Source organism: Cellulophaga sp. RHA19 (assembly GCF_002813425.1).
GTDB lineage: Bacteria > Bacteroidota > Bacteroidia > Flavobacteriales > Flavobacteriaceae > Cellulophaga.
On record NZ_PHUL01000001.1, the window covers coordinates 2,287,580 to 2,402,922 of the forward strand.

The following is a 115,343-nucleotide window of genomic DNA, read 5'->3' on the forward strand; positions in this document are numbered from 1 at the left end:
CCCCAAGATTCTTTTTGCAAGTCGCCTCCAAAAATAGCACTTATAGTATCTGTAAAAGGTATAGTAACAGACCCAAAACTTATGCTAATGCAAAAACATATTACAAGTAAAACAAGTAATAATATAAATGCTAATGTGTATTTTTTTTGATGCAACACTATTGTAGAGGTTTAAAAAATGTAGTCTTATATTCTGGTAAAACGTCTGGATGAAAAATAGAAATTAGGTCTTTTAAAACCAAGTCTGGCCTGTTAGGAGCAAGCTCAAAAAACAAGACACCGCCAGTTTCTCCTTTAACTAAAGTAATAGTATATATTTTTTTATTTTTATATGCATCAAACTGAGTATAATGCGCACTAGATTCTGCTACTTGTTTGTAACTAGAGTTGCTAGATGGTGATATCCAAAAATCGGCTTTGCCAGCTTTGTCAAAAACACTTTCTATACTTAAACCAACACCGCCAGTTTCTTGCAAATCACTCCACAAATAATTAGCGTTTGCATCTTTTAAAAACTGAGCCATCCAGCTTTTTCCACCAGCCACGTGCCATAAATCTTTATACAAGCCACCAGTTAAAACACTTGGCCTGTTAGTTGCCTTTTTTGCTAATGCTTTGGCATCATTATAGTTGGTTTCAATAGTTTTAAAAATTGAATCGGCTTTAGCCTCTGCATTAAAAAACGGAGCAAAAAACTTAATCCATTCTGCTTTACCAAGCGGAGTTTCCTCTGTCCAATCGCCATTAAAAACAACAGGAATATTAGAGCGTTGCAAAGTACTGTATGTTTTATTGTTGTTATCTATGCCAAAACCAACAACAACATCTGGATTTAATGCAATAACCATTTCTGTGTTTAAAGATTGATTAACGCCTAATTCTTCAATTTCTCCCTCTTTAATTAATGTTCTGGCAGCAGTAGAAGAGATATAATCTGTGTTAGGAAAACCAACTAATTTATCTAAAACACCAAGAGACTCTAATGCCGGTATGTGTGTTGTAGATGTTACAACTAGCTTCTGTACAGGAACAGTTACAATAGCGTCATAATCATCTTTATTCAAGGTAATTGTGGCTGCTTTATCTTTAGGAATTAAGGCGTATGTAAAAGCAGATTCTGCTTTTGGCCAAGGAGAGGTAATTTTTAAAATAGTAATACCATTTGCCTGCTTTTCTATGCTAAAACCTTTTGCGTAACTAAGGTTTGCTTTAGTTGGTTTTGCTGTAGTTGTAGGCAATGGTTGTTGTGTTTTTTCTTTGCAAGAAGCAAGTATTAAAAAACAACTAAAAAGGGCAATTTTTAAAATTTTCATCGATAGCGAATTAAAGTCCAAAAGTAGTGTAATTTAAATTTGAATAAAAAAATTGAGTAAAAAGGATTACTTTTGCGCCGAATTTTGGTTCTACTATATAGCGTAGTAAGATTAAAAGGGAATTTGGTGCAAATCCAAAACTGTTCCCGCAACTGTAAGCTTAGTTTACCAAGGGTAAATGCTTTTTGTAACTACAGATCCACTGTCTTGTATTTTATTAAGATGGGAAGGAGAGCAAAAAGACGCAAGTCAGGAGACCTGCCATATTCAAAACAACTAATGTTAAACTTTCGGGATAAAAGTTTACGTATGGGTACAGACATACGCAGAAATTAATATAATTTCTACTCCCGTTTTTATTAATGAAACACAAAAATGAACAAAAAAATTATTGGTTTATGTGCGGCTGTATTGGCTAGTGCAACTGTTGTGGCACAACAGGAACAAGAAGAACAAAAGGTTCAAAAATTAGATGAAGTTGTAGTAAGTGATTCTCGTTTTGAATTGAAAAGAGAAAACTCTGGTAAAACAGTGATTAAAATTACAGCGGAAGAGCTAAAAAGAAATCAAGGTAAAACGGTAGCAGAAATTATAAACGCAAAAAGTGGATTTTCTATTGCAGGTAGTACAAGTAGGCAAGGTACTGTTTTAGGTGTATTTGCGCGTGGTGGTAGAGGAAGACAAGTATTGGTTATTGTAGATGGTGTTAGGGTGTCAGACCCATCTTCAGTAGGGCAAGAGTACGATTTAAGATTACTTACCGCAGCAAATATAGAGTCTATAGAAATTATTAAAGGAGCGGCAAGTACACTTTACGGAACAAATGCAGCAACCGCAGTAATTAATATTACTACTAAAAAAGCAGCTAAAGATGCTATTTCGGGTAATTTTCAGGCAAGTGTTGGTACAAACCAAACAGCAGTAGATCAAAATTTTGATGTTAATGATTTTGCCAATAGTGCGCGTATAAGTGGTACTTTAGATAAGTTTACATATAAAGTTGGTTTTTCTAACAGATATTCTGATGGGTTATCTGCTATAGTTACTCCAGAGAATGAAAAAGATGATTTCTCTAACTACAGCACAGATGTAAATTTAGGATATGCTTTTTCTGATAAATTTTCTGTGAATGTTTATGGTAACCAAACAAAAAATAGTGGTGAGTATGATGAGTCTTTTGGAATGTTAGATGCTCCTTATTCTTTTGTTAGTGATCAAAAAAGAGCAGGCTTATCATCAACTTATAAATATAATAAAGGTTCTGTTGTTGTTAATGGTGCTTACAGTGAGTACAGCTCAGAAAACAAATCTGCTTTTCCTAGTGCTTATGAAGGCAAAAACATAGTAGTAGACGTATACAACAAGTACAATTTTAATGATGCTTTTTATACTGTTTTAGGATTAAATTATATTAATGATGAAACTGAATATGCAGAAGTACAAGATTTTTCTATTGTAGATCCATACGCTAATGTTGTATATGTATCAGATTTTGGATTAAACTTAAATGTTGGTGCTCGTTTAAATAACCATTCTGAGTATGGTTCTAATTTTGTTTACAACGTTAACCCATCTTATGTTATTAAAAACACAAATGGTTATGTTAAACTGATGGGTTCTTATGCAACATCTTACATTACACCAAGCTTAAACCAGTTATTTGGTAACTTTGGAGCTAATCCAGATTTAGATCCAGAAGAAGACCGTACAATTGAGGGTGGTTTAGAATATGCAGTAAATGACAAATTAAGAGTTAGTGCTTTATATTTTAATAGAAAAGAAGAAAATTTTGTTTTTTACGGAGCAACAGGTTATGACAATGCAGAAAATACAATTGAAGCAAAAGGGGTAGAAGTAGAGTTAGATTATACACCAGTTAACGCTTTAAATATTGGAGCAAATTATACATTTACAGAAAGAGAAGGTGATGCAGGTATACGTTTACCAAAACATAAAGTAAATGCTTTTGCAAACTACAATTTTTCAGACCGTACAAACGCATCTTTAAATTACACAATGGTAGGTAATAGATCAGATTCTGATTTTGCAACTTTCCCAGCTACAAATGTAAACCTACACGCTTACACGCTTTTAGATTTATACATCTCGCATACACTTATAAATAACAAATTAACTGTATTTGCTAATGCAAGTAACTTGTTAAATGAAGAGTATACAGAAATATTAGGTTTTACAACAAAAGGAGCTAACGTAAGGTTAGGGTTAAACCTTACTTTATAAATTAGATGTAATACAATATAAAAAAGGCTCACTATTTAGTGAGCCTTTTTGTTTTTAATACCGAGTTATTGAAGCTAAACTATTTACTAGTAGGCTTAATATCATTTGGCATTATATACATTTCTGAACTAAACTTAGGGTATGTAACACCTTTTGTAACTTTAGCTGCGTTTGTATCTTTTTGTAAATCAAATTTACCAGCTGTACCAAGCATATCATCTAAAGCAGCACGTAGTAAAGCTTCTGTGGTATCACCAAAAGGTTTTATGTTTTTGTAATATTGGTATTCTTTAATTTCTACATCAGGTACAAAACCATCTCCATAATCGTTATATCCTTCTTTATTAAAAATTTGAAAAACAATTGGCTGCATTCCAATAGTATGCTTACTACTTCTGTTGTTTGTATCTGTGTACGGTTCTGTGTTAGAGTTACCAGGAGCATCTACAACTGTAATAGAGCCTTCATTTTTACCAGTGGTTTTTTCACCAATAACTTTCACATCTACGTACGGTCTTAACCCGTTTATAATCATTTCACTGGCAGATGCTGTTCTTCCTGTAGCAATTACATAAAGTTTGCTAATACCAGTTAACCTATTCATATCTGTTGCCCCTGTGTATGCGCCAGTAGTTTTATCATATAAAAAAACATCTTCAAAAAATGGATACGTGCTACTATTGGCTGCGTCTCTTTTTGCATTGTACTTTAACTCTGCAAAAATTTCACCATTAACAGTATTTGTTTCCGCAGTAGCCTCACCGTAAATCATACTAGCTAATAGTGCAGATGTCAATACAGAACCACCACCATTGTATCTAAAATCTAAAATAAGTTCATTAACGCCAGCAGCTTTTAATTCTCCAAAAGCATCGTTTAATTCTCCGTTGTAAGATCCTTTAAATCCTTCATAAACAATATATCCAATTTTACGTCCGCCCTCTTCTATAACACTAGTATGGTGTACAGGGTTTATAGATAAGGTTGCAGATGTAATTGATTTTTCTTCAGTTGGTGTTATTACGTCAGTCTCAGAAACAGTAGCTAAACCTAAAGTTACACTTTCTTGAGTGTACAGTTTATTTACATTAGTAATAGATTGACTTGTTAATTTGCCTTCTTCATTAATAGTTAAATCTCCACCATCAAATGTAGAAATGATATCTCCTCTCTTTAATCCTGCAGCCTCAGCAGGTGAACCAGCCGCAACAGATCCAATAACTTGTACTACTTTATTAGTTGTACCAACTCTTACTAAAGGCCCCCTAGTAATACCGTAAGTAGTACTAATACCATTAAAACTAGCTAATTGAGTATCTACATCCTCTATAAACCAAGAGAAATCATCTTTTTCATCGTATTTTAAAGCCTTAAATAAATCTTCAGGAGTGCTGTAGTTATTTAAATATGTGTAAAAAGCATCTTGGTCGTCATCTTTAGTGTCTGCTAAAGCGGTAACATCTGGTTGCCAATAGTACCAGTGGTTTAATCCTTTCCAGATAAACTCGTTTATTTCATTATTTAAAGTTATTGCTTTTGGTGTTTCTCCTCCGTCATCATCATTTTTATCACAAGATGTTAAAAATAAAAACAACCCAGATAATAGAATTACTGTTTTTTTCATAATAGTTATTTATTTAGTGTAAGAACATAGCTAGTCGCAACTATTGTTCCATAATTTTACACATATATTAAGTATATGTTACATACGTTATATATAGTGTGTCGGTTTACAATGCTGTAAATTACTGACATCTTTTACAAAAAAAAATTTTTTTGTAACAAAAATCATTCTATGTCGTCTTGCTTATATAAACCTAGTAATAGTGTTTGTAACAACAACCAAACTAAAAAATGAAACAATCAGAATTTCTAAATGTAGTATTACCTTTTAAAGATAAGCTCTTTAGGTTAGCTAAGAGATTGCTTGTTTCTACAGAGGAAGCAGAAGATGCCACCCAAGAAATACTATTAAAATTATGGTCTAAAAACGACCGAATGAAAGAGTATTCTAATGTAGAGGCCTTTGCTATGACAATGACAAAAAACTTTTGTCTAGACCGTTTAAAGTCTAAACAAGCAAGTAATTTAAAGTTGGTACATAGTAATTATACAGATAGTAATTCTTCTTTACAACGCCAAGTAGAAGCGCAAGATAGTGTTAATTGGGTAGAGAAAATAATGGAGAGTTTGCCAGAGCAGCAAAAAATGGCACTGCAGTTAAGAGATGTAGAGCAGTACAGTTTTGACGAAATTGGAAAATTACTAGAAATGACACCAGCAGCAGTTAGAGTTGCATTGTCAAGAGCAAGAAAAACAGTGAGACAAAAATTAATGGAAAAACATAATTATGGAATTGCATAATATTGAAAAATTATTAGAAAAGTATTTTGAGGCTACCACAACGGTTGCCGAGGAAGAAGCAATTAAAGCCTATTTTTTAAAGGGTGATGTTGCTCCGCATTTACAAGAGTACACAGCAATGTTTACTTATTTTTCTAACGCCAAAGAAGAAACTTTTACCAAGCAGGTACCATTAAAACCTAGAAAAAGAAATTATAAATGGTTATCCGTAGCAGCAGTAGCAGTTTTAGCATTAGGCATATATTTTGGTAATGATTACCGTGAGCAAAAAGAAGCTGAATACGTTTTACAAGAAACTGAAAAAGCATTTAGCCTTATAGCTCAAAACTTAAACAAAGGCACCGAAAAACTGGTTTACCTTAACAAATTTGAAGAAGCAACAAACAAGATTTACAAAACAAATTAAAAATTAAATTATGAAAAAATTATTAATTATAGCAGTACTAACTGCACTACCATTTACAGGGTTTTCACAGTCAATTTTTGACAAGTTCGAAGATTTAGATAACGTATCATCTGTTATTGTAAATAAAAGTATGTTTAATCTATTAACAAAGATAGATGTAGACGTAGATGATAAAGATACCCAAGACTTTATTGACATAGGAAAAAGTATAAGTAGCTTAAAAGTTTTTATTACAGAAGATAAAGCTATTGGAGCAGATATGCTTACCACAATGAAATCTTACTTAAAAACAGCATCTTTAGAGGAGCTAATGCGTGTAAAAGATAAAGACGCTAATATTAAGTTTTATATTAAAAGTGGTAAAGATGAAGATCATGTAAGCGAACTTTTAATGTTTGTAAGTGATGTAAAAGGTGCTAAAATAGATAATCGTAAAATAGAAACCGTTCTAGTATCTATTACAGGAGATATAGATTTAAACAAAATAGGTTCATTAACAAGTAAAATGGGCTTACCAGAACAATTAAACGAAGTTAAAAAGTAATAACATTTACAATCATCAAGGCTATTTTTTTAGCCTTGATGATTTACACAACTAAATAACAATCAATATGAAAAATAGTATAAAATATATAGCAGCAGCATTAACCTTGTTGGTTACATTAGGCTCTTGTTCTTCTAGTCAAAGCTTACAAGAATATTATGTAGATAGTAATGAAAACGAAAACTTTATTTCTTTTGATATTCCTACAAGTATATTAAATATCGCATCGGCAGATTTATCTCCAGAAGAGAAAAAAGCAGTAGAGTCTATTAAAAAAGTAAATGTTTTAGCTTTTAATAAAACTACAGATAATGTAGCGTCATATAAAGTAGAGAAAACAAAAGTAAACTCAATTTTATCTAATAAAAAATACACTCAGTTAATGAAAATTAACTCTAAAATGGCAAAAGGTGTAGTTAAGTTTACAGGAGAAGAAGATGCTATAGACGAGGTAATTGTTTATGGGTATAAAGACGATAAAGGTTTTGCCTTAATACGTGTAGTAGGAGATAATATGAATCCTGCTTATTTAGGTAAATTTATTAGTGCTATGGAAAAGTCTAATGTAGATGAAGGAGCATTTAAAGACCTAGGTAAGTTGCTTAAAAGTTAATATTAGTACCTTTTTATTTTGTTACAAACCCTGTTTAACATTGTTAAGCAGGGTTTTTTATTAAAAAAAGCATTTATGTTAGTAATTGTTAATCTAGATTTATTTTTATGTTAGATACATTTTATATCTTGTACCCAACATTAACTATTTAAACATTAACAATTATGGAGAATCCAGAAAAATGGATGAATTTAGCAATCGAGAAAGTAATGGATTATGGCCCAAAAATTATAATGGCTATAATTATTTATCTTGTTGGTTCGTGGCTTATTAAGAAGCTAGTAGGTGTAGTTAGAAAAGTAATGTCTAAAGGCAATTACGATGAATCTTTGCAAAAGTTTTTACTAAACCTAGTAAGCTGGGGATTAAAAATCTTTTTAATCATTACAGTTATTTCTACACTAGGAGTAGAGACTACAAGTTTAGCAGCCGTTATTGCAGCAGCAGGTTTAGCTATTGGTTTAGCATTACAAGGCTCTTTAGGTAATTTTGCAGGAGGCGTTTTAATAATGATTTTTAAGCCTTACAAAATTGGAGACTTAGTAGAGGCGCAAGGCGTATTAGGTTCTGTAAAAGAGATTGAAATTTTTACAACTAAATTAATTACACCACAAAACAAATTAGCAATAGTACCAAATGGTGCAATGGCTAACGGTAACATTATTAATTATACTGCAGAAGGTAAAATGAGAGTAGATACTACTGTTGGTATTGGTTACGGTGAAGATATGAAAAAAGCAAAACAAGTGCTTTTAGAAATGTTACAAGCTAACCCTAAAGTATTAAAAGACCCAGCACCATCTGTAAATGTAGAGGAATTAGCAGATAGCTCTGTAAACCTAGCAGTGCGTCCTTTTTGTAAGCCAGAGGATTACTGGGATGTATATTTTGCAACTATTGAAGGCTCTAAAATAGCGTTAGATAATGCTAAAATTGAAATTCCTTACCCACACGAAGTACAAATTAACAAATAAGACAATTTGTTTTTTAATATATAAAGACCGCTATATGCGGTCTTTTTTTTGTTTAAATTTAAAAGAACAAAAACAGTAGATAATGTTATCAACAATTAATAGTAATCGTTAATAATAAGTTAATATTAGAGCACTTTTTTTGGTTTTATTTAGTAGTAGTTTTACGGGGAATAAACCTATATAAAAAATGATGAAAAATTACCTTAAAGTATTCGTTTCCATTGGAATGCTACTTTTGACAGCCTTAGGCTACTGTCAAGTGCCAGCCTATTACAACGGAACAGATGTTACCCAAACAGGTGGTAACTTAAAAACCGACTTATCAAACTTAGTTACAACAACACAAAATACTGTACTAAGTTACACACCAGGCGTGTGGGAAGCTTTAAAACAAACAGACTTAGATCCGGCAAACTCTAATAATGTATTGTTAGTTTATGGTTATAATGATGCAGATGGTAACACAACTACAGACCGTACTAGAAGTAAAAACAGAAATGGTGGTGGTGTTGGCGATTGGAACAGAGAACACGTTTTTCCAAAATCATTAGGAAATCCTAATCTAGGAACATCGGGTCCGGGATCAGATGCTCACCATTTAAGATCATCAGACGTGCAGTTTAATTCATTACGTAATAACCACCCATTTGGTGCTGGTAGTGGTAATGCAGGTTTAATGAGCGGTAACAATTGGTATCCAGGAGATGAGTGGAAAGGTGATGTTGCTAGAATGATATTGTATATGTACATACGTTACGGCAACCAATGTTTACCAACAGCAGTAGGTACAGGTGCAACTACGTATAGTGCAGATGTTCCAGATATTTTTTTAGAGTGGAATGCACAAGATCCGGTTTCTCAAGTTGAAATTAACAGAAATGTATTGTTAGAAGGAATACAAGGAAATAGAAACCCTTTTATAGATAATCCTGCTTTTGCAACTGCTATTTGGGGAGGACCACAAGCAGAAAACAGATTTAACAATACAAGTTCAGATACAGAAGCTCCAACTGCACCTTTAAATTTGGTTGCAGCAAACACAACAGAAACAGAGACACTATTAAGTTGGGATGCTGCTACAGATAATGTAGGTGTTACAGCGTATCAAATTTTTAATGGAACTACTTTAGCAGGTGTTGTTAGCGGTACATCATACCAAGTAACAAACTTAACTGCAGAAACTACGTATACTTTTACTATAAAAGCGTTAGACGCAGCAGGTAACATATCTGTAAATAGTAATACGGCTTCTGTTACAACTTTAGAGGGTACAGTGGTTACACCACCAACAGGAGATTATATTGTTTTTCAAGGATATGAGAGCACTGCTACAGATAACTGGAACTATACAGCATCACCAAATAATTGCAATGATGGTGGTAGTGATGTTTGGGATGTGGTTACAAGTGTAGGATCAATAAGCACACCAAGTACAGGTGCTAATTTTTTTGGAATTAGAGATTTAGAAGGTAATTGTGGTACAGCAGATGGCGGTACATTAACTTTTGATACTGTAGATGTTTCTGCTTTTACAGACGTGAGTTTATCATTTGCAGTAAATGTTGTTGGTTATGATGTTACTAATGGCGATACAATTAGCTATGAAATTTTTCACGATGGTACATCTCAAGGGGTACAAGTTGTAACAGTTGGTAGTCCGTATAGCACTACAGGTTGGGAGCAAATTACAGCTTTAGTTCCTAATACGGTTTCTTCAGTAAGTTTGCAGTTATTTGTAAAACAAAACGGAGGAAGTGATTATGCAGGTTTTGATGATGTTCGTTTGGAAGGAACTTCTTCTACACCAGTAACTCCATCAATCTTAATAAATGAAATAGATGCAGACACACCAGGTACAGATACACAAGAATTTGTAGAGTTGTTTGATGGTGGAACAGGAAATACTTCTTTAGATGGCCTTGTTATGGTTCTTTATAATGGCTCTAACAACTTAAGTTATGCAGCTTATGATTTGGATGGATACGCTACAGACGCTAATGGTTATTTTGTTATAGGAAATGTAGATGTGCCAAACGTAAGTTTAGTTATACCAAGTAACGGATTACAAAATGGTGCAGATGCAGTTGTAATATATACTGGTGATGCTTCAGATTTTTCAAACGGATCTGAAATCTCAACAGATAATATAGTTGATGCTGTTGTGTATGATACTAACGATAGTGACGATGCAGAATTGTTAGTATTGTTAAACGCTGGTGAAGCTCAGGTAAATGAGGGCGGAGCAGGAGATAAAGACAATCATTCTTCTCAACGTATATTAAACGGAGCAGGAGGAGCACAAAACACTTCTACTTTTGCACAAGAAGCACCAACACCAGGAGCTGCAAACGGAGAGGTTGTAGTTGTACCACCAGCAGAGGCATCAATATTAATAAATGAGTTAGATGCAGATACAGCAGGTATAGATACACAAGAGTTTGTAGAACTGTTTGATGGTGGAGCAGGAAATACTGCTTTAGATGGTAAAGTGTTGGTTTTTTATAATGGATCTAACAACCAGAGTTACGCAGCTTATGATTTAGACGGATACACAACTAATGCAAACGGATATTTTGTAGTTGGTAACGTAGATGTGCCAAATGTAAATATTGTAATACCAAGTAACGGATTACAAAACGGTGCAGATGCTGTTGCTTTATATACTGGTGATGCTACAGATTTTCCAAACAATTCAGAAATAAGTACAGCAAACCTTTTAGATGCTTTAGTGTATGATACTAACGATAGTGACGATGCAGAATTGTTGGTATTGTTAAACGCAGGTGAGGCACAAATAAATGAAGATGGCTCTGGTGATAAAGATGCACATTCTTTACAACGTTACACTAATGGTTCTGGAGTTGCATTAAGCACTGCTACTTATGTACAGGCTTTACCAACACCAGGAACATCTAACACAAATGCTACTGAGCCAATTACCTTAGTTATTAATGAGGTAGACGCAGATACCGCAGGTACAGATACACAAGAGTTTGTAGAGTTGTTTGACGGTGGTAAGGGTAATACAGCTTTAGATGGTTTTGTTTTAGTACACTACAACGGTTCTAACAACCAGAGTTATGCGGCTTATGATTTAGATGGATACGCAACTAATGCAGAAGGTTATTTTGTAATGGGTAATGTAGATGTGCCAAATGTAAGCTTAGTTATACCTAGTAATGGTTTGCAAAATGGTGCAGATGCAGTTGCTTTATATGCAGGTAATGCATCAGACTTTAGTAATGCGACTGTAACCACAAATGGTTTAATAGATGCCTTGGTGTATGATACTAACGATAATGATGCTACAGAATTATTAGTTCTTTTAAACCCAGGTGAAGCTCAAATTAACGAAGATGAATTAGGAAATAAAGACGGACATTCATCACAACGTTTCCCAAACGGACAAGGCGGAGCAAGAAACACAACAACGTATACACAAGCTATACCGTCTCCAGGTACAGAAAACGGAGCTGTTATACCACCACCAGCAGTTATTAGTATTGCAGAGGCAAGAAATGTAGCAGACGGAGAAGTGGTTACTGTAACAGGAGTGTTAACGGTTGCAGATGCTTTTGCTGGTTCTGCTTATATACAAGATACAACAGGAGCAATTGCTATTTTTGATGAGTTGGTACACGGAGATGGTGTTTTTACGGTAGGTGATTCTATTACTGTAACAGGTACAAGATCTGCTTTTAATGATCAATTACAAATAGCAACAGTTACCAATGTAGAAAATAATGGTATACCTACAAATACAATAGAGCCAGTAACTATTACTTTGGTAGAGTTGGCTAATCATCCGGCAGAATTAGTAAAAGTTATTAATCCTACTTTTCCTAAGCCAGGAGATATATTGTTCGGAAATTCTAACTACACTATAACAGATGCATCTGGTAACGGATCTTTAAGAATAGATAACGATGTAGAAGCTATAGTTGGTTTAGGTCAGCCTAATATATGTACAGAAATAACAGGTGTAGTTGGTCGTTTTTATGAAAATTACCAGTTACTACCAAGATCTGCAGAAGATATGCCTTGTGCAGGAGAATATGTGCCACCAACAATTCCTGTACAAATAGGAAAAGACAAAACATTAGATGTTGTAGCTTGGAATATAGAGTGGTTTGGAGATGAAGCAAACTCGCCAGCAGCTGGTAACCCAATGTCTGATGCAATACAGAAAGACAGTACAAAGTCTATAATTAAAAAATTAAACGCAGATATTTATGCTGTAGAAGAAATTGCAGATGAGGTTTTATTTGCTCAAATGGTAAGTGAACTTCCTGGTTATGACTATGTACTTTCACCGGCAGTTTCTAGACCTAACGATTCAGGTGTTAGTCAAAAATTAGGATTTATTTACAATACGTCAACTGTAAATGTAGTAGACACAAAAGTATTATTACAAACTATTCATCCATTATACAATGGTGGAGATGATTCTGCTTTGGTAAATTATCCAAGTACAACAGACCGTTTTTATGCTAGTGGGCGTTTACCATTTTTAATGACAGCAGATGTAACCATTAATGGTACTATAGAGCAAATAAATGTGGTAGCATTGCACGCAAGGGCTAACAGTGGTACAGATGCACAAGGTAGATATGATATGCGTAAGTATGATGTTGAGGTATTAAAAGATACTTTAGATGTACAATATGCAGATAAAAAACTTATTTTATTAGGTGATTATAATGATGATGTAGATACAACAGTTGCAGATATTACAACAACTACAACATCTAGTTTTAATGCTTATGCAACAGATGAGGTTAATTATAATATAGTTTCAAAAACATTAAGTAATCAGGATTTTAGATCGTATGTTTTTAGAGAAAATATGATAGATCATATTACTATTACAAACGAGTTAAATGACAACTATATAGCAGAATCTGTACGTGTACATTATGAGTTTTATGATAGTGATTACCCAAACACAGTATCAGATCACTTTCCGGTATCTGCGCGTTTTCAGTTAAAGGGCCTAGAACTAGTAAGTATATCTACAACAAATGTTACTTGTGGTTCTGCTACAGATGGTACTGCTACAGTAGCTATAGAAGGTGGTGCAAAACCATATTCATATGACTGGAGTAATGGTGACACTACTGAAGTAGCAACAAACTTAGAAGCTGGTACGCACAGTGTAATTGTTACAGATGCTTTAGGAAATGAGGTTACTGAAGAATTTAGTGTTACAGCACCAGAGGCAATAACGGTTTCTGTTTCTGACGACACTAAAGTTTACTTAGGTTTTGACTCTTGTACTACACTAAGTGTTAATAATATTAAAGGTGGTGTAGCTCCTTACAGTTACGAATGGAGTAACGGAGAAACAACACAAGACATAAAAGCGTGTCCTGAGGCTACAACAACATATATTGTAACTGTTACAGATGCTAATGGATGTTCTGCTACTGCAGATGTTACAGTAGAAGTAGAAGATGTAAGGTGTGGTAATGCGTACAGGCCAGGAGTTGAGGTTTGCTACAGAGGAAAATCGTACTGTATGTCTAAATGGGCAGCAGCAGTTTTTATAAAGTATTATGGAGCAACCCTAGGTGCTTGTGATGCAGTAGAGCAGGTGTCTATTACAAATTTAAGATTGTATCCAAATCCGTTCAGAAACTATTTAAATATTCAATTAAATAGTAATATAGAAACTAGAGCAGACTTTGTTATCTATAACTTTTATGGTAGAAAAGTCTTTAGTTCACAAGAAAAGCTTAGAGCAGGAAAATCTAACTTAACGTACAACTTAAGTTATTTAAGACGCGGAAAATACTTTTTAAAAGTAAGAGTAAATGGTATAACGCAAAAAGCAAGGTTGCTTATTAAGCGTTAAGCAAATAGTTAAGAAATATAAAAACCCATCAATTTAAATATTGATGGGTTTTTGCTTTATATAAGTTATTAAATAAGCGGCTATTAAATACCAGTATAGTTACTTGGTGTAATAGCTTTTAATTCAGTTTTAATAGCATCAGAAACTTCTAAAGTATCTATAAAGTTAGCTATAGATTTCTGATTAATTTTTTCGTTTGTCCTAGTTAAACCTTTTAATGCTTCATAAGGGTTAGGGTAAGCCTCACGACGTAAAATAGTTTGTATAGCCTCTGCAACTACAGCCCAATTGTTTTCTAAATCTTGCTCAAACTTTTCTTTGTTTAACAATAATTTATTTAATCCTTTTAGAGTAGAACCAAAAGCAATTATAGTGTGTGCAAAAGGTACACCAGCGTTTCTAAGTACAGTACTGTCTGTTAAATCTCTTTGTAATCTAGAGATAGGTAATTTGGCAGATAAGTGCTCAAAAATGGCGTTAGCTATACCTAAGTTTCCTTCAGAGTTTTCAAAATCTATAGGGTTAACTTTGTGTGGCATGGCAGAAGAACCAACTTCACCAGCTTTAATTTTTTGTTTAAAGTAATCCATAGACACATATGTCCAAAAATCTCTGTCTAAATCTATAATAATAGTATTTATACGCTTAAGCGTATCAAACAAAGCCGCCATATGGTCATAATGCTCTATTTGTGTAGTTGGGAAAGAGTGTTGTAAGTCTAACTTTTCTTGTACAAACTGTTGTCCAAATGCTCTCCAATCAATATTAGGGTAGGCAACTTTATGTGCATTAAAATTACCAGTAGCACCACCAAATTTAGCCGCACTTGGTACATCATTTAATAAATTAAATTGTTCTTTTAAACGAACCACAAAAACCTCTATTTCTTTTCCTAAACGAGTTGGAGAAGCTGGCTGTCCGTGGGTTCTTGCAAGCATAGAAACCTCTGCCCATTCTGTAACTAATTCTTCTAATTTTTCTACAACATCAAAATACATAGGAACGTAAACCTCGTTCATTGCCTCTTTTATAGAAAGCGGTATAGCAGTGTTGTTAATGTCTTGCGATGTTAAACCAAAGTGTATAAACTCTTTGTATTCTTCTAAACCTAACTTGTCAAATTCTTTTTTAATAAAGTACTCAACAGCCTTTACATCATGGTTGGTAACCTTTTCTATTTCTTTAATAGCTTGTGCATCTTCAGTAGAAAAGTTTTTGTAAATAGAACGTAAGTTTTCAAACAAAGCAGTATCAAAAGATTCTAATTGCGGTAACGGAATTTCGCATAAAGCAATAAAATATTCAATTTCTACTCTAACTCTGTATTTTATCAATGCTTCTTCAGAGAAAAAAGGACCTAGAGCATCAACTTTGTTTCTGTATCTTCCGTCTATAGGAGAAATAGCATTTAATTGGTTTAAAGACATCTGTTTTTGTATTGATTTTTTAAAAGCAGCAAAGGTAATTAAAAGTTGACTTATATGCCTATTAGTTAAGCTGTTTTATGTATCAGTTTTAAAACCAAAATAACATCAAACTAAAAAAGGGATTATTTAATTTTTGCCAACGTTAAACGGGCTCTAGCTTTGTATGCTGCAGTTCCTGTATTGTAATTTTTTTCTAATACACTACGTAAATCTGGGTGTATCCAGGCATACTTTTTTCCTAGTAGAAATAGGCTTGTCATTGAGTAGGCTTGTGTAGCAACTTTATGGTCGCCAATTAACCAGTCAAAACAAGCAGAAGTAATTAGTTCTAGATGTTTAGTTTTGAGTGTTTGTTGAATGGAGTTTTCTTTTTTTGAGAAATATTGTAACATCAAAATTTCACAAATTTTAGCACAAGGTCTAATACTAGATTCTAATTTTAAAGATTTTAATCCGTTTAAAAATGTAGTAATTACCGGAAAAATAATGCTATTATTCTCTTTAAAAGCAAACTCTAATACCCAGGCAGCTTTACAAGAAATAGGATCGTTTACGTTTAAAACAATACTAAGTAAATCTGTAACCAAACTAGGCTCTTTTAAAATAACACCAGAAATTTGTTGTCTTTTTTCTCTAGAGTGATTTACACTACTTTTTAACCACAAATATAATTCTGTTTTAGTCACAAAAAATTGTATTTTGCTTGTTATAAATTTTAGATTGATGAAATTACTAAAAAAAATATTACTTGCCTTACTAGTTATTTTAATTGCAATGCAATTTTACAGACCAGAAAAAAATAGCTCAGAAACAGATTTAAAAACTGCCTTTTTAACAGAAACAAACCCGTCTAAAGAAGTACAAAAAATACTAGCAACTAGTTGTTATGACTGTCATAGTAACACCACAGCATATCCTTGGTATAATAATATTGCGCCAGTTTCTTATTGGTTGTCAGACCACGTAAAAGACGGTAAAAAACATTTAAATTTCTCTGAATGGGAAAATTACTCCATAAAGAAAAAAGACCATAAACTTGATGAGGTATTAGAAACTGTAGAGAGCGGAGAAATGCCTTTAAAAGAGTATACTTGGACGCATACCGAAGCTAATTTAACAGAAGCACAAAAACAAGCTTTAATTAATTGGGTTAAAAATACTAGAGCTCTGTATCAATTAAAGTTGAAACAAGAGTAGGTAAGCCATTAACGGCAGTTTTATTTATAATTGTAAGGCTGTCAAAATCACTCTGTTTAATACTTGGGTTGGGATCTATAAAATAAATAGGAGTACCATTATTTGCATAATGTAATAAACTAGCAGCCGGATATACTTGCATAGACGTACCAATTATAATAAGTATGTCTGCGGTTTTTGTTATTTCTGCTGCTTTTTGTAATAAAGGAACCTCTTCTCCAAACCAAACAATATGTGGTCTTAATTGCTTGTTTGTTGACGATAAGTTACCTAAAACCAAATCTTTTTTCCATTCTAGTACCTCATTTTCATTTTTTGTGCAACGTACTTTTAATAATTCGCCATGTAAGTGAACCACGTTTTTGTTGCCTGCACGCTCGTGTAAATCATCTACATTTTGGGTAACTACAGTTACATTAAAGTGCTCTTGTAACTTTGTAATAGCTAAATGTGCTTTATTAGGTTTTACGGTTAATAATTGCTTTCTTCTTTGGTTATAAAAATCTAAAACTAACTCAGGATTTGCAGCAAACCCCTGCGGAGAAGCTACTTGCATAACATTGTGGCCTTCCCACAGACCATCAGCATCTCTAAATGTTTTAATACCACTTTCTGCGCTAATTCCGGCTCCAGTAAGTAAAACAATGTTTTTCATTTGTAATAGTTTTTTATAAAATTAAACTTTTCTTTTTATATTGGTCTTTATGACAGACACTAAACTATTAACTTATTTAGAAAACATAATAAGCGAAGAACGTAAAGAACGCTTTTTAGACATTTTAAAAGACAGAACAAATTACATAACAGTAGCTATAGAAGACGTTTTTCAAATGCATAATACCAGTGCAGTTATTAGAAGTTGTGATGCTTTTGGTGTACAAACGGCACATTTAATAGAAAGTAAATACAGTGAGCCTTTAGATAAAAATATAGCTATGGGAGCCCAACAATGGGTTAGCACACCAAGATATAATACTACTACAGAGTGTATAGATACGCTGCGTAAAGATGGCTACAAAATTATAGCAACTTCTCCGCATACAGACTCTCACTTATTAGACGATTTTAAGATTGATGATAAAATTGCTTTGTTTTTTGGTACAGAAAGAAGTGGTTTAAGTCAAGAAGTATTAGACAAGGCAGATGGTTATGTAAAAATACCAATGGTTGGTTTTAGTGAGAGTTTAAATATATCTGTATCTGCTGCCATAATCTTGCAGCATATGACTACCGAGTTAAAAAAAGAGGTTAAAGATTGGGAGCTTACACCAGAAGAAAAAGTAGCAATTAGGTTAGACTGGACAAAAAAATCTATAAAAAGTATAGATGATATTTTAGAACGTTATTATAAAGAAAATACACAGTAAAGCTCTAAAGTATTACCTACAGTAAGTTATGCTATTTTTTTGTATATTTAATTGCCAACCAAACCTTTAGCAAAATGATGATAGCTGTTTATGTACTAGCCGGTTTAGTAACACTTATAATAATTTTAGCAGTAATAGCACCTAAAACATTTAATGTTTATAGGTCTATAGATATACTAAAGCCTAAAGAAGAAGTTTTTAATTATATTTTATTACTAAAAAACCAAGAAATATGGTCTCCTTGGGCTAAAAAAGACCCTAATATGGCACGTAAGTACACAGGCACAGATGGTCAAATTGGTTTTGTGAGTTACTGGAACGGAAATAAAGAAGTAGGAGAAGGTGAACAGGAAATTACCAATATTATTGATGGTGAGCGTATAGAAGGCGAGTTGCGTTTTTTTAAACCATTTAGGACCACCTCTGATTGTTATTTTAATGTCTATAATTTAGAGGACACAAAAACCAAAGTTACTTGGGGTTTTTCAGGTAAAAATGCATTTCCTATAAGTATTGTTATGCTTTTTATAAATATGGATAAAGAAGTAGGTAAAGATTTTGAAGAAGGATTATCTGCTTTAAAAACAAAGTTAGAGAGTTAGTCTATTACTTATTTTTGGCACAATCTTCAAGCTTTTTCATTGTTTTTTTAGCAATTTCTATACTTCTTAAGTGGTAGTATTTTTTTGCTTCAGTTAAAGACTCATCTAAAAGTTTAAGCTCATTTTTTTCATATATAGCTAAGGCTGTAGCATAAGCTTGTTTGCAGTTATCTTTTTCTACCGTCATTGCCATCATAGATTTTTCTACAGGAATTAAAATACTATCTACGGCAGCATAAATTTTAGCATTTTCATTTGCTTTGGTAGTGTTATTAGAGATAGTTTTTTTACTGTAATCTGCTATCTTTTTTATACTAGAATTAATGTTTTCTGTAGCACTTTCTAATATTGCTTTTGCCGCAGATAAAGAGGTAGTGTGGGTAACATCTTTTAGTAAATTTAAGCCTTCAGTAATTTCTTTAGTAGCAGTAGTACACCCACAATCTTTTAATTGTTTGTCTAACTTTTGTAAAGTTTTAATGGCTTTGTAAGTATGAAATTTAACAGTGTTTATATCTTGAGATTTCTCTGCGTCACTTGTTTGTTTTAATGCAAATCCTAAATTAGAATTTACCAAATCACAAGCAGTATTTGTAACAAAAGAAAACAACAATAAAGCTGTTAATAGTAGGAATGTATTTTTTACTTTTCGTCTCATTTTTAAGGTTTTGGGGCACCCTTAAGTACAGATTCAGTTGCAAGATAACACCTAATGTATTGATAACCTTTTATTATCGTTAAAGAGACAAAAAAACCTATTCATGTGTTATAAAGCAGGAAAACATCAATAAAATATAGTATATTCAGTCTCTTAAAATACTAAACCTTACACAAGTGCGCAACGTAGATATAAAAAATTACAAGGTAACAGAAGAGGTAAAACTTTCTAATAAACCTACATTAGAAACCTTTGGAAAATCTGATAAAAAACTAAAGAAAGAGTTAGAAGATATTAGAGAAGAATTAGGCGATTTTCAAGACACATTGTACGCCCACGGTAAATACAGTGTTTTAATTTGCTTACAAGGAATGGATACTGCTGGGAAGGATAGCTTAATTCGTGAAATTTTTAAAGATTTTAATGCCCGTGGTGTTGTGGTGCATAGTTTTAAAGTACCAACAGAATTAGAGCGTAAGCATGACTATTTGTGGAGGCATTACATAGCATTGCCTGCAAAGGGTAAATTTGGGGTTTTTAATAGAACACATTATGAAAATGTTTTGGTAACGCGCGTACACCCAGAGTATATTATGGGAGAGCATATACCAGGTATACATAGTGTAGATGATATTGATGATGCTTTTTGGGCAAAAAGATTTGAGCAAATAAATAATTTTGAAAAGCATATAGCAGAAAACGGGACGTTAATTTATAAGTTTTACTTGCATTTATCTAAAGAAGAACAGCGCCAAAGGTTAATACGTAGGTTAGATTTAAAAGAAAAAAACTGGAAATTTTCACCTGGAGATTTAAAGGAACGTAAACTTTGGGATACCTACCAACATTGTTATGAGGATGCAATAAATAAGACTTCTAAAACACACGCGCCTTGGTATGTTGTACCTGCAGATAATAAAAAAGGAGCTAGAGTAGTTGTGGCATCAATATTATTACAAGAATTAAAAAAGTATAAAGATATTAAGGAGCCAGAATTAGACGATGAAATTAAGGCTAATCTAGAAATGTATAAAACACAATTAGAATCTGAATAGAATGAAAAAGATAACCTTATTATTCCTTTTTGTTTGTACCACAATTTTAGCACAAACAGAAGATGAAAAACAACTAAGATCTATATATGACGCAGCATTAACAGATGGTATGGCTTATAATTGGCTAGATCATTTATCTAATCAAATTGGAGGTCGTTTGTCTGGTTCTGTAGAAGCGCAACAAGCTGTAGATTACACTAAAAAAGAATTAGAAAGCCTAGGTATAGACCGTGTGTATTTACAGCCAGTTATGGTTCCTAAATGGGTGCGTGGTTTGCCAGAGTATGCAAACATACTGTCTGAAGATGGTAGAAGTACAAATGTACCAATTTGTGCCTTAGGAGGTTCTGTTGCAACATCTGCTTTAGGTTTAAAAGCAGATGTGATAGAAGTAAAGGGTATTGAAGAATTACAAGATTTAGGAAAGGATAAAATAGAAGGGAAGATTGTGTTTTTTAATAGACCAATGAACCCAAAGGATATTGTGACTTTTACCGCATATGGAGGTTGCGTAGACCAACGTTATTCTGGAGCAGCAGAGGCAGGTAAGTATGGAGCAGTGGGAGTAATTGTTAGGTCTGTTAACTTACGTTTAGATGATTATCCCCATACAGGTTCTATGAGTTATGGAGATACACCTGTAAAAAACAGAATTCCTGCAGCAGCAATTAGCACCAATGGAGCAGAGCTATTGTCTACAGCCTTAAAACTAAATCCAAAGACAAAGTTCTTTTTTAAGCAAAATTGTAAACAGTATAATGATGTACAATCTTATAATGTTATAGGAGAAATAAAAGGCAGTACTTATCCTAATGAAATTATTGTAGTAGGCGGACATTTAGATTCTTGGGATTTGGGTGATGGTTCTCATGATGATGGTGCAGGAGTGGTACAAAGTATGGATGTACTTCGTTTAATAAAGGCATCTGGTTACAAACCAAAACGTACCATAAGAGCTGTATTGTTTATGAATGAAGAAAATGGTTTGCGAGGAGGTAATAAATATGCAGAAGTAGCTAAAAGTAAAAGAGAAAATCACATTTTTGCTTTAGAAAGTGATGCTGGTGGGTTTTCGCCAAGAGGATTTTCTTTTGACTGTTCCACAGAGAATTATGAGCAGATAAATAGCTGGAGGAACTTATTTAAACCTTATTTAATTCACTTGTTTGAAAAAGGTGGTAGCGGAGCAGATGTTGGTCCGTTAAAAAAAGACAATATTGTTTTAGCAGGTTTGCGCCCAGATTCTCAACGTTATTTTGACCATCACCACGCAGCTAATGATACATTTGAGCACGTAAATAAGAGGGAGTTAGAATTAGGAGCAGCTACAATGACAAGCTTGGTGTATTTGTTTGATAAATACGGTATTGTATCATCAAAAAAGATAAAAGGATAATAACAAATTCTTAAACGTCTGGGCTTTTGTTAACAAAAAACAATGACTATCTTTGCGGCTCATAAAAAATAAGCGATATGCAAGACGGAATTTACGCAAAATTCAATACTACTAAAGGAGAAATTTTAGTAAAATTAACGCACGATAAAACACCAGGTACAGTTGGTAACTTTGTAGCCTTAGCAGAAGGTAACTTAGAGAACTCTGTAAAGCCTCAAGGAACACCATATTATAACGGATTAAAATTTCATAGAGTTATACCAGATTTTATGATACAAGGTGGTTGCCCATTAGGAACAGGTACTGGAGATGCAGGTTATAAGTTTGATGATGAGTTTCACCCAGATTTAACACATTCTGGTCCTGGAGTATTATCTATGGCTAATGCAGGTCCTGGTACAAACGGTAGTCAGTTTTTTATAACTCACATTGCTACACCTTGGTTAGATAACAAACACACAGTTTTTGGAAACGTAGAGAGCGGACAAGATGTTGTAGATGCTATTGCACAAGATGATACTATTGAAAGTTTAGAAATAGTTAGAGTTGGTGCAGAAGCAGAAAAATGGAATGCTGTTGAAGCTTTTAGAACTTTTGAAGGTTCTAGAGAAAAAAGATTAGCTGAAGAAAAAGCTAATGCAGAAGCTGAAATGGAAAAATTAGCAGCAGGTTTTGAGTCAACAGATTCTGGACTACGTTACAAAATTATTCAAACAGGTAGTGGAGCACAAGCAGAAAGTGGTAAAACAGTATCTGTACATTATGAAGGTTCTTTAACTAGTGGTCAAGTTTTTGACTCATCATACAAAAGAAACCAACCAATAGATTTTCAATTAGGAGTAGGACAAGTAATTCCAGGTTGGGATGAAGGTATTGCTTTATTAAAAGTAGGAGACAAAGCGCGTTTTGTTATACCATCTAATTTAGCATACGGTAGTGCAGGAGCAGGCGGAGTTATACCTCCAAATGCATCACTAATTTTTGATGTAGAATTAATGGATGTAAAATAGTTTTAAAAACTACTACGCATAATTTTTTTTAAGGCCTCTCTTTTCTAAAGAGAGGTTTTTTCGTTTATATAAAAAACTACCATTTACACTTACAGTAAGTAAAATAATATTTACAACAATTAGTACAGATAAAATAAGAAAAAAAGTAATCATACTTATATAGGTTAATTTGTTCAAATTAAGGTTTATACTTACATAACAATTATGTTAACAAAAACCCTACCAACTTTCTTCATATAACTTAGGGGGTGTTAATTATATGTACTTCTTTAGGTAGATTCACATTTGTTAAAAGGGTTGCGTAAAAAGTTAATTTAATTGTAATTTTTGCGTAATTTTGCATCTAATTATAAGCAAATTAGGTGTTTAATAAAGTATTTGTTGGTATGAAAAGTAGTACGCTAGAATCATTAAAATATCCAATAGGACATTTTTCGTGTCCTACTGAAATTTCTATTCAGGAAATAAATAAATGGATAACTGTTTTAGAATCTTTTCCAGTTAAGCTTACAAATATTGTATTAAATTTAAATGAAGAACAATTAAATACACCTTACAGACCAAACGGATGGACGGTTATACAATTAGTGCACCATATAGCAGATAGTCATCACAATAGTTATACGCGTTTTAAATGGGCACTTACAGAAGATGCACCTGTTATAAAAGCATATGAAGAAAAAGATTGGGCTAATTTGGTAGATGCTTCTACATCACCAGTAATATTGTCTTTAAATTACATAACTGCACTACACGCAAAATTGGTTTATTTATTAAAAGGGTTAACTGATGATCAACTAAATAGATCTTTTATTCACCCTTATGGCAAAACAAAAGTTACAGTAGCAGAAAATATTGGTAGTTATGCTTGGCATAGCAATCACCACTATGCACATATAAAAAATCTATGTGAAAGAGAGGAATGGTTTTAAGTTACTTCCATTTAATATTACAACCTATACTTGGTTTTTGTTCTGGATTAATAAGCTCTCCTTTGTATAAAGCATCTAAAGCATTTCTTAAGTCTCTTCCGTTTAGTGGTATTCCGTTTCCTGGTCTAGAATCATCTAATTGTCCGCGATACACTAATTTTAAATCAGAATTAAAAAGATAAAAATCTGGAGTACAAGCAGCATCATAAGCTTTTGCTATTTCTTGGCTTTCATCATACAAATAAGGAAAACTGTACTTATTTTCTATAGCAACCTTTGCCATTAGGTTTGGAGCATCTTGCGGGTAGTTTATGACATCGTTACTTGAAATTGCAACAAAATTAAAACCTTTACTTTTATAATCATTAGCAATTTTTACAAGCTCTGGATTTACGTGAATTACAAAAGGGCAATGATTACAAATAAAGGCAATTACAGTGCCTTTTTCTCCTTTACAGCTATCTAAAGCAATAAATGTATCTGTTGTAGTGTCTAAAAGATTAAAATTAGGAGCAACCGTTCCTAAAGCTAACATATTACTTGGTGTACGAGCCATTTTGTTTTATTTAAATGTAGCTGTTAAAATAACTATATTTGAATGGTAAAGGTAAAAATAATAGATATGAAAGAGCAAATTACGTGGTCAGATTTTTCTAAAATTGATATGCGTGTAGGAACTATTATTGATGTTAATGATTTTCCTGAAGCACGTAACCCAGCGTATCAATTAAAAATAGATTTTGGTGAAGAAATTGGTGTTTTAAAAACATCTGCACAAATAACATTGCGTTATACTAAAGAACAGTTGCTAAACAGGCAAATTATGGCAGTTGTAAACTTCCCTAAAAAACAGATAGCTAATTTTATGAGTGAATGTTTAGTTATGGGAGCAGTAGAGGGTAAAGATGTAATATTATTAAGCCCTGATGCTAAAGTGCCAAACGGATTAAAAATAGGATAGTTGCTTAACAAAAAAATCTCGAGTTGTTAGCCCGAGATTTTTATAGTTGATTAGAACTTTTACATCATTTTACCAAAATAAATGGCATTCATTAAAAGTTTGTTAGTGCCAAACCAAAAGGCTCTAAAATTAGTGTTATCTGTAAATAAAATAACTTGTCCTTTACCATAACCACTTGTCTTAAACGGAACACTATTTTTTAGCACAGCTAAATTTTCTTTAGAAATATAACCACTTAATAAGGGGTTGTTAGTGTATTGTATAGGGTTGTTATAACTATTCTTATCTGGAGTAATGTAAATGTTAGTATTCCTAAATAGTGGTAGTTTATCATTTTTATACCCGTAATTTATAGGATGAGAACGGTCTAGCTTTGCTTCAAAAATTGCACCACCGGTTACTTGTGCGCCTCTAAAATCTCTACGTTTATCAAAAGGAATATTTTTGGCTACAATAGCAGAATCCCTTTTAAAATCTATTTTTAAAAGCTCGTTAGAATTTAACCAGTATGCAGCATTTCTGTATCCAATTAAAGTGCCGCCAGCTTTAACCCAATCTTTAATTTTAGCAACAGAACTTTTGTCTAAAGCACTACCATAAACACTAGGTATAATAAGAGCTGTATATCTACTTAAATCTACTCTAGAAAAATAATCTGTATCTAGTTTGGTAATTTTCATATTGTAACGCTGGTCAAACAAATGCCATATTTCTCCTGCATCTGCATAGGTTACACCACTACCAACTAGTAAGCCTACTTGTTGTTTTTTAATAGGATCAAACTCATTACTACCTAAATCTATTCCTTTAGTTAGACCTGTACCCACAGCAGTCACTTTTAAATTGTTTTCTTCTGCTATTTGAAGCATAAACTGTTGCATCTCTGCTTTATTAAGACGTTGGTTTTGTACAGGAACCATAATAGTACCATAATCATAGCTTTTACCCTCTACAGTAAAGGGCTCTTTACCAACTTTTACTCTAAGGCCAGCCTCTAAAATAGTATTTAATGCTCTAGGGCTGTAATACTCATTCCACTCAAATAAATAAGCGTAATTACTATTTCCTGTTAAGCTACCAATTAAAGGCTTAAGTTCTTTTATTTCCTCACCCAAATTACTAAGACTTGTAGTTTCTGTGTAATCTAAATTAAAAGCTAATGGGAATGTCCAGGCAGAAATATCATAAAATAGACTATCTGTAAATGTTGTTCTTTTTTCGAACATTGCATTTATAAGCCTGTAGTTTTTCTGATTCATAGGAACAACATAACTAGCTCCTTTTTTATAGTTTTTACCGTTAAGAACAACATCTGTTTTTAAGTGGTTAAATTTAATGTTATGTCTTTTTAATATGTCTGCTAAGTGCCAAGTTTTAGAGGCGTCTTTATTGTCTCCAAAAATAATAGCTTTTGTTTTACTTTTTGCTGCTTGTGATTTAGCATTTTTATAAAATTGCTGCTGGTACCCTAATATTTTAGAACGCATATTATATGCAGCTTCTATTGTAGATAAAGCTGCTGTAAACTGGTTTCTAATTGTAAAAGGGAAAGTAAGTATACCATTTTCACTTTCTTGTACGTGGCCACGAGAACTACCTTGCTCAAATAAAATACCAATGCTACCGTTAACGTCAGGAAAAGTAGATCCTTTACCATAATAATAGTCATCATAATTTTCTTCAGAATAATATAAAGAACCAATTTTGTCAAAAGCTTTGGCGTGATATGTTCCAATTTCTGCTGTTAGCTCTTGATTTATTTTTGGAGTTAATGGGTGTACTCTTGTAGGTTCTCCTGGTTGAAAAAAGAATGTTGAGTTTGTACCCATTTCATGATGGTCTGTTAAAATATTAGGCAACCATTTATGAAATGTGGTAATCCTTGCTTGACTTTCTGGTAATTGTACAGGTAACCAGTCACGGTTCATATCAAACCAATAGTGATTAGTACGTCCGTTTGGCCAAGTTTCATGATATTCTCTATCATTACCATCTGGATTCAAATTTTTGCTTTTGTTGCTGTTTGCCCAATGTGCAAAACGTTGTATACCGTCTGGGTTAAAAGCCGGATCCATTAGAATAACTAAGTTATTTAGTTGTTCTTCAATTTCTTTGCCTTGTGCAGCTGCTAAATAGTAAGCATATGCTAAACCAGCATTTGCACCACTTGGCTCATTACCATGAATAGAAAAACCTTGGTAAACAACAATAGGTTGGTTGCTGGTATCTGCACTGCTATTTGTATTAGCAATGTGAGCTTGTCTTATGTTTTCTAAATTAGCTTGATTTTTAGCAGAAGTTATAGTTAATAATAATATAGGTCTGCCTTCATAAGTTTCACCTCTATTTTCTATAGTAATACGATCACTAGCCTTTGCTAATGCTTTCATATAAAACTGCAATTTATCATGAGATACGTGCCACTCACCAACTTCATGACCTATAATATCTATTGGTTTAGGAATGTCTGGGTTGTATGTTACGTTTTGTGGCAGGTAATAATTTAAGTCTAGTTTTTCTTGTGCTTGGTTTAGTTGAAACACTAGAAAGGCTAGTAAAAAAAGTCTTTTTTTCATAGGTGAGTTAGTTTTTGAAAATAAAAAAAGCGACCCTTTTAAAGGGTCGCTTAAAGATACATTTTTTTTAGAATTTAAATGTCGTCAAAGCTTACGTTTGTAAAGCTACTTGCTGTTGCAGTTTCTTCAACTACGTTAGAATGTTCTTCTTTTTTAAAATCTTTTTGGTGTCTGTCAGAAATTACTTCCTCGCCTTTTTCTTCAATAATGTAGTCCATCATTTCATTTAAAATCTCTTTAAACGGAGTAAAATCTTCTTTATACAAGTAGATTTTATGTTTTTTATAATGGAAAGACCCATCATCATGTGTAAATTTTTTACTCTCAGTAACCGTTAAATAATAATCTCCAGCCTTAGTACTCCTCACATCAAAAAAATAAGTCCGTCTACCGGCTCTTAATACTTTTGAATAAATCTCTTCCTGATCCATTAGTTCTTTTTCACTCATTGTTATAGTTATCTTGTTAGTGTAATGTTATCATAGTATTCCTCAAAAATGGAAAAAAAATAACTAATTGACAACATTTTTCTAACTTTCTTTCTCAGAGAGTTGACTATTATAAAGAGCTTTGTAATAGCCGTCTATCTCATACAATGAGTTATGAGTTCCTTCTTGAACTACTTTTCCGTGATCTAAAATTATAATTTTGTCTGCATTTTTTGCAGAAGATACTCTATGACTTACTATTAGAGTAGTTTTGTTTTTAGACGCTGTTTTAAGATTGTTTAATATTTTTTCTTCAGTTTCTGTATCTACAGCAGAAAGGCAGTCATCAAAAAGGTAAATTTTAGGATCCTTTAGTAGTGCTCTGGCAATAGATACACGTTGTTTTTGGCCACCACTTAGGGTAATACCTCTTTCACCCAATACAGTGTCGTACTTTTCTTTAAAGTTCATAATATTTTTATGAACAACAGCTTTTTTGGCTACAGCAATTATCTCATCATCTGTAGCATTCTCTTTACCAAATTTAATATTATCTTTTATAGAGTCAGAAAATAAGAATGCATCTTGTGGTACAGCACCAATATTTTGCCTTAAACAATCTAGGTTTACATTTTTAATAGGAGTATCATCTATAAGTATATTACCAGAAGAAACATCGTACAGCCTAGCAATAAGGTCTAATATTGTAGATTTTCCGCTACCTGTTTTACCAATAATAGCTACAGTTTCTCCAGAATTTATAGTAAAAGAAACATTGTTTAAAGCTGTAATATTAGTATCGTCATAAGTAAAACTTACATTTTTAAACTCTATTTTACCATTAATCTCCATAAGATTAGTAACGGTATTTTTAATCTCAGGCTCTTCTTGTAAAAACTCGTTTATACGTTCTTGTGATGCTTCTGCTCTTTGTATTATAGATGTTAACCAACCAACAATAGCAACAGGCCACGTAAGCATATTTACATAAATAATAAATTCAGCAATAAGGCCAATACTTTCTATTTCTCCATTTAAATATTGTTTACCACCAACATAAATAACAATAATATTACTAATACCAATTAGTAAAACCATCAGTGGAAAAAACCAAGCATTTATTTTAACCAAAGACATACTTTTATCTTTGCCCTCATTAGCTAAAGACACAAGTTCTTTATTGGTACGATTTTCTATACCATATGCTTTAATAACAGATATACCAGAGAAAGATTCTTGTGCAAACGTAGAAAGTTTACTTAAAAACTGCTGTACAACTGTACTACGTTTGTGTATAAGCTTACTAATTTTATAAATTAGAACTGATAAAATAGGTAATGGTATAAGCGTGTAAATTGCTAGTGTAGGAGCTTTAGAATACATTATGGGTATTATGCAGGCAAACAATGTAATGGTGTTCATTCCGTACATTAATGCAGGTCCGCAATACATTCTAACCTGACTAACATCTTCGCTAATCCTGTTCATTAAATCTCCAGTTCTATTCTTTTTGTAAAAATTAAGACTTAGTTTTTGGTAGTGGTCATACACTTCATTTTTTAAATCGTACTCTATATGTCTAGATACGTTTATAATGGTTTGTCTCATTAAAAAAGTAAAAAAACCAGATAAAAGTGCAGCACCTAAAATTATAAGGATATAGTCTAGTAAATGCCCTTTAACTAATTCTATAGATATATTATCTTGATTAATAAACTCTTTTACTACGTTTATAGATTTGTTTACGTAAGGAGGCATTACTAATGAAAATACACGTGCAATTACAGTAATAATAATACCAATAGTAAGTTTAAGCCAATATTTTTTAAAGTACTTATTTATATGTTTTAACTCTTTCATTTACTTTTAAGGATAGTGGTGTTGTACTAAGTTGGCAAAGATAGGTTTTTGAAGTATAACCTTATGTTATCATTATCATAAGATAAAAACTTACTACAATTGGTACATTTGAAAAATATAATAGTACTTTTGCAAAATATAATTTTTAACAAATTAAAGTTCTTTTTCAATGCTAACAAGAAGGCATATTAGGGTTAAAGTAATGCAATGCATCTACGCCCTCACTCATTCACAAGATGACACACTAGAAAAACAAGTAAAGTTTTTAAAGTACAGTGTAGATAGTATGTATACATTATACTTACTAATGTTAAGTTTGTTGGTAGAACTGCAAAAAAGAGCAGAAGAGCAAGCAGATATTACGGCCAAAAGTTATTTGGGTAACGTTTCTGATGCTTATCCAGACCGCAAAAAATTTGTAAACAATAAAGTGTTGTTGCAAATAGCAGACAACAAGTTACTACTTGAAGAATTGTCTAGCAGAAAATTAAATGACTGGTACTTAAACGAGGAGTACATTAGGTTAATTTACAAAGAGGTAATAGAAAGTGAATATTATACAACTTATATGACTAGTAAAACTAGTAGCTATGAGGAAGATAAAAATTTACTTGCAGATCTTTTTAAAAATGTAATAGCGCCTAACGAAAAAATTTACGACTATTTTGAAGACGATAAATTAACGTGGGTAGATGATATTCCTATTGTAAATACTTTTGTTTTAAAGCTAATAAAAAAAGCTAAACCGGAAGCTATAGAATCTTACTTTTTGCCAGAGCTTTTAAAAGAAGACGATGATATGGTGTATGCAAAGCAATTGCTTACTAAAACACTATTAAATGATGCGGAATATGTTAAAGAAATTGTAGGTAAAACTCCAAATTGGGATAAAGATCGTATTGCAGATATAGATGGTATTTTACTTAAAATGGCAATTTGTGAGCTTTTAAATTTCCCTTCTATTCCAGAGAAAGTAACTATAAATGAGTTCTTAGAGATTGCTAAAGAATACTCTACACCTAAAAGTAGCATTTTTATAAATGGTATTTTAGATAAGCTTGTACGTGAGTATAAAAGTGAAGGAAAGTTAAAAAAAATAGGTAGAGGTTTATTATAAAAAATATTCATTAATTTTGTGTAAACAAAATAAAAACTAGAATTATGAAAAAAATTATTTTACTATTTGGAGTAGCTGTGTTTGCTATGTCATTTACAGCTTGTAAAGACAATGCTTCTAATAAAATAATTATGGCGAATGTAGATAATGCTGCAGAGAGAGATAGCAATGCTAAAAACTTGCCAGAAATGAGTTTTGATAGAACTGAGTTTGATTTTGGTACTATAACACAAGGAACTCCACAGCAAACAGTTTTTACATTTACTAATACTGGTACAGCACCTTTAATTATTACAGATGCAAAAAGTACTTGTGGATGTACTATTCCAGAATATCCAAAAAACAAAGCAATTGCTCCAGGAGAATCTGGTGAGTTGTTAGTTAAGTTTAACGGATCTGGTCAAAACCAAGTAACTAAAGCAGTAACAGTAACTGCAAATACAGCAAAAGGAAGAGAAACTTTACGTATCAAAGCTTTTGTTAACCCTAAAAATGGTGCAGCAGCGTCTATACCAACAAAATAAAGAATGGATCAAATATTAGAGCAATACCCATTTCTACCAATGGTAGGAATATTTATAGTAGCATATTTTTTTATGATACGTCCGCAAATGAAGCGTTCTAAAGACGAGAAAAAATTTGCTACAGAATTAAAAAAAGGAGATAAAGTTATTACCAAAAGCGGAATGCACGGTAAAATTTTTGATTTAAATGATAAAGATATGTCATGTATAATTGAGACTATGTCTGGTAAAATTAAGTTTTCTAGATCAGCAATTTCTATGGAAATGAGCAGAAAATTAAATGAACCAGTAGCAGAAAAAAAGTAGTACTTCAATTAGTATAAATTAAAAAGCATCGATTTTATATCGATGCTTTTTTTGTTTATTTAAGTTGCTAATACTACTATTTAGTAGCTGTAAGCTCGCATATTTTTACTATAACCTCTACAGCTTTTTCCATACTTTCTACAGGAACATACTCGTATTTACCATGGAAATTATGTCCGCCAGCAAATATATTTGGGCACGGTAGTCCCATATAACTTAGTTGTGAGCCATCAGTACCACCACGTATAGGCTTTATAATTGGTGTAATATTTAAGGCTTCCATAGCTTCTTTTGCAGTTTCTACAATATGGTATACAGGCATTACTTTTTCTTTCATATTAAAGTACTGGTCTTTAATAGATAGTTTTATACAGTTGTTGTATTTTTCATTTAATCTAAAAACTATAGTTTCTAGTGCTTTTTTACGGTCTTCAAAAGAGTTTCTGTCATGGTCTCTAATAATTAGTCCTAATTCAGCATTTTCAATCTCTCCTTTAATAGTATGTATATGATAAAAACCTTCTCTACCGGAGGTATGTTCAGGAACCTCTTTATTAGGTAAGGCAGCCATAATTTCTTGGGCAATACCAATGGCGTTTATCATTTTTCCTTTAGCATAACCTGGGTGTACGCTTTTACCTTGTATTGTAATGTTAGCACCAGCAGCATTAAAGTTTTCATACTCTAACTCGCCAATTTGGCTACCATCTATAGTATATGCCCATTCTGCACCAAATTTTTCAACATCAAATTTATGTGCACCACGACCAATTTCTTCGTCAGGAGTAAAACCAACTCTAATTTTACCGTGCTTAATTTCTGGGTGAGCAATTAAAAATTCCATTGCTGTAACAATTTCTGTAATTCCTGCTTTATCATCTGCACCTAAAAGCGTAGTACCATCTGTAGTCACAAGGGTCTGACCTTTGTATTGTAATAAATCTTCAAAATAATCTGGAGATAACACAATGTTTTTATCAGCATTTAAAACAATGTCTTTACCGTCATAATCCCTAATTATTTGCGGATTAACGTTTGTTCCAGAAAAATCTGGAGTAGTATCAAAATGTGCAACAAAACCAATTGTAGGCACTTCTTTATCTATATTACTAGGTAGTGTTGCCATAATGTACGCATTGTCATCAATAGTAACATCTTCCATTCCTATTTCTTTAAGTTCTGTAACCAACTTATTTGCTAAATCCCACTGCTTTGCAGTACTAGGAGTTGTGTTAGAACTGGCATCGCTTTGCGTATCAATTTTTACATAACCTAAAAATCTATCTAAAATATCTTGCATAAGTATTTAATTTACTCAAAAGTACAGCTTATTTAGATTTTTAAAGATAATTAGGCCAGTGTATTTAGTTATAAAAATTGTAAAAACTGTTAATAAAAACCAATTGTAAAATAGTTCTACATCTTGGTAGTTTGTATTTTTGCCAAAATTTTAAAATTCTATGTACAAAGCTATTATTAGGCCGTTGTTTTTTTTGATGGATCCAGAAAAGGTGCATCATTTATCATTTTCATTAATCAAGTTTTTTTCTAAAATAGGTTTTGGAGGTTTATTTAGAGCAATGTACGTAGTTGAAGACAAGCGTTTAGAAAAAGAGGTCTTTGGTATTAAATTTAAAAATCCTGTTGGTTTAGCTGCTGGTTTTGATAAAGATGCCAAATTGTATAAAGAGCTATCTAATTTTGGTTTTGGCTTTATAGAAATAGGAACTTTAACTCCTAAACCACAGTCTGGAAATCCTAAAAAACGCTTGTTTAGGTTAAAAGCAGACAAAGCTATTGTAAACCGTATGGGATTTAATAATGGTGGGGTTTTAGAGGCTGTAGAGCGCTTAAAAGAACAGCATAATGTATTAATTGGTGGTAATATTGGTAAAAACAAAATTACTCCTAATGATGGTGCAGTAGAGGATTATTTAATTTGTTTTGAAGCGCTGTATCCGCACGTAGATTATTTTGTTGTAAACGTAAGTTCTCCTAATACACCAGGGTTAAGAGAGTTGCAAGATAAAGAGCCTTTAACAAATTTATTAAATGCATTAGTTACAGAGAATAAAAAGTATGTGACACAAAAAGGAGTAAAGGCTAAGCCTATTTTGCTTAAAATTGCTCCAGACTTAACAGATGAGCAGTTGTTGGATATTATAGATATTGTAGCAATTACTAAAATTAACGGTGTTATAGCAACCAATACAACCATAGAGCGTAACAACTTAAAATCGCCAGAAAGTATTACTAAAGAAAATGGAGGTTTAAGTGGTAAGCCATTAACTAGTAGAAGTACAGAGGTTATTAAGTTTTTAGCAGATAAAAGCAACAAAGCCTTTCCTATTATTGGAGTAGGAGGTATACACTCTGAGAAAGATGCTTTAGAAAAATTAGATGCAGGAGCAGACTTAATACAAATATGGACAGGTTTTATTTATGAAGGTCCAGGTCTTGTAAAAAGAATAAATAGAGCAATTTTAGCTAAAAGTTAGTTGGTCCAATAGTCTAACACAAAAACATCGTCTAAAATAGGAGTAAGTTGGGTTACAAAAGCCTTGTGGTCTGGGTGAGGTAAGTAAATAGCGCGGTCTTCTTCGCTTTTAAAAGTAACAAAAAAGCAGTGTGTAAATCCTTTGCTTAAGCCTTCAGGACTATTATTTAGTCCCCATTCATAATCTTTTATTTGTGATATTTTAGATGGTAGCGCACTAAAAGCTTCTTCAATAGCAGTAATTTGTTGCTTTGTGGCATCAGCTTTAAATTTAAAAATTACCACGTGTCTTAATACGCTATCTTTAGGTGTAGTCATCATTTTGTTTATGCTTTTATTGTTAGTACTAGTGCTTGCATAGTTGGTGATACTTAGACTAAAGAAAAGTAGTAGAATTATATTTTTCATTGTTTAGTATTTTCTATAAAGATAAATATATAGAATGTATACTATTATAAAATTTGTACTTTTCATTTTTAAATAACTAAGATTTTGAATTACGATATACTTATTGCCTTTATGTCTGCCACCGCAGTGTTAGCTTTTTTTCCTGGGCCAGATAATATATACGTGTTAACACAGAGTTTGGTAAACGGTAAAAAATCTGGTTTAGCAACTGTTGCTGGCCTAATTTCTGGATGTTTAGTACATACAACCTTGTTAGCTTTTGGTGTATCTGCAATAATTAAAGACAATGATAATCTATTTTTAGTAATTAAAATATTTGGCGCATGTTACCTGTTTTATATTGCTTTTAAAGTTTTTAAGAGTGATGCTCATCTTATTTTAGGAACCGGTAATGCACCCAGAAAAAGTGCATTCTCTTTGTTTAAGCAAGGTTTTGTAATGAATGTGCTAAACCCTAAAGTTGCATTGTTCTTTTTGGCTTTTTTTCCTGGCTTTTTGTTTAGTGATACTTTAAGTTCAGTAATTCAATTTTATATTTTAGGATTGATTTTTATGTTGGTCTCTTTTTTGATTTTTGCATTAATAGCTGTTTTAGCTGGTTCAATTTCTAGTTATATAGCTAAGAATGATAAAGTTGGATTGTTTTTTAAATGGATACAAATTGTAGTTTTTATAGGCTTAGGAATTTATATTCTTTTATCGGATAAATAATAGTAATTTTGAAGAAGTCAACAATTAATTTATGTCTGCTACAGTTAAAATAACAGAATGCCCAAGAGATGCAATGCAAGGAATAAAAGATTTTATTCCAACAGAGTTAAAGGTAAAATACATACAGTCTTTGCTAGACTGTGGTTTTGATACTATAGACTTTGGTAGTTTTGTGTCTCCAAAAGCAATTCCGCAAATGGCAGACACCGCAGAGGTTTTAGCAAGCTTGGACTTATCTAGAACTCAGAGTAAACTATTGTCTATAGTAGCCAACGTGCGTGGAGCACAAGATGCTACTAAACATAAAGAAATAAACTATTTAGGTTATCCTTTTTCTATTTCAGAAAACTTTCAGATGCGTAATACGCATAAAACAATTGCACAATCTGTAGAAACACTAAAAGAGATTTTAGACATTGCTAATACTGCAAATAAAGAGGTTGTTACTTATATTTCTATGGGCTTTGGTAACCCTTATGGTGATCCTTGGAATGTAGAAATTGTTGGTGAATGGACAGAGAAATTAGCAAATATGGGAGTTAATATCATCTCATTATCAGATACAGTTGGTTCTTCTACTCCGGACGTCATAGATTATTTATTCTCTAATTTAATACCTAAATATCCAGACATTAAATTTGGTGCTCATTTGCATACTACACCAACCAAATGGAAAGAAAAAGTAGCAGCAGCTTATAATGCTGGCTGCGTTAGATTTGATGGTGCAGTACAAGGTTTTGGTGGTTGCCCTATGGCAAAAGACGATTTAACTGGTAATATGCCTACCGAAAAAATGCTATCTTATTTTACGGCAGAAAAAGTAAATACCAATGTTAATTGGATGGTCTTTGAGGCTGCATATAATAAGGCAACAGAGCTGTTTTCTAAGTTTCATTAATTTTCTTTTTTTATTGGTTTTATCTCTATTAATTTTCTAGCGAAAAACACTTTGTTTTTATTTATTCTAAATAAACATTGTTTTGTAATGATCTATTAAAGATATTTGCAAAAAAAAATAATTAAACACTTTTAGTATGAGGTTAAATAAAGTTTTCGTTGGTTTATTTGTAGCAAGTGCAATTTTTACTTCTTGTTCTTCAGATGATAATGGAGATGATACATCAGGAGGAAAAAATGTAGTAGCTCCTGCTACTTATGTTTTTGAAAATAATGGAGAGAGTTCTGTAGATTTTGGTGGTCAAACTACTAGAATTAAAATGGGACAAGAGTTTATCTCTGCTCTTAAAGACAATAGTAAAACAGAAGCAGAATTAGATGCAATGTTTACTCATCAAGAGGGAGCTGCAGATTTTTCTGATGAAGATTTAAATAGCTCAGGAAAAAGTATTCGTAGTAAAGTAGCTGCATCTGCAGACTATTTTTCAGCTAACACAACAGCTTCTATGGCTATAAAAGAGCAATTAGATTTATGGATTAGTGAGCAAGTTACAGATGTTTTTCCTAATTGGGATGTTGATGCTGTTGCAGGTAGTGCAGGTAAAATACAACAAGCAGGTGGTGGTTCTACAAGATATGTTAACGGTAAAGGTTTAGAGTATAACCAAGCAATTGCAAAATCTATTATTGGTGGTTTAATGGTAGACCAAATGCTAAATAATTACTTAAGTACTGCTGTTTTAGACGAAGCAACAAATATTGAAGATAATGATGCAGGTACATTGGTAGATGGTAAAAACTACACTAATATGGAGCATAAGTGGGATGAAGCTTATGGATATTTATATGGTAATGAAGATACTCCTGCAACACCAGAATTAGGAAAGGATAGTTTTTTAAATGAATATTTAGGGAAAGTTGAAGAAGATGCAGATTTTGCAGGAATAGCTAATGATGTTTACGAAGCTCTTAAATTAGGTAGGGCTGCAATTGTGGCTAAAAATTACGTTGTTAGAGATGAGCAGGTAGAAATTATTAGAGAAAAAATATCTAAAGTAATTGCAGTACGTGCTGTACATTACCTACAGTCAGGAAAAAATAATTTAACGAGTGATAAAGCTTCTGCTTTTCACGGTTTATCTGAAGCTTTTGGATTTATTAATAGCTTACGTTTTACAAGAGATAACCTAACAGGTTCTCCTGTTTTGTCTTCTACAAAAATTGATGGGTATATGGATACGTTAATGGCTGATAATGGCTTTTGGGATGTTACACCAGCTACATTGGATATGATTTCTGATGAGATTTCTGCTGCATATGGTTTTACTAAAGAACAAGCCGCAAATTAGAAGTACATATAGTTAAATAGCTGATTTTAAAAAAGTAGTCATATAATAGTTATTTTATGACTACTTTTTTTTATTTTTGCCTTTTATTTAGAATAAATAAAATTAAGGAGAATGAAGAGAGTAGGTTTTATTTTATTGATAGCATTAGTGTTTAATGCTTGTAGTAGTTCATCAGATGATGGATCTGATTTGCCAACAGGAGGAAAAGATGATTTTAATAGAGGCGAGTTATTAGTTAATGTTGCAGATAATATTATTATTCCTGCTTATGAAGATTTATCTACTAAACTTAATGATTTAGAGGATGAAAAAGATAATTTTATAACTACGCCTTCAGAAGCTAACTTAGTTACTTTAAGAGAAAAATGGTTGTCTGCATACAAGGTTTGGCAATCTGTAGAATTATTTAATATAGGTAAAGCCGAAGAAATTAACTACGGTTTTCAAATGAACATATACCCAACTACGGTAGAGGATATAGAAAGTAATGTTAGTTCTGGAACTTACGATTTAACGCATCCTAATAATAATGATGCAGTTGGTTTCCCAGCTTTAGATTATTTATTAAATGGTTTAGCAGACACAGACGCAGAGATTTTAGAAAAATATACAAATGCTACTTCTGGATCTGGATATAAAACTTATTTGTCTGACTTGGTAATCCAAATGAATACATTAACCGATACTGTGTTAAACGATTGGAAAAATGGGTTTAGAGATACTTTTGTTGCAAGCACAGAAAATACAGCAACAAGCTCATTTAACAAGTTAGCAAACGATTTTGTTTTCTATTTTGAAAAAGGGTTAAGAGCTAATAAAGTAGGTATTCCTGCAGGTGTTTTTTCTACAGATCCGTTACCAACTAAGGTAGAGGCGTTTTATAATAATGAAGTTTCAAAAGAATTATTGGTAGAGGCTTTAAGTAGTGTAAAAGACTTTTTTAATGGTAACACATATAATGCAACTACATCTGGTATAGGTTTTTCAGATTACCTAGATTATTTAAATAATATTACTGAGGGAGAAGATTTAAAAACCATTATTAATAGTGGTATAGATACGGCAAATGCTGCTATTCTAAATTTAAATGCAAGTTTATCTGAACAAGTAGAGACAGATAATAAAAAAATGACAGAAGCTTATGATGCTTTACAAAGAGTTGTTGTTTTAATAAAAGTAGATATGTTGCAAGCTTTTAGTGTAAGTGTAGACTATACTGATGCTGACGGAGATTAATGCAATAAAAAATTAGTAATTAAAGATTCTCTAAGATGTTTAGAGAATCTTTTTTTGTGTTTATATGGTAAGTAATTTTAAAACATATTTAAATAAGACTAGTCACGCTGCTCCTTTGGTAGTGTTTAGGATATGTTTTGGTTTATTAATGCTGCAAAGCATAGTTAGGTTTTGGGCTAAAGGGTGGATTTATGACCTTTACATTCAGCCTAAATTTCATTTTACATATTATAATTTTGAGTGGGTTAAACCTATAGGTAATTACACATATCTTCTTTTTATTATTTGTGCCGTTGCAGCAATTTTAATAGCTATAGGATATAAATATAGGCTTGCTGTTTTTTTATTCTTTATAAGCTTTACATACATAGAGTTAATGGATAAAACTAGCTACTTAAATCATTATTATTTTGTTAGTGTTTTAAGTTTTTTAATGTTTTTTATACCTGCAAATGCATATTTTTCTGTAGATGCTTTGGTAAGGAAAAAGGCATTTAAATACGTTCCTAGTTATACTATAGACAGTATTAAACTTTTGTTATCAGTAGTGTATTTTTATGCAGGTTTAGCAAAAATAAATTCAGATTGGCTTTTTAGAGCTATGCCGCTAAAAATATGGCTGCCCTCTAAGTATGATATTCCTTTTATAGGTAATTCTTTGTTGCAACAAGAGTGGATGCACTATTTCATGAGTTGGTCAGGAATGTTGTATGATCTTTTTATTCCCTTTTTACTGCTTTACAAAAGAACAAGAATCCTAGCCTTTGTTGCAGTGGTAGTTTTTCATTTGTTTACAAGAATATTGTTTCCAATTGGGATGTTCCCGTATATAATGATTGTAAGTAGTCTTATCTTTTTTAGTGACAACTTTCACATAAAAATCATCAATTACATAAGAAAAATTATTTCTAAGTTACCTGTTGCTATAAATAAAAATATAGCTGTTGTAATGGATAAAAATATATTCTCTATCAATAAAAAGAGATTAACATTAGGTGTTTTAGCTGTGTTTTTTACCATCCAGTTATTACTGCCATTTAGATATTTACTATATCCTGGAGAACTTTTTTGGACCGAAGAAGGATACCGTTTTTCTTGGCGTGTAATGTTAGTGGAAAAAATGGGTTACGCTAATTTTAAAATTGTAGATAGTAAAACTAAAAAGCAGTTTTACGTAGACAATGCAGACTTTTTAACCCCTTTTCAAGAAAAACAAATGAGTACTCAGCCAGATTTTATTGTGCAATACGCGCATTATTTAGGAGATCATTTTAAAAAACAAAACCATAAAAATATTCAGGTTTTTGTAGAGAGTTATGTTGCATTTAATGGCAGGTTAAGCAGGCCGTATATAAATCCTAAGGTAGATTTATATAAAGAAAAAGATTTATTAAAACACAAAACGTGGATTTTACCATTTAACGATGAAATTAAAGGATTTTAAAATAGTAGTACTACTTATATTTTGTAACGCATCTCTTTATGCCCAGTATAAAGTTTCTGGAACCGTTACATCTAAAGAAAATAATTTACCTATAAATGGTGTAGAAATTTTTAATAAAGCCAAGGGTAAGCTTTCTGTTACCAATAACAAAGGTTATTATGAGTTTACTACAGATGATAAACAATTAGAAATTGTGTTTTTTTCTTATGAGTATAACATAGAAGAAGAAATAGTAAATGTGGTAGGTAATACTGTATTAAACAAACAACTATCTGCTGTAGAAATAGAATTAACGGAAGTTGAAGTTGTAGCAAGAAAGGCTCAAATTTTTAACTTAAAGCGGTTACAGGATGTTGTGGGTACATCTATATATGCAGGTAAAAAAACAGAGGTTGTTTTGGTAGGCGAGTCTGTAGCAAATTTAGCATCTAATAATGCTAGGCAAATATATAGTCAGGTTGTTGGTTTAAATATTTTTCAGAATGATGACGCTGGTTTGCAATTAAATATTGGAGGTAGAGGATTAGATCCTAATAGAACATCTAACTTTAATACAAGACAAAATGGGTATGATATTAGTGCAGATGTTTTAGGGTATCCAGAGAGTTATTATACACCACCAGCAGAAGCTTTAGAAGAAATCCAGATAATTAGAGGTGCTGCTTCTTTACAGTACGGAACTCAGTTTGGTGGACTGGTTAATTTTATTACAAAAAAACCAAATCCGACTAAAGAAATAGAAGTTTTAACAAGGAATACTATTGGTAGTAACAATTTATACACAAACTACACTAGTGTAAACGGAACTAAAAATAAGGTTAGTTATTACGCAAGTTTTAACTTTAAAGAAGGAGATGGTTTTAGGCCAAATTCATACTTTAACTCTAAAAACGCTTTTTTACATTTAGGGTATCAATTAAATACTAAAACTAAGTTAGAGGCAGAAATAACGTACTTAGACTATTTAGCTCAGCAAGCAGGTGGTTTAACAGATGCTATGTTTGCAGAAAACCCATACCAAAGTAATAGAGCAAGAAACTGGTTTGCTGTAAATTGGTTATTATATAGCATAAAACTAAAACATAAGTTTACAGAAAATGCAAGTTTGTCGTTTAACTTTTTTGGATTAAATGCATCTAGAAACGCTTTGGGTTTTAGAACCAATAGAGTAGACCAAGTAGACACAAATGAAGAAAGAGATTTAATAACTGGTGACTTTAATAATTTTGGGTTTGAAACTAAGTTTTTAAACAAATACAGCTTATTTGGTAAAAAGGCAACTTACTTGGTAGGTGCTAAATTTTACAAAGCAAATAATACATCTGTACAAGGACCTGGAACAAATGGTAGTGATGCTAATTTTTCTTCAGCAATAATAGATTATCCAAATTACGCAGCACAGTCTAATTATAAAAACCCAAATTTAAATGTTGCTTTTTTTGCAGAAAATATACTTTATATAAAAGATAATTGGTCTGTTACACCAGGCTTACGTGTAGAGTATATAAAAACGGAAAGTGATGGTTTCTTTAAAAATATAAATACAGATGCTGCAGGTAACGTTATTTTAAATGAGACAGTAGAAAGCAGTGATAGCAACACTCGTTCTTTTGTGTTGTTTGGTTTAGGGTCTAGTTACAAATTAAATGACTACGTAGAAATTTATGGTAATGCATCTCAAAACTATAGATCGGTAACGTTTTCAGACTTAAATATTGTTAATCCTTCTTTTATAATAGGAGATTTATCAGACGAAAAAGGATATACTTTAGATCTTGGTTTTAGGGGTAACTATAAAAATTACATCTCTTACGATGCTGGTATTTTTGGTCTTTTTTATAATGATAGAATAGGTTTATTAACAAAGGAATTAGATGATGGTAGCGTAAAGCAAGAAAGAACCAATGTGGGTGATGCACGTATTGTAGGAGTAGAGTCTTTAGTAGATTTTAATTTTAAAAAGATATTAAAAATGAATAGTAATTATAGCTTTAACTATTTTATTAATTCATCCATAATAAAATCTGAATACACAAAGTCACAACAAAACGGAATTATAGGAAAAAGTGTAGAATTTGTACCAGATTTTAATTTTAAAACAGGTGTAAAATTTGGATATAAAAATTTATTATCTAGCATACAATACACAAGCTTAACAGAGCAATTTACAGATGCTAGTAACTCCAGGGAAGCTAGTTTAAGTGGTGTTAATGGTGTATTGCCAAAGTATAGTGTTTTAGATGTTTCTTTATCATATACCTACAAGTTTTTAAAGTTAGAAACAGGAATTAATAATGTATTAGATAAAAAATACTTTACAAGAAGGGCAACTGGGTATCCAGGACCAGGTATTATACCTTCATCAAACAGAAACTATTACGCTACATTACAAATGAAATTTTAATTTTTATAATGACCTACAACGGACTACTAAGTACTTTTCCATCAGAAGTTAAGCTGTTTATAGGAGCTTTTGTGGTAATCTTATCTATTGGTTTTTATACAGGTCTTTTATTTATTAATGAAACCACAGAAGCAAAACCAGCAGCCATTACAGAAAACTATTTAGGTAATGAAGAAGATGAAAATGCAGATGTGATGAAGTTTAAGAAAAGTAAGCGAGAAATGCTTACCACTGTGCATACACATATATTGTCTATGTCTTTTATCTTCTTTTTGTTAGGAGTTTTGGTATGGCTTACAAAACTTCCTAAAAAGCTAAAGCTGTTTTTAACAATGGAGCCATTTTTATCTGTATTACTAACATTTGGTGGTATTTATGTGCTTTGGTGTGGCATACTTTGGATGAAATATGTTATTATGATATCTGGTATATTAATGACCACTACTTTTACAGCTTCTGTAATGCTTGTTTTGTATCAATTGTGTAAAAAGCAAACTACAGCCTAATTTTTGACGTATAGTTTATTAGATTTATACTACTATGCGTTACTTTTTAATTCTATTTTTTTTCTTTTTTTATATTGATAGCTCCGCTGCAGAATGGAAGAGTCTTAAACAATATGAAAAATTAACCGGAAGAAGTACACTTTTACATAAAGATTGGCTTAAAAAAGACCGATTAAAAAATACGGTTACTTGGCAACAGGCAAACAGCTTCAACCTAAAAAATAATTTATTTTTAGAATATCAAACTATAAAACAAAGAAGAGATTTTTATAAGTGGTATGCATTGTCTGTAGAAGAAAAAGGGCATAAAGTTGTGTGGCCAAGAATGGCTCATTTTATATCTTCCAAGTTAAATTTAGCAACTAGTTTTCCCTATAAGTTATTTATAAAAAAGGAAGTTTTAGTTTCATCAGAAAAAGGAAGTGAAAAAGTATTTAATTCGGCTTTTAAAAGTATGTATAGTTTGTATGCTATGCCCAACGCTTTAAGTGTAGCAGAAAGTCTTGCTTGGGATAAAGCTATTTTACACGAGGAGCAGTACTTATGGATAGATCCTATTTATATAGAAATGAGTGCTAAAACCTTAAAAAGAATAGAGCGTATAGCTAAAGGAAAATCTGTTTATGCTTTGGTTGTGTCTAAAAAAATACGCTTTAAAGGAGACTTGTTAAAACCAATAGAGAGGTATACCTATGCTATGCAAACGTTAAGAAAACATTGTGAAAACTCTTATTGGTAAATATGTGGTTGTTTACATATATAAATTGTATATTTGCACGCAATTAATCCTTAATTGCTATGCAAGCTCACCTAAATAAAATTGTTGGAGAAGGTCTTACTTATGACGACGTACTCCTAGTTCCTGCTTTTTCAGAAGTGCTTCCTAGAGAAGTAAGTATAAAAGCAAAATTCACTAAAAACATAACTATTAATGTACCAATTGTCTCTGCGGCAATGGATACCGTTACAGAATCTCGTATGGCCATTGCTATGGCGCAAGAAGGCGGTATTGGTGTGTTACATAAAAATATGACTATTGCAGAGCAAGCTGCAAAGGTGCGTAAGGTTAAGCGTGCAGAGAGTGGTATGATTATAGATCCGGTTACTTTACCGTTAGATTCTGTTGTACGCGATGCAAAAGCTAATATGAAAGAGTTTAGTATTGGTGGTATTCCAATAGTAGATAAAGAAGGAAAGTTAATTGGTATTGTTACCAATAGAGATCTTCGTTTTGAAAAAAATAATGACAGACCAATTTCTGAAGTTATGACTTCTAAAAATTTGGTAACTGTTAGTGAAGGTACTTCTTTGGCACAAGCAGAAGATATATTACAAGAAAATAAAATTGAAAAGCTACCAGTTGTAGATAAAGACAACAAATTGGTAGGTTTAATTACGTTTAGAGATATTACAAAGCTTACGTTAAAACCAATAGCAAATAAAGATACATATGGTAGGCTTAGGGTTGCTGCTGCTTTAGGTGTTACTGCAGATGCAGTAGAGCGTGCAGAAGCATTAGTAAATGCAGGCGTAGATGCAGTAATTATAGATACGGCTCACGGACATACTAAAGGTGTGGTGGCTGTGTTAAAAGAGGTTAAAAAGAAATTTCCAGACTTAGATGTTATTGTGGGTAACATAGCAACTGCAGAGGCTGCTAAATACTTAGTAGAAGCAGGTGCAGATGCTGTAAAAGTTGGTATTGGACCAGGATCTATTTGTACAACAAGGGTTGTTGCTGGTGTTGGTTTTCCTCAGTTTTCTGCTGTATTAGAGGTTGCTGCAGCTATTAAAGGTAGTGGAGTTCCTGTAATTGCAGATGGCGGAATCAGATATACTGGTGATATACCTAAAGCTATTGCAGCTGGTGCAGATACTGTAATGTTAGGCTCTTTATTGGCTGGTACAAAAGAATCTCCAGGAGAAACTATTATTTATGAAGGAAGAAAGTTTAAATCTTACCGTGGTATGGGTTCTGTAGAAGCTATGAAACAAGGTAGTAAAGATCGTTACTTCCAAGATGTTGAAGATGATATTAAAAAATTAGTACCAGAAGGTATTGTAGGTCGTGTACCTTACAAAGGTGAGTTATACGAGAGTATTCATCAATTTGTTGGTGGTTTACGTGCAGGTATGGGCTACTGTGGTGCAAAAGATATAGAAACGCTAAAAGAAACAGGTAAATTTGTTAAAATTACCGCTAGTGGTATTAATGAAAGTCACCCTCATGATGTTACAATTACTAAAGAGTCTCCTAATTATAGCAGATAAACTTTATTTTTTATAATACAAATGCAGTATAGCTTTTTTAGTTATGCTGCATTTTTTTTTGATCAAATTTTCTTATTTGCACATATTAATCGTAATATTGCAATAAACAAATTAAGTTATGGGTTTAGCCAAAACAGAAATATTTACAGAGGACCAAAATCAGATAGCAATTTATGCTAAAGCCTTTAGTCACCCAGCACGTGTAGCTATACTTCAACATTTATTTAAAATTAATGCCTGTATCTGCGGAGATTTAGTTGGAGTAATTGGTTTGGCGCAACCAACAATTTCTCAGCATTTAAAAGAATTAAAATTATTAGGATTAATAAAAGGAAATGTAGAAGGAACTAGTGTTTGTTATTGCATACATCCAGAGAATTGGAAAAAAATGAAAGCTGTAATGAATCAGTTTTTAGATCAAGATTTAGAAGTAGACAATGGTTGTTGTTAAGTATAATTTAAAATAGAATAATATGAAATTATCAGAAGTTAAAGCAAATTTAAAGAGTTTAGATAAAATTGCATTTCAATTACCTAATGGTGATTTAGTACCTAGTCATTTTCATGTAACAGAAGTGGGTAAGGTTACAAAAAACTTTATAGACTGTGGAGGTACAGTTAGGAATGAGGAAGCTGTAAGTTTTCAATTATGGAATGAGCAAGACTACGACCATAGATTGCACCCAGAAAAATTGGTTAGTATTATAGAATTATCTGAAAAAGTTTTAGGAATTGAAGATTTAGATGTAGAAGTAGAATACCAAGGAGATACTATTGGTAGGTACGGATTAGATTTTGACGGAACTAACTTTTTGCTAATATCAAAATTAACAGACTGTTTAGCTAAAGATAAATGTGGCATTCCAGAAAAGAAAGAAAAAGTAAAATTGGCTAGTATACAAGCGTCAGGTAATAGTTGCGAACCAAATTCTGGTTGTTGCTAGAGTTAAATAATTAAATATTTTAAAATGATTTTTGAAGAAATTAATTCCTTTATCAGTAATTTAAAAGATGTAGCTGTTAGTGACGAGCGAAAAGTAGTATTGCAACCATTGGCTGACTTTGTGCAAGATAAAGTAGAAAAGGACCAAGAGGTACGCCTAAATTTTATATGCACACATAACTCTAGAAGAAGTCATTTATCTCAGGTTTGGGCACAAACAATGGCGGCATATTTTAATATTAAAAATGTTACGTGCTATTCTGGTGGTACAGAAGCTACTGCGCTTTTTCCTATGGTGGCAAAAACGCTAAGTAATACAGGTTTTAAAATTGAAAAGTTAGCAGAAACAGACAATCCTATCTATAGTATTAAGTATGATGTAAATGCAGTGCCAATTATTGGTTTCTCTAAAAAGTATGATGATGATTTTAATCCTGATTCAGAATTTGCAGCAATAATGACTTGTTCACAAGCAGATGGTGGTTGCCCTTTTATTGCAGGAGCAGAAAAACGTATTCCTATAACTTTTGAAGATCCAAAAGCTTTTGATGGTACTCCACAACAAGCAGAAAAATACCAAGAGAGAAGTCAACAAATAGCTTCAGAAATGTTTTATTTATTTTCAAATATTAAAAAATAATGGCGGGTAAAAAATTAAGTTTTTTAGATAGTTATCTAACATTGTGGATTTTTATAGCAATGGTTTTAGGTGTTGGTATTGGTTATTTTGTACCTGCTTTTCCTAATATTATAGATTCTTTTAGCGTAGGTACAACTAACATTCCTATTGCTATAGGATTAATTATAATGATGTATCCACCTTTAGCAAAAGTAAACTATGCATTGCTCCCTAAGGTGTTTAAAAACACAAAAATACTATCAATTTCATTAATTCTTAACTGGATTATTGGTCCTGTATTAATGTTTTTTTTAGCTATTATTTTTTTACAGGATTATCCAGAGTATATGGTTGGACTTATTTTAATAGGTTTAGCGCGTTGTATAGCAATGGTTCTTGTTTGGAACGATTTAGCAGAGGGTAGTAGCGAGTATGGAGCTGGTTTGGTAGCTTTAAACAGTATTTTTCAGGTATTTGCGTATAGTTTTTATGCTTGGTTGTTTATTACTGTTTTACCTCCTTATTTTGGTTTTGAAGGTGCCATTGTAGATATTTCTGTTGGTGCAATTGCAGAAAGTGTTGCGGTTTATTTAGGTTTACCTTTTCTATTAGGAATTTTAAGTAGGTTAATACTAGTAAACTTAAAAGGAGAGGAGTGGTACAATACTAAGTTTATACCAACAATTTCACCACTTACATTAATAGCTTTATTGTTTACAATAGTACTAATGTTTTCTTTAAAAGGAGAGTTGATTGTAGAAATACCTATGGATGTGGTAATTATTGCAATACCATTATTAATATACTTTACTCTAATGTTTATTATTGGCTTTTTCTTTACTAAAGCAACTGGTGCTAGTTATGATAAAACTACGGCTGTAGCATTTACGGCAGCTGGTAATAATTTTGAGCTGGCTATAGCTGTTGCCATTGCTGTATTTGGCTTAAATTCTGGTCAGGCTTTTACAGGTGTAATAGGGCCATTGGTAGAAGTGCCAGCTTTGATACTGCTGGTTAGAGTGTCATTTTGGTTAAGAAAAAAGTATTTTGCTAAAGCATAAAATATATGGTAAAACTATATTTTGTGTAACTTAGTCTTAAAATTAGATGTAGATGAAAAACGCTGTTTTAATATTGTTTTTGGTTATAACTTTTGGTTCTTGTAAAGAGCAAAAAGAAACTACTACTGCAAGTACAGTAAACTGGAATAAAAGAAGCGTAGATTATAAAATTTCAGATTCTTTAAAAGCAGGAAAAACATATTTGTCGGTCTATTCACAAGTTTATAGTCAATCAGAGCATACTACTCATGATTTAACGGCAACAGTAAATATGCGTAATACAAGTAGTACAGATACGTTATATATTTTGCAAGCGGAATATTATAATACAGCGGGTAAATTAATACGTAATTATAACAAAAAATCAATATATATTGCTCCTATGGAGAGTGTTGCAATTGTTATAGATGAACACGATAAAGAAGGAGGAACAGGAGGTAACTTTATTTTTGATTGGAAAATAAATAAATTGACTAGTAAGCCGCTTTTTGAAGGTGTTTTTATATCTACAAAAGGTCAGCAAGGGTTATCCTTTATAACTCAAGGTAAAACTATAAAATAGTAAAAATACAGCATAAAAAAAGCGCTCTAAATTAATTTAGAGCGCTTTTTAGTATTTATAAAGATTGTTATTCGGCTTTAGTATCGTACTCTACCCATTTCTTAGTTTTGTGTATATCTTCTCCAAAATATTTTGCTATTTTTAAAAACGGTTTAGGTTTTTGGTAACCAGGAACAGGAGAAAGCATTTGTTGTTTTTCGTCTAAAAAAATTGTTGTTGGGTAGCTCATCTTACCTTGCATTAAAGCAGCTGCAAACTCGTGGTAACCACTTCTTCCAGAGGCAACAAATTTATATGTATTTCCTTTGTACTCTAATGGTTCTTTACGTTCACCATCTAGCTTTACCATGTAATAGTTTTTAGCCATATATTTGGCTACTTCTGGATTTTGAAACGTATCAGCATCCATTTTTTTACACCATCCACACCAATCTGTGTAAACATCTATAAACATTTTTTTTGGCTCTTTATCTGTTTTAGCAAGTTCTACAGCTTCTTCCCAGCTCAACCACTTTACTTCTTGCGCATTTGTGGTAAAAGATGTAAATGCTAAAAATAATATAGCACAAATTTGTATGGTGTTTATAGATTTAAATTTCATAGTATGTATTTTGTTTTTAGTCTGGTAACCTTAAAAAAGCTAACGAAAAATATAAAAAATTATTTTACAAAGATAGTATACTCCCTGTTTACCGTGATGTAATTTAACAGAAACAAGGGTAATGTAGGTCTTATATGCGTCATAAATTTGCAATATAATTAGCAAAGTTAAAATGAATATACAAAATATTTTTCCGTCATTATTGGTAGAAACACCTAAAGTTATTTTAGATAAGATTATAGCTCATAATGCTATAGATAATCAGCAAAACAAAGCTACAGTATCTTTAAATTTAAGTTCTGGTGTTTATATAGAAGGTACTCCAATTAAAATAAATACAGAAAATAATATTTTGGTAATTATTTCTGGTGAAGAAATTAGCTATGTGCAAATGGCGCAAATAGATTGTATACGTATTAATAATTTTACTCGTTTTGTAGATCTTTTAACAGATGATACATATTTTGAAGTAAAAGATGAATTGGTGCCTACACCATTAGAATTAAAAAGGAAACAAAGAGAAATTGAAGAATATTTAGAAACTGCATTTGGTGTTAAATTAGTAAATACAGCTTTAGAAGAAGCAAAAGAATCTAAGATTGAAAAATATCAAATGCAAGAATTTTTTTCTAGTTTAATGCAAAGTATAAAAAACATTGGTGGGTACAAAGAAGGAAAAGAGGCTTTAGAAACAGTAAGTGTATTAACAATAGCGTCTACCAGTAATAAATTAAATGTAAAGAAAAATACAGAAGGTAATTTAGAATTAGAAGTAAATTTTAAAGAAAAATTTGAAGCTAATTTTAGAGAACAATTAGAAAATAAAATAGAAGATAGTTTGTAAGTTTAGTTGATGCTTTAAAAGGCAAAAGCCACTGTTTATTTAACAGTGGCTTTTTCTTTTTTAGTAAATAAATTTTTTACATCTACTTGGTTTTTTATAAGGTCATCTAGTGTTTCTCTTTCTCGTATTAAAATAGCTTCACCCTTGTGCCATAACACTTCTGGTGGTCTAAATCTAGAGTTGTAATTACTGGCCATTGTAAAACAATATGCTCCTGCATTACGAAAACATAGAATATCCCCTTCAGATATTTCATTAATTCTACGGTTACTGGCAAAGGTATCGGTCTCGCAAATATACCCCACAACAGAGTAGTAACGTTCTCTGCCTTTTGGGTTAGATATATTTTCAATCTCGTGTGAAGATCCGTAAAGCATTGGTCTAATTAAGTGGTTAAAGCCAGAATCTATACTAGCAAATACAGTAGAAGTAGTCTGTTTAACTACGTTTACTTTAGCTAAAAAGAAACCAGACTCACTCACTAAAAATTTACCAGGTTCAAAAGCTAAGGTTAACTCTTTACCATATTCTTTACAAAAGGCATTAAATTTTGCACTTAATTTTTGTCCTAACTCTTCAACATTAGTTTCTATATCACCAGTTTTGTAAGGTACTTTAAAGCCGCTACCAAAATCTATAAAATCTAAGTTTTTAAAGTTTTTAGCAGTTTCAAAAAGTATTTCAGATGCGTATAAGAAAACATCAATATCTAAAATATCACTACCAGTATGCATATGTATACCGTTAATATTCATTTTAGTTAGGTCTACAATACGTAACAAATGAGGAATCTGGTGAATACTAATTCCAAATTTAGAATCTATATGACCTACAGATATGTTAGAGTTACCACCAGCCATAACGTGCGGGTTAATTCTAATACACACAGGTATGTTTGGGTGTTTGCTTCCAAACTGTTCTAATACAGACAAGTTGTCTATGTTAATACGTACGCCTAATGCTGCAGCTCTTTCAATTTCTTCTAAAGAAACTCCGTTTGGTGTGTATATAATAGACTCTGGCTTAAAACCAGCCAAAAGTCCAAGTTCTACCTCTTGTATAGAAACAGTATCTAAACCGCTACCTAAAGAATTCATTAAGCGTAAAATAGATATGTTAGACAATGCTTTAGCAGCATAGTTAAGTTTTAATTTTTTAACACCCTTAAAAGCATTTGTTAGTCTTTGATATTGGGAAATAATTTTTTCCGAATCATAAACATAAACGGGATCTCCGTATGTTTTTGCAATTTTTAATAAATCGGATGCTTGCATAACTGTAATTGTTTATTTTTATAAGACAAAACTAAGATAGTTATTTCTAGGTTCAAAAAATATAGTTGCATTATTATTAAAAAATAACAATTTGTTACATATGTAACATTATTATGTTTTATTTCGATGTATCACTATAATAATAGGAAGCTAACCTAAAATTAATTAGAGAAATTGACCTTGGTTTCTTATTTTTGTACCAGAACAAAATATACCTAATATATATGAACCTTCACGAATATCAAGGAAAAGAGATTTTAGCAAGCTTTGGCGTACGTATACAACGCGGAATAGTTGCACATAATGCACAAGAAGCTGTTGCTGCTGCAAAGCAACTTACACAAGAAACTGGTACTGGATGGCATGTTATAAAAGCACAAGTGCACGCTGGTGGTAGAGGTAAAGGTGGGGGAGTTAAACTTGCCAAAAATTTAAACGAAGTAGAAGAAATTGCAGGTAACATTATTGGGATGAACCTAATTACACCACAAACTTCTGCAGAGGGTAAAAAAGTTCACCAAGTATTAGTAGCAGAAGATGTTTACTATCCAGGCGAAACTGAAACATCAGAATTCTATATGTCTGTATTGTTAAACAGAGCTACTGGTAGAAATATGATTATGTATTCTACAGAAGGTGGTATGGATATAGAAGAAGTTGCAGAAAGTACTCCGCACTTAATTTTCACAGAAGAAATAGATCCAGCAACAGGTTTACTAGGTTTTCAGGCACGTAAAATTGCTTTTAACTTAGGATTATCTGGTTTAGCATTTAAAGAAATGACAAAATTTGTTGCTTCTTTATATAAGGCTTATGTAGAGAGTGATTCTAGTATGTTTGAAATTAACCCAGTTTTAAAAACATCAGACAATAAAATTATGGCTGTAGATGCTAAAGTATCTATAGACGATAATGCATTATACAGAAGAAAGCAATACGCAGAAATGAGAGATTTGCGTGAAGAAAACCCTATAGAGGTTGAAGCTGGAGCATTAGGATTAAACTATGTAGATTTAGACGGTAACGTTGGTTGTATGGTTAATGGTGCTGGTTTAGCAATGGCTACTATGGATTTAATAAAGCAAGCAGGTGGTGAGCCAGCTAACTTTTTAGATGTTGGTGGTACTGCAGATGCTGCACGTGTAGAGGCTGCTTTTAAAATTATATTAAAAGATCCTGCTGTAAAAGCAATCTTAATTAATATTTTTGGTGGTATTGTACGTTGTGACCGTGTTGCACAAGGTGTTATAGATGCTTATAAAAATATGGGAACTATAAATGTACCAATTATTGTACGTTTACAAGGTACTAATGCAGATATAGCTAAAGAATTAATAGACAATTCTGGTTTAGATGTACAGTCTGCAGTACAGTTCCAAGAAGCTGCAGATAAAGTAAAAGAAGTTTTAGCTTAAGCTAAAAAAAGTTATACTAAAAAAGGGACAATCTTTAGATTGTCCCTTTTTTTATGCTTTAAAAAAAATATTATTTTTTCTTATTCTTATATTTTACGCTGCTTAAATCCTGAGACTTGTTTTTTTCTCTAACCTTATCTTTATAAATAGGTTTAGGTTTATTGTTTGCGTATATTTTTTTCTTTGGCAAGCTAGTTTTTCCTTTTTTAGCTAAAGCTTCAGCGGGTGTAGTAGGGTTATCCTTAGAACCACGTAAATATATAACCAGTCCGTTTAAAAAGTTACGTAGTATTTGATCTCCGCACTCCATATATTTAGGATGATCTTCTTTTCTAAAAAAAGCACCAAGTTCACTTGTAGTAATTTTAAAATCTACTAATTTTAATATTTCTACAATATCATCATCACGTAACATAAGCGCGACTCTTAATTTTTTTAGAGTATCATTATTCGTCATAAAAAATATTATTTTGCACAAAGTTACATTAAATATACCATTGATACATAATTGAGTATCAGTTATACATTTTCTATGCATTTTCTTGTCTGTTTTTTATAAAATGCACTATATTGCTGTCCAGAAATTTTGCTATGTCTATAGAAACCAATTATTTAAAAAAACTAAGTGTATTGCTAGATTTAATTGATTTAGCAAAGGTAGACGGATTAGTACAGTCTGAGTACGACTTTTTACTAGAAGTAGCAGAGGATTTAGGTGTAGACGCAGTTGTTTTAGATTCTCTTTTTGAAGCAAAAATAGAGCGAATTAAGCCAGGTACAGAAGCAGAAAAGGTTAGTCATTTTTTTAACTTAGTTAAATTAATGAATGTAGATGAAAAACAATCTATACTAGAAATTAATAAATTACACAAATTAGGATTAGGTATGGGCTTATCTCCAATGGCCATACAACAAGTGCTATCTATTATGCACAATTACCCTAATAAGGAAGTACCATTAAGTATAATAGAAGAAGCTTTTAAAGCACAACAGAACTAAAAATCACCCTATTTTAAATAGTAATAACAGTGGCTATACCATTCTTTATTGTTTGGTTTGGCTTATTTTGACGTGTTTACACTAAAAAAACAAGCCATTTTGTCATTACTACACAGTGTTTAAGTGTCAAAAAGTCACTATTTATGTGTTGGTATAACATTTGAAAAGTAACATAACAAGAATAAATATTAAAATTTAAAATTGTTAGTTATGAGTTTAGTTAAAAGAAATACAGTTTTTCCTTCATTATTAAATGAAATATTAAATACAGATTGGTATGGTGGTTTAGAGAGTAATTCACCTAATACAGCACCAGTTAACATTAAAGAAAACGAAAAAGATTATACCATAGAGTTACTAGCTCCAGGTAGAGAAAAAGAAGACTTTAATATAGAAGTAGATAAAAATATTTTATCTGTGTCTGTAGTAGATGAAAAAGTAAATACAGATGTAAAAGAGAAGTTTTCTTTAAAAGAATTTAGCTTAAAAAGTTTTAAAAGAACCTTTAGCTTACCAGATACTATTAATGAAGATAGTATTAATGTAACCTATAACAATGGAATTTTAAAATTTACATTACCTAAAAAAGAAGAAGCATTACCTAAGCCAAAAAGGCTAATAGATATTGCATAATAAGTTTTAAATATTGTTTTACACGCTAGGTAAAACAATATTAGATTTGGTTGGTTAGTTTTTGTAAAATGCCCCAAGCTTGATTGCTTAGGGCATTTTTTTATTTTTCTTGTAATGCTTTTATTTCATCTCTTAATTTAGCAGCTTGCATAAAATCTAATTCTTTAGCAGCTTTTTCCATAGCCTTACGTTTTTCACGAACCATTTTTTCTTTTTGGTCTGTAGTTAAGTAAGCCATATCTGGTTCTGCAGCTCTTGCTTCTTCTTTTTCAAAATGATAAGTAGAAACAGAATTTTGAGACAAAGCACTATCCAAACTTTTATTTAAGGCCATAGGCTTTTTATTATGTTTGGTATTGTATGCAATTTGGCGTTCTCTTCTATAGTTGGTCTCATCAATAGTTTTTTGCATACTAGCAGTAATTTTATCAGCATACATAATAGCTTTACCATTTACATTTCTTGCAGCTCTACCAACAGTTTGTGTTAAAGAACGTGCACTACGTAGAAAACCTTCTTTATCAGCATCTAAAATAGCAACAAAAGACACCTCAGGTAAATCTAACCCTTCTCTTAAAAGGTTTACACCAATAAGCACATCAAATAAACCTTTACGTAAATCTTGCATAATTTCTACTCGCTCTAGAGTGTCTACATCACTGTGTATATAACGGCAACGTACACTAATACGGTCTAAATATTTAGCCAATTCTTCCGCCATACGCTTGGTAAGTGTAGTAACTAAAGTGCGCTCATCTTTTTCTATACGCAAGTGTATTTCCTCTACCAAATCATCAATTTGGTTTAAACTAGGTCTTATTTCTATTATAGGGTCTAGTAAACCTGTAGGTCTAATTACTTGCTCTACATACACACCACCACTTAGTTGTAATTCATAATCTGCTGGTGTAGCACTTACGTGTATTACCTGGTTTTGTATCATTTCAAACTCTTCAAACTTTAATGGTCTGTTATCCATTGCAGCAGGTAATCTAAAACCATATTCTACTAAGTTTTCTTTTCTACTTCTGTCACCACCATACATAGCGTGTACTTGTGGTACAGTAACGTGACTCTCGTCTATCACCATTAAATAATCATCCGGAAAATAATCTAATAAACAAAAGGGTCTAGTTCCCGGTAGTCTACCATCTAAATATCTAGAGTAGTTTTCTATACCAGAACAATAGCCAAGTTCACGTATCATTTCTAAATCAAACGTAGTACGTTCCTCTAAACGTTTCGCTTCTAAATGTTTACCAATTTCCTTAAAATAATCAACCTGTTTAACCATATCTGCTTGTATAGCGTGTATGGCATTTTGTAAAATATCTGGCGATGTTACAAACATATTAGCAGGGTAAATTGTCAAGTTTTCATACACCTCTAGAACCTTATTATGCAAAGGGTCAAAAGCTTCAATTTCTTCAACTTCATCACCAAAAAAATGAATTCTAAATGCGTGGTCTGCATAACTAGGAAAAACATCTACCACATCTCCCTTAACTCTAAAATTACCATTTCTAAAATCTTCTGTAGTTCTAGAGTATAAACTTTGTACTAATTGATGTAAAAATTTAGTTCTAGAAATAACCTGATCTTTTTTTATAGAAATTACATTTTTCTGAAACTCCACAGGGTTACCAATACCATATAAACAAGACACAGACGCAATAACAATAACATCTCTACGACCAGAGAGTAGGGAAGATGTTGCACTTAAACGCAATTTTTCTATATCCTCGTTTATAGACAAATCTTTCTCTATAAAAGTACCTGTAGTTGGTATGTATGCCTCTGGCTGGTAATAATCATAGTAAGACACAAAATACTCTACAGCATTTTCAGGAAAAAACTGTTTAAACTCAGAGTACAACTGTGCTGCCAGCGTTTTATTGTGTGCTAAAACCAAGGTGGGTTTTTGTACCTTTTCTACCACATTTGCCACCGTAAACGTTTTTCCAGAGCCTGTAACTCCTAATAGAGTTTGGTGTTTTTCTCCTTCATTTACCCCTTTAACCAACTCCTTAATTGCTTGTGGTTGGTCACCAGTAGGTTCAAATTTTGATACAACTTTAAATTTCATAGATTAAAAGTAACAAATACCGCAATAAAAGCATACAAATAAGTAATGTATTTTGGGCGCTCGGGCGGGCTTTACGCTATACTCCGTTTTGCCTATCGGCAAATACGTGGTGCCGCTTCAATCCCTAGCGCAGCTTATCGTTTTAAAGAAAAATGACCGTTAAAGTCTCTGCCATTTTCAAGTTTAGCTCTAAACCAATAGTCAGACTCAGGAACCGGAATCCCTTTGCTATCGCCATCCCAACCGCTAGAACTGGGGTCTATTTTAGCAACAAGCACACCGTATCTATCAAAAATATAAATATCACTTTTAGCTAAAAAAGTAGAACTAATACCACTAATTTGCCAAGTATCATTAATAGCATCACCGTTAGGTGTAAACGTTTTAGGGTAGCCAATTACAGAAACTTCAAAAGGAGCTGTAGTTCCGCATCCTTTTTTATCTCTAACAAAAACCTCTAAAATACCTGTAGGCACATTAGTAAAAGTGTTGCTATCTTGGTATGGACCAAGTGGATTTAGAATTGCATATTCGTAATCACCATCACCAGTAACAATAATACTAATACTATTGTTGTTACTTAAATCCTTAACCTCTACATTAGTAATTACAGCTATGTTAGACGGCGTAACTTTAAACTCTTTACTATTAACACAATTTAGTGTACCACCATTGTAACTGTAACCAACCTCTAACCTGTAGTTTCCAACAGCAGTAATAGTTGCGTTTGCTGTATTAGAAATTAAATTTTCAGTGCCATTAGCTTCAATTTTTAACCATTGGTACATATCAAACCCAACTTCTGCATTTAGTTCTAAAACAGGATTGTCTGTACATAAAAAATACTCGTCATTAATAACAACTTCTGGGGTTGGTTGTACAATTAAAGTAATTTCTTCCACGCCTTGGCATTGATTACTAGCTTCTAGTCTGGCATATAAAGTTGCCGAAGTAGAAATATAATCCTCACCAGAAATAGGATTAAACTCTAAAGAAGCATCTTGAATAGAAGCATAAAAACTAACTTCCAGTCCAGGGTAATCTTTAGTTTTTATAGCGTCTAGGTTAAAAGAGCCTGTTTTTTCTGTATCTAAAGCATTAACATCACACGCATAATATGGTAATCTAGTTGGTAAACTGCTTGTGGTAGGTTGTACTTCTAAAATTAACTCTGCGTAAACAACACAGTTGTTTTCGTTAGTAACACTGGTATATATGGTTTGCTTAGTAGCCGTTGTGTTTCTGTAACCAATTGGGTTTGTAATTGGATTGTTAGCATCACGATCTGTTATTGATGCGTAAAAATTGACCGTATTTTCTGCAATACCATTGGAAATATCAAAACTAGCTTGCTCTAGATTAAAACTAGCAAAACCATCTGTAGAATTGCTATCTAAATCGCACTGTGTTAAAGTAGTGTTTAAGGCAATAGGTAATGTGTTAATATTTACTTGTGCTTCTCCAATTATAGGACATTCTGATGGGTCTGCTGGAGTAACTTCTAATGCATATTTTCCGGCATCTGCTAAAGTTGCGTTAGTAATGTTTAATATATTACTATTATTTATTATTGGTACTCCGTTTAAAGACCATGCGTAAGTTGCTCCAGGAAAATTATCTACTTCTAGTGTAAAATTATCTGTTTCACAAATAGTTAAAGATGGACTAGTACTTCCGTCTGTATTTTTAACTAAATCTTCTTTAGCAAAAAAAGACTGTATAAAAGGAGGTAATCCCTGTGTAGCTAATTTTCCTTGTAAGTTTACAGCATTGTGCTGGTAACCAGCTGCAGTGCCTAATTGATTGGGGTTGTTAATAACACCTAAATACTGTGTTCCTTGGTCATAAGAGTTTGCAATGGTTCTGTAAATTTTACCATTTTCGGCCAATTGTAAAGCGCCACGGTAAATGTTTCTATTGTCTAAAATAACTTCACTAGAAGAGATGTTTGCGGCTGTTAAATTGTATTGTAAAAGGTTAGATGTTTCTGTGACTAAACCTTGTTGGGCATTGTAAGTGTGTACGTAAAGCAACTTGTTGTTAGGCGAAAATTCTAGACCGTATGGATCTTTATTTGGAGCATTAATGTTTATACGTTGTTCATTACTCAGTACACCAGTATCTGCATTAAAATCGTATAAATATAAACCTTGACTAACGTTAGCTGATGCCATTTTGGTACCATCTGCAGATAGTTTTAAATAACCTCTTTTGTCTGTTATAAAACTATTTACTTTAGATTTTACAGAGGTCGTCACAACACCAGTGTCATTTACTTCAAAAGCGTGAAAAGTATCAAAAACCCCCTCGCTACCATCATTGGTTGCATAGGTAATTACCCAAACAGATTTATTAAAACAATCTTTAAGAACCGCTGTAATTTTCTCAGAGCAATAATCTAAAAGTCGAACGTTTTTAGACGTAACAGCTCCTTTTCCTCCATCTAAAGACATATCTACAGTAGAATAATTAAGGCCATAATCTGGATCTGTTTCAATAACACTAGTATCTACAGTAAAAATGTAAAAAATATTAGTGTCTTTTTGGTTGGGAACAATTAATGCCGACTGAGAACTAGATGGGTCTCCGTACAAGCCAGTACCATTTTGCATAAGAACATGGTCTTTGGTATATACTCGTATGCCATCTGTGTAAAATAATAAATTACCAGTGTCATCAGATATTGTAGCACAACCTTCAGTAGTATTTAATTTACCATCTGTAACAGCGGTAACGCTACCATCATTATTAAAACGCAAACCAGCACCTTCTCCAAAATACCAGTTAGAAGCCTGAGTTTGGCCAAAAGAAAGTAAGGGCAACAGCAGAGCCATTGCAAGGAGTTTTGTGGTTGGTTTCATAAAAGCGTTCTCTAAAACGCTTAAATATACTTATAAATCTCTTTTTTTTAACATAAAATTATACATTAATTATACTATTGGGTTGATTTTTGTAAGAAATTTATATTGTAGTTTAAATTATTAAAAATAGTTATTATGAGAAAATCAATAATCAAATCAACCAAATTAAAAACACTATTTATAGTATTGTTTGTAGGTGTTTTACATTTAGAAGCTCAAGTTTCTGATGTTAATTTAACAAACTTGTATAGTAGAATGACAGTGACATCTTTTGATAGCTCTTCTTCAGGCGATATTAAAGGAGATAGTTATATAATAGATGACTTTAGACCAGCTAAATTAGCAAAGGATAAAAAAACATTTTTTGTAAGGTACAATGCTTATAAAGATGAAATGGAAATTCAACGAGGTAAAGATGCTTATTATTTATCTCGTTTTTATGATTTACCTATTATTTTCGTTAACACAAATGAAGTATACAAGATGTTTGATTATGATAAAGGAAAAAAAACGGGTTATTTTCTTTTACTAAAAGAAGGAGAAAAAATTTCTTTATTACTAAAACAAACAATTAAATATTATGAAGCTCATAAAGCAAAAACTGGTTATGGTAAATCAGAACCTAAAAGATTAGAGAGAGAGGATGATGTTTTATATTATTCTAACAAGGAAAATATTGCTGTTAAGATGCCAAAGAAGAAAAAAGATATTATTGGTTTATTTGACAGCAAAGAAAAAGATCTGGAAAGTTTTATAAAACAGAATAATTTGAATTTGAAGAAAAAAGAAGACTTAATTAAACTTTTTTCTTTTTATAACTCATAAATTGAAAAAAAAAGCGAGACTTACAAGTCTCGCTTTTTTAGTAATACGTATGATAAATATATAAAAATAGCGGTCCAGCATAATACAATTACCAATTGTAAAGGTTGCACACTATAATCTCTAGATATATCTTCACCAACTTGCTGCGCTGCAGACTTAATAACATTTAACCTACTAAAAGGTTCTGTAATGGTACTCCACATAGATCCAAAAGGGAAAAAGCTAGTTACATTATCTGCTAATTCTTTAGAGTATTTAGATGCTAAGTATGTGTAAGGGATAATTTCTGCTCCAATAAACCAGATAAATAAAAAGCCTAATGCAAAAGCAGAACGTTTTACCAATACAGCAACAAAAAAGCAGAAAGAGAAAAAACCAATAAGTTTTACAAAGTATGCTACCAAATATTCTAAATCAGAAAAAATAATTGAAGCTTCATTAAAATCTGAATAAATTAAACCCAGAAATAATGAAATAAGGAATATAAAAATAGTAGATGCTAAAGAGAATACACCTATTGTTAAAAATTTTGAGAGTATTAATTCCTTTTTAGATAAGCCGTCTATTAGGTTTTGTTTTATTGTTTTGTTGCTATATTCATTAGCAATCATAGAGACTATAACAATGGCTAAAAAGAGTTTTAAAAAGGCGGCCATAAACGTGTTAAAGTGCCATATGTATGGAAAATTGAAAATACCAACATCTGCAATATGAAATTTTAAAGGACCAAAATCTACCTTTATCATAGATATACCAGCTATAAGTATCATTAATATAAAGTAAGCAAGTATTAAAACTTTACTAGCTCTATTATTCCATAATTTTATAAATTCTATTTGTAGTAAACGTAACATATTTTTTAGTTTTTTTGATTGGAGTGATTAGTTAGATTGATTTTTAGTAAGCTCTAAGAATTGTTCTTCTAAGCTTTCTTTACGTTTAACTAAGTGTGATAAATTTATTCCGGCAGTAAAAAGCTCTTTATTTAATTGTGAAGCACTTAATTCTGTTTTTAAATTTGCAGTTATAAGTCCGTTTTCTTCAGTAATAGAGCTAAAATTTGAATTTGTTTTTAAAAATGATAACAGTGCTTCATTATCTTCAGCTTTTAGTTCAAAAAAGCCATAACTAGCAATCATTTCATCTACACGACCCGAATATAATTTTTCTCCTTTTCTTAAAATAACAACGTGGCTACATACTTTTTCTACTTCATCTAAAAGGTGTGAAGCAAGTAAAATTGTAGTTCCTTGCGCAGCAATAACCTTTATGATTTCTCTAATTTGATGAATTCCTTGTGGGTCTAAACCATTTGTAGGTTCGTCTAAAATAAGTATTTCAGGATCATTAAGAAGGGCAGAGGCAATAGCTAATCTCTGTTTCATACCCAATGAGTAGGTTTTAAACTTACTATTTTTACGGTCTAAAAGTCCAACCAACTCTAGTTTTTCTTCGATTTTAGCTTCATCTACCTCCTTAATTTTACAAACTAATTTTAGGTTTTGAACGGCCGTCATATATGGATAAAAATTTGGTCGCTCTATAATAGCGCCAACTCTTTTTAATGCTTGGTGTGTATTTATGCTCCCATCAAACCAACTAAAATCTCCAGAAGTTTTGTTAACTACATTTAGTACAATACCAAGTGTTGTAGATTTACCACTACCATTAGGACCTAAAATACCATAAACATTTCCTTTTTCTATAGTAAAAGATAAATCTTTTACTGCGGTTAAATAACCGAATTTTTTTGTGAGATTTTTTACTGTAAGTATTGTTTCCAAGAGTAGCTGGTTTTAATGATTGTTACGGTCATAAGACGAGCTACCTAAGAATTTGTTACAAAACCTTACAAATTGTTTTTTATAATATATTATTTATGAATTAATTTAACTTAACTCTATGTGTAATTCTACGGTTTGTAATAACAGTTTTAGGCCTCCCAAGCATTACAATAGTTGGGTCGTCTGGTTCTCCATCTCCATTATTGTCTACGTTGGCACTTTCGTTAGGATCATCAGAAGTATCAGAAATAACAAAACCATTTGGCAGTTCTCCTTGCGCAGTTGCGGTATTAGTAACTAAAAGAGACATTAGCTCTGTATTATTTATAGCGTGTGTTAAAGTAAAGCTAGTAGATTCTGAGGGTGCTAACGTAGCTACAGCTGCCGGACTAATACTTCCAGGATCAGCAATAGGATCTGTAATAGTTACATTGGTTAGTGTGCTTGGTCCGTTATTAGTTACAGTTAGCAAATACGTAATTTGTTCGTTTAAAGAATCATAAGATCCGTCTGGAGCAGGTAAAGCAACTTTTGTTATTGTGATTTCATTATTATTAATGGTAACAGTTTCTGTCATATCATCAGTAGTTGTATTACTATCTGTCTGATCTTGAGAGTTTGTAACTGTGTTTGTGTAAGATGAAACAGTTGTGTTAAAAGGTAATTCACCTGCTTGTACTTCTAATGTTATAGAAACTAATTCACCTTTGGTTAGTGTACCTATTGTCCATTCTGGAGCAGACCAAGAACCAACAGTTGGATTAGCTGATAACAGGGTTAAACCAGCAGGAATAACATCTGTTATTTTTAAGTTGGTAACATCGTTAATACCAAGACTTTCAACAGTTATTTTATATTCAAAAATATCTCCTTCTAATATAGAGCTTACATTAGCTGTTTTTTTAACAACTATATCTGGTAAGCAATAATAAGCCGCTGTTGGTTGTGAGTCATATGTACAACCTCCTTTGGTTACTCTTACAAAATAGTCTCCAGCTTCATTAGGCGTATAGCTAGAAAATATTGCTCCAGGTACAGCAACACCATTCTGGTACCATTGGTATGCATCAAAATTCGCATCTACAACTTGTATTATAGAGCCCGGCAAACAGCCACCACCAGTCACTTGTAAGTCTACTTCTGGGACAGTATCAAATCCAGAAAAATAGCCTGCAATACCTCTTGCGCCATTAAACCCTAAAAAACCTACGGCAATAGGTCCTGTAGATTGTACAGAAACATTACCTTTTAAGTTAGGAACATAAAATGTTTTCCAATCAGGTGAACCAGCTACGGCAGATGATGCTGGTAATGTAACATTACCATTACCATCTGTTACGCTAATGTTACCATCCGGAGTAGAGGTAGAGGCTATAATGGTTACACCACCATTCATTTTAACACCAGCGGCATCTTTAATATCTGGAATATTATTTAAATTATCTGGTAATAAACAGTTTACTGGCGCAACAAAGTTTAAGCCTACTGTTACTATAGAGCTGTCTCCAGCTAAGGATTGATAAGCATATGCATCTTTAGATGTTGTTACAAACATATTTCCACCAGCAGCATTACTAGAATAATAACTATCTGGAATTTCAAAATAATCTCCGTTGTTTATGGTAGCAATAGGTGTTGTAGAGCCATTTACAAATATATCAGTACTATTTTGTGTACCAATAATTATTGGTTTTTCTGTTTCACTATTACCATTACCCCTTATAAAAACATATTCTTTTCCTATTTTATTTTGTGGTACAGGTTGGTCTATTGCAGCATCTCTACTAGAACTATTGTTTCTTACAGCAATGTTAAGTCCGCCATTACTAATAACAATATCTTTTGTAGATTGTATTGTAGCTCCTAACCATCCATCTACATTTGCTGTAGTTTGCTTAACGTATGCTTCAAAAACAAATGACTCGTTTTCATTTAATGTAATTTGGTAGGTGTCATCTGTAATACCACCTGCGTTACCACCAAGTCTAAACTCACTATTAGGGTCATACCCAGATAAGGTAACTACGGTATTATCTTCTGTAGCCATTATACCTAGTGCATTAGTTAAGCTATTATGCTTTCCTCTGTTAGGTATACCTCCCCACTTAAAAATTTGTCCCATTGCTTGCCTACCTTTACTAGTAAGTGATGTGGATTGAGAACTAGAACTACCTCTATAATTTATATAAAACTTTTCTCCACCAGGGGACTCAAAGCGTAAGCCACTTTGTGTTAATACAACCCCAGTGTTAGCATTTTTTACTAATGTAATATTATTATCTCCATTTGGTAAATTATAAGTTGCAGGAGCTGTATTAGAAACTGTTAAAGTTGCTATTGGAGCGGCAATAGTACCTTGGTAAACGTTTACAGTAAAAGCTGTAGTTTCTGGAGTAGATAAATATACAACCTGCTCTCTAACAGCTTGATTATTTCCTCCTTGTTTTAAAGGTGGCAGATAATGTAAATCACTTAATTGAGCGTAACCAAAATAGTTAAATATTAAAAATAGCAGTATGCTAAATTTTTTTATAGATTTAATGTTGTTCATTTTTATTTTTATAGAATATTGTAAAAGAACAAATACTACAATGATTATCTAAATTTATGTTGTATAGCTACAACTTATTGTTGTAATATGTTAAAATTGGTAGTTAATAAATATATTTTTTTCCTTTTTTATCTCAACTATTTACTTATTTTTATTAAAAACGAAATATAAAATGTCGGAAGAGAAATTAATGTCTAAAAAGAAACCTGCATATCCGGTTAATAGCCAGTTAGATGCCTATTTGGAACATTATAATAGAAAAATGGAGATTCCTATTTTTTATGAAGATTTATTACGTTTTTCTGGTTCTGTAGTTGTCTATGATTCAGATGATAACGATACCTTATGGGTACGTGTTTACTACTCTGAGTTTGATAGAGCAGAGATAGATTTAAGCTTAAAAAAAGTATATTCGATATTACTTTCTGATGGAGGAGATAATATAATACAGTACTTAAATGTGGATGCTGTGGATTTTTGCACCTTTGGAAACTCTAAGCCTTTTAGAATAAAAGTGCGTAATATTTTGAATGATAACTTTACATATTTTTATATTAAAAAAACTGATGCATCTAGAATTTATGGATTAGAACTAGAGCATATGTTATCACCTTATAATCTTAACTTTTTAGTATATAAAGATACTTTAATAGAAGAGCATATATCTGGCATTCCAGGAGATGTTTTTATAAAAGATATGTTACCAAACTGTAGTGAGTCTGAAAAAGCGCAGCTAGCAAAAGAGTTTGTAAAGTTTAATGAGCGTTGTATGATTAGACTTTTAGGAGATATGAGGTCTTACAACTATGTAATTGTACCTGTACATGATTTTGACCAAGTTGTTTATCGTATTAGAGCAATAGATTTTGATCAGCAATGTTTTGAAGGGAAATTAAAAGTTTACAGACCACAGTTCTTTAAAGAAAACTTTCAGATGGTAGAGTTGGTGCGTAAAAAACTATTAATAAGTTCTGTAGATCAGTATAAATTAGAAGAACGTTCTATAGTAGCAAAACGAATAAAAAGTTCTGGTAATAGAATAAAAAAACTTAGAAATATTTGTAAAAAGGACACAATTTCTACTCCAGAAAACATAAAACTTTTACGAAAAGAAATTTATGAATTGACATTAGATATGCAATTTAAAAAATGCAGAAAGATGGGAAGAGTTTTAGATTTGGCATTGGATTTTGTTAAGCGAAATTACGAAGATGTGAGTATGAAACAAATAATGGAGAATAGGATTAAAATAGATTAATCTTATGCTCCATTAGATATAAATAATAAGCTAAAACTACTTATTTGCTAGTTTTAGTTTTTTTCTTCTTTATTAAAATAAACTAAGTAATAGTACATTTGACGCTCTTCATCCCAACCTTTTTCTACAAATTTTTCTGCAGACTCAGGGTTTATAAAGTCCATTTTTATCTGAATATTTGTGTCTAAATTAATAACATTTTTAATTTTTTTACGAACATCAGAAACGGCTTTGTTAGCTATATTAAAGTTAGATACGTCTTCTACGCTAAATTTAGGTCCTTTTTCTTCCTTGTAATGTTTAAACTCTGGTATTAACTCAGGGTTTTCCATTACCTCATTCAGGAATTCAGTTTCTTCAAAGTTATCGTTTTTTGCAAAGTGGTTTACAGCTTTATTCATAAATAAAACTTCTTGCTGCTTGTCTTCAGCAGGTAAAACAACATCCTTTGCAAAGTTTTGACAAAATTTTAAATAATTTTTAGTGTAAAATGTTTCATCAGCAAGAGCATCAACCCCTAAAAAGTTTTCTAACCAATACTTTGTATCATAACGGTTACTATCTACAGACAAAACTTTGTAACCTTCTTCTTTATGAGAATTAAAAACAATACAACCTTTATCTAGCTTGTTAATGTTTATTCCTTGTAAAATATTAATATCTATATTTTCACCATCTTCTATTAGCTGTAGAAAATCGTGCTTAAGCTCGCTTTTAAATATACCAATAGCATCTATTTTTTTATTATCTAGTAATACATCTGTTAGGTGAGTTACATAAAGCTCTCCACTTTTAATATGCGGATGATTGGACTGCTCAAAAAGGTGTGTAGCTATTTTTTTAGAAACAGAATGACAGCTTTCTGGAGCTTCAAAAATTTCTACGGCTAATTTATATATTTCATTAAACTCTACATCTACCTCGTTTGTAAACTTAAAATAGTTTTCTTCTTTTTCTCTAAATGGTTTAAAAAAGTACTCTTTTAAAAGACCAGTAGTCTCATCATTTAAAGAAAATGGTTGGTTAGATAAAAACGCGCCTTCGCCTTTATTTTTATTACCAACACGGTGTATAGAAATACTTTCTATTTGAGTAGAATATAAATTTATCAATGGTATATAGTTTTATAATTAGTTATAGTAAAAGTATGCTTTTTGTTTTAGAAACCTAGTTCCAATTTTCGTCAAAATCTAAATCTTCGTAGCTTCCTAAGTCATCTTTATAATCTTCATCAAAATTTTCAGCTTCAGGATTTTCAGCTTCAAAATTCTTTTCAGGAGGACTGTCTGGTAATTCTCCAAAGCTAAATAAAACATTAGGGTATGTTGTGCCATCGTCACTTTCAACAATATCAGCAAGTTCAACAAAGAAAGTCCACATACTTAAAAAGTCATACACATAAATTAATTTAGGTGTTTTCTCTGTAAGTATATCTTCTAAAAAAGTTTCGTTCATTAGCTTAACTTCAGAACCGCTTTCACTCATATCAAACAGAGCTATTTCTTCATCTTGGTTCCAATCTTCATCACAAGTATAAAAAGATGCCATTTCGCTTCCTAAAAAACCAAAAGCCTGCGTAATAGCATTATGCAAATCTTCTAGTGTGTTGCTATCTTCAATTTCTAAATCTCGGAATACATCATCCTTAGCATCTAAGATAATTCTTATTTTATAAATCATTTTTTAAATTTTGCGGGTTGCAAAGTTACAAAGTTTTATCTCTTTTACTTGTATTTACTAGTTCTAATACCATATAAAATTGCACACCAAATAGGATAGAGGCTAAAACTAAGTGAAGTGTTTGACTACCAAATGGAAAATCAACATAATTCATAGCAACACCGGTAGCAATCTCTAATACTAATAGTAGTAAAACCCACTTTATTTTAGTAAGGTTTAATTTTAATTTACTAATTCTAAAAAAAATAAAAATATTTAATAATGTTACTATTATAGAAAATGATCTGTGTACATAAAATGTAATAGTTACATTATCTAACCAAAGATTTTTAGCAGTTTCACCTACTATATCTACTTGGTCATCTACCATTTGCCTAACTTGTGTACCTAAAACTATTTGTATTAAAGTTAACACCAAAGCAACAATAATTAATTGTTTTGTTTTTTTGTCTTTAGCAATTAAGCTCGATGTTCTTTTTACAGTATATATTAAATACAATAGCATAGCAACAATAGCCAATGCCATTACCATATGTACAGTTATTTTTACAGGGTTTAAAACTGAATACACTACAGTAGCTCCAAGCCAAGCCTGAAAACCCATAGCAAAAACTATAGCCCAAGATAATAAGGTTACTATTTTCCTTGTTTTCCAATACTTAAATGATAAAAAGGCTAAAATAAGAGTGGCTAAACCAGCCAAAGCACCAAAAAGTCTATTAATATATTCTATCCAAGTATGTGTTGCATTAAAAGTAGCATAGTTATGTTTTGTGTAAGCATCCCAATTATTTGAGCTAAACTGTGCTTTAGATGTAAAATCTTTACTAGCTATTTGTAATGTTTTATCTACAATAATAACTTCCCCTTTTTTAAAAAAAGAAAAAGGTTGCCATTGTAACTCTGCTATGTCTGTTGGAGGTATGTACTGCCCAAAACATTTTGGCCAGTCTGGACACCCCATTCCACTACCTGTCATCCTTACTACTGCACCAGCTATAATTACAAGGTAAACGAGTATTAAAGATATTTTTGCTGTTTTTAGAAATGTTTTCTGCATTTTTTGGAAGTCTATAATATACTGCAAAAATACGCCACTTTTGGCTTTTAATAAAGCTTAAAAAGCTAATAAATGTTTTGCTTATCAATCTTTAATTTTTTCACTGTACCGTTCTGTATTTTTTTTAACCTTAACATTTTGGTTATTAGTTGTTTTTTTAATGGACTAATTTTACGGTTTTTTAAACTTTTTTTTAACATAGCAACTCTTGTTTAGTTAACGTATGTTCATATCTTTGAGCCATAATATAATTTTGTGATTATTATTAAATAATCACCCCCCATATTAACAACCTATTTACTATGAAAAAGATTACAAAAAAGGAATTATTTTTTGAAAAGACACTTAAGCTAATAAGTGAAAAAGGATTTAAGGCAACTACAATGCGTGATATTGCGCATGAGTTAAATTTTGAAGTTGCTAATGTGTACAATTACATAGATTCTAAAGAAGCTTTATTAGAAAATTATATTTTTGGTACTTTAGAAGAATTTACTATATACTTAAATAATATAGTAGAATCCTCGTATTCACCTATAGAGAAGTTAAAATTTGTAATTTCTAAACACTCTCAATATGCTATAGCTAAACCTTATGAGGTAGCACTTTTTGTATATGAATGGCGTAACTTAAAAGGAGAAAAGCTAGAAGAGTTTAAAGCAAAAAGAGAAAGTTATATGAATACTGTTCGTGGAATTATAAACGAGGGTATATCTGAGGGTTCTTTAAGACCTATGGATGGTGAGTTTGCTACATTTATGTTTTTTTCATCAATGCGATGGTTGTTTAGTATGATAACCAATGATGATATAAAAGTAAACCCAATAGAGATAGAAAAGCAGTTAACAGATTTTATATTTAAAGGGATAGAGAATAAATAAACAATAAATGTTTATTATAAAAAAAGAGGAAGCTTTAGCTTCCTCTTTTTATTTGTTTTATGTTTTAGTTTTTAATTACAATAAACTCAGATCTTCTATTTTGTTGGTGTTGTTCTTCTGAGCATTTGCTATTAGAATCGCAGTTGTTTGTTAGTTGAGATTCCCCAAAACCTTTACCTGACACACGCTCAGGCGCAATACCATTGTCTAATAAATACTTTACCGTTTCTTTGGCTCTTCTGTTAGATAATGCTTGGTTGTAAGCAGTAGTAGCTCTAGCATCAGTATGTGAGCGAACTTCAATAACCACTTCTGGATACTCTTTAAGGTATGCAAATACTTGTTGCATTGTAATTTGCCCATCAATCCTAATAAACGATTTATCAAGGTCAAAATAAATAGGATCTAATTTTAAGTACTTAGTTAAATCTGTACCAATAGGGGCAGCCCTTTTAATAGGATTTAATTTTACAATAACAGGATCTAGTTCTTTATTACGTTCTATAGCAAAAGAGGTAGTTCCGTTTTCAAACTCTATTTTTTGTCCCAGTAGGGTATAGGTATCCTCCCAGCAAATATCATCAATTGTAAAGTTTCCTTTTTTATCAGTTTTAGTTTCAAAAACCAAAGTGTTTTCTTTGTCTTTTACTTGCACAGCAGCGTCTGCAATACTAGCACCTGTTTTAAGATTAACAGCAGTACCTGTAATTGTATTGTAGCAATTAAGGTTTAGTTCTTTGGTTTGAACAAAGCTATAAATATCATCATATCCTTTACCACCATCACGGTTAGAGGCAAAGAATCCTTTTTGAGAGTCTTCATCAAAAATAAAAGAGAAATCATCTTGTTTACTGTTTAGGGGTTTACCAATATTTAAGATGTAAGAATCGTTAAAGTTATCAGTAATTTGTGTAGCAAAAATATCTAACCCACCAAGTCCAGGGTGCCCATCAGAGGCAAAATACAAGATGTTATTTTTAGATACAAACGGAAACGTTTCTCTAGATTCTGTGTTAATTTTATTACCAAGATTTAGAGGAGCACTAAAGGTTCCATCAGCAATAATATCTACCACATACAAGTCAGACATTCCACGCGTACCAGGCATATCCGAAGCAAAATATAATTTAGTTTCATTTGGCGATAGGGCAGGGTGTGCTACGGAATACTCATCACCATTAAAAGGTAATTCTGTGATTTTTTTCCATTGGTCACCAACTTTTGTAGCTCTGTATAATTTAAGTCTACTAACGCCATCTTTATCGCGGGCAAACCTTCCGTTATCAGAGTTGTTTCTGGTAAAATACATAGTGTTACCATCTTTAGTAAAAACAGCCGAAGACTCGTGTGTTTTTTTATTTAGTTTACGGTCTAATTTATCTGCGTTAAAAGGAGTTCCTTCTTCATTAATTTGTGCAGCATACAGGTTTAAAAAGGGTTGGTTGTTCCACTGGTGAATAGAATTGCGCACAGTACCAGTATCTCTAGCTGAAGAGAATACTAGTTTATCATTATAATAAGCCGGAGAAAACTCAGACACACTAGAGTTTATCTCTAGGTTTTTTAGATTGTAACGCCCAGAGTTTTTTTCAATTACTTGTAAGTAATTGGTGTTATTTTCAAACAAGGTAGCTCTAGAGTCGTACTGTTTAATTTGATCAAACTTACGCATCCAAGTATCAGATTTTTGATATTCACCAATAGACTTTAGTGATAATGCATATTTGTATACCTCTTCAGGATCTACGTTCGCATCTTGAAGATTTACTAGTTTTTCATACCATTTAGCAGCATTCTCATACCTAGCATTAAGGTAATTAGAGTTAGCAAGTTTTCTGTAAATAGTTTCAGAGCTGTATCCAAGATCAATTAACCTTTGGTATACATCAATAGCCTCCGCATATTGGTAGCTTTCAAACTTATCATCTGCTCTTTGTTGTTTTTTAGACTGTGCATTAGTGAGTGCACAACAAAACAAAAAGGCAAGTGTTATGTATTTAAATTTCATTTGTTTTGTTTTTTTAGAAGAATCTAGGGGTAATTACTTTTTTGTATCTAGACTTAAGTTCGTATCTTAAAAATACCTCAAAAGACCCATCATTAAAAGAAGTGTTTCCAAGATCAGTAGTTTCTTTATCGTAGGCAAGTCCTAACATAAGTTGCTCGCTAAGTTGAAATCCAACCAGGGCACTTAGGGCAGCATCCCAACGATAAGCGGCTCCAAAGCTAAACTTATCTCTAAGTAAAAAAGTAGCAGATAAATCTGCCTGTAAAGGCGCCCCTTTAACAGCTTTAATAAGCGCTGCTGGTTTAAGTTTTAAGTCTCTATTTAGCTCAAACACATAACCCGTAATTAAATACCAGTTCATACGTTCGACAGCAACAAAAGAGCTGTTTTGTCCACCAGAATTATCAAAATGTTCAGTTTCTAAAAAGTTAGGCACAGATAGTCCTGCATAGAATTTATTTGTATGATAATAAATACCCGCTCCAAAATTGGGAGAGAATTTTTTATCAATATCATTATATCCAGTAGGAGTAGACTCTTGTCTGTAGTTTGCAAGTTTAGAAAAGTCAAGGTTTAAAAAATGTCCACCCGCTTTAAGTCCAAAAGATAGTTTGCCTAGATCGCTAGTGGGAACAGTGTATGAGAAGGCAGCATCTACATAAGTATCTTGATTTGTACCATTCCCAATTTCATCGTGTACAACCGATAGTCCAAGTCCGACTCTTCTAGAAACAGGAGTGTTAAAGTTAAGGGTTTGTGTTGTGGGCGCACCGTCTAGTCCTACCCATTGCGATCTATGCAAGGCAGCAATACTAAATACGCCTCTAGACCCTGCGTAAGCAGGGTTAATGGCAATAGTATTATACATATATTGAGTGTATTGAGCATCTTGTTGTGCAGAAGAGTTTTGCACAGCAAGAAAAACTAAAACAATACTAACTATTAATTTTCTCATAATTTATGATTTATGCGTTTAATGGTTGTGTTTAAAATTACCTGTTTAGATATAAATATCCAGCTTTAGATTTGTTTAGACCGTTATTATTGTAGTTAATAATGTAGTAATAAACTCCAGCCGGTAGTGTTTCGTTTTTCTTCACAACCACTCTACCATTAGAAATACCTTTAAATACATTAGTACCACGATCGTAAGATTTAGTTTCAAAAACAATAACTCCCCATCTGTTATAGATTTGTACAGTATTGTTCGGAAACTGCTCAATATTAATAATTCTAAAGTAACCATCATCTACACCAGGACCAACAAGGTCGTTGTAGATAGAGATATCACAAGCAGCCCCAGCCGGAGGAGTACCACCGATATTATCACAAGGATCAAGAGGGTCAGTTTCATCATCAACTTCTTTACCATCAAGAATTAAATCCCCATCAGAATCAGGATTAAAAGGATCAGTACCTAAATCAGCTTCTTGAGCATTGGTTAATCCGTCCATATCACAATCAGTATCATCAAGAGGAACTCCGTTAATAGAATCACAATCATCAAGCGGATTGGTATTGTCGGTTACTTCTTGTCCGTCTAAAATGGTATCCCCATCAGTATCAGGGTTATTAGGATCAGTACCTAAAGTAACTTCATCACCATCTAAAAGTCCGTCATTATCCGAATCAGGATTAAAAGGATCGGTTCCAATAGCAGCTTCTTGGGAATTAGTTAAACCATCGTTATCACAATCGCTAGTAGGTAGAGGAGTACCACCAATAGAATCACAATCATCTAAAGGATTTGTACCATCTGTAACTTCTTGGCCGTCATTAACACCATCATTATCAGAATCAGGATTATTAGGATCAGTACCTAAAGAAACTTCATCATTATCATTTATTCCATCACCATCAGTATCTACAGATATAGTAACTATACCAGTACTGCTGTTTCCAGCAGGATCAGTTGCAACTATATCAATAATATCTTCATCAGATAATAGAGGTAAGGAACCATTAATTGGCGATTGCGTTTCAGTATCTAAACTCCAGTTTCCACTAGCATCTGTAGTAACAGCATATGTAACATCAAATACATTATCACCATTAGTGTCTAGTTCAATAATAAGGTCTTCATTAGGGTCTCCTTGACCTGTTAAAACAGGAGTAATATCTATTGTACTAAAGCTGTCTACGGTAGGCAATGAATTATCTAAAACAATAGGATCATTATCTGTTGCTGGGTTAAGAGCTACATCCGTAACATCAGCAGTAACAGTAATTGGTCCGTTTGTAAGTCCAGAAATATCTGCATCTGTAGCGGTCCATAGACCTCCAGAAACACTAGCCGTTGTTGTTATAGTATTTATTCCATCACTAAATGTTATAGTAACGGTTTGACCATCCTCGACACCAGTAGTAGTACCCGAAATAGTAACATCATTAGCTTCTTCTTCATTAACAACATCATCAATTTCTATAGGTGTTGTAATATCTATAGTAGGTATTGTATTATCAAGAGTAACAGGATCACTATCCGTTGCCGGATTAAGCGCTACATCGGTCACATCTGCTGTAACGGTAACAGTACCATTGTTCAACATAGAGATGTCTGCATCTGTAGCTGTCCAAGATCCATCAGGGTTTACAGTTGCCGTAGTCGTAACAACAGGATTTGTACCGTCATCAAAAGTTACGGTTACCGTTTGTCCTGCTTCCACATCTGTGGTAGTACCGGAAATAGTAACATCACCATCCTCTGCGGCATTTACAATATCATCAACTTCTATAGGTGTTGTAATATCTATAGTAGGTGTTGTATTATCAAGAGTAACAGGATCATTATCCGTTGCAGGGTTCAGTGCCACATCGGTCACATCTGCTGTAACGGTAATAGTACCATTATTCAACATAGAGATATCTGCATCTGTAGCTGTCCAAGACCCATCAGGATTTACAGTTGCCGTAGTTGTAACAACAGGATTGGTACCGTCATCAAAAGTTACGGTTACCGTTTGTCCCGCTTCCACATCTGTGGTAGTACCGGAAATAGTAACATCACCATCCTCCGCAGCATTTACAATATCATCAACTTCTATAGGTGTAGTGATATCTATTGTCGGTATTGTATTATCAAGAGTAACAGGATCATTATCCGTTGCTGGGTTTAGCGCTACATCTGTTACATCTGCTGTAACGGTAACAGTACCATTGTTCAACATAGAGATATCTGCATCAGTAGCCGTCCACGATCCATCAGGATTTACAGTTGCCGTAGTTGTAACAACAGGATTGGTACCGTCATCAAAAGTTACTGTTACCGTTTGTCCTGCTTCCACATCTGTAGTTGTACCAGAAATAGTAACATCACCATCTTCTGCGGCATTTACAATATCATCGACTTCTATAGGTGTTGTAATATCTATAGTAGGTATTGTATTATCAAGAGTAACAGGATCATTATCCGTTGCTGGGTTTTGCGCTACGTCTGTTACATCTGCTGTAACGGTAATAGTACCATTGTTCAACATAGAGATATCTGCATCTGTAGCAGTCCAAGACCCGTCAGGATTTACAGTTGCCGTAGTTGTAACAACAGAATTGGTACCGTCATCAAAAGTTACGGTTACCGTTTGTCCCGCTTCCACATCTGTGGTAGTACCGGAAATAGTAACGTCACCATCCTCCGCGGCATTTACAATATCATCAACTTCTATAGGTGTAGTGATATCTATAGTAGGTATTGTATTATCAAGAGTAACAGGATCATTATCCGTTGCTGGGTTTAGCGCTACGTCTGTTACATCTGCTGTAACGGTAATTATTCCATTAGTTAAACTTGAAATATCTGTATCAGTAGCGGTCCAAGACCCATCAGGGTTTACAGTTGCAGTAGTCGTAACAACAGGATTGGTACCGTCATCAAAAATTACGGTTACCGTTTGTCCCGCTTCCACATCAGTGGTAGTACCCGAAATAGTAACATCACCATCCTCCGCAGCATTTACAATATCATCAACTTCTATAGGTGTAGTAATATCTACAGTAGGTATTGTGTTATCAAGAGTAACAGGATCATTATCTGATGCCGGATTAAGTGCCACATCGGTCACATCTGCTGTTACGGTAATTGTTCCATTAGTTAAACTTGAGATGTCTGCATCAGCTGCAGTCCAAGCATTACCTGTTACAGTAGCTGTTGTAGTGATGGTATTAGTTCCATCAGAAAAAGTTACGGTAACAGTTTGGTTGTCTTCTACACCAACAGTAGTTCCAGAAATAGTGACATCACCATCTTCAGCTGCATTTACAATATCATCTACTTCTATAGGTGTGGCTATATTTATTAATGGCAATATATTGTCTAAGGTAATTGCTTCATTATCTGTAGCAGGATTAAGAGCTACGTCTGTTACATCTGCCGTAACGGTAATTGGTCCGTTGTTTAAGCCAGATATATCTGCATCTGCTGCTGTCCATACATTACCAGTTACAATAGCCGTGGTAGTCACAGTATTTGATCCGTCAGATAAAGTTACTGTAACTATTTGGTTGTCCTCAACATCCGTAGTTGTACCAGAAATAGTTACGTTTTTATCTTCAGTGGTATTTACAATATCATCTCCTTCAATAGGAGTATCAATATCTATTGTTGGCACTGTATTATCTAAAATAATAGGATCATTATCTGTTGCTGGGTTTAGCGCTATATCGGTAACATCTGCCGTAACATTAATTGGTCCATTAATTAATCCAGAAATATCTGCGTCTGTAGCAGTCCAAGTATTACCAGTAACAGTAGCTGTTGTAGTCACGGTATTTGTACCATCATTAAAAGTTACAGTTACAGTTTGGTTGTCCTCCACACCAGTGGTAGTACCAGAAATAGTAACATCGTTATCTTCTGCTGCATTAACGATATCATCTCCTTCAATAGGAGTTGTAATATCTATAGTTGGCACAGAGTTTTCAAGTATTACAGGATCATTATCTGTTGCAGGGTTTAAAGCTACATCAGTTACATCTGCAGTAACAGTTATTGGTCCATTATCTAACATAGAGATGTCAGCATCAATAGCAGTCCACGTACCACCGTTTACAGAAGCTGTTGTAGTTACAGTGTTACTACCGTCATCAAAAGTTACCGTTACGGTTTGACTGTCTTCTACACCAGTAGTAGTACCGGAAATAGTAACATCGTTATCTTCTGCTGCATTAACAATATCGTCTCCTTCAATAGGAGTTGTAATATCTATAGTAGGTAATGAGTTATCTAATGTAATAGGATCATTATCGGTTGCGGGGTTACCTGCAAGGTCTTCAACATCTGCCGTAACAGTTATTAGTCCGTTAGTTAACCCAGAAATATCTGCATCTATAGCAGTCCAAGAATTACCGGTAACAGTAGCTGTAGTAGTCACTGTATTTGTACCATCACTTAAGGTAACAGTTACCGTTTGGTTGTCCTCCACATCAGTAGTAGTACCAGAAATAGTAACATCGTTATCTTCTGCTGCATTAACAATATCATCTACTTCAATAGGAGTTGTAATATCTATAGTAGGTATTGTATTTTCTAAGGTTATAGGATCATTATCCGTTGCAGGGTTACCGGCTAAATCTGTAACATCTGCTTTAACGGTAATAGTACCATTATTCAACATAGAAATATCTGCATCTGTAGCGGTCCAAGACCCGTCAGGGTTTACAGTTGCCGTAGTTGTAACAACAGGATTAGAACCGTCATCAAAAGTTACGATTACAGTTTGTCCTGCTTCTACATCGGTTGTGACACCTGAAATAGTAACATCACCATCTTCAGCAGCATTTACAATATTATCACCTTCAATAGGTGTAGTAATATCTATAGTTGCGTCTACATCGTGAACAATATCCCTAGTTGCTTGTGTAGCAGCATTACCTGCTAAATCTGACACATTTGCCAATATAGTCTCTAAAGGATCAAGTGCTTGAGCTTCTGCAGCACTGATATCAAATGTCCAATTACCAGAAGATACGGTAGCGGTATAGGTATTACCATTTAAATTAACAGTTACTATTTGACCATCTTCTGCATCTGTTGTTCCAGATATGGTAACAGGAGAATTATCTTCTATTGCATTGACAATATCATCTACTGCAACAACATTGATAGCTATAACTGGGTTGGTAATATCAACAGTTAGTAATGCAATATCTGAGACAGCAGGAGAACATACATATGAAAGTTCTGAAATTATAACTCTATATTGATATCCGTCTTGAGCTACAGTTATTCCAGATAAAGTTAGGGTAGAAGTAGTACTTCCTGTGTAAATATCAGAATTATTTGCATCATCAATATCAGCAAAACCACCACCGGATTGGTCATCTACTTGCCATTGATACACTAGGTTTGTTCCTGTAGCAGTAACAGAAAAAGACTCTGATGTATCTGCATTTGTAATAACATCTTGTGGCTGATCTGCAGTATTGGCTATAGTAGGGGCAACATCAGGTTGCTGAAAGTCATATTGAGAATTACTTGCACTATCTTCATTGTTAGGAACAGTATAACCATCTGTTACATCAGTATCAATTACAACACCGTTAGCATTAACCGTTGTTGGTGCATCTCCAAGTATACCATCACCGTTTGGATCTGAAAAACCAGCTTCAATAACATCAAAACATAAATCACCGTCTGCATCTAATTCTAAAAAGTCAGGAATACTGTCAGGTGTACTTTCAGAATCAGCAAGTGTATAATTAACAGTGCCACTATTTTCTTGTCCGCTGTCTTGTACACTATTTGGAACACCATCTGTACCAACAACACCATTTAAAATTCCGTTTGTGTGTGCTTGGCTGCTCCCTGCTTCAACAGTATCATATATACCATCATTATCAGCATCTAAATCAAAATGATTTGGAACTCCATCTAAATCAGTATCAAAAGCATCAACAATACCATCAGAATTTGTATCGGCACCTAAGTCTAAATCTCTAAAGTTAAGTATTCCGTCTCCATCATCGTCTGCACTAGGGTCAAGTCCACCAGGACTTTCTGCAGTATCTAAAATACCATCGTTATCATCATCTAAATCAATAGAATCTGCTATACCATCCAAGTCATTATCATCTATACCAGCTTCACGATAATCCACTTCTGATGTTGCATTAATAGCTATATTTGGCAGGTCTGAAGCTCCATTATTTTGGTCGTCATTCGTATCAAAAAGAGTACCTGAAGTATCTACATCGTCAAAATCATCTAAAAGACCATCACCGTCAGCATCTAAGTTATTTGAAGCCGAATTAAAACCAGCTTCTTCGGTATCACTAAGGCTATCTTCATCAGAGTCTAGATCCAAATAATCAGGGTTTGCATCTATATCTGTATTTTCAGGTATTAACCCACTTGGGTAATTTGTATCTAATCCGTTTGCGTCAAATGTATTTGAAGGAGCTACATATCCTGTTGTTGGTTGCGCCTCTACATTATCTGGAATACCATCATTATCAGAGTCAATATCTAAATGATCTTCTATACCATCATTGTCACTATCTATCCCTTGGTAAATAGTATATACTGGAGCTGTTCCAGGTCCAGAAGCAGTAGTTGCAGAACCATCAGTATTATTAGAAGACGTAGTGTTTGTTGGAGTGAATAACCCGTTAATATCACAAGTTTGAAATAATACAGAACCTAAATAATTATTAGGAGAAGACGTTAGTAATTCACCACTAAATGTTATATCTAAGTTTGTAGTCTCGTAAAAGTTGAAATATGCAGCAAGTTTAGCACCAAAATCTACTCCTGCCCACGTTTGTGGAGGACCTTGAAAAGTAGCTGTACCTGTAGCTAAATTTTCTGAAACGGTAAGTAATGAGTTGCTATCTATAGCATACAGTCCAGGTCTTGTTAAGGTAACACTTTCTCTTGTGTTGGCACCATCAATATCATAAATAACACCACCAAACCTTATAAGATTAACTTGAAAATTTGTTCCTGTTGCTACTAAACGTACATTAAAAGACATACCTCCTGTAGCACCAGTAGTACCACCAATTGTAAAGTTTGGTTGCCAAGCGTTTTCACTACCAGAAGCATTATCATCAATAGAGACCAAAGTTGCATTATCAATATCTGTAATTCTAACAATAGCATCTAAAACACCCAGAGAAGATGTTACAACGGTAGAAAACCTATATTCAGCACCTAATGTACCCGCTCCGGATCCACCGCCCATATATGTACCTCCATTAAATGAGCCCGCGGGTATACCACAAGCATCACCTTTTGTATCTGTAGGTGTAAACCCTAAAGATTCTACATAATCTAAAATCCCATCGTTATCATCATCAATATCTAAATCATTATCTACGTTATCCCCATCTGTGTCTATAGGGTCTACATGTGTTGTACCATCTCTAAAATCTACTTCACTTGTAAAAGGATCTTGATCATTAGGAAAGTTTGTAACCTGTTGGTTGCTATTTGTAGGTCCGTTAGGGTCAGCAATTCCATTAGTTTCCGTTGTACTATTATCAAAACCATCATCTAAACCATCGTTATCAACATCGTTGTTCGTTGGTAAGGTGTCAGCAGTATTATCTCCGTCTACATCATAAGCTTCTACATAATCTGTTAAACCGTCATTATCTGAATCTAAATCTCTAAAATCTGGAGAGTCTGCACCATCTGAGTTAGCAGGCTGGTTTATAGATATACCAGACCCGGAAGATGTTTCATAATTGTCAGCAAGACCATTACCATCACCATCCGCACTTGGAGGTATATAGTTAGATGTTGACTGCCATTCAATATTATCAATAATACCATCATCATCACTATCCAAATCTAAATAATCTGGATTAGTGCCACCATCTGTATTTTCCGGAATATTTGTAAAACTGCCACCGTTATCGGCATCAAAAGCATCGTCTACACCATCATTATCTGTATCGTTACCCGATAACTGTACCAAACCGGAATCTATTTGCGATTCTACTAAATCTCTAATACCATCATTATCAGAATCAATATCTAAATAGTTAGGACTTCCAGAACCATCACTATCTGCAGGAATATTTATAACTCCGTTGCCATCTATACCTCCGTCTTCAGCGCTATTAGGAATACCATTTGTTCCGGGAGCACTTTCTGCAGTGTCTATAGATCCATTTCCGTCTAGGTCTAAACTTCCGTTTCCAGTTTCAACAACGTCTGGTATACCATCATTATCACTATCTAGATCTAAGTAATTAGGAATACCATCGTTATCAAAATCTGTTGTTCCTTCAATAACATCGGTAATACCATCATTATCATCATCCTCATCTATATTATTAGCTACACCATCTCCATCATTATCTAAATTGTATATTTTAGTTGTAGAGGCAGAACTTGAGTTTCCTGCAGCGTCAGTTGTAGTAATACTACCTTCAATGGTCAAATCTACATCCTCTTGTAATTCAGAACCAGGAACATCAATACTAAAAATTCCTCCAGAATCTACAGTACCAGTGTAGTTTGTTCCGTTTATGGTTAAAGTAACCGTGTCTCCGGTGTTAAAGTCGCCACTTACTGTACCTGTTATAGGTATATTATTTGCAGCTTCGGAAGCAGTGACCAGGTTGTTTGTAGTAACATTGTCTATAACTATTGTTACTACAGGAATTGTATTGTCTAATGTTATTGGATCACTATCTGTAGCAGGGTTTAAAGCTACATCAGTAACATCTGCAGTAACGGTTATTGGTCCGTTTGTTAAAGCAGAAATATCTGCATCTGTAGCTGTCCAAGAATTAGCGCTAACAGTAGCAGTTGTTGTCACAGTATTTGTACCATCAGAAAAAGTTACGGTTACTATTTGGTTGTTTTCTACACCTGTAGTTGTACCAGAAATAGTAACATCATTATCTTCTGATGCATTTACAATATTATCACCTTCTATAGGTGTTGTAATGTCTATTGTAGGTAATGAATTATCAAGTGTAACAGGTTCGTTATCTGTAGCCGGATTTAATGCTACATCGGTAACATCTGCAGTTACGGTAATTGGTCCGTTGTTTAATCCAGATACATCGGCATCTGTTGCTGTCCACACACCACCAGTTACTGTAGCCGTTGTAGTTACAATGTTTGATCCATCAGAAAAAGTTACGGTTACTATTTGATTGTCTTCAACCCCGGTAGTTGTTCCTGACACACTAACATCATTGTCTTCTGATCCACTAACCACATTGTCCCCTTCAATAGGAGTATCAATATCTATAGTAGGTAAAGAATTATCTAAGGTGATAGGTTCATTATCTGTTGCTGGGTTTAGCGCTATATCAATAACATCTGCAATAACAGAAATTGGTCCGTTAGTTAAAGTAGAAATATCTGCATCTGTAGCAGTCCAATTGTTACCAATGACAGTAGCTGTAGTAGTTACTGTATTTGTACCATCACTAAATGTAATAGTTACAGTTTGGTTGTCTTCTACACCCGTAGTTGTACCAGAAATAGTGACATCATTATCTTCAGACGCATTTACCACATTATCCCCTTCAATAGGCGTAGTAATATCTATAGTTGGCACAGAGTTTTCAAGTGTAACAGGATCATTATCTGTTGCTGGGTTTAGGGCTACATCGGTAACATCTGCAGTAACAGTAATTGTACCGTTAGTTAAACCAGAAATATCTGCATCTGTAGCTGTCCAAGAGTTACCCGTAACAGTTGCCGTTGTTGTCACAGTATTTGTACCATCAGAAAAAGTTACTGTAACAATTTGACCGTCTTCTACACCAGTAGTAGTACCGGAGATAGTGACATCACCATCTTCAGCTGCATTCACAATATCATCTCCTTCAATAGGAGTTGTTATGTCTATTGTAGGTAATGAGTTATCTAGTGTAATAGGATCATTATCTGTTGCTGGGTTTAGCGCTACATCGGTAACATCTGCAGTAACAGTAATTGAACCGTTAGTTAAACCAGAAATATCTGCATCTGTAGCAGTCCAATTATTACCCGTAACAGTAGCCGTTGTTGTTACAGTATTTGTACCATCGCTAAAAGTTACAGTTACCGTTTGACCATCTTCTACGCCAGTAGTGGTACCAGAAATGGATACATCATTATCTTCAGATGCATTTACTACATCATCACCCTCAATAGGAGTTGTAATGTCTATTGTTGGCAATGTATTATCTAAAATAACAGGGTCGTTATCTGTAGCAGGATTTCCGGCTATGTCTTCAACATCTGCGGTAACAGTAATTGTACCGTTAGTTAATCCAGAAATATCTGCATCTGTAGCGGTCCAAGTATCACCAGTTACTGTAGCCGTTGTGGTTACAGTATTTGTGCCATCAGAAAAAGTTACTGTAACAATTTGGTTGTCTTCAATACCAGTAGTGGTACCAGAAATAGACACATCATCATCTTCAGATGCATTAACAACATCGTCACCTTCAATAGGAGTAGTAATATCTATTGTAGGAGGTGTTTTATTTCCTTTTAATGTTATAATTAAGTTAGCTATGTCAGAATTAGAACCATCAGATAATCTATATTCAAAAGTTTCAGTAAGAGTTTGTCCTATTAGTAAACCGGATACATTAGGGTTGCTAACATCTGGTGTATATGTATAACTACCGTCACTATTTACTGTAATAGTACCATATGTGCCAGTATAAACTGTATTTACGTTCCCTGCGCTGGCATCAATTTCAATAATCTGTATCATTGGATTATCTCCTTGCCAGTAAATATCAGACACACCCGCTATTTGAGCAGTAGGGTTTGCATCGGTAACATCTGGACCATAATTATATCCTAACCTTAATTGATTTATAGGTTCGTTAAAAAATACATTTACATTACCTGTTGCATCACTTTCAATTGCACTACCTGTGCCATAAAAAGTATTACCAGAAGTATTTACTACACCACCAGTTGTTACAAAAGTAAAGTTAGATGCAGTTCCATCTAATGAACCATTTATAGTTATTTGATCTTGCCAAGTAGTACTTTGAGAATAATCAATATCGGTAACAAGAAAACCTAAATTAAATACTGGTTCATTAAAAGTTATAATTAACTCTGTGTCTCCAGAGGGGTTTGTAGCTGCATCTATTTGGTAAAGCAAGTAACCTGTGTGTCCACCATTAGTACTAGTAGTTAAAACTATCTGGTTGTTAACCGTACCTACAGATGAAGGATCTGTAGATATAAAACTAAGTTGTACTCCTCCAATAGTTTTTGATTTTCCATTAACAGTTTCACCATTGGTAAATTGATTTTCCCAGACTAAAGTAGATAAACCTCTATCTACATAATCAGCTCCATCAACACCTATATCGGTTATTATATTACCAGAGACGTCACTCTCTACTACAACAGTTATTTCATCGGTATTATCTAATGCAATAGGTGCTTCATCAACACCATTAATAGTCACTGTAAGTATACCATAATCAATATAACCATTTGGATCTCTAATAGTGTAAGAAACAATGTCCTGAAGTGCTTCTCCACTTTTTAAACCTGTTACCGATGAGTTAGCTTCATCCACATCATATACATAACTACCGTTTGCTTGTATAGTGACACTACCGTACAATGTGTTATAAACATTACCAACACTGGCAGGATAAACATCAACTTCAGATACAAAAATATTATTTCCATAATCAGGAGTTCCATCGGTCAATACGTTTCCAGTAACAGTTCCTGTAGAGCTAGCACTAATATTATTAATATTATCATATGCTACTGGTTGTGTATATACATTAAAGAAAGTCTGAGAAATACTAGATTGAGCAAAACTATCAGTAACCTGAACATCTATTGTTCTTAAACCATCTGTTTGAGGTTCAGATAAATTACCGTAATAAGTACCAGCTATAAAAGCTTGAAAAGATGCATTAGGTATTGGATTTCCTGAAGACTCTGTAATTAAAAAAGTAGTGCCAGATGTTTGTGTTACTAAAATATTGGTACCTCCAAAGTTAAATACCCTAGAAGGATAAGGGGCAGTACCACCTAAGTAAAATAATATAAATCCACTACCGTCATTAAAAGAAATTAATTCTCCAGTGGGTGTATCGGCAACTCCAGAAACAGATATGGTTGCACTTTGTACAAAACCATTATCAGAAGTCACAGAAGGGCTTATACCTATTGAATATATATTGGATGTTGATGGATCTAGAGTATATGTGTTATTATTGCCGGCCGTAAAAGCATTTAAATCTAATATGGGATTTGCAAAAATTACATTTTCACTTGCATTATCAAGTTTACTCTTATTATAGGATAGTAAATTTATGGGAATACATAGGTAGAGGACGGTTAAAAAAAGTAAACGAGATAAATTTGGTCTTTTTTTAGTTGATGGGAATTTTCTGATCATGTGTTGATTATTTTTTAACTGGGGAAATCTTTAAATAATTGTTAATGATATGTATGTATTTATATTTTTACTTGTATCTACATTTTATATTTTTTTTGTTAATTGATATTTCTTAATTACGTTATAGTAAAATTATTACAATAAATTAAAAATAAAGACTGATTGGTACTTTTCTTTATGTTTGTTATTTAAGTTTTTGTTTAAAATTTTGTTAAATTTTATTTAAGGTTAAATATTTTGAGTATTTGTATATGTGTTGATAGTTAGAAAGATATAATAAGAGGGTTAACTGTAACCAATTAATATATCTTACATATTGTAAATGCGGAGTTTATAACTCTAAAATATAGCTTATTTGTATGATAAAAGCTAGATTTATAATCCGTCTTTTTTGTAAGAAAAAAATAAATAAATGAATTGTTTTTTATTAATTGTAATGATGTAAAATTTAACTTTTTATTTAAAAAAAGGCGTTATGTATTTAATCATTAATTTATAAAAAAATAGTGCGTATTACTCACTTTTGTTGTGTGTTTCTACATATTTGTATGTGAAAGTGCTCTTTTTGTATGTAAAACTTTTTTATGTCTAATACACTTAATAATTAACGTTTGATAATAAATTAATTACTGTAGTCCTCTTTAAACGTTAAAGGAATATTAAAGTGTTGTGTTTTGTATTGTTTTGTTAACGTTCGTTCATATATTTGAATCTTGTTTTTTTATGAAAACAGACCTCAATCAAAATAGTATCAAACTAACTTTATGAAAAGAATAACAAAAAAGGAATTATTTTTTGAAAAGACACTTAAGCTAATAAGTGAAAAAGGATTTAAGGCAACTACAATGCGTGATATTGCGCACGAGTTAAATTTTGAAGTTGCTAATGTTTACAATTACATAGATTCTAAAGAAGCTTTATTAGAAGATTATATATTTAGTACGTTAGAGGAATTTGTGGTGTATTTGGACAATATTATGAATTCTTCTTATTCTCCAGTTGAAAAACTAAAGTTTGTTATTTCTAAACATGTACAATACACGCTTAATAAGCCTTATGAGGTTTCTCTTTTTGTGTATGAGTGGCGTAGTTTAAAAGATGAAAAGTTAGAAGACTTTAAGGTAAAAAGATCAGGTTATATTAGTACTGTTAGTAATATAATTGAAGAAGGTATTGCTGAAGGTTCCTTACGTAAAATGGACAGTGAGTTTTCAACGTTTATGGTAATTTCATCAATGCGATGGTTGTTTAGTATGATAACCAATGATGATATAAAAGTAAACCCAATAGAGATAGAGAAGCAGTTAACAGATTTTATATTTAAAGGGATAGAGAATAAATAAACACTTATAGTTTATTATAAAAAAAGAGGAAGCTTTAGCTTCCTCTTTTTGTTTGTTTTATGTTTTAGTTTTTAATTACAATAAACTCAGATCTTCTATTTTGTTGGTGTTGTTCTTCTGAGCATTTGCTATTAGAATCGCAGTTGTTAGTTAGTTGAGATTCCCCAAAACCTTTGCCTGACACACGCTCAGGCGCAATACCATTGTCTAATAAATACTTTACCGTTTCTTTTGCTCTTCTGTTAGATAATGCTTGGTTGTAAGCAGTAGTAGCTCTAGCATCAGTATGTGATCTAACTTCAATAACCACCTCTGGATATTCTTTAAGATATGCAAATACTTGTTGCATTGTAATTTGCCCATCAATCCTAATAAACGATTTATCAAGGTCAAAATAAATAGGGTCTAATTTTAAGTACTTAGTTAAATCTGTACCAATAGGGGCAGCCCTTTTAATAGGATTTAATTTTACAATAACAGGATCAATTTCTTTATTACGTTCTATAGCAAAAGAGGTAGTTCCGTTTTCAAACTCTATTTTTTGTCCCAGTAGGGTATAGGTATCCTCCCAGCAAATATCATCAATTGTAAAATTTCCTTTTTTATCAGTTTTAGTTTCAAAAACCAAAGTGTTTTCTTTGTCTTTTACTTGCACAGCAGCGTCTGCAATACTAGCACCTGTTTTAAGATTAACAGCAGTACCTGTAATTGTATTGTAGCAATTAAGGTTTAGTTCTTTTGTTTGAACAAAGCTATAAATATCATCATACCCTTTACCACCATCACGGTTAGAAGCAAAGAATCCTTTTAGAGAATCTTCATCAAAAATAAAAGAGAAATCATCTTGTTTACTGTTTACAGGTTTACCAATGTTTAAGATGTAAGAATCGTTAAAATTATCAGTAATTTGTGTAGCAAAAATATCTAACCCACCAAGTCCAGGGTGCCCATCAGAGGCAAAATATAATATATTGTTTTTAGAAACAAACGGAAAAGTTTCTCTAGATTCTGTGTTAATTTTATTGCCAAGATTTAGAGGAGCACTAAAGGTTCCATCAGCAATAATATCTACCACATACAAATCAGACATTCCACGCGTACCAGGCATATCCGAAGCAAAATATAATTTAGTTTCATCTGGCGATAGGGCAGGGTGTGCTACAGAATACTCATCACTATTAAAAGGTAGTTCTGTAATTTTTTTCCATTGGTCACCAACTTTTGTAGCTCTGTATAATTTAAGTCTACTAACGCCATCTTTATCGCGGGCAAACCTTCCGTTATCAGAGTTGTTTCTGGTAAAATACATGGTATTACCATCTTTAGTAAAAACAGCCGAAGACTCGTGTGTTTTTTTATTTAGTTTACGGTCTAATTTATCTGCATTAAAAGGAGTTCCTTCTTCATTAATTTGTGCAGCATACAGGTTTAAAAAGGGTTGGTTGTTCCACTGGTGAATAGAATTACGCACAGTACCAGTATCTCTAGCTGAAGAGAATACTAGTTTATCATTATAATAAGCCGGAGAGAACTCAGATACACTAGAGTTTATCTCTAGGTTTTTTAGATTGTAACGCCCAGAGTTTTTTTCAATTACTTGTAAATAATTGGTGTTATTTTCAAACAAGGTAGCTCTAGAATCGTACTGTTTAATTTGATCAAACTTACGCATCCAAGTATCAGATTTTTGATATTCACCAATAGACTTTAGTGATAATGCATATTTGTATACCTCTTCAGGATCTACGTTCGCATCTTGAAGATTTACTAGTTTTTCATACCATTTAGCAGCATTCTCATACCTAGCATTAAGGTAATTAGAGTTAGCAAGTTTTCTGTAAATAGTTTCAGAGCTGTATCCAAGATCAATTAACCTTTGGTATACATCAATAGCCTCCGCATATTGGTAGCTTTCAAACTTATCATCTGCTCTTTGTTGTTTTTTAGACTGTGCATTAGTGAGTGCACAACAAAACAAAAAGGCAAGTGTTATGTATTTAAATTTCATTTGTTTTGTTTTTTTAGAAGAATCTAGGGGTAATTACTTTTTTGTATCTAGACTTAAGTTCGTATCTTAAAAATACCTCAAAAGACCCATCATTAAAAGAAGTGTTTCCAAGATCAGTAGTTTCTTTATCGTATGCTAGTCCAAGCATAAGTTGTTCGCTAAGCTGAAACCCAACAAGAGCACTTAAAGCAGCATCCCAACGGTAAGCCGCTCCAAAGCTAAACTTATCTCTAAGTAAAAAAGTAGCAGATAAATCTGCTTGTAAAGGCGCCCCTTTAACAGCTTTAATAAGCGCTGCTGGTTTAAGTTTTAAGTCTCTATTTAGCTCAAACACATAACCCGTAATTAAATACCAGTTCATACGTTCAACAGCGACAAAAGAGCTGTTTTGTCCACCAGAATTATCAAAATGTTCAGTTTCTAAAAAGTTAGGTACAGATAACCCTGCATAGAATTTATTGGTATGATAGTAAATACCTGCTCCAAAATTGGGAGAGAATTTTTTATCAATATCATTATATCCAGTAGGAGTAGACTCTTGTCTGTAGTTTGCAAGTTTAGAAAAGTCAAGGTTTAAAAAATGTCCACCCGCTTTAAGTCCAAAAGATAGTTTGCCTAGATCCCCAGTGGGAACAGTGTATGAGAAGGCAGCATCTACATAAGTATCTTGATTTGTACCATTCCCAATTTCATCGTGTACAACCGATAGTCCAAGTCCGACTCTTCTAGAAACAGGAGTGTTAAAGTTAAGGGTTTGTGTTGTGGGCGCACCGTCTAGTCCTACCCATTGCGATCTATGCAGGGCAGCAATACTAAATACGCCTCTAGACCCTGCATAAGCAGGGTTAATGGCAATAGTATTATACATATATTGAGTGTATTGAGCATCTTGTTGTGCAGAAGAGTTTTGCACAGCAAGAAAAACTAAAACAATACTAACTAATAATTTTCTCATAATTTATGATTTATGCGTTTAATGGTTGTGTTTAAAATTACCTGTTTAGATATAAATATCCAGCTTTAGATTTGTTTAGACCGTTATTATTGTAATTAATAATGTAGTAATAAACTCCAGCTGGTAGTGTTTCGTTTTTCTTCACAACCACTCTACCATTAGAAATACCTTTAAATACATTAGTACCACGATCGTATGATTTAGTTTCAAAAACAATAACTCCCCATCTGTTATAGATTTGTACAGTATTGTTCGGAAACTGCTCAATATTAATAATTCTAAAGTAACCATCATCTACACCAGGACCAACAAGGTCGTTGTAGATAGAGATATCACAAGCAGCCCCAGCCGGAGGAGTACCACCGATATTATCACAAGGATCAAGAGGGTCAGTTTCATCATCAACTTCTTTACCATCAAGAATTAAATCACCATCAGAATCAGGATTAAAAGGATCAGTACCTAAATCTACTTCTTGAGCATTGGTTAATCCGTCCATATCACAATCAGTATCATCAAGAGGAACCCCGTTAATAGAATCACAATCATCAAGCGGATTGGTATTGTCGGTTACTTCTTGTCCGTCTAAAATGGTATCCCCATCAGTATCAGGGTTATTAGGATCAGTACCTAAAGTAACTTCATCACCATCTAAAAGTCCGTCATTATCCGAATCAGGATTAAAAGGATCTGTACCAATAGTAGCTTCTTGGGAATTAGTTAAGCCATCGTTATCACAATCGCTAGTAGGTAGAGGAGTACCACCAATAGAATCACAATCATCTAAAGGATTTGTACCATCTGTAACTTCTTGGCCGTCATTAACACCATCATTATCAGAATCAGGATTATTAGGATCAGTACCTAAAGAAACTTCATCATTATCATTTATTCCATCACCATCAGTATCTACAGATATGGTAACTACACCAGTACCGCTGTTTCCAGCAGGATCAGTTGCAACAATATCTATAACATCCTCATCTGTCAATACAGGAAGAGAACCGTTAATTGGCGATTGCGTTTCAGTATCTAAACTCCAATTTCCACTAGCATCTGTAGTAACAGCATATGTAACATCAAATACATTATCACCATTAGTGTCTAGTTCAATAATAAGGTCTTCATTAGGATCTCCTTGACCTGTTAAAACAGGAGTAATATCTATTGTACTAAAGCTGTCTACGGTTGGATTTGTAAGATCAATCACTGCAGTATCCGTAACACTATCAGAACCTACATTACCAGCGACATCAGTAATGTTTGCTGTTAAAACAATTGTACCTGTATCACCTGGGTTTGCAATTACAACATCTATATATCCATTGGTAATATCAGTTGTTGTCAAGACCACTTCTTGTGAATTTCCATTACCATCGGTAATAGTTACCGTATCACCAGCTACAGCATCAATAGGTAGCGTCACTACAGCATCAATATCACCAACCAATTCATCTTCACTGATTAAACCATCATTATTGGTGTCTTCTGTAATTTCTACAGTCGGAGCCAATGGATCTGTAAGATCCAACACTGCAGTATCCGTAGCACTATCTGGACCAACGTTTCCGGCAACATCCGTAATATTAGCAGTTAAAACAATTGTACCTGCATCACCAGGATTTACGATTATTACATCAATAGATCCGTTCGTTATATCGGTTGCGGTCAAAATCACATCTTGTGAATTTCCATTACCATCGGTTATGGTTACCGTATCACCAGCTACAGCATCAGCAGGTAGTGTTACACGTGCATCAATATCACCAACCAATTCATCTTCACTGATTAAACCATCGTTATTGGTATCTTCAGTAATTTCTACGGTCGGAGCCAATGGATCTGTAAGATCAAGCACTGCAGTATCTGTAGCACTATCAGGACCAACATTTCCGGCAACATCCGTGATGTTCGCTGTTATAACAATAGTACCTGCATCTCCAGGATTTGCGATTACAACATCTATATATCCATTCGTAATATCAGCGGCAGTCAAGATTACATCTTGTGAGTTACCATTACCATCCGTAACAGTTACCGTATCACCAGCAAATGTTTGAGCAGGAAGCGTTACACGCGCATCGATATCACCAACCAATTCATCTTCACTTATTAAACCATCATTATTGGTGTCTTCCGTAATTTCTACGGTCGGAGCCAATGGATCTGTAAGATCAAGCACTGCAGTATCCGTAGCACTATCTGGACCAACGTTTCCTGCAACATCCGTAATGTTCGCTGTTAAAACAACAGTACCTGTATCTCCAGGATTTACGATTATTACATCAATAGATCCGTTCGTTATATCGGTTGCGGTCAAAATCACATCTTGTGAATTTCCATTACCATCGGTAATAGTTACCGTATCACCAGTTACAGCATCAGCAGGTAGCGTTACACGAGCATCGATATCACCAATTAGTTCATCTTCACTGATCAAGCCATCATTATTAGTATCTTCCACTATTTCTACCGTTGGCGCAGTTGGATCAGTCAAATCAAGCACCGCAGTATCCGTAGCACTGTCAGGACCAACATTACCAGCAACATCAGTTAAATTAGCGGTTACAACTATCGTGTTTCCATCACCAGGATTGGCGATTACAACATCAATATATCCATTGGTAATATCAGCTGCGGTCAAGACCACATCTTGCGAGTTACCATTACCATCTGTAATAGTTACCGTATCACCAATTTCAGCATCTACAGGAAGTGAAACACGAGCATCAATATCACCCATTAACTCATCTTCACTAATTAAACCATCATTATTAGTGTCTTCAGTTATTTCTACTGTAGGAGCAGTTGGAGCCCTTGTGTCAAGTACAGCTGTATCCGTAGCGCTATCATCACCAATATTACCAGCAACATCTGTAATAAATGCTCCCAATACTATTGTACCAGCTTCACCAGGATTTACGATTATTACATCAATAGATCCGTTCGTTATATCGGTTGCGGTCAAAATCACATCTTGCGAGTTACCGTTACCGTCGGTGATAGTTACCGTATCACCGGCTACAGCATCAGCAGGTAGCGTCACTACAGCATCAATATCACCTACCAGTTCATCTTCACTGATTAAACCGTCATTGTTTACATCTTCTGCAATTTCAACCATTGGCGCACTAGGAGCCAGAATGTCCATTATCGCAGTATCAGTAGCACTATCAGGACCAACATTACCGGCAACATCTGTTAGGTTAGCTATTACATTTATAGTATTTCCATTACCAGGGTTGGCGATTACAACATCTATAAATCCATTAGCAACATCTGTGGCAGTCAAGACCACGTCTTGTGAATTACCATTACCGTCAGTTACAGTTACAATATCTCCTTCAAAAGTTTGACCTACTAAAGTTACACGAGCATCAATATCACCTACCAATTCATCTTCACTTATCAAACCATCATTATTGGTGTCTTCAGTAATTTGTACTGTTGGCGCACTAGGATCGGTAAGATCAAGTAATGCTGTATCAGTATTACTATCAGGTCCTACATTACCAGCTACATCTGTTATGTTGGCAGTTACGTTAATAGTACCACCATCTCCCGGATTAGGAATTACAACAATAATAAATCCGTTGGTAGCATCTGCTGACGTAAGTATAACATCTTGAGAGCCTCCATTACCATCCGTTATGGTCACAGTATCTCCTGCTGCTATATTGCTTGGAAGTGATACAGAAGCTTGAATATCAACATTTAATTCATCTTCATTAATTAACTCATCATTATTACTGTCATCTACAATAATTACGGTAGGAGCACCAGGATCAGTAAGATCTAGCACTGCTGTATCTGTAGCACTATCTGGACCAACATTACCGGCAGCATCTGTAAGATTTGCGGTGACCACAATGGTACCCATATCTCCAGGATTTGCAATTACAACATCTACATATCCATCTGATATATTTGTCGCCGTAAGTATTACATCTTGTGAATTACCATTACCATCTGTTACTGTAACCGTGTCACCGGCAACCGCATCAACGGGTAATGTTACACGAGCATCAAGATCACCAACAAGTTCATCTTCGTTTATTAATCCGTCATTGTCAACATCTTCAGAGATAACTACTGTTGGCGCTAAAGGAGCTGTGGTATCCAATACTGCTGTATCTGTAGCACTATCAGGACCAACATTGCCTGCAACGTCAGTTAAGTTAGCCGTTAATACAATAGAACCATTTTCACCTGGATTGATGATGACCACATTTATAGTACCCGTTGCAATATCTGTTGCAGTAAGTATTATATTTTGTGAATTACCATTACCATCGGTTACCGTAACCGTATCACCAGCAACCGCTCCTGTAGGTAGTGTTACCACTGCATCTAAGTCACCTACTAATTCATCTCCATTTATTAATTCATCATTGTTGACATCTTCCGTAATTTCTATTGTAGGAGCCAATGGATCTGTAAGATCTAATACCGCAGTATCCGTAGAACTATCAGGACCAACATTACCGGCAGCATCCGTAAGATTTGCGGTTACCACAATGGTACCCATATCTCCAGGATTTGCAATAACTACATCAACATATCCTTCTGATATATTTGTTGCCGTAAGTATTACATCTTGTGAGTTACCATTACCATCAGTAACGGTCACTGTATCTCCTGCAACTGCATCAACAGGTAGTGTTACACGAGCATCAAGATCACCAACAAGCTCATCTTCGTTTATTAATCCGTCATTATTTGTGTCTTCAGAGATAACTACTGTTGGCGCTAAAGGAGCCGTGGTATCTAGTACAGCTGAATCTGTAGCACTATCTGCACTCGTATTACCAGCTACATCTGTAATATTAGCTGTTACCACGATGGTACCATTCTCACCAGGATTAGCAATTATAACAGTGATATCGCCATTAGTAATATCAGTTGCAGTAAGTACCACATCTTGTGAGTTACCATTACCATCCGTAATGGTAACCGTATCACCAGCAACGGCATCGGCAGGTAGCGTAACTACGGCATTAATAGGTCCGGTTAGTTCATCATCACTAATTAAACCATCATTATTGGTATCTTCAGTTATTTCTACTGTTGGAGCAGTTGGAGCCGTTGTATCTATGGTCAACTCTAAAGTAGTAATATCAACAGCACTATTACCTGCTGCATCCGTACTGGTTACCACAACTTCATTTGTACCGTTTACATTTGGAGCAAAAGTTCCGCTTTCTGGAGTTTCAACTTCAGTATCTAAAGTCCAATTACCAGAGGCATCGGTAATAATGGTATAAATTGCACCACCAACTTCTATTTCTAAAGTAGAATTTGCTTCTGCAGTACCTGTAATAACAGGTGTTATGTCATTTGTAATTTGACTTTCTACAGTAGGAATTGCAGGGTCTGTAGTATCTATTGTCAACTCTAAAGTTGTAACATCATCAGTACTATTACCAGCAGCATCTGTACTTGTAACGGCTACTTCATTTGTTCCATTTACATTTGGAGTAAATGAACCACTATCTGCGATAGCAGTTTCCGTATCAATTGTCCAGTTGCCAGAAGCATCTGCTGTTGTTGTATATGTTGCACCGGCAACTACTACAGTTACCGTAGAATTTGCTTCTGCAGTACCCGTAATAACAGGTGTAGTGTCATTCGTAATTTGACTATCAACAGTAGGTACCGCAGGCGGAGTTACATCTACCGTAAGCAAAGCACTATCAGAAGTTAACGGCGAACATACAAAGCTAGTCTCTGTAATTATCACTCTATATTCATAACCCTGTTGTGTTGTTGTTATACCTGTTAAAGTCAATGTTTCTGTAATACTACCTGAATAAATATCAGTTGCATTTGCATCGTCAATATCAACAAAACCACCTCCAGATTGGTCATCTACTTGCCATTGATACAGTAAATCTGTACCTGTAGCGGTTACCGTAAATGTCTCTGGAGCGCTTCCGTTTGTTAATACATCTTGAGGTTGTTCTGCTGCTGTTGCTATTGTTGGTACAACTCCTGGCTGCTGAAAATCAAATGCTGAATCTGTAGCACTATCTTCATTATTTGGAGTTGTATAACCGTCTACAACGGTAGTACCTGTTACGATACCATTTGCATCGACAACTGTAGCACCATCACCCAATATTCCGTCTGCATTAGGATCAGTAAATCCAGCTTCGATAACATCGTTACATAAATCGCCATCTGCATCCAACTCTAGGAAATCAAAGATTCCATCAGGAGTAGTTTCAGAATCTGATACCGTATAACTTACGGTTCCGCTATTCTGTTGACCACTTGCCTGTACCGTATCTGGAATACCATCCGTACCTACAGCACCATCTACAACACCAGCTGTAAAGGTTTGATCACTTCCTGATTCTACAACATCATAAATACCATCATTATCCGTATCTAAATCAAAGTGGTTAGGAACACCATCACCATCAGTATCAAAAATATCTACAATACCATCACCGTTGGCATCAGCACCTAAATCAGTATCATTATAATTCAGTATTCCATCAGAATCATCATCAGCACTAGGATCAGTTCCTGAAGTTTCTACCGTATCTAAAATACCATCATTATCATCATCTAAATCAATAGAATCCGCTATACCATCCAAATCATTATCATCAATACCAACTTCACGGTAATCAACTTCCGGAGTTGTTGTTGTTGAAATATTTGGTAAATCTGAAGCTCCATTATCTTGATCATCATTCGTATCAAAAAGAGCACCTGAAGTATCTACATCATCATAATCATCTAAAAGACCATCACCATCATTATCCAAGTTATTTGATGCCAAAGTGAAACCTGCCTCAATCCTATCGGTTAAACCATCTTCATCTGAATCTAAATCTAAATAATCTGGAATACCGTCAAGGTCAGTATCTATAGCTGTTAAACCTTCGTTACCCGTACCTTCATATGGATTTCCTAAACCATCTGTGTCGGTATCAACTGTTCCTCTAGCAATGTATGTTGAAGTAAGTTGCGCCTCTACATTATCTGGAATACCATCATTATCAGAATCAATATCTAAATGATCTTCTATACCGTCATTGTCACTATCTATACCTTGGTAAATAGTATATACTGGAGCTGTTCCAGGTCCAGAAGCAGTAGTTGCAGAACCATCAGTATTATTAGAAGACGTAGTGTTTGTTGGAGTGAATAACCCGTTAATATCACAAGTTTGAAACAATACAGAACCTAAATAATTATTAGAAGAAGACGTTAGTAATTCACCACTAAATGTTATATCTAAGTTTGTAGTCTCGTAAAAGTTGAAATATGCAGCAAGTTTAGCACCAAAATCTACTCCTGCCCACGTTTGTGGAGGACCTTGAAAAGTAGCTGTACCTGTAGCTAAATTTTCTGAAACTGTAAGTAATGAGTTGCTATCTATAGCATACAGTCCTGGTCTTGTTAAAGTAACACTTTCTCTTGTGTTGGCACCATCAATATCATAAATAACACCACCAAACCTTATAAGATTAACTTGAAAATTTGTGCCAGAAGCTACTAAACGTACATTAAAAGACATACCTCCTGTAGCACCAGTAGTACCACCAATTGTAAAGTTTGGTTGCCAAGCGTTTTCACTACCAGAAGCATTATCATCAATAGAGACCAAAGTTGCATTATCAATATCCGTAATTCTAACAATAGCATCTAACACACCCAATGATGAACTTACAACTGTAGAAAACCTATATTCTGCACCTAATGTACCCGCTCCGGATCCACCGCCAATGTATGTACCTCCATTAAATGAGCCAGCAGGTATACCACAAGCATCACCTTTTGTATCTGTAGGTTGAAAACCTAATGATTCTACATAATCTAAAATACCATCATTATCGTTATCAATATCATCTTTGTTATCAACTCCGTCACCATCTGTATCAATTGGATCTAAATGCACATTTGCATCTCTAAAATCTACCTCACTTGTAAAAGGATCTTGAGTATTTAAGAAAGTTGTAACATCTTGATTATTATTTGTAGCTCCGTTTGAATCAGCGATACCATTTGGTGCCGATATGCTTAAATCAAAAGCATCATCTAAACCATCATTATCAGCATCTGTGCCTGAAGGCGTAACATCTGCTGCTAAATCATCATTATAATCATAAACCTCTGTAGTATCATCTAAACCATCATTATCAGAATCTGTATCTCTGTAATCAGGTTTATCCGTTCCATCTGAATTTGTTGGCTCATTAATAGATTCTCCAGAACCCGCAGGTGCAACCTCGTAATTATCGGCTAAACCATTTCCATCAGAATCCGAAGATGGAAAAAGGTGACCTGAAGTTGACTGCCATTCAATATTATCAATAATACCATCATCATCACTATCCAAATCTAAATAATCAGGACGACCATCTAAATCTGTATCTTCTGGTGAAACTGTTAAGCTTCCGCCATTATCCACATCAAAAGCATCATCTACACCATCATTATCAGAATCGTTACCTGATAGTTGTACTAGAGCAGCATCTGTCTGTGCTTCTACTAAATCTCTAATACCATCATTATCAGAATCAATATCTAAGTAATCAGGACCAGCTGTACCATCAGAATTTACAGGAACTGCTGTTACGCCTGCACCATCTACACCGCCATCTTCTAAAACATCTGGAATACCATTGGTACCCACACCACTTTCAGAACTATCTATGAATCCATTACCATTGGTATCTAAACTTCCATTGCCTGTTTCAACAAGATCCGGAATACCATCATTATCACTATCTAAGTCTAAATTATTTGGAACACCATCACCATCAAAATCACCAGTACCCTCTACTGAATCTGGAATACCATCATTGTCATCATCTTCATCACACGCATCTGGCAATGCATCGCCATCTGCATTTATAGCATCATCAAAACCTTCACATGCATCTAAAGAATTTTGTACACCGTCACCATCACAATCACTAGTTGGTAGAGGAGTACCACCTATAAATTCACAATCATTTAATGGGTCTGTACCATCTGTATCTTCTTGACCATCACTAATACCATCACCATCTGAATCAGGATTATAAGGATCTGTACCATTGGTAACTTCAGTTCCATTTATAATTGAATCACCATCACAATCTGCCGCCGCCCAAATTGGGTTTGTGGCATCATAACCAGTATAACCTACAGCTTGTACTGGGTCACAAGGATTTAACGGATCAGTGTCAATATCATCCGGAACTCCGTCACCATCAGTATCTGTACTATATGGGTCAGTACCATTAGTTACTTCTGTACCATTAATAACTCCGTCGTTATCACAATCGGCAGCTGCCCAAATAGCATTACTGGCATCATAGCCTGTGTAACCAGGGGCTTGTACGGGATCACAAGGATCTAACGGATCATTATCCACATCATCTTGAATTCCGTCACCATCAGTATCTGTATTATATGGATCGGTACCAAAAGTATCTTCTGTACCATTGGTTACATTATCACCATCACAATCTGCCGCCGCCCAAATAGCATTGCTGGCATCATAACCTGTATAGCCTGCTACTTGTGCAGGATCACAAGGATCTAACGGGTCAGTATCCGTATTATCCGGAACACCATCGCCATCGGTATCTGTACTATAAGGATCAGTACCGTTGGTTACTTCAGTACTATTGATTACTCCGTCACCATCACAATCGGCAGCTGCCCAAATAGCATTGCTGGCATCATAACCAGTGTAACCTGCTGCTTGTACTGGGTCACAAGGATCTAGTGCATCTGAATCTGTATTATCTGGAACACCATCGCCATCGGTATCTGTATTGTAAGGATCCGTACCGTTAGTAGCTTCGGTACCATTGGTAACTCCATCGCCATCACAATCTGCCGCTGCCCAAATAGCATTACTAGCATCATAACCAGTATAACCTGCTGTTTGTACCGGATCACAAGGATCTAACGGATCCGCATCTGTATTATCAGGAACACCATCACCATCTGTATCTGAACTATAAGGATCAGTACCATTTGTATTTTCCGTACCGTTAATAACACCATCATTATCACAATCTGCCGCTGCCCAAATAGCATTGCCGGCATCATAACCAGTGTAACCTGCAGCTTGTACCGGATCACAAGGATCTAACGCATCTGTATCCGTATTATCAGGAACACCATCACCATCAGTATCTACATTGTAAGGGTCAGTACCGTTGGTAGCTTCTGTACCATTGGTAACTCCGTCACCATCACAATCTGCTGCTGCCCAAATAGCATTACTGGCATCATAACCAGTATAACCTGCTGCTTGTACAGGATCACAAGGATCTAACGCATCTGCATCTGTATTATCAGGCACACCATCACCATCGGTATCCGTGCTATATGGATCTGTACCATTAGTAGCTTCTGTACCATTGGTAACTCCGTCACCATCACAATCTGCCGCTGCCCAAATAGCATTGCTGGCATCATAACCAGTATAGCCTGCTGCTTGTACTGGGGCACAAGGATCTAGTGCATCACTGTCAACGTCATCTTGAACACCATCACCATCTGTATCATTATTAAAAGGGTCTGTACCATTGGTAACCTCTGTACCATTATCTACATTATCAGCATCACAATCCTCCGCTGCCCAAACTGCATAATTTTCATCAGCTGGAGCACGAACCGTTGGTACGGTAACCTCACAAGGATCAGATGGATCTGTACCATTGGTTACTTCAAATCCATTGGTTTCTCCATCACCATCACAGTCTAAATCATTCCAGCTTGCTTCTGCGTTAGTAGGAACTTGATTTGTACTATATACACAAGGATCTAACGGATCTGTATCTGTTGCATCTGGATCACCATCACCATCATCATCTAAATCACAAATACCCACTAAACCGTCACCATCTAAATCTGTATCTACCGCAGTCACAGCGTTTACATCACCTGTATTATATGCAGCTGCAGCTACTAATCCGTTTGCTAATATTTTTCCTGAACCATCACCAACAGTTGCAGTATCGGCATCATCATATTCAGAACCATCGCCATTATCGGCAGTACTACTTTCATATGCTTCGTTAGCATCTGAACAGGTATCACCATCACTATCTACATTAAGAAAATCTGGAGTACCAGCTGTTGTTTCTGTAGCAACTGTACCTGTACCAGCTGTATTAGGAATACCTTCAGCACTTATTGCTCCATCTGCAATACCATTACCATCTGCATCTGTACCGCCTGATTCTACAACATCGTAAATTCCATCATTATCACTATCTAAATCAAGCGTATTTGCTACACCATCATTATCATTATCACAATCTAAAACCGATCTAAAGGCAAAACCTTCATTTACGTGATTAGCACTTGAATTTATAGTACCATCTGCAAAATAACCAATATCCATAGGAAAAGTTATGCCTGTACTGGTATCTATCAATAAAGACCATTGCGAATCTGGTACAAGTCTGGATAAACCTGCAGCATCTGGAGCCACTTGAAAAGGAGTACCTGATGTTATCACAGCACCATTACCTAAATCTGTTTCGCCAAGCGGATCTGACAATACTGCCGTACCACCACCTGGCCAAGTAATAATAACCGTCTTATCTGCATTTTGAATATTACCTACGGCACTATTAGGCTCATAAGAAGAAACTCTAATTGCATTTTGCACTGCATTTACAGGCTCTTGTAACGTAAGCGTCATTTCTACAGTTGGATCCGTACCTTGGTTCCATCTTACTTGTAAACCATTATCGGCAGAACCGGTTTTATCTAAAATATTATATTCGGTAGATGTGATCGTAAACTGTTGACTTACTCCATTACCATTATTATATTCTCCTGTTAATAATAACGTATCATCTCCTGATAAAATTGAGCCTTTTGCTGGCGTACATTCTAAATCATTTACTATACCATCATTATCATTATCTTCATCACAAGCGTCACCTACACCGTCACCATCCGCATCATTATATAACGGATGATTTGGGGAGCATTCAGAACATTCATCAGCTTGTAGTAAATTATTAACAGAAGTTCCTATACCTTGAGAAACTCCTCCAGGAATACCTGCAGCATTTACTGTTGCTGTTAGTCTAAAACTACCATCTAAGTCTCCATAATCATAATTTGCATCGCCTTCTAAAGCATCTGGACAACCATCATTATCACTGTCGGAATCTAAATGATCATAAATACCATCATTATCTGTATCTATGTACAGTGAGCATAATGTGTTTACTCTCCAACCAATATTATCTGCATTAGCATTTTCTGATTGTGCGATAACAATTCTATTGATTCCTTTATCTATATTAAATCTAAAATTAGCTTCTTGGGCACCTCCTCCAATAATGGCCGCAACAGCATCTCCAGTAACAGGATCATAAGATGCTCCTGAACCAACGGTGCCTGTTGTAGAATATATATCTGCTGTAAATTCTACTTGAACGGAGCCATTATAAAATTTAATATTCTGACTTTCATTATAGCTGCCAGAGGCATTCCTTGCCAAACTCCTAACATTAAATTCTGTAGATAGTATCAGTTCTGAAAATATAATTTCAGTAGTTGTACCTGTAATATTAGAATTTGAGTTACGAGTCTGCATATCTACTTGAACACTACCATCTGTATAGTTAGGGTTTCCTGCAGGGAATGTTCCTGTTCCTATAGTTGTTGTAGCAACTGCAGTTATATCATTATCAAAATCTTTAATGTAAGCTATTAAATCACCATCATTGCTGTTTAAAGCAATTGTATTGTACGATGCATCTGTAAAGTGAATATTGTTAGTAGGAACTAAACCACAGTCTTTATTAAATTCATCAACATCTAAAATACCATCATTATCATCATCATCATCACAACCGTTTGGTATTCCATCTAAGTCTGTATCTAAAGTATCATCAAAACCTTCACAAACATCAGAGGTATCAGGTACACCATCATTATCATCATCTAGGTTTTCTATAGTAATTACTTCTGAAGTATCATCTACAGAAGAATTTGAATCTGTTTCATCTTGTGTATTAGAAATAGTATTGGTAACACTTATTGAAGAAATTGGCGCATTTATATCATCTGCTACGGCAACAATAACTAAAGATTGTTTTTCACCCTTAACCATATTACCCACACTCCATTCTGGATCTGACCAACTGCCTTTTGTTGGGGTTGCACTTACTAAACTTAGGCCTGCAGGTAGTGCATCGGTGATAACTAAATTATTAGTGTCATCTAAACCTAAACTCTCTACAGTAATTGTAAATGTTACTGTTTCTCCTTCTGATATAGTAGATTTATCAGCTGTTTTATTAATAAATATATCTGGATTACAGTAAAATACTTGAATTACGTTAGAGTTGTAATCGCATCCACTTTTAGAGACACTCACATAATGTTCTCCAATTTCAGTAGGAGTATAACTTCCTGTGGTAGCTCCAGGTATGGCCACACCATCATTATACCATTGGTAGGTGTCAAAATTTTCTGTAAGTGTAATAGTACTTCCTAAACATCCAGAACCTGAAATGGAGTAATCTACTACGGGTACGGTGTCAAAACCAGAAAAGTATCCGCCAGTTCCTAGTGCACCACTAAAACCAACAACTCCAACAGCAATTGCTCCTGAAGATTGCACATAAATATTACCGGTTAAACCAGGTATATAAAAACTTTTCCAAGGTAAGCCTGTAGCTGGTATAGCAGCAGGCAGTGTTACAGGAACACCATCAGCAGTTACAACAATATTAGCATCAGGAGTACTATTTGAAGCTAGAATGGTTAACCCACCAGATATGGTTTTTCCGGCTAAATCTTCAATGGTACTTATATTATTCACATTATCTGGAAGCAAGCAATTAACAGGAGCTATAAAATTCATTCCAATAGTTGCTCCAGAAGTACTACCTGCCAAACATTGGTACGCATACACATTTTTAGATGCTGTTACCGTCATATTATTACCTGCTGTACTACCTGAATAATTTGACCCAGGAATAACAAAGTATTCTCCGTCATTTATAGTTGCAATAGGAGTTGTTGATCCATTTACAAAAATGTCAGTACCACTAGCTGTTCCAATTATAATTGGAAATTCTAAGGAATCTGAACCACCACCTCTAACAAAAACGTATTCCCTACCAATAATATCTATAGGCACTGGTTGGTCTGTTCCGCCATCTTGTATATTAGATCCTGGAGTAACACCAAGTAATATATGACCTGTACTAATAGCAATATCTTTATCTGATATAATATCTGCACCTAACCATCCATATCTATTGGCATCGCCATTATTTCCTAGAGCTTCTAAGACATAAGATTCTCCTTTGTTTAAAGTAACTGTAATTGTATCATCTGTTAAGCCTGTAGCATTATTTCCTAATCTAAAAACACAATCAGGATCATAGTCTGAAATGGTAACTGTTGTATTATCTTCGGTAGCCATTATACCTAAGGCTGCATTAAAAATGCTGCGGTCATGAAGAAAAGGAATACCACCCCATTTAAAATGGGTTCCTAAGGCCGCCCGCCCTTTTGAAGTTAAAGAAACTCCCTGAGAATTACTACTTCCTCTATAATTTGCATAAAATTTTTGTCCTCCTGGTGCCTCTAAACGTAAACCTGCTGTACTATTAACAGTACCCACTTCATTTTCAGTTAGTAATGTTATACCGTTCTGATTTATAGGTAAAGAATAAGTGTAAGGATTTGTATTTGAAACTGATACTGTTGCTGCTGGAGTTGCTGATGTACCTATGTAAATATTAATGTTAAAGGGTATTACTTCTGGAGTAGAGAGGTATACCGACTGAGCCGAAATATAAGCTGTTCTTGTCGATGTTAGTGGCGGCATATAATGCAAGTCACTCAATTGCCCATAACTATTAGCTATTAAAAGAAAACAAAAAAGTTTAAGGGTAAATAAAATTCTTTTAGACATTTGGAGGTATATGTGAAATTAATTTGTTTTTAATATATCCTTGAAGTAATTCCAAATATCTTTTTTGAAATTGCTTAACAAGATTATTAAAGGTTTTTATGTGGTTCGAATTTGAACGTTAATTTTATGAAGACAATAATTGATTTTAGTCTAAATAAAAGAATAATAAGTAGAGTTATTCCTAAAAAATAAGTAAATTAAATATGGGGTTTTTCATAATGGGGTTTTTAATGGTTGTAGTAAAAATACTGCTTATAATAATACTTTAATAATAAATTTTGTTTTTTTATTTAGATAGTTTATTATTATTCAATATGTTAACTTAAATAAAAAAACCACGTGTTATAGGTTTTTGTTGTGTGTTTCTATGGTTTTGCATACGAAAGTCTTTTTTTTGTATGTTAAGCTTACTTTTATCTTAATACACTTAGTAGTTAACGTTTGATAATAAAGTAATTATTGTAATCCTTTTTAAGTGTGATATGAGTATTAAAGTGTTGCATCTTGTATTATAACATTAACATTTGTTCATATGTTTTAATCTTGTTTTTTATAAAAAGTAAGCCTCAATAAAAATAGTATCAAACTAATTTTTTGAAAAGACACTTAAGCTAGATAATACAGTAGAATTTTCTACTTACTTATGGATAGTGAGTTTTCAACGTTTATGGTAATTTCATCAATGCGATGGTTGTTTAGTATGATAACCAATGACGATATAAAAGTAAACCCAATAGAGATAGAGAAGCAGTTAACAGATTTTATATTTAAAGGGATAGAGAATAAATAAACACTTATAGTTTATTATAAAAAAAGAGGAAGCTTTAGCTTCCTCTTTTTGTTTGTTGTTGTTTTATGTTTTAGTTTTTAATTACAATAAACTCAGATCTTCTATTTTGTTGGTGTTGTTCTTCTGAGCATTTGCTATTAGAATCGCAGTTGTTAGTTAGTTGAGATTCCCCAAAACCTTTGCCTGACACACGCTCAGGCGCAATACCATTGTCTAATAAATACTTTACCGTTTCTTTTGCTCTTCTGTTAGATAATGCTTGGTTGTAGGTAGTAGTAGCTCTAGCATCAGTATGTGATCTAACTTCAATAACCACCTCTGGATATTCTTTAAGATATGCAAATACTTGTTGCATTGTAATTTGCCCATCAATCCTAATAAATGATTTATCAAGGTCAAAATAAATAGGATCTAATTTTAAGTACTTAGTTAAATCTGTACCAATAGGGGCAGCCCTTTTAATAGGATTTAATTTTACAATAACAGGATCTAGTTCTTTATTACGTTCTATAGCAAAAGAGGTAGTTCCGTTTTCAAACTCTATTTTTTGTCCCAGTAGGGTATAGGTATCCTCCCAGCAAATATCATCAATTGTAAAATTTCCTTTTTTATCAGTTTTAGTTTCAAAAACCAAAGTGTTTTCTTTGTCTTTTACTTGCACAGCAGCGTCTGCAATACTAGCACCTGTTTTAAGATTAACAGCAGTACCTGTAATTGTATTGTAACAATTAAGGTTTAGTTCTTTTGTTTGAACAAAGCTATAAATATCATCATACCCTTTACCACCATCACGGTTAGAAGCAAAGAATCCTTTTTGAGAATCTTCATCAAAAATGAAAGAGAAATCATCTTGTTTACTGTTTAGGGGTTTACCAATATTTAAGATGTAAGAATCGTTAAAGTTATCAGTAATTTGTGTAGCAAAAATATCTAACCCACCAAGTCCAGGGTGCCCATCAGAGGCAAAATACAAGATGTTATTTTTAGATACAAACGGAAACGTTTCTCTAGATTCTGTGTTAATTTTATTACCAAGATTTAGAGGAGCACTAAAGGTTCCATCAGCAATAATATCTACCACATACAAGTCAGACATTCCACGCGTACCAGGCATATCCGAAGCAAAATATAATTTAGTTTCATTTGGCGATAGGGCAGGGTGTGCTACGGAATACTCATCACCATTAAAAGGTAATTCTGTGATTTTTTTCCATTGGTCACCAACTTTTGTAGCTCTGTATAATTTAAGTCTACTAACGCCATCTTTATCGCGGGCAAACCTTCCGTTATCAGAGTTGTTTCTGGTAAAATACATAGTGTTACCATCTTTAGTAAAAACAGCCGAAGACTCGTGTGTTTTTTTATTTAGTTTACGGTCTAATTTATCTGCGTTAAAAGGAGTTCCTTCTTCATTAATTTGTGCAGCATACAGGTTTAAAAAGGGTTGGTTGTTCCACTGGTGAATAGAATTGCGCACAGTACCAGTATCTCTAGCTGAAGAGAATACTAGTTTATCATTATAATAAGCCGGAGAAAACTCAGACACACTAGAGTTTATCTCTAGGTTTTTTAGATTGTAACGCCCAGAGTTTTTTTCAATTACTTGTAAGTAATTGGTGTTATTTTCAAACAAGGTAGCTCTAGAGTCGTACTGTTTAATTTGATCAAACTTACGCATCCAAGTATCAGATTTTTGATATTCACCAATAGACTTTAGTGATAATGCATATTTGTATACCTCTTCAGGATCTACGTTCGCATCTTGAAGATTTACTAGTTTTTCATACCATTTAGCAGCATTCTCATACCTAGCATTAAGGTAATTAGAGTTAGCAAGTTTTCTGTAAATAGTTTCAGAGCTGTATCCAAGATCAATTAACCTTTGGTATACATCAATAGCCTCCGCATATTGGTAGCTTTCAAACTTATCATCTGCTCTTTGTTGTTTTTTAGACTGTGCATTAGTGAGTGCACAACAAAACAAAAAGGCAAGTGTTATGTATTTAAATTTCATTTGTTTTGTTTTTTTAGAAGAATCTAGGGGTAATTACTTTTTTGTATCTAGACTTAAGTTCGTATCTTAAAAATACCTCAAAAGACCCATCATTAAAAGAAGTGTTTCCAAGATCAGTAGTTTCTTTATCGTATGCTAGTCCAAGCATAAGTTGTTCGCTAAGCTGAAACCCAACAAGAGCACTTAAAGCAGCATCCCAACGGTAAGCCGCTCCAAAGCTAAACTTATCTCTAAGTAAAAAAGTAGCAGATAAATCTGCTTGTAAAGGCGCCCCTTTAACAGCTTTAATAAGCGCTGCTGGTTTAAGTTTTAAGTCTCTATTTAGCTCAAACACATAACCCGTAATTAAATACCAGTTCATACGTTCAACAGCGACAAAAGAGCTGTTTTGTCCACCAGAATTATCAAAATGTTCAGTTTCTAAAAAGTTAGGTACAGATAACCCTGCATAGAATTTATTGGTATGATAGTAAATACCTGCTCCAAAATTGGGAGAGAATTTTTTATCAATATCATTATATCCAGTAGGAGTAGACTCTTGTCTGTAGTTTGCAAGTTTAGAAAAGTCAAGGTTTAAAAAATGTCCACCCGCTTTAAGTCCAAAAGATAGTTTGCCTAGATCGCTAGTGGGAACAGTGTATGAGAAGGCAGCATCTACATAAGTATCTTGATTTGTACCATTCCCAATTTCATCGTGTACAACCGATAGTCCAAGTCCGACTCTTCTAGAAACAGGAGTGTTAAAGTTAAGGGTTTGTGTTGTGGGCGCACCGTCTAGTCCTACCCATTGCGATCTATGCAAGGCAGCAATACTAAATACGCCTCTAGACCCTGCGTAAGCAGGGTTAATGGCAATAGTATTATACATATATTGAGTGTATTGAGCATCTTGTTGTGCAGAAGAGTTTTGCACAGCAAGAAAAACTAAAACAATACTAACTATTAATTTTCTCATAATTTATGATTTATGCGTTTAATGGTTGTGTTTAAAATTACCTGTTTAGATATAAATATCCAGCTTTAGATTTGTTTAGACCGTTATTATTGTAGTTAATAATGTAGTAATAAACTCCAGCCGGTAGTGTTTCGTTTTTCTTCACAACCACTCTACCATTAGAAATACCTTTAAATACATTAGTACCACGATCGTAAGATTTAGTTTCAAAAACAATAACTCCCCATCTGTTATAGATTTGTACAGTATTGTTCGGAAACTGCTCAATATTAATAATTCTAAAGTAACCATCATCTACACCAGGACCAACAAGGTCGTTGTAGATAGAGATATCACAAGCAGCCCCAGCCGGAGGAGTACCACCGATATTATCACAAGGATCAAGAGGGTCAGTTTCATCATCAACTTCTTTACCATCAAGAATTAAATCCCCATCAGAATCAGGATTAAAAGGATCAGTACCTAAATCTGCTTCTTGAGCATTGGTTAATCCGTCCATATCACAATCAGTATCATCAAGAGGAACTCCGTTAATAGAATCACAATCATCAAGCGGATTGGTATTGTCGGTTACTTCTTGTCCGTCTAAAATGGTATCCCCATCAGTATCAGGGTTATTAGGGTCAGTACCTAAAGTAACTTCATCACCATCTAAAAGTCCGTCATTATCCGAATCAGGATTAAAAGGATCTGTACCAATAGTAGCTTCTTGGGAATTAGTTAAACCATCGTTATCACAATCGCTAGTAGGTAGAGGAGTACCACCAATAGAATCACAATCATCTAAAGGATTTGTACCGTCTGTAACTTCTTGGCCATTTAATATGCCATCACCATCACAATCTACAATTAAGTAGTCTCCAGAAACAGGAATTGTAACACTAGAAACTAAATAATCACAAGGATCATTTTTATCTGTACCATCTAGGTCTTCTTGAGTATCTAATACGCCATCACCATCAGTATCTGCAACTTCTCTAAAGTCAACCTCAATTGTGCTTGTATCATCTTCGTTATCAGTTGCAATTGCACCTGTATCCAGATCATTGTTTACATCATTACCTACGGTATCATCAAAGGCATCATTTAATCCATCACCGTCAGCATCTGCCAAAGGATCTACAAGAGTACCTTGACCAGCTTCCAGCATATCTGAAATACCATCGTTATCAGAATCAGCATCCAAATAATCTGGAGTTAAATCTGTATCTGTATCCTCTGGTCTTAATCCGTTAGGGTAGTTAGTATCTACACCATTTGGACTAAAAGATTCCGCTGGAGCAACATAACCTGTAGTAGGTTGTGCTTCTACGTTATCTGGAATACCATCGTCATCCGCATCGATATCCAAGAAATCTGCATTTCCTGATGTATCTGTGTTCAGTGGCATTGTACCTTCTGAACTATCTGCTTGACCATCATTGTTTGCATCTGCAAAACCAGTATCAACACTATCGATAACGCCATCATTATTCGTATCCAAAGCATCATTACCCGCTTCGTATACATCATATATTCCGTCGTTATCTGCATCAATATCAAAGTGATTTGGAATACCATCACCATCAAAATCGAATGCTGGTTCAGTTGTTCCGTTTACATCGCCAACCAATGGATCGTTAGGATCATCATCGGAATGGTTTGGAACACCATCGTTATCATCATCGGCACTTAGGTCAATTCCGTTAGCCTCATCTAAATCTGAAATACCATCATTGTCATCATCAAGATCTGCTGTATCTGGGATACCATCACCATCAAAATCCAATACCGATCTAAAATCAACTTCTGCCATATCAGCATCATCTTCGTTGTCAGTTGCGATGGCACCCGTATCTAAATCATTGTTTACATCATTACCTACAGTATCATCAAAAGCATCGTTAAATCCATCATTATCGGCATCTGCCAAAGGATCTACAAGAGTACCTTGACCAGCTTCCAGCATATCTGAAATACCATCGTTATCAGAATCAGCATCCAAGTAATCTGGAGTTAAATCTGTATCCGTATCCTCAGGTCTTAATCCGTTAGGGTAATTCGTATCTACACCATTGAAATCAAAAGCATCAGCCGGAGCAACATAACCTGTTGTTGGTTGTGCTTCTACGTTATCTGGAATACCATCGTCATCTGCATCAATATCCAAGAAATCTGAATTTCCTGATGTATCTGTATTCAGTGGCGTTGTACCTTCTGAACTGTCTGCTTGACCATCATTGTTTGCATCTGCAAAACCAGTATCGTTACTATCAATAACTCCGTCATTGTTCGTATCTAAAGCATCATTACCAGCTTCGTATACATCAAAGATTCCGTCATTATCAGCATCAATATCAAAGTGATTTGGAATACCATCACCATCAAAATCGAATGCTGGTTCAACAATACCGTTTACATCACCAACCAATGGATCTGCAGGATCGTCATCTAAATAGTTTACGATACCATCATTATCATCATCTGCACTTGGGTCAACTCCGTTCGACTCATCTAAATCTGAAATACCATCATTGTCATCATCTTGATCAACAATATCCATAATACCATCTTGGTCGCGATCTAATATAGATCTGAAATCAACCTCAGCCGTATCAACATCATCTACATTATCTGTTGCAATTGCACCAGTATCCAAATCATTATTTACATCTGTACCAGGTGTATCATCAAACGCATCGTTTAATCCGTCATTATCAGCATCAGCTAAAGGATCAGTCATAGTTCCTTGCCCAGCTTCAATAATATCTGGCGTACCATCATCGTCAGAATCTGGATCTAAGTAATCAGGAATTAAATCACCATCTGTATCTTCTGGTGTAATTCCACCTGCATATTGGGTATCTAAACCTTCAGCATCAAAAGCATCATCTGGAGCATTATAAGCTGCAGTTGGTTGTGCTTCAACATTATCTGGAATACCATCATCATCCGCATCAATATCCAAGTAGTTTGCACCACCAGTAGTATCTGTATTTAATGGCGCAGTACCTTCTGTAGCATCTGCTTGACCATTGTCATTCGCATCTAAGAATACATCATCAGTACTGTCAATAGCACCATCATTGTTAGTATCTAAAGTACCTGTTCCATTTTCAACTACATCTAGAATACCATCATTATCAGCATCTATATCTAAATGGTTAGGATTTGCATCACCATCAAAATTATCTATTGGTAAAGCGGTACCCGGACCATCTGTAGCCGTTGGAGTTGTATTATCATCTGTATCTGCGATATCTGAAAGTCCATCACCATCTGCATCGGCAATTGGACCTGTACCGATAACACCATCGTTATCTGGATCTGAACCACCAGCTTCCGTTACATCTGGAATACCATCGTTATCTGAATCTAAATCTATTCTATCATCAAATCCGTCACCATCCGTATCAGGATTTTCTAAAGGCGTACCAGGAGTTGTAGCATCTGCAGGGTCTACACTATCTGCCAAACCGTCACGGTCTGTATCTGTAGCGAAAGTATCTATAACACCATCGTTGTCTGCATCTGGACCACCAGCTTCTGTTACATCTGGAATACCATCATTGTCTGAATCTAAATCTATTCTGTCTTCGATACCATCACCATCTGAATCTTCATCTGGTAAAGGAGTCGTTGCAATTTCATCTGCAAGACCATCATTATTAGTGTCCGTCATAGAAGTTGGGTCACCAGGAGTTGGGTAGTCTATATGACCATCACCATCTATATCCGTACCACCAGCTTCTATAGAATCTGGAATACCGTCATTATCTGAATCTAAATCAATACTATCTGGAATACCATCACCATCTGTATCTCCTGTTTCGTCAACATCTAAGATTCCGTCATTATCATCATCAATATCAACAGTATCCATAATACCATCATTATCTGAATCTAATATCGATCTAAAATCAACCTCTACAGTGTCTAAATCATCTACATTATCCGTAGCGATTGCACCTGTATCCAAATCATTGTTTACGTCATATGCAGGAGTAGTATCATCAAAGGCATCGTTTAAGCCATCTCCATCAGCATCCGCTAAAGGATCTATCATTGTACCTTGCCCTGCTTCTTCAACATCACTAACACCATCAGCATCAGAATCTGAATCTAAATAATCAGGAATTAAATCACCATCTGTATCTTCTGGAGTTAACCCAACAGGATAATTGGTATCTAATCCGTTAGCTGCTTCAGCATCTGCAGGGACAATATAACCCGCTGTAGTTTGTGCTTCTACATTATCTGGAATTCCATCATCATCTGCATCTATATCCAAGTAATCTGGACCACCTGTGGTATCTGAGTTAGGAATTGGAAGTGGAGATGCTGCTGTAGCGTCATCCCAACCATCTGTTGTAGCGGTATCATCAAAACCATCTACAACACCATCACCATTAACATCAAGACCACCAGCTTCTGTAGTATCTGTAATACCATCATTATCAGAATCTATATCTAAGTGATTAGGAACACTGTCACCATCAAAATTGTCAATTGGTAAAGGTGTACCTGGACCATCGTCTAGTGTACCTGTTGTATTATCATTTGGATCTACTAAATCTGAAAGTCCGTCTCCATCTATATCTGTAATTGCACCAGTACCTATTCTACCATCGTTATCCGGGTCAGAACCACCAGCTTCAATTACATCTGGAATACCATCATTTTCAGAATCTAAATCTATTCTATCATCCAATCCGTCATTATCCGTATCCGGATTCGGAATTGGTGTACCTGGTGTAGCAGGACCAACTGGATCAACACTATCCGCAAGTCCGTCATTATCTGTATCGGTCATGAACGTATCAATGATACCATCACCGTCTCCATCCACACCACCAGCTTCAGTAGTATCTGTAATTCCGTCGTTATCAGAATCTAAATCCAATCTGTCTAAAATTCCGTCATTATCAGAATCTTCATCTGGTAAAGGAGTCGTATCTACACTATCGGCAACACCATTACCATCAGCATCAACAAAACCATCTACAGCACCATCGCCATCAGCATCTTCGCCACCGGCTTCTAAAGTATCAGTAATACCATCATTATCCGCATCTAAATCTAAGTAATCAGGGTTACCATCACCATCGGTATCAATTGGGTCAATACCATCTGTATCAGCACCAACTGCAGGTATACCTGTTAATGGGGCAATAGCTCCCGGAGCACTAAAGCCAGTTGTAGTTTGTGCTTCGACCGTATCTAAAATACCGTCATTGTCACTATCTAAATCGTAAGCATTAATTAGTCCGTCACCATCAAAATCGCCACTATCATCAGTAGTACCATCTCCATCTGTATCAAAAATATTGGATGTAGAGTTTGTTTGTACACAACCATTCAGTGGTGTACAAGGTGCACTACCTTCTGGACCGTCTGTAGTATCATTATCTACTACATCTGCAAGTCCGTCATTATCTATATCGGTAATATTGTCTAAAACACCGTCACCATTAGCATCATTATTTGCTGCACCAAGTTCTGTAATATCTGTTATACCATCATTATCAGAATCTAAATCTAAGTGGTTAGGTATGCCATCGCCGTCGGTATCAAAATTGATACATACTCCGTTAGCATTTAATCCGCCGCATGTTGGGAAATCTGTATCATAGTAATTTGGAGTACCATCTCCATCTAAATCATCATCTGGATCTGGTAAGCCCATTGTTGCACAATCCCATCCATTAACACCATCAAATGTAGCAGCGCAGAAATCAGGATCTTCATAATCTAAAGTTCCGTCTCCATCTGCATCGCCATTATAGACTTCAATAACATCTGGTATACCATCATTATCATTATCTAGGTTTAATGGAGCACCTGAAGTTACAGGTACTACAATTGTAAAGGCCTCACACTGGCAATTTGTACTAGAAGGTAAAAACTCTACTATAAAATTTGTACCAGAACAAGCTGCACCAGCGGTAGTAAATACAATTTCATCTGTAATTGTAGATAAGTTAGGAATAGCATCAGCTATTGTACCGGTTGAGATAGCAGCACCATCTATATCTCCATTTACATCTGCACAATAAACACTATAAGCATAGCCTGCATCTGCATCTAAAGCACTTGTATTTTCTATATCTATAGATAAATGATACTCATAATTGTTACTAGTATCTACAGTAAAAAAACTATCGTTAGCAGTACCTATTATGGTTGGCTTTTCTAATGGCATAATCTCATAAGAGAAACCAGTTGCTACTTGAAAATCAGGACAAGCATTAGAGGCACACATAATACCATTAACAGTTACGTAATTTACTATTTGTACTTCCTCAGTAGCATCACATATACCTTCGTTTGTAGTTATAAAATCAAAATTAAAATTTATTTTAGATCCTGCAGTAACTCCCGCTGGATAGTTTAATATAAGCTCTTGATGATCTCCTACAGTAGCTATGCTATTAAATGTGGCACCGTCTGCACTAGCAAAAGAAGAAGCTACATATTCTATACCAGATCTTAAGGTTATTTTTCCAAAATCTGCACTACCTGTAGTACCTCCAGAGATGGTAGTTTCTACATTAATATTATCTACAACTCCACAGCCTATTATTGGCGCACCAAAACCAGGAAGATTTATAGTACTAAACGCATTATAAGGAGGTGTAGCACCAAGTGCCTGAATGGAGTTAGAAACTATTCTAGATCCGTTACCAGCAGCAAGGTCACCACATGGCTCTTCTCCGTATACCTTAAATGTAAATTCAGAATTTGATATAAAATTACATTCTAACTGAATTTCAAGGTTAATATGTGCTGTTCTTTCATTAATTGAATTAATAGCAGGATTACCTTTTATACCATTTAGAGCAAGTATATTGGTATGTTCTAATAAATTTACTTTAGCAATACCATTTTTTATAGTAACAGTTACGGGCTGAGTGTCATTTGGGTTAGTTGAACCCTTAGGGTAAGTAACATTTGTACTTACTATAGTGATACCACCGTTTCCGCCAGGGATAGCAAATTCTAATGAAGGAAATATTAAATCTGCTAACTGAGCACTAATAACATCTACTTCTATATTAAAAGGTGTGCATAAATTTTGTGGTGTGTTAGGTTGATTTGTTATTGCTACCTGTACTTGAGATCCTTTAGGTTCTAGGGTTATAGATGTAGAGTTTTGATAACAACTAGCACCTACTGCTTGAAAATCAGAAACATCTACGTTAGTGTCTGGGTAACCAGGATAACCTAAACAATCCCATCCGTGTTCAACTAAAACAGTAAGATCTGTACAGTCTTCAAAATCTCCTTTAAAACGAATAGATTTTGTAGTGTTAGATGCAATTGAACCAGCTTCTATCCAAGTTTTATTTCCGGATTGATGAAATGTTACAGGTGTTTCTGTACCACCTGATACACTAAAAGCACTTTTAATACTTATACCTGCTGGCACAGAAACTTGTAGCCAATTGTAATTTACATCTTGCGGACTTGTATTACTTATATTAACATCAAAATCTACAGTGTAAGCATCTCCATTTACAGTAGGAGAAGGAGATTGTATTAAAAATGTAGGTTGAGTGTATTGAAATCTGTTTGTATTTGTAAAACTTGCAGCTTCTGGAGTAGCATATGCAAAATCATCATAATTAATGGTGTAGTCATAATTAGCAGAAGCGG

Annotated in this window: 75 protein-coding genes and 1 riboswitch (2 of these 76 running past the window's edge); of the genes, 42 read left to right on the plus strand and 33 right to left on the minus strand. The window is 33.9% G+C overall.

Annotation, left to right across the window (positions count from 1 at the left end; genetic code table 11):
* Together AX016_RS10120 and AX016_RS10125 are read right to left on the minus strand one after the other, a co-directional pair.
* Nucleotides 1-158 carry the start of a FecCD family ABC transporter permease gene (locus AX016_RS10120; protein ID WP_100895492.1) on the minus strand. 874 nt of this gene lie to the left of the window's left edge, so the window shows 158 of its 1,032 coding nt (coding positions 1-158); it begins with the start codon at nucleotides 156-158; its stop codon lies beyond the left edge, outside the window.
* A complete protein-coding gene (locus AX016_RS10125; protein ID WP_100895493.1) occupies nucleotides 158-1,312 on the minus strand; it encodes an ABC transporter substrate-binding protein in 1,155 nt (384 codons plus the stop codon). Before AX016_RS10125 ends, AX016_RS10120 begins: the two co-directional genes overlap by 1 nt.
* Nucleotides 1,313-1,380: 68 nt before the next feature.
* A riboswitch (cobalamin riboswitch) is annotated at nucleotides 1,381-1,592 on the plus strand.
* 95 nt (nucleotides 1,593-1,687) lie between these two features.
* Between AX016_RS10125 and AX016_RS10130 the strand changes: the two genes are divergently transcribed.
* The gene (locus AX016_RS10130; protein ID WP_100895494.1) at nucleotides 1,688-3,553 is read left to right on the plus strand and encodes a TonB-dependent receptor plug domain-containing protein; all 1,866 of its coding nucleotides are present in this window, start codon (nucleotides 1,688-1,690) and stop codon (nucleotides 3,551-3,553) included.
* Between the two features lie 79 nt (nucleotides 3,554-3,632).
* On the opposite strand, the gene AX016_RS10135 is transcribed toward AX016_RS10130, so the two are convergent.
* Nucleotides 3,633-5,177, minus strand: a complete 1,545-nt coding sequence (locus AX016_RS10135) for a S41 family peptidase (RefSeq protein WP_100895495.1) — start codon at nucleotides 5,175-5,177, stop codon at nucleotides 3,633-3,635.
* Nucleotides 5,178-5,407: 230 nt separating this feature from the next.
* Here AX016_RS10135 and AX016_RS10140 point away from each other — a divergent pair, with 230 nt between their 5' ends.
* The 6 genes from AX016_RS10140 to AX016_RS10165 all read left to right on the plus strand — a co-directional run bounded on the left by AX016_RS10140 (nucleotide 5,408) and on the right by AX016_RS10165 (nucleotide 14,308).
* Entirely contained in the window at nucleotides 5,408-5,917 is a 510-nt protein-coding gene (locus AX016_RS10140; RefSeq protein ID WP_100895496.1) for an RNA polymerase sigma factor, read from the plus strand.
* The gene (locus AX016_RS10145; protein ID WP_100895497.1) at nucleotides 5,904-6,323 is read left to right on the plus strand and encodes a hypothetical protein; all 420 of its coding nucleotides are present in this window, start codon (nucleotides 5,904-5,906) and stop codon (nucleotides 6,321-6,323) included. Before AX016_RS10140 ends, AX016_RS10145 begins: the two co-directional genes overlap by 14 nt.
* A gap of 10 nt (nucleotides 6,324-6,333) precedes the next feature.
* Nucleotides 6,334-6,867: a DUF4252 domain-containing protein gene (locus AX016_RS10150; protein ID WP_013619732.1), complete on the plus strand. Its 534-nt coding sequence runs from the start codon at nucleotides 6,334-6,336 to the stop codon at nucleotides 6,865-6,867.
* Nucleotides 6,868-6,934: 67 nt separating this feature from the next.
* A complete protein-coding gene (locus tag AX016_RS10155; RefSeq protein WP_100895498.1) occupies nucleotides 6,935-7,480 on the plus strand; it encodes a DUF4252 domain-containing protein in 546 nt (181 codons plus the stop codon).
* A gap of 164 nt (nucleotides 7,481-7,644) precedes the next feature.
* The gene (locus AX016_RS10160) at nucleotides 7,645-8,454 is read left to right on the plus strand and encodes a mechanosensitive ion channel family protein (protein ID WP_100895499.1); all 810 of its coding nucleotides are present in this window, start codon (nucleotides 7,645-7,647) and stop codon (nucleotides 8,452-8,454) included.
* A 187-nt stretch (nucleotides 8,455-8,641) separates the two neighbouring features.
* Nucleotides 8,642-14,308 (plus strand): endonuclease, encoded by a 5,667-nt coding sequence (locus tag AX016_RS10165; RefSeq protein WP_100895500.1) that lies wholly within the window; start codon nucleotides 8,642-8,644, stop codon nucleotides 14,306-14,308.
* A gap of 83 nt (nucleotides 14,309-14,391) precedes the next feature.
* Here AX016_RS10165 and purB read toward each other — a convergent pair whose 3' ends face one another.
* Both purB and AX016_RS10175 read right to left on the minus strand, forming a co-directional pair.
* Nucleotides 14,392-15,735 carry an adenylosuccinate lyase gene (purB, locus tag AX016_RS10170; protein WP_100895501.1) on the minus strand — a complete coding sequence of 448 codons (1,344 nt, stop codon included), beginning with the start codon at nucleotides 15,733-15,735 and terminating at the stop codon, nucleotides 14,392-14,394.
* Between the two features lie 122 nt (nucleotides 15,736-15,857).
* The gene (locus AX016_RS10175; RefSeq protein WP_100895502.1) at nucleotides 15,858-16,421 is read right to left on the minus strand and encodes an adenylosuccinate lyase; all 564 of its coding nucleotides are present in this window, start codon (nucleotides 16,419-16,421) and stop codon (nucleotides 15,858-15,860) included.
* Nucleotides 16,422-16,458: 37 nt separating this feature from the next.
* Between AX016_RS10175 and AX016_RS10180 the strand changes: the two genes are divergently transcribed.
* Nucleotides 16,459-16,932 (plus strand): heme-binding domain-containing protein, encoded by a 474-nt coding sequence (locus tag AX016_RS10180; RefSeq protein WP_100895503.1) that lies wholly within the window; start codon nucleotides 16,459-16,461, stop codon nucleotides 16,930-16,932.
* Here AX016_RS10180 and AX016_RS10185 read toward each other — a convergent pair.
* Nucleotides 16,895-17,587, minus strand: coding sequence for an SIR2 family NAD-dependent protein deacylase (locus tag AX016_RS10185; RefSeq protein ID WP_100895504.1), 693 nt, complete (start codon nucleotides 17,585-17,587; stop codon nucleotides 16,895-16,897). The genes AX016_RS10180 and AX016_RS10185 overlap by 38 nt on opposite strands.
* Before the next feature lie 49 nt (nucleotides 17,588-17,636).
* Here AX016_RS10185 and AX016_RS10190 point away from each other — a divergent pair, with 49 nt between their 5' ends.
* Both AX016_RS10190 and AX016_RS10195 read left to right on the plus strand, forming a co-directional pair.
* Complete coding sequence (locus AX016_RS10190; protein ID WP_100895505.1) at nucleotides 17,637-18,299, plus strand: TrmH family RNA methyltransferase; 663 nt, start codon at nucleotides 17,637-17,639, stop codon at nucleotides 18,297-18,299.
* Nucleotides 18,300-18,376: 77 nt separating this feature from the next.
* Complete coding sequence (locus AX016_RS10195; RefSeq protein ID WP_100895506.1) at nucleotides 18,377-18,901, plus strand: SRPBCC family protein; 525 nt, start codon at nucleotides 18,377-18,379, stop codon at nucleotides 18,899-18,901.
* A gap of 4 nt (nucleotides 18,902-18,905) precedes the next feature.
* Here the strand turns inward: AX016_RS10195 and AX016_RS10200 are convergent, their stop codons facing one another.
* Complete coding sequence (locus AX016_RS10200; RefSeq protein ID WP_157811117.1) at nucleotides 18,906-19,559, minus strand: hypothetical protein; 654 nt, start codon at nucleotides 19,557-19,559, stop codon at nucleotides 18,906-18,908.
* Between the two features lie 176 nt (nucleotides 19,560-19,735).
* Here AX016_RS10200 and AX016_RS10205 point away from each other — a divergent pair, with 176 nt between their 5' ends.
* The 4 genes from AX016_RS10205 to AX016_RS10220 all read left to right on the plus strand — a co-directional run bounded on the left by AX016_RS10205 (nucleotide 19,736) and on the right by AX016_RS10220 (nucleotide 23,952).
* Nucleotides 19,736-20,614 (plus strand): PPK2 family polyphosphate kinase, encoded by an 879-nt coding sequence (locus AX016_RS10205; RefSeq protein ID WP_100895508.1) that lies wholly within the window; start codon nucleotides 19,736-19,738, stop codon nucleotides 20,612-20,614.
* A 1-nt stretch (nucleotide 20,615) separates the two neighbouring features.
* A complete protein-coding gene (locus AX016_RS10210; protein WP_100895509.1) occupies nucleotides 20,616-22,010 on the plus strand; it encodes a M20/M25/M40 family metallo-hydrolase in 1,395 nt (464 codons plus the stop codon).
* Between the two features lie 77 nt (nucleotides 22,011-22,087).
* Nucleotides 22,088-23,020 carry a peptidylprolyl isomerase gene (locus AX016_RS10215; RefSeq protein ID WP_100895510.1) on the plus strand — a complete coding sequence of 311 codons (933 nt, stop codon included), beginning with the start codon at nucleotides 22,088-22,090 and terminating at the stop codon, nucleotides 23,018-23,020.
* Between the two features lie 386 nt (nucleotides 23,021-23,406).
* Nucleotides 23,407-23,952 carry a YfiT family bacillithiol transferase gene (locus tag AX016_RS10220; protein WP_100896845.1) on the plus strand — a complete coding sequence of 182 codons (546 nt, stop codon included), beginning with the start codon at nucleotides 23,407-23,409 and terminating at the stop codon, nucleotides 23,950-23,952.
* A 1-nt stretch (nucleotide 23,953) separates the two neighbouring features.
* Here AX016_RS10220 and AX016_RS10225 read toward each other — a convergent pair whose 3' ends face one another.
* Nucleotides 23,954-24,508 carry a thioredoxin family protein gene (locus AX016_RS10225; RefSeq protein WP_100895511.1) on the minus strand — a complete coding sequence of 185 codons (555 nt, stop codon included), beginning with the start codon at nucleotides 24,506-24,508 and terminating at the stop codon, nucleotides 23,954-23,956.
* Nucleotides 24,509-24,574: 66 nt separating this feature from the next.
* Between AX016_RS10225 and AX016_RS10230 the strand changes: the two genes are divergently transcribed.
* Nucleotides 24,575-24,913: a tRNA-binding protein gene (locus tag AX016_RS10230; RefSeq protein WP_100896846.1), complete on the plus strand. Its 339-nt coding sequence runs from the start codon at nucleotides 24,575-24,577 to the stop codon at nucleotides 24,911-24,913.
* Nucleotides 24,914-24,972: 59 nt separating this feature from the next.
* Here AX016_RS10230 and AX016_RS10235 read toward each other — a convergent pair whose 3' ends face one another.
* The 3 genes from AX016_RS10235 to AX016_RS10245 form a co-directional block, all read right to left on the minus strand.
* Nucleotides 24,973-27,489 (minus strand): M14 family metallopeptidase, encoded by a 2,517-nt coding sequence (locus AX016_RS10235; protein WP_100895512.1) that lies wholly within the window; start codon nucleotides 27,487-27,489, stop codon nucleotides 24,973-24,975.
* A 74-nt stretch (nucleotides 27,490-27,563) separates the two neighbouring features.
* A complete protein-coding gene (locus AX016_RS10240; protein WP_100895513.1) occupies nucleotides 27,564-27,938 on the minus strand; it encodes a PUR family DNA/RNA-binding protein in 375 nt (124 codons plus the stop codon).
* An 81-nt stretch (nucleotides 27,939-28,019) separates the two neighbouring features.
* A complete protein-coding gene (locus tag AX016_RS10245; protein WP_100895514.1) occupies nucleotides 28,020-29,777 on the minus strand; it encodes an ABC transporter ATP-binding protein in 1,758 nt (585 codons plus the stop codon).
* Nucleotides 29,778-29,946: 169 nt separating this feature from the next.
* Between AX016_RS10245 and nusB the strand changes: the two genes are divergently transcribed.
* The 3 genes from nusB to yajC are packed head-to-tail and all read left to right on the plus strand — an operon-like array spanning nucleotide 29,947 to nucleotide 31,724.
* A complete protein-coding gene (gene nusB / locus AX016_RS10250) occupies nucleotides 29,947-30,894 on the plus strand; it encodes a transcription antitermination factor NusB (protein WP_100895515.1) in 948 nt (315 codons plus the stop codon).
* Between the two features lie 44 nt (nucleotides 30,895-30,938).
* Nucleotides 30,939-31,418 (plus strand): DUF1573 domain-containing protein, encoded by a 480-nt coding sequence (locus AX016_RS10255; protein ID WP_100895516.1) that lies wholly within the window; start codon nucleotides 30,939-30,941, stop codon nucleotides 31,416-31,418.
* A 3-nt stretch (nucleotides 31,419-31,421) separates the two neighbouring features.
* Entirely contained in the window at nucleotides 31,422-31,724 is a 303-nt protein-coding gene (yajC, locus tag AX016_RS10260) for a preprotein translocase subunit YajC (protein WP_100895517.1), read from the plus strand.
* A gap of 76 nt (nucleotides 31,725-31,800) precedes the next feature.
* Here the strand turns inward: yajC and pepT are convergent, their stop codons facing one another.
* Nucleotides 31,801-33,024 carry a peptidase T gene (pepT, locus tag AX016_RS10265; protein WP_100895518.1) on the minus strand — a complete coding sequence of 408 codons (1,224 nt, stop codon included), beginning with the start codon at nucleotides 33,022-33,024 and terminating at the stop codon, nucleotides 31,801-31,803.
* A 160-nt stretch (nucleotides 33,025-33,184) separates the two neighbouring features.
* Between pepT and AX016_RS10270 the strand changes: the two genes are divergently transcribed.
* The gene (locus AX016_RS10270; protein WP_100895519.1) at nucleotides 33,185-34,222 is read left to right on the plus strand and encodes a quinone-dependent dihydroorotate dehydrogenase; all 1,038 of its coding nucleotides are present in this window, start codon (nucleotides 33,185-33,187) and stop codon (nucleotides 34,220-34,222) included.
* Here AX016_RS10270 and AX016_RS10275 read toward each other — a convergent pair.
* Nucleotides 34,219-34,629, minus strand: a complete 411-nt coding sequence (locus AX016_RS10275; protein ID WP_100895520.1) for a Dabb family protein — start codon at nucleotides 34,627-34,629, stop codon at nucleotides 34,219-34,221. The genes AX016_RS10270 and AX016_RS10275 overlap by 4 nt on opposite strands.
* 84 nt (nucleotides 34,630-34,713) lie before the next feature.
* Between AX016_RS10275 and AX016_RS10280 the strand changes: the two genes are divergently transcribed.
* From AX016_RS10280 to AX016_RS10345, 14 genes are all read left to right on the plus strand, one after another.
* A complete protein-coding gene (locus tag AX016_RS10280; RefSeq protein ID WP_198519425.1) occupies nucleotides 34,714-35,340 on the plus strand; it encodes a LysE family translocator in 627 nt (208 codons plus the stop codon).
* 31 nt (nucleotides 35,341-35,371) lie between these two features.
* Nucleotides 35,372-36,238, plus strand: a complete 867-nt coding sequence (locus tag AX016_RS10285) for a hydroxymethylglutaryl-CoA lyase (protein WP_100895521.1) — start codon at nucleotides 35,372-35,374, stop codon at nucleotides 36,236-36,238.
* Between the two features lie 136 nt (nucleotides 36,239-36,374).
* Nucleotides 36,375-37,586, plus strand: a complete 1,212-nt coding sequence (locus tag AX016_RS10290; protein ID WP_100895522.1) for a DUF4856 domain-containing protein — start codon at nucleotides 36,375-36,377, stop codon at nucleotides 37,584-37,586.
* 111 nt (nucleotides 37,587-37,697) lie between these two features.
* Nucleotides 37,698-38,822: an imelysin family protein gene (locus AX016_RS10295; protein ID WP_100895523.1), complete on the plus strand. Its 1,125-nt coding sequence runs from the start codon at nucleotides 37,698-37,700 to the stop codon at nucleotides 38,820-38,822.
* A 64-nt stretch (nucleotides 38,823-38,886) separates the two neighbouring features.
* A complete protein-coding gene (locus AX016_RS10300) occupies nucleotides 38,887-40,266 on the plus strand; it encodes an HTTM domain-containing protein (RefSeq protein WP_100895524.1) in 1,380 nt (459 codons plus the stop codon).
* Nucleotides 40,247-42,670, plus strand: a complete 2,424-nt coding sequence (locus tag AX016_RS10305) for a TonB-dependent receptor domain-containing protein (protein ID WP_100895525.1) — start codon at nucleotides 40,247-40,249, stop codon at nucleotides 42,668-42,670. The genes AX016_RS10300 and AX016_RS10305 overlap by 20 nt, the downstream gene beginning before the upstream one ends.
* A gap of 8 nt (nucleotides 42,671-42,678) precedes the next feature.
* Complete coding sequence (locus tag AX016_RS10310) at nucleotides 42,679-43,176, plus strand: hypothetical protein (RefSeq protein ID WP_100895526.1); 498 nt, start codon at nucleotides 42,679-42,681, stop codon at nucleotides 43,174-43,176.
* A 34-nt stretch (nucleotides 43,177-43,210) separates the two neighbouring features.
* Entirely contained in the window at nucleotides 43,211-43,915 is a 705-nt protein-coding gene (locus AX016_RS10315; RefSeq protein ID WP_100895527.1) for an Insecticidal toxin complex protein, read from the plus strand.
* A 59-nt stretch (nucleotides 43,916-43,974) separates the two neighbouring features.
* Nucleotides 43,975-45,447 (plus strand): IMP dehydrogenase, encoded by a 1,473-nt coding sequence (gene guaB, locus AX016_RS10320; protein ID WP_100895528.1) that lies wholly within the window; start codon nucleotides 43,975-43,977, stop codon nucleotides 45,445-45,447.
* A 118-nt stretch (nucleotides 45,448-45,565) separates the two neighbouring features.
* Entirely contained in the window at nucleotides 45,566-45,898 is a 333-nt protein-coding gene (locus AX016_RS10325; RefSeq protein WP_100895529.1) for an ArsR/SmtB family transcription factor, read from the plus strand.
* A gap of 22 nt (nucleotides 45,899-45,920) precedes the next feature.
* Nucleotides 45,921-46,391, plus strand: coding sequence for a DUF6428 family protein (locus tag AX016_RS10330; RefSeq protein WP_100895530.1), 471 nt, complete (start codon nucleotides 45,921-45,923; stop codon nucleotides 46,389-46,391).
* Nucleotides 46,392-46,415: 24 nt separating this feature from the next.
* Nucleotides 46,416-47,030 (plus strand): arsenate-mycothiol transferase ArsC, encoded by a 615-nt coding sequence (locus AX016_RS10335; RefSeq protein WP_100895531.1) that lies wholly within the window; start codon nucleotides 46,416-46,418, stop codon nucleotides 47,028-47,030.
* Nucleotides 47,030-48,070, plus strand: coding sequence for an ACR3 family arsenite efflux transporter (gene arsB, locus AX016_RS10340; protein ID WP_100895532.1), 1,041 nt, complete (start codon nucleotides 47,030-47,032; stop codon nucleotides 48,068-48,070). The genes AX016_RS10335 and arsB overlap by 1 nt, the downstream gene beginning before the upstream one ends.
* A gap of 52 nt (nucleotides 48,071-48,122) precedes the next feature.
* Complete coding sequence (locus AX016_RS10345; RefSeq protein ID WP_100895533.1) at nucleotides 48,123-48,632, plus strand: DUF3124 domain-containing protein; 510 nt, start codon at nucleotides 48,123-48,125, stop codon at nucleotides 48,630-48,632.
* 67 nt (nucleotides 48,633-48,699) lie between these two features.
* Here the strand turns inward: AX016_RS10345 and AX016_RS10350 are convergent, their stop codons facing one another.
* Nucleotides 48,700-49,233, minus strand: a complete 534-nt coding sequence (locus tag AX016_RS10350; RefSeq protein WP_100895534.1) for a thioredoxin family protein — start codon at nucleotides 49,231-49,233, stop codon at nucleotides 48,700-48,702.
* A 172-nt stretch (nucleotides 49,234-49,405) separates the two neighbouring features.
* Between AX016_RS10350 and AX016_RS10355 the strand changes: the two genes are divergently transcribed.
* The gene (locus tag AX016_RS10355; RefSeq protein ID WP_100895535.1) at nucleotides 49,406-50,077 is read left to right on the plus strand and encodes a hypothetical protein; all 672 of its coding nucleotides are present in this window, start codon (nucleotides 49,406-49,408) and stop codon (nucleotides 50,075-50,077) included.
* 35 nt (nucleotides 50,078-50,112) lie between these two features.
* Here the strand turns inward: AX016_RS10355 and lysA are convergent, their stop codons facing one another.
* A complete protein-coding gene (gene lysA / locus AX016_RS10360; RefSeq protein ID WP_100895536.1) occupies nucleotides 50,113-51,351 on the minus strand; it encodes a diaminopimelate decarboxylase in 1,239 nt (412 codons plus the stop codon).
* Between the two features lie 224 nt (nucleotides 51,352-51,575).
* Here lysA and sucC point away from each other — a divergent pair, with 224 nt between their 5' ends.
* The gene (sucC, locus tag AX016_RS10365) at nucleotides 51,576-52,766 is read left to right on the plus strand and encodes an ADP-forming succinate--CoA ligase subunit beta (protein WP_100895537.1); all 1,191 of its coding nucleotides are present in this window, start codon (nucleotides 51,576-51,578) and stop codon (nucleotides 52,764-52,766) included.
* 70 nt (nucleotides 52,767-52,836) lie between these two features.
* On the opposite strand, the gene AX016_RS10370 is transcribed toward sucC, so the two are convergent.
* Nucleotides 52,837-53,223, minus strand: a complete 387-nt coding sequence (locus AX016_RS10370) for a DUF1456 family protein (RefSeq protein ID WP_100895538.1) — start codon at nucleotides 53,221-53,223, stop codon at nucleotides 52,837-52,839.
* A gap of 134 nt (nucleotides 53,224-53,357) precedes the next feature.
* Between AX016_RS10370 and AX016_RS10375 the strand changes: the two genes are divergently transcribed.
* Together AX016_RS10375 and AX016_RS10380 are read left to right on the plus strand one after the other, a co-directional pair.
* Nucleotides 53,358-53,765: a hypothetical protein gene (locus AX016_RS10375; protein ID WP_100895539.1), complete on the plus strand. Its 408-nt coding sequence runs from the start codon at nucleotides 53,358-53,360 to the stop codon at nucleotides 53,763-53,765.
* A 210-nt stretch (nucleotides 53,766-53,975) separates the two neighbouring features.
* A complete protein-coding gene (locus tag AX016_RS10380; protein ID WP_100895540.1) occupies nucleotides 53,976-54,398 on the plus strand; it encodes an Hsp20/alpha crystallin family protein in 423 nt (140 codons plus the stop codon).
* Between the two features lie 100 nt (nucleotides 54,399-54,498).
* Here the strand turns inward: AX016_RS10380 and uvrB are convergent, their stop codons facing one another.
* Nucleotides 54,499-56,484, minus strand: a complete 1,986-nt coding sequence (uvrB, locus tag AX016_RS10385) for an excinuclease ABC subunit UvrB (protein WP_100895541.1) — start codon at nucleotides 56,482-56,484, stop codon at nucleotides 54,499-54,501.
* Between the two features lie 134 nt (nucleotides 56,485-56,618).
* A complete protein-coding gene (locus tag AX016_RS10390; RefSeq protein ID WP_100895542.1) occupies nucleotides 56,619-59,345 on the minus strand; it encodes a T9SS type B sorting domain-containing protein in 2,727 nt (908 codons plus the stop codon).
* Nucleotides 59,346-59,480: 135 nt separating this feature from the next.
* Between AX016_RS10390 and AX016_RS10395 the strand changes: the two genes are divergently transcribed.
* Nucleotides 59,481-60,170: a hypothetical protein gene (locus AX016_RS10395; protein ID WP_100895543.1), complete on the plus strand. Its 690-nt coding sequence runs from the start codon at nucleotides 59,481-59,483 to the stop codon at nucleotides 60,168-60,170.
* 20 nt (nucleotides 60,171-60,190) lie between these two features.
* Here the strand turns inward: AX016_RS10395 and AX016_RS10400 are convergent, their stop codons facing one another.
* The 3 genes from AX016_RS10400 to AX016_RS10410 all read right to left on the minus strand — a co-directional run bounded on the left by AX016_RS10400 (nucleotide 60,191) and on the right by AX016_RS10410 (nucleotide 64,505).
* Complete coding sequence (locus AX016_RS10400; RefSeq protein ID WP_100895544.1) at nucleotides 60,191-61,024, minus strand: ABC transporter permease; 834 nt, start codon at nucleotides 61,022-61,024, stop codon at nucleotides 60,191-60,193.
* Between the two features lie 27 nt (nucleotides 61,025-61,051).
* Nucleotides 61,052-61,954, minus strand: a complete 903-nt coding sequence (locus AX016_RS10405; protein ID WP_100895545.1) for an ABC transporter ATP-binding protein — start codon at nucleotides 61,952-61,954, stop codon at nucleotides 61,052-61,054.
* A gap of 100 nt (nucleotides 61,955-62,054) precedes the next feature.
* The gene (locus AX016_RS10410) at nucleotides 62,055-64,505 is read right to left on the minus strand and encodes a DUF11 domain-containing protein (RefSeq protein ID WP_100895546.1); all 2,451 of its coding nucleotides are present in this window, start codon (nucleotides 64,503-64,505) and stop codon (nucleotides 62,055-62,057) included.
* A 172-nt stretch (nucleotides 64,506-64,677) separates the two neighbouring features.
* On the opposite strand from AX016_RS10410, the gene AX016_RS10415 reads away from it, so the two are divergent.
* Nucleotides 64,678-65,763, plus strand: coding sequence for a hypothetical protein (locus AX016_RS10415; protein WP_100895547.1), 1,086 nt, complete (start codon nucleotides 64,678-64,680; stop codon nucleotides 65,761-65,763).
* Nucleotides 65,764-65,816: 53 nt separating this feature from the next.
* Here the strand turns inward: AX016_RS10415 and AX016_RS10420 are convergent, their stop codons facing one another.
* From AX016_RS10420 to AX016_RS10430, 3 genes are read right to left on the minus strand one after another with little or no spacing between them, the layout of a single operon-like run.
* Nucleotides 65,817-66,875 (minus strand): nucleoid-associated protein, encoded by a 1,059-nt coding sequence (locus AX016_RS10420; RefSeq protein WP_100895548.1) that lies wholly within the window; start codon nucleotides 66,873-66,875, stop codon nucleotides 65,817-65,819.
* A 55-nt stretch (nucleotides 66,876-66,930) separates the two neighbouring features.
* Nucleotides 66,931-67,443 (minus strand): IS1096 element passenger TnpR family protein, encoded by a 513-nt coding sequence (locus tag AX016_RS10425; RefSeq protein ID WP_100895549.1) that lies wholly within the window; start codon nucleotides 67,441-67,443, stop codon nucleotides 66,931-66,933.
* A 25-nt stretch (nucleotides 67,444-67,468) separates the two neighbouring features.
* Complete coding sequence (locus tag AX016_RS10430) at nucleotides 67,469-68,503, minus strand: COX15/CtaA family protein (RefSeq protein ID WP_100895550.1); 1,035 nt, start codon at nucleotides 68,501-68,503, stop codon at nucleotides 67,469-67,471.
* 302 nt (nucleotides 68,504-68,805) lie between these two features.
* Between AX016_RS10430 and AX016_RS10435 the strand changes: the two genes are divergently transcribed.
* Complete coding sequence (locus tag AX016_RS10435) at nucleotides 68,806-69,384, plus strand: TetR/AcrR family transcriptional regulator (protein ID WP_100895551.1); 579 nt, start codon at nucleotides 68,806-68,808, stop codon at nucleotides 69,382-69,384.
* Nucleotides 69,385-69,448: 64 nt separating this feature from the next.
* On the opposite strand, the gene AX016_RS10440 is transcribed toward AX016_RS10435, so the two are convergent.
* The 3 genes from AX016_RS10440 to AX016_RS10450 are packed head-to-tail and all read right to left on the minus strand — an operon-like array spanning nucleotide 69,449 to nucleotide 84,729.
* The gene (locus AX016_RS10440; RefSeq protein WP_100895552.1) at nucleotides 69,449-71,392 is read right to left on the minus strand and encodes an OmpA family protein; all 1,944 of its coding nucleotides are present in this window, start codon (nucleotides 71,390-71,392) and stop codon (nucleotides 69,449-69,451) included.
* A 13-nt stretch (nucleotides 71,393-71,405) separates the two neighbouring features.
* Nucleotides 71,406-72,347: a PorP/SprF family type IX secretion system membrane protein gene (locus AX016_RS10445; RefSeq protein ID WP_100895553.1), complete on the minus strand. Its 942-nt coding sequence runs from the start codon at nucleotides 72,345-72,347 to the stop codon at nucleotides 71,406-71,408.
* 37 nt (nucleotides 72,348-72,384) lie between these two features.
* The gene (locus tag AX016_RS10450; RefSeq protein ID WP_100895554.1) at nucleotides 72,385-84,729 is read right to left on the minus strand and encodes an Ig-like domain-containing protein; all 12,345 of its coding nucleotides are present in this window, start codon (nucleotides 84,727-84,729) and stop codon (nucleotides 72,385-72,387) included.
* Nucleotides 84,730-85,493: 764 nt separating this feature from the next.
* Between AX016_RS10450 and AX016_RS10455 the strand changes: the two genes are divergently transcribed.
* Nucleotides 85,494-86,072, plus strand: a complete 579-nt coding sequence (locus tag AX016_RS10455; RefSeq protein ID WP_100895555.1) for a TetR/AcrR family transcriptional regulator — start codon at nucleotides 85,494-85,496, stop codon at nucleotides 86,070-86,072.
* Nucleotides 86,073-86,136: 64 nt separating this feature from the next.
* Here AX016_RS10455 and AX016_RS10460 read toward each other — a convergent pair whose 3' ends face one another.
* From AX016_RS10460 to AX016_RS10470, 3 genes are read right to left on the minus strand one after another with little or no spacing between them, the layout of a single operon-like run.
* On the minus strand, nucleotides 86,137-88,080 hold the full coding sequence (locus tag AX016_RS10460) for an OmpA family protein (RefSeq protein ID WP_100895556.1): 1,944 nt from the start codon (nucleotides 88,078-88,080) through the stop codon (nucleotides 86,137-86,139).
* 13 nt (nucleotides 88,081-88,093) lie between these two features.
* The gene (locus AX016_RS10465; protein ID WP_100895557.1) at nucleotides 88,094-89,035 is read right to left on the minus strand and encodes a PorP/SprF family type IX secretion system membrane protein; all 942 of its coding nucleotides are present in this window, start codon (nucleotides 89,033-89,035) and stop codon (nucleotides 88,094-88,096) included.
* A gap of 37 nt (nucleotides 89,036-89,072) precedes the next feature.
* Entirely contained in the window at nucleotides 89,073-103,949 is a 14,877-nt protein-coding gene (locus tag AX016_RS10470; RefSeq protein WP_100895558.1) for an Ig-like domain-containing protein, read from the minus strand.
* A gap of 643 nt (nucleotides 103,950-104,592) precedes the next feature.
* Between AX016_RS10470 and AX016_RS17200 the strand changes: the two genes are divergently transcribed.
* Nucleotides 104,593-104,739, plus strand: a complete 147-nt coding sequence (locus AX016_RS17200; protein ID WP_157811118.1) for a hypothetical protein — start codon at nucleotides 104,593-104,595, stop codon at nucleotides 104,737-104,739.
* A gap of 70 nt (nucleotides 104,740-104,809) precedes the next feature.
* On the opposite strand, the gene AX016_RS10475 is transcribed toward AX016_RS17200, so the two are convergent.
* The 3 genes in view from AX016_RS10475 to AX016_RS10485 are tightly spaced (at most 37 nt apart) and all read right to left on the minus strand, a layout consistent with a single transcriptional unit that may run on beyond the window.
* Complete coding sequence (locus AX016_RS10475) at nucleotides 104,810-106,753, minus strand: OmpA family protein (protein ID WP_100895559.1); 1,944 nt, start codon at nucleotides 106,751-106,753, stop codon at nucleotides 104,810-104,812.
* A gap of 13 nt (nucleotides 106,754-106,766) precedes the next feature.
* Complete coding sequence (locus AX016_RS10480) at nucleotides 106,767-107,708, minus strand: PorP/SprF family type IX secretion system membrane protein (RefSeq protein WP_100895553.1); 942 nt, start codon at nucleotides 107,706-107,708, stop codon at nucleotides 106,767-106,769.
* A gap of 37 nt (nucleotides 107,709-107,745) precedes the next feature.
* Nucleotides 107,746-115,343, minus strand: partial view of a gliding motility-associated C-terminal domain-containing protein gene (locus AX016_RS10485; RefSeq protein WP_100895560.1) — the 3' portion only. 2,938 nt of this gene lie beyond the right edge of the window; the window shows 7,598 of its 10,536 coding nt (coding positions 2,939-10,536); its start codon lies beyond the right edge, outside the window — the gene reads right to left on this strand; it ends in the stop codon at nucleotides 107,746-107,748.

Excerpts from the sequence above, each read along its gene's own strand:
- AX016_RS10125 (WP_100895493.1), bottom strand. The coding sequence starts at position 1,312 with ATGAAAATTTTAAAAATTGCCCTTTTTAGTTGTTTTTTAATACTTGCT.
- yajC (WP_100895517.1), top strand. The coding sequence starts at position 31,422 with ATGGATCAAATATTAGAGCAATACCCATTTCTACCAATGGTAGGAATA.
- AX016_RS10150 (WP_013619732.1), top strand. The coding sequence starts at position 6,334 with ATGAAAAAATTATTAATTATAGCAGTACTAACTGCACTACCATTTACA.
- AX016_RS10325 (WP_100895529.1), top strand. The coding sequence starts at position 45,566 with ATGGGTTTAGCCAAAACAGAAATATTTACAGAGGACCAAAATCAGATA.
- AX016_RS10140 (WP_100895496.1), top strand. The coding sequence starts at position 5,408 with ATGAAACAATCAGAATTTCTAAATGTAGTATTACCTTTTAAAGATAAG.
- AX016_RS10480 (WP_100895553.1), bottom strand. The coding sequence starts at position 107,708 with ATGAGAAAATTAATAGTTAGTATTGTTTTAGTTTTTCTTGCTGTGCAA.
- AX016_RS10295 (WP_100895523.1), top strand. The coding sequence starts at position 37,698 with ATGAAGAGAGTAGGTTTTATTTTATTGATAGCATTAGTGTTTAATGCT.
- AX016_RS10230 (WP_100896846.1), top strand. The coding sequence starts at position 24,575 with ATGAAAGAGCAAATTACGTGGTCAGATTTTTCTAAAATTGATATGCGT.
- AX016_RS10375 (WP_100895539.1), top strand. The coding sequence starts at position 53,358 with ATGTCTATAGAAACCAATTATTTAAAAAAACTAAGTGTATTGCTAGAT.
- AX016_RS10410 (WP_100895546.1), bottom strand. The coding sequence starts at position 64,505 with ATGAACAACATTAAATCTATAAAAAAATTTAGCATACTGCTATTTTTA.
- AX016_RS10435 (WP_100895551.1), top strand. The coding sequence starts at position 68,806 with ATGAAAAAGATTACAAAAAAGGAATTATTTTTTGAAAAGACACTTAAG.
- AX016_RS10215 (WP_100895510.1), top strand. The coding sequence starts at position 22,088 with ATGCAAGACGGAATTTACGCAAAATTCAATACTACTAAAGGAGAAATT.
- AX016_RS10200 (WP_157811117.1), bottom strand. The coding sequence starts at position 19,559 with ATGAGACGAAAAGTAAAAAATACATTCCTACTATTAACAGCTTTATTG.
- AX016_RS10455 (WP_100895555.1), top strand. The coding sequence starts at position 85,494 with ATGAAAAGAATAACAAAAAAGGAATTATTTTTTGAAAAGACACTTAAG.
- AX016_RS10390 (WP_100895542.1), bottom strand. The coding sequence starts at position 59,345 with ATGAAACCAACCACAAAACTCCTTGCAATGGCTCTGCTGTTGCCCTTA.
- AX016_RS10475 (WP_100895559.1), bottom strand. The coding sequence starts at position 106,753 with ATGAAATTTAAATACATAACACTTGCCTTTTTGTTTTGTTGTGCACTC.
- purB (WP_100895501.1), bottom strand. The coding sequence starts at position 15,735 with ATGTCTTTAAACCAATTAAATGCTATTTCTCCTATAGACGGAAGATAC.
- AX016_RS10185 (WP_100895504.1), bottom strand. The coding sequence starts at position 17,587 with ATGAAAAACATTGTTTTACTTACTGGAGCCGGAATTAGCGCAGAAAGT.
- AX016_RS10245 (WP_100895514.1), bottom strand. The coding sequence starts at position 29,777 with ATGAAAGAGTTAAAACATATAAATAAGTACTTTAAAAAATATTGGCTT.
- guaB (WP_100895528.1), top strand. The coding sequence starts at position 43,975 with ATGCAAGCTCACCTAAATAAAATTGTTGGAGAAGGTCTTACTTATGAC.
- AX016_RS10180 (WP_100895503.1), top strand. The coding sequence starts at position 16,459 with ATGAAATTACTAAAAAAAATATTACTTGCCTTACTAGTTATTTTAATT.
- AX016_RS10310 (WP_100895526.1), top strand. The coding sequence starts at position 42,679 with ATGACCTACAACGGACTACTAAGTACTTTTCCATCAGAAGTTAAGCTG.
- AX016_RS10235 (WP_100895512.1), bottom strand. The coding sequence starts at position 27,489 with ATGAAAAAAAGACTTTTTTTACTAGCCTTTCTAGTGTTTCAACTAAAC.
- AX016_RS10440 (WP_100895552.1), bottom strand. The coding sequence starts at position 71,392 with ATGAAATTTAAATACATAACACTTGCCTTTTTGTTTTGTTGTGCACTC.
- AX016_RS10355 (WP_100895535.1), top strand. The coding sequence starts at position 49,406 with ATGAATATACAAAATATTTTTCCGTCATTATTGGTAGAAACACCTAAA.
- AX016_RS10130 (WP_100895494.1), top strand. The coding sequence starts at position 1,688 with ATGAACAAAAAAATTATTGGTTTATGTGCGGCTGTATTGGCTAGTGCA.
- AX016_RS10315 (WP_100895527.1), top strand. The coding sequence starts at position 43,211 with ATGCGTTACTTTTTAATTCTATTTTTTTTCTTTTTTTATATTGATAGC.
- AX016_RS10430 (WP_100895550.1), bottom strand. The coding sequence starts at position 68,503 with ATGCAGAAAACATTTCTAAAAACAGCAAAAATATCTTTAATACTCGTT.
- AX016_RS10450 (WP_100895554.1), bottom strand. The coding sequence starts at position 84,729 with ATGATCAGAAAATTCCCATCAACTAAAAAAAGACCAAATTTATCTCGT.
- AX016_RS10460 (WP_100895556.1), bottom strand. The coding sequence starts at position 88,080 with ATGAAATTTAAATACATAACACTTGCCTTTTTGTTTTGTTGTGCACTC.
- AX016_RS10445 (WP_100895553.1), bottom strand. The coding sequence starts at position 72,347 with ATGAGAAAATTAATAGTTAGTATTGTTTTAGTTTTTCTTGCTGTGCAA.
- AX016_RS10380 (WP_100895540.1), top strand. The coding sequence starts at position 53,976 with ATGAGTTTAGTTAAAAGAAATACAGTTTTTCCTTCATTATTAAATGAA.
- AX016_RS10255 (WP_100895516.1), top strand. The coding sequence starts at position 30,939 with ATGAAAAAAATTATTTTACTATTTGGAGTAGCTGTGTTTGCTATGTCA.
- AX016_RS17200 (WP_157811118.1), top strand. The coding sequence starts at position 104,593 with ATGGATAGTGAGTTTTCAACGTTTATGGTAATTTCATCAATGCGATGG.
- AX016_RS10220 (WP_100896845.1), top strand. The coding sequence starts at position 23,407 with ATGAAAAGTAGTACGCTAGAATCATTAAAATATCCAATAGGACATTTT.
- AX016_RS10335 (WP_100895531.1), top strand. The coding sequence starts at position 46,416 with ATGATTTTTGAAGAAATTAATTCCTTTATCAGTAATTTAAAAGATGTA.
- AX016_RS10290 (WP_100895522.1), top strand. The coding sequence starts at position 36,375 with ATGAGGTTAAATAAAGTTTTCGTTGGTTTATTTGTAGCAAGTGCAATT.
- AX016_RS10305 (WP_100895525.1), top strand. The coding sequence starts at position 40,247 with ATGAAATTAAAGGATTTTAAAATAGTAGTACTACTTATATTTTGTAAC.
- AX016_RS10395 (WP_100895543.1), top strand. The coding sequence starts at position 59,481 with ATGAGAAAATCAATAATCAAATCAACCAAATTAAAAACACTATTTATA.
- AX016_RS10190 (WP_100895505.1), top strand. The coding sequence starts at position 17,637 with ATGACAGACACTAAACTATTAACTTATTTAGAAAACATAATAAGCGAA.
- AX016_RS10400 (WP_100895544.1), bottom strand. The coding sequence starts at position 61,024 with ATGTTACGTTTACTACAAATAGAATTTATAAAATTATGGAATAATAGA.
- AX016_RS10470 (WP_100895558.1), bottom strand. The coding sequence starts at position 103,949 with ATGTCTAAAAGAATTTTATTTACCCTTAAACTTTTTTGTTTTCTTTTA.
- AX016_RS10300 (WP_100895524.1), top strand. The coding sequence starts at position 38,887 with ATGGTAAGTAATTTTAAAACATATTTAAATAAGACTAGTCACGCTGCT.
- AX016_RS10155 (WP_100895498.1), top strand. The coding sequence starts at position 6,935 with ATGAAAAATAGTATAAAATATATAGCAGCAGCATTAACCTTGTTGGTT.
- nusB (WP_100895515.1), top strand. The coding sequence starts at position 29,947 with ATGCTAACAAGAAGGCATATTAGGGTTAAAGTAATGCAATGCATCTAC.
- AX016_RS10240 (WP_100895513.1), bottom strand. The coding sequence starts at position 27,938 with ATGAGTGAAAAAGAACTAATGGATCAGGAAGAGATTTATTCAAAAGTA.
- lysA (WP_100895536.1), bottom strand. The coding sequence starts at position 51,351 with ATGCAAGCATCCGATTTATTAAAAATTGCAAAAACATACGGAGATCCC.
- AX016_RS10145 (WP_100895497.1), top strand. The coding sequence starts at position 5,904 with ATGGAATTGCATAATATTGAAAAATTATTAGAAAAGTATTTTGAGGCT.
- AX016_RS10350 (WP_100895534.1), bottom strand. The coding sequence starts at position 49,233 with ATGAAATTTAAATCTATAAACACCATACAAATTTGTGCTATATTATTT.
- AX016_RS10425 (WP_100895549.1), bottom strand. The coding sequence starts at position 67,443 with ATGATTTATAAAATAAGAATTATCTTAGATGCTAAGGATGATGTATTC.
- pepT (WP_100895518.1), bottom strand. The coding sequence starts at position 33,024 with ATGCAAGATATTTTAGATAGATTTTTAGGTTATGTAAAAATTGATACG.
- AX016_RS10270 (WP_100895519.1), top strand. The coding sequence starts at position 33,185 with ATGTACAAAGCTATTATTAGGCCGTTGTTTTTTTTGATGGATCCAGAA.
- AX016_RS10415 (WP_100895547.1), top strand. The coding sequence starts at position 64,678 with ATGTCGGAAGAGAAATTAATGTCTAAAAAGAAACCTGCATATCCGGTT.
- AX016_RS10285 (WP_100895521.1), top strand. The coding sequence starts at position 35,372 with ATGTCTGCTACAGTTAAAATAACAGAATGCCCAAGAGATGCAATGCAA.
- AX016_RS10330 (WP_100895530.1), top strand. The coding sequence starts at position 45,921 with ATGAAATTATCAGAAGTTAAAGCAAATTTAAAGAGTTTAGATAAAATT.
- AX016_RS10160 (WP_100895499.1), top strand. The coding sequence starts at position 7,645 with ATGGAGAATCCAGAAAAATGGATGAATTTAGCAATCGAGAAAGTAATG.
- uvrB (WP_100895541.1), bottom strand. The coding sequence starts at position 56,484 with ATGAAATTTAAAGTTGTATCAAAATTTGAACCTACTGGTGACCAACCA.
- AX016_RS10225 (WP_100895511.1), bottom strand. The coding sequence starts at position 24,508 with ATGGCTCGTACACCAAGTAATATGTTAGCTTTAGGAACGGTTGCTCCT.
- arsB (WP_100895532.1), top strand. The coding sequence starts at position 47,030 with ATGGCGGGTAAAAAATTAAGTTTTTTAGATAGTTATCTAACATTGTGG.
- AX016_RS10210 (WP_100895509.1), top strand. The coding sequence starts at position 20,616 with ATGAAAAAGATAACCTTATTATTCCTTTTTGTTTGTACCACAATTTTA.
- AX016_RS10465 (WP_100895557.1), bottom strand. The coding sequence starts at position 89,035 with ATGAGAAAATTATTAGTTAGTATTGTTTTAGTTTTTCTTGCTGTGCAA.
- AX016_RS10165 (WP_100895500.1), top strand. The coding sequence starts at position 8,642 with ATGATGAAAAATTACCTTAAAGTATTCGTTTCCATTGGAATGCTACTT.
- sucC (WP_100895537.1), top strand. The coding sequence starts at position 51,576 with ATGAACCTTCACGAATATCAAGGAAAAGAGATTTTAGCAAGCTTTGGC.
- AX016_RS10275 (WP_100895520.1), bottom strand. The coding sequence starts at position 34,629 with ATGAAAAATATAATTCTACTACTTTTCTTTAGTCTAAGTATCACCAAC.
- AX016_RS10195 (WP_100895506.1), top strand. The coding sequence starts at position 18,377 with ATGATAGCTGTTTATGTACTAGCCGGTTTAGTAACACTTATAATAATT.
- AX016_RS10135 (WP_100895495.1), bottom strand. The coding sequence starts at position 5,177 with ATGAAAAAAACAGTAATTCTATTATCTGGGTTGTTTTTATTTTTAACA.
- AX016_RS10370 (WP_100895538.1), bottom strand. The coding sequence starts at position 53,223 with ATGACGAATAATGATACTCTAAAAAAATTAAGAGTCGCGCTTATGTTA.
- AX016_RS10345 (WP_100895533.1), top strand. The coding sequence starts at position 48,123 with ATGAAAAACGCTGTTTTAATATTGTTTTTGGTTATAACTTTTGGTTCT.